We start from the raw sequence: 98,989 nt of genomic DNA, 5'->3' as shown, positions 1-98,989 counted from the left end.
TCGGCGCCTACCGCGACAACGAGGTGAGCCCCTCGCATCCGCTCACCCTGGCGCTGGAGGAGCTGCGCAGGGCCGGCACGAGGATGTCCGCGCTCCGGCTGGAGCCGCTGAGCCTTGAGGAGGTACGGCGGCTCGTCGCCGACACGCTGCCCGGGGCGGGCATGGAGATCGTCGAGCCGCTGGCGGCGCTGGCCCGCGAGAAGACCGGCGGCAACCCCTTCTTCCTCCTGCAGCTGCTGCTGAGGCTCAACCAGGACGGCCTGCTGTCGCGCACGGCCGAGGGGCTCTGGCGCTGGGACGCCGAGGGCGTGCGGGCCAGGGGCTACTCGGACAACGTCGTCGACTTCATGGTGGGCAAGCTGCGCGAGCTGCCGCTCGGGACGCAGCACCTGCTGCGGCTGGCGGCGTGCGCGGGGAACTCCTTCTCGCTGCGCATCCTGCTCCTCATCTCGGACATGCTGGATGCCACCGAGGTGGAGCAGGGCCTGGAGCCCGCGCTCCAAGCGGGCCTGCTGATGAGCGACGGCCCGGAGCAGTACCGCTTCCTGCATGACCGCATCCAGCAGGCGGCCCACGCCCTCATCCCGGTGGAGGATCGCAAGGCCATCCACCTGCGCATCGGCCGCCTGCTGCTGGCGAGCCTGACGCCAGACCAGGTGCGGGAGAACCTCTTCGACGTGGTGAGCCAGCTCAACGCCGGCATGGAGCTCATCACCGATCCCGAGGAGCGCCACCGCGTCGCGCGGCTGAACGCCGAGGCGGGCTGGAAGGCCCAGTCCTCCACCGCGTTCCGCTCGGCCGTCTCGTACCTGGCCACGGCCTTCCAGCTCCTCCCGGGCGACCCCTGGGAGACGGCGCACGAGCTGGCCTTCCGGCTCCGGCTGGATCAGACGACGTGCGAGTTCATGAGCGGCCACGCCGCCGAGGCGCGTCAGCTGGTGGAGGAGCTGCGCCCCCGGGCACGGACCCGGACGGAGACGGCGGCCGTCTACCGCAAGAAGAACGATCTGCTCATCAGCACGGGCGCCATCCAGGCGGCCCTCGAGAGCCTCCTGGAGGGGCTGGCGCTGCTGGGCATGCCCATGTCCGCGCACCCCACCTGGCAGGAGGTGGTGGCGGCCAATGACGAGGTGTGGCAGCTGCTGGCAGAGCGCCCCATCGAGAGCCTCGTCGAGCTGCCGAGGATGAGTGATCCGGACATGGAGGCGGTGATGAGCGTGCTGGCCGCCCTGTACGCGCCGGCCTTCCTCACGGACCCCAACCTGCTCATCCTCCACCTCTGCCGGCTGGTCTCGCTCAGCCTCCGCCACGGCAACACGGAGGCCTCCATCCCCGGCTACTCCTCCTATGGCGTGGTGCTGGGGCCGGCCTTCAAGCGCTACCGGGAGGGGCTGGCCTTCGGCCGGCTCGCCTGCGCGCTCGTCGAGCGCCACGATCTGGCCGCCCTCCGGGGAGGGGCGCTCTACAGCCTGGAGATCATCAGCTACTTCACGCGGCCGCTCTCGGAGGCCCTGGAGCTCATCCGCCGTGCCTTCCATCACGCGCTCCAGGCCAGTGACTTCCAGGTGGCCGGCTACTGCTGCAACCACATCGTCACGGACCGGCTGGCGCTGGGACACGAGCTGGAGGACGTCTACCAGGAGTCGGTGGCGCGCCTGGACTTCGCGCGCAAGGCCGGCTTCCTGGACGTGGGGGACATCGTCCACTTCACCCAGCGCTACGTGCAGCAGCTGCGCGGCCTGGCGCCCGCGTTCGGCTCGCTGAGCGGGGACGACTTCACCGAGGAGTCCTTCGAGGCCACGCTGACCCCGGCGCGCATGAGCATCATGCGGTGCTGGTACTGGACGCTGAAGATGCAGGCGCGCTACCTGCGCGGAGCGTACGCGGAGGCCCTGGGGGCGGGAGCCCGGGCCGCCGAGCTGGCCTGGTCCTCGATGGGGCACATCCAGCTGCTGGACTATCACCTCTTCCGCGCGCTGACGCTGGCCGCCAGCCTGGAGGAGCTGTCCCCCGAGGAGCGCGGCGCTGCCATCGAGGCCATCCGAGGGCACCACCAGCAGCTGGCGGAGTGGGTGGGCACGTGCGCGGAGACCTTCCGCGCGCCCGAGCGGATGGTGTTCGCGGAGCTCGCGCGCGTCACGGGCCGGGACAGCGAGGCCTTCCCGGCCTACGAGGAGGCGCTCCAGTCCGCCCGCGAGAACGACTTCATCCAGCACGTCGCGCTCGCCAGCGAGCTGGCGGCCCGCTTCTGGTACGCGCGGCGGATGCCCACCATCGCGGACACCTACGCGCGCCGGGCCCGGGAGTCCTGGCTGCGCTGGGGCGCGCGAGGCAAGCTCCAGCACCTGGACGAGCAGTGGCCACACCTGGCCGCCACGGCGCCCGCTGAGGAGACCCTCACGGACACCAACTCCTCGCAGATCGACGCCCTCACGGTGGTGAAGGCCCAGCAGGCCATCTCCGGAGAGATCGTCCTGGAGCGGCTGGCGGACACGCTGCTGCGCGTGGCCATCGAGAACGCGGGGGCGCAGCGCGGGGCCCTGCTCCTGCCGCGCGGCGAGAAGCTGACGCCCATGGCCTTCTCGGACACCGCGGCGGGGGACTCGGGCGCGGGCCTGGATGGAGCCTCGCTGCCCTGGGCGCTCATCTCCTATGTCCGGCGCACGCGCGAGCACGTGCTCATCAACGACGCGTCCCAGCCGCACCCGTTCTCGGCGGATGCCTCGCTCGAGCGGGGCGGGCCCCGCTCCGTGCTCTGCCTGCCGCTGCTGCGCCGGGAGGAGTTCCGCGGGGTGCTCTACCTGGAGAACAGCCTGGCGACGAACGCCTTCACTCCGGCACGCATCTCGCTGCTGGGACACCTCGCCTCACAGGCGGCCATCTCCCTGGAGAACGCGCGGCTGTACGCGGACGTGCAGCGCGCGGAGGCCGCCCTGCGCCGTGCCAACGACGAGCTGGAGAAGCGGGTGGAGGAGCGCACGCGGGAGCTCAAGCAGGCCCAGGCGCAGCTGGTGGACACGGCGCGCTCGGCGGGCATGGCCGAGGTGGCCACCAACGTGCTGCACAACGTGGGCAACGTGCTGACCAGCGCCGTCATCAACGTCCAGGTGCTGAGCCAGACGGTGGAAGGCTCCCGCCTGGGGCGATTGAAGCAGGTCTCCGACATGCTCCTGGATCACCGGAGCGCGCTGGCGGACTTCTTCACGCAGGACCGGCGAGGCATCCGGCTGCCGGACTACCTGTCCGCGCTCAACGAGGAGCTGCACCGGGAGCAGGCGACGCTGCAGGAGGGGCTGGGGGCAATGCAGAAACACATCGAGCACATCCGCGCCATCGTCCAGGTGCAGCAGACGTACGCCCGCACCACGCTCGTCACCGAGGAGTGCGACCTGGGGCAGCTGGTGCAGGACGCGCTGAGCATCCAGATGCCGGCGCTCAAGCGGCATGGCATCGACGTCCTGCAGGAGCTGGCTCCGCTGCCGTCGCGGATCCGGGTGGACAAGCACAAGGTGCTGCAGATCCTCATCAACCTGATCAGCAACGCCAAGAACGCCATGGCCACGCTGCCCGACGGACAGCGCCGCATGCAGGTGCGGCTCGAGTCGCAGGAGGGCCTGGCGCGCATCCGGGTGGTGGACAACGGCATGGGCATCGCGCCGGAGCTGCGGGAGCGGCTCTTCTCGCAGGGGTTCACCACGCGGGAGGGTGGGCACGGGCTGGGCCTGCACTCGAGCTCGCTGGCGGCGCGGATGCTGGGCGGACACCTCGCTCTGGAGAGCGACGGGATTGGCAAGGGCGCCACGGCGACGCTGGACCTGCCGCTCAACTAGCGGAGCGGCTCGAGAGGGGCTGGGGCGAGAACCGGCGGCGCGCTTCGGACGTGCCAGCCGAGCGGAGTGTTACGTTCGCGGCTCATGAGCAGACTCCTCTGGCGATGGATGTGGGTGCTGGCGCTCGGCGTGGTGGCGTCATGCGCCACGGTTCCATCCCCCGAGGGCGAAAGCTCCGGCTGCGAGGTGGCAGCCAAGCCCGTCGCGTTCGAGGAGGCGTGCCAGGACGGGAGCAGCCTGCTGGCGCTGTGCGATGGGCAGCACTGCGGGATGTACCGGTGCCGCGAGGTGGTGGGGCACCTGGCGGAGAGCCGTGTCGTGCCTGCCCGAGGTGCGCCTCTCCCTCGCCCCAGCGCGCAGGCAGGAGCCCAACGCTACTGGGGGAGCGCTCAGGGCCTGCCACACGACTCGCGGCCCGTGTTCCTCATTCCGTGGGACCACAAGCTCCCGCTGTTACCCAGCCAGCTGAACGACCTCGAGGAGGCGGCCAGGGAACGTCTCAAGCCTCACGAGCATCACCACGTCTTCTCACGAGCGTTCAGGCTGTGGTTCGCCCGAAAAAAGATCAACATCGACCAATACACGATCCCTCTGGAGCTGATGAAGCACCGGAGCATTCACCGAGGCGCAAACGGCGGCCCCTGGAATGAGGCGTGGAGGAGATGGATCCTTGCCAATGACGGTGCGACTCAAGAAGAGATCTTCCGGTATGCCGGGCAGCTCATCTACGAGTTCGAGCTGTTCGGGCCCGTAGTGCCTTATCGGAGACGACTGCCGCAACCACTCCCCGAGGGGTACAAAGATCCATGAGGTTCTACTCACTGGAGGACGTTCCGAATCCGCGCAACTCGGCCTACTACACGGACGAACGCAAGTGGGGCCTGCCTGGTGTGCACTGCCCGGTGTGCCATGCCATCTGGTCCACTGCCGCGGATGACTACCCGTCGGTGGACTTGTCCCACCTGCCATCTCGAGAACAGGAGAAATACTCGGCTCGGTGCGAGGACGACTATGCGGAGTTCGAACGGCTGCGCGAGCAGGTGCGCCCCCTGGTACCTCCTGGCGTCCACCTCTGGCCAGGGTCCGGGTTCGGTCCACTGACAGGACCGGCGCGGGGGATTTTTGGCCCGCTGACCCTGGCGCATCCCTGGAGACTGCTGATGCAGCGAGAGCCCTTGGAGCGACTGCGGGCCGAGGGCCTTCGAGGCCTGAAGGGCTGCCGCACCCAGCTGCGCTTCCGCAAGAAGAACCCTCCCGAGCTGCTCGAAATGGAGCTGCTTCCTCGCGGCCGCCTTCACCCCGACTGCCTGCCCGCGGACCGCCCCGCTCCCTGCCCCAAGTGTGAGCGCAAGGGCTGGACTCGCCCTCCTGCGTCCGAGCTCATCCTGGACGGGGCCACCCTGCCTCAGGACCTCGACCTGTTCCGCCTGGAAGACTTCCTGACCACCATTATTGGTACGGAGCGCTTCGTCGACGCCGTGCGCCGCCTGGGCTACGAGCTGGACCTCTCCTTCCGCGAGCTGCCAGTTCGCGGCTCGTAGCCCCGACGACCGCTCAGGGCCTCGGCTCGAGCCGGGCCTCCGCCTTCGGCGGCGCGGACATCGCGGCGAAGGCGTAGTGCAGCGCTCCGGACAGCAGGAAGCCCACGAACCACGCGTAGGTGTACAGCGTGCGCCAGAAGCCCGGCACCGCGTCCTTCATCCCCGGAATCGCCTCCGCCAGGAACCCAGGCACGTTCACCGCCACGCCGATCGCCAGCGCCAGCATTGCCTTCCAGTTCACCCCTCCCTGGAACTCGTACTGCCCGCCGCGCCGGTACAGGTCCTCCACCGCCAGCTCGCGGCGGCGCACCAGGAAGTAGTCCGCCACCATGATGCCGCCCACCGGCCCCAGCAGCGCCGAGTAGCCGATGAGCCAGGTGAAGATGTAGCCACCCGAGGACTCGATCAGCTTCCAGGGGAAGATGACCGCGCCGATGACGGCCGTGATGATGCCGCCCATCTTGTAGGAGATCTTCCCCGGCGCCAGGTTCGAGAAGTCATTGGCCGGAGACACGACGTTCGCCGCCAGGTTGGTGGACAGCGTCGCGATGGACAGCGAGAGCATCGCCACCAGCGTCACGAACGCTCCGCCCACCCGCCCCAAGAGCTTCACCGGATCCCAGATCGTCTCGCCGAAGATGATGGGCGTGGCGGACGTCACGGCCACGCCGATGAACGAGAAGAGCACCATCGTCCCGGGCAGCCCCAGCGCCTGCCCGAGCGCCTGATCCCGCTGGCTGCGCGCGTAGCGGGTGAAGTCCGGGATGTTCAGCGACAGCGTGGCCCAGAAGCCCACCATCGCCGTGAGCCCAGGCACGAACACCCCCATGAAGGAGCCCATGTCCGTGAACTTCGACGGCTGCGACAGGATGGGCCCGAAGCCCCCCGCCTTCACCCACGCCCACACGAGCAGCACCAGCCCTACCACGATGAGGAACGGCGCCGAGTACAGCTCCAGGAACTTGATGGACTCGGTGCCCTTCACGATGAAGTAGAGGTTCACCGCCCAGAACACCGCGAACCCCAGGAACTCTCCGGGGTGGATGCCGATGGCCGCCTTCATCCCCGCCGAGCTGAGCGGCCCCTCGAGCCCCGGCGCCATGGCCAGCAGCAGCTGCCACAGCGCCTGTCCTCCCAGCCACGTCTGGATGCCGAACCAGCCGCACGCCACCAGGGCGCGCAGCACCGCCGGCACGTTGGCCCCCATCACTCCGAACGAGGCTCGCGCGAACACCGGGAACGGGATGCCGTACTTCGTTCCCGCATGCGCGTTGAGCAGCATGGGCCCCAGGACGATGGTGTTGCCCAAGCCCACGCACAGCAGGGCCTGCCACCAGTTCATCCCCTGATCGATGAGCCCGGAGGCCATCGTGTACGTGGGGATGCACACCGCCATGCCCACCCACAGCGCGGCGAAGTGCTTCAACGTCCAGGTGCGCTTCTCCGGCGGTGTCGCCGCGAGATCCTCGTTCGTCAGCGACATGGCCTAGCTGCTCCTTCGGCGCGCGGCCACGGTGGCGTCCAGCCCGCCCGGCACGAAGTCCGTGCCCTTGGCGACGCGGTCATTCCACGTCTCGGCCGGCTTGCCCGACGGAACCTCTTCCATCGTGATGCAGTCCGGCACCGGGCACACCAGCTGGCACAGGTTGCACCCCACGCACTCGTCCTCGTGCACGAAGGGCACTCGCGCCCCCGGCGTGCCGGCCTTGGCCGTCACCACGCGGTTGGGCACGTTCGTCGGGATGTGCGTGTGGCCGGCGCGACGGGACTCCTCCTCCGTCCGCCCCGGGATGTGGATGCACTGGTGCGAGCCATCCATGCAGGCCACGTAGCAGAGCTGGCAGCCGATGCACTTGTCCTCGTTGATCTTCGCCACCAGCTTGTAGGACAGATCCAGCTCGCCCCAGTCCTGGTACGCGGGCACCGCGCGGCCGCGCAGCTCGCTCACCGACTTCATCCCCTTCTCGTCCAGGAAGTTCGAGAGCCCCTCGATCATGTCCTCGACGATGCGGTAGCCGTAGTGCATCACCGCCGTGCACACCTGCACCGAGGTGGCGCCCAGGGCGATGAACTCCGCCGCGTCCTTCCAGTTGGACACGCCGCCGATGCCCGAGAAGGCCAGCTTGCCCACCTGCGGGTGCCGCGTGAGCTGCGACATGAGGTGCAGCGCGATGGGCTTCACCGCCGGGCCGCAGTACCCACCGTTGGTGGAGGCCTTGCCCACGCGCGGCAGCGGCACCATGCGGTCCAGGTCCACGCCCATGATGGACTTCACGGTGTTGATGAGGGACAGCGCCGGGATGCCCGCGCGCGCAGCCGCCTCGCCCGGCTCCGTGATGTCGCCCACGTTCGGCGTGAGCTTCACGATGACCGGCACCCGGGCGAACTCCATGGCCCACCGGGAGATCTCCTCCAGCACCTTGGGCTCCGCGCCCACCGCCGAGCCCATGCCGCGCTCGCACATGCCGTGCGGACAGCCGAAGTTGAGCTCCAGCAGGTCCGCGCCCGTGTCCTCGGCCTTGCGGATGATCTCCTTCCACTCCTCCTTCGTCTCCACCATGAGCGAGGCGATGAGGGTGTGCTTCGGATAGCGCCGCTTCACCTCGCGCATCTCGCGCAGGTTCACCTCGAGCGGACGGTCGGTGATGAGCTCGATGTTGTTGAGCCCCATCAGCCGGGTGTTGCCGTAGTCGATGCCGCCGAAGCGGCTCGTCACGTTGACGATGGGGTTGCCCAGCGTCTTCCACACCGCGCCGCCCCAGCCCGCGTCGAAGGCCCGCATCACCTGGTCGCCGGTGTTCGTCGGCGGGGCGGACGCCAGCCAGAAGGGGTTCGGGCTGCGCACGCCGCAGAAATCAATCGACAGATCGGCCATCTCGTCTCACTCCCCTGCCAGGTGCCGCTGGATGTCCCGGACGGCAACCTTCGCTTCCGCCACGGCGTTCACCACTTCCTTGCCACCATTGACGCAGTCGCCGCCGCTCCACACCTTCGCGTGGCCCGTGCGATGCGTGGCGGCATCCACCTTCACCCGCCCGCGCGCGTCCAGCTCGACGCCCGGGAAGGCCTTCGCCACGCCCGTGGCGCGCTCCTGGCCGATGGCCATCACGACGAGCTCCGCCGGCACCACTTCCTCGGTGCCCGGCAGGGGCTTGCCGTCGCGCGTGGCGGCAAGCTTCACCGCCACCACCTTGCCGTCCTTGCGGACGATCTCCACCGGCTGCCGGTTCTCCACCAGCCGCACGCCGTCCAGGCGGGCGCTGTCCAGCTCGTGGACATAACCGCCCATCTCCTTCTCGGAGCGGCGGTACACCATGTCCACCTCCACGCCGAGCAGCGCCAGCTCGTGGGCGATGTCCAGCGCGGTGTTGCCGCCACCGACGACGATGGCGTGCTTCACGCCCTGCAGCTGGAAGCCAGCTTCCGTCTTGATGCGCTCGATGAGGAGCGTGGCGCCCTCGACGCCCTCGCCCTCCTCGCCCGGCACGCCCAGCCGCGAGTCCGCCCCGAGCCCCAGCCCGAGGAACACGGCGTCATGGGAGGCGAGCAGCTCCGAGGCGGACACCTGCCCCGGGCCCTTCGCCTGCTCCACCACCTCCACGCCCGTGCGCAGCTCGATGCGGCCCAGGGAGAACACCCACTCCATCTCGCGGAGCGCCTCGGGGCCCTTGAGCTTGTACGGGGCGATGCCCAGCGAGTTCAGCCCGCCGGGGATGGCCTTGCGCTCGTAGATGATGCAGGTGTGGCCCTCCAGCGCGAGCATGCCCGCCGCCGCGATGGACGCGGGGCCGGAGCCCACCAGGGCGATGCGCTTGCCGGTGGGGGGCTTCGCCTGGAAGAGGTTGGACGTCTTCTCGAGCGTGGTCTCCACCGCGAAGCGCTGCAGCCGGCCGATGTTGATCGGCTCGCGGCCCCAGCCCGTGTACACGCACGAGCCTGCGCACAGCACCTCGACCGGACAGGCCTGGGCGCAGCTCTGGCCCAGGATGTTGGCGGTGAGGATCGTCCGCGCGGAGCCCCTGACGTTGCCCGTGCCGATCTTCCGGATGAACTCGGGGATGTTGATGGCCGTGGGGCACGCCTTGATGCACGGCGCGTCCGAGCAGTACAGGCAGCGGTTGGCCTCGGCCATCGCCTCGGCCTGTGTGTAGAGAGGCTTCTTGTCCTTGAAGCCCTCCTCCGCGCGGCCTGGGGGTAGCTCGAAGCGCTTGGGTTCCATGACTCTCATGTGGATGAAGACCTTTGAGACGGGGATGCGTGCCTACGGGAGCTGCTTGACCATGTTCTCGTAGGTGTCCGGGCGGCGATCCCGGAAGAACTGCCAGGTGCGGCGCACTTCCTCGATCATGTCGAGGTTCATCTCCGCCGTGATGAGCTCGTCCTTGTCCTCGCTGCCCACCGACAGCATGTTGCCGCGCGGATCGCAGAAGTAGCTGGTGCCGTAGAACCGGCCGATGTTCCACGGGGCCTCGGTGCCCACGCGGTTGCTGGCCGCGATGAAGTAGCCGTTGGCCACCGCGTGCGCCGGCTGCTCCAGCTTCCACAGGTACTGCGACAGGCCGGCCACCGTGGCCGACGGGTTGAAGACGATCTCCGCCCCGTTCAGCCCCAGCAGGCGCGCGCCCTCCGGGAAGTGCCGGTCGTAGCAGATGTAGACACCAATCCTGGCGTAGCGCGTCTGGAAGGTGGGGTAGCCCAGGTTGCCCGGCTTGAAGAAGTACTTCTCCCAGAAGCCGTTGGTCTGCGGGATGTGGTTCTTGCGGTACTTGCCCAGGTACGTGCCGTCCGCGTCCACCACCGCCGCGGTGTTGTAGTAGACGCCCGCCATCTCGCGCTCGTAGATGGGGATGACCATCGCCATCTGGTACTTCTTGGCGTAGGCGGAGAGCCGCTCCACCGTGGGGCCGCCGGGGATGGCCTCGGCCAGGTCGCACCACTTCGAGTCCTGCGAGGGGCAGAAGTAGGGGCCGTTGAAGACCTCCTGGAGACAGAGGATCTGCGTGCCCCGCTTGCCCGCCTCCTCGATGAAGGGCAGGTGCTTCTCGAACATCGCATCGCGGATCGTCTGCACGGAGGCCGACGGGTCGTTGATGGGGTTGGACATCTGGATGAGCCCGCCGATGACCTTACGTGCCATGAGTCCTCTGCTCGAGTGCTGCTCTGGGGGGTTGTGGGAAAGGGGTGAGGCTCAGCGCAGCAGCGAGCCGCACAGGGCGCGCTTGACGAACTGCCCGCCGCGCTCGGTCTTCAGCTCGTTCTTCTCGATGATGACGCGTCCGCGCGAGAGCACCGTCTCCGTGAAGCCCTGCACCTGGAAGCCCTCGTAGGCGCTGTAGTCCACCTTCATGTGGTGGGTGTGCGGGTTCTTCACGCTGATGGTCTCCTTGCGGTTCGGATCGAAGATGACGATGTCCGCGTCCGAGCCCACGGCGATGGTGCCCTTCTTCGGGAAGAGGCCGAACGCCTTGGCGGCCGCCGTGGAGGTCAGCTCCACGAAGCGGTTGAGGCTGATGCGCCCGCCCACCACGCCGCCGTTGTAGACGAGGCTCATCCGGTTCTCGACGCCGGGCGCCCCGTTCGGAATCTTGGTGAAGGAGTCCTTGCCCAGTTCCTTCTGGTCCTTGAAGCAGAAGGGGCAGTGGTCGGTGGCGATCGTCTCGAGGTCCCGGAACTTCAGGCCCTGCCACAGCACGTCCTGGTTCCACTTCTCGCGCAGCGCGGGCGTCATCACCCACTTGGCGCCCTCGAAGCCGTCGCGCTCGTAGTAGCTCTGGTCGAGGAAGAGGTACTGGGGGCACGTCTCGGCGATGACGTCCACGCCGCGCGCCCGGCCGATCTTCACCTGCTCCAGCGCGTCCGAGCTTGACAGGTGGACGATGTAGAGGGGGACCTTGGCCACCTCGGCGATGCTGATGGCGCGGTGGACGCCCTCGGCCTCCATGCGCGTGGGACGGGTGAGCGCGTGGTACTTGGGCTCCGTCTTGCCGTCCTTCACCGCGGCCTTGATGATCTCGTCGATGACGATGCCGTTCTCGGCGTGCATGCAGATGCGGGTGCCGTTGTCGCCCGCCTGCCGGAAGGTGCGGTACAGCGTCCCGTCATCCACGTAGAGGACGCCGGGGTAGGCCATGAAGAGCTTGTACGAGGTGATGCCCTCGTCGGCCAGCTTGCGCATCTCCGGCAGCCGCTCGTCCGGCATGTCGGTGATGATCATGTGGAAGGCGTAGTCGATGGTCGCCTTGCCGGAGGCCTTGTCGTGCCAGACGTCCAGGCCCTTCAGGGTGGACTCGCCCTTGGACTGGATGGCGAAGTCGATGATGGTGGTGGTGCCGCCGAAGGCCGCCGCCTTGGTGCCGCTGGCGAAGTCATCGGCGGAGGTGGTGCCACCGAAGGGCATGTCGAAGTGCGTGTGCGGGTCGATGCCGCCGGGGATGACCAGCCGGTTCGAGGCGTCGATGACCTTGTCGGCCTGGACCTTCAGATCCTTGCCGATGAGGGTGATCTTCTCGCCCTCGATGAAGACGTCCGCCACGTAGTCGTCCACGGCGGTGACGATGCGACCGTTCTTGATGAGGATGCTCATGCTTCCCCCTAATGGTCTGGAACAGACTGAATACCTTGTAGGTAGATTCCGAGGCAAACAGACGGCGATTTGATGCCCGGCAGTGATGCCCGGGTGGGTCCTGCCGCGCGCCCCTCCGCAAGCCTGGAGGGCATGCGCTCGCCGCGCTCTTGACGCAGAGCGTCCAACGCGCCACCTGGCTGCCCATCCGAGAGGGGAACGCCACGGCTACCATCCGGGCTTGCATGCCGGAACCTACCCTGCCCTCGCTCCTGTGCTGGCTCTCCCTCGTCGCGATTCCGCTCTTGGGGTGCGGGACCACGGCGCCTGCAATGGGAGCATGGGAGGAGGCGACGCCCGAAGCGGCCAACACCTGCGAGGCTCCCGACACCGATCAGTGCATCGTCCTCGCATGCGAGGGGGAGGAAGGTCTGTGCGGCGTTTTCGCCTGTGAGGACGTGGACCCGGATGCGGTAGCCAGCACCTCACTCGCGCACGAGGCAAGCCTGGTGCTTGCGCGGGGAGGAGGCCACCGCCCGCCGATGCGCGGCCCTGTCTCGTGGCGTCACTGGAGGCGCTCCGGCCTGCGAGAGGGTGCCCGGCCTCGGATGACGTTCCACTTCCAATACCGCTTCGGCTACCTCCCCGCCTTTCCTCGATACGAAGGCAGGGTGGTCAGGCACCACCTGTTCCCCCAGGCCCTGGAGTTCAAGGACTGGTTCGGGAGGTCGGGAATCGCGGTCCACCAGTACACGATGCTCATCCCCGAGCACATCCACCGGCAGATACACGGAGGCACCGGACGCGGAGGACTGTGGAACGAGGCATGGCGGCAGTTCTACCGTGCCAATCCCCGGCCCCAGCCTCCCGAGGTCCTCTTTCGCTACGCCCTGGAGCTGGCCTTCCGCTATGAGCTGACAGGTCCCATCGTGCCGTACAATCGGCCGGTCATCCCGATCGGCCCCCAGCTCTACGGGAACTGACCGCGGAGCCGAACCGCACCGAGGAGGCATGACGTTCTACGAAATCACCCAGGATCCAGCTCCCCGCTACACGGGCGATCTGAGCAACGCAGCGCACCCGTGGGGACTACCAGGGATGCAGTGCCCGACCTGCAATTCCCCTGGAGGGTGGGTGGGACTGCAGTACCCGTGCGTGGATCTGTCCGGGCTGCCCACACGGGAGCTCCAGAAGCTGTCCACCCCCTGGCCTGTTCCCTTCGAGGAGTTCGAGCGGCTGCGCGAGCTGGTACGCCCCCTCGCTCCCAAGGATGCACTGCTGAAGCCAGGAACCGTGTTCGGGCAACGCACCGGCACAGGCTCGGGCCACTTCGGCCAGCTTTTCATGCAGAACCCCTGGTCGCTCTTCGCGACTCGCGAGGCCCTGGAGAAGTTGCAGGGCGCGGGGCTGCGAGGGCTTCAGGGATGCTCGCTGAACGTGCGCTTCCGCGCCAGGCGCGCTCCCGAACTCCTGGAGTTGCAGCTCGTGGCGCATGGCACGCTGCACCCGGGCTGTCTGCCACCGAGCCGCAAGCCACCCTGCCCCCAATGTGGCAGTGGTGACGTCAGCCTCCCGGACACGTACTGGCTCGATGCCGCGACCCTTCCCGCGAGCCTGGACGTCTTCAGGCTCAGCGACTGGCCCACGCTCATCTTCGCCACCGAGCGCATGGTGGATGCGGTGAAGCGCCTGGAACTCGACGGGGTCATGTTCCGCGAGGTGGAGGCTCGAGATTAGCCGCCAGCCGCCCACCGCCTTGCGTCACGCCGTCGGGGCTTGACGCTGGGTGTCCCAGGGGCCTGAACTCCCTCCCTCACCAACAAAGGGGGTTGTGGATGCGCAGGCTCACCATCCTTGGTCTTCTTGGCTCCTCCCTGCTCTTCGCCGCTTGCGACGATGAGCCCACCTACCAGTGCGAGGAGACGGGCAGTGGCACCGGTACCCTGCAGCTCACCGTCACCGGCCTGCCAGACTCCACCCCCGCGAACATGCAGCTCGTGGGCAGCCGGGGCACTCAGGTCGTCAACGGCACCCAGACCCTGGAGCTCGGAGTCGGCAGCTATACCCTCGAGCGGCGGATCGTCGTCGCCCCCCACCCCCTCTTCCGCACGGCCTACCAGCCGGAGAGCAGCATCCCTCCCATCTGCGTGAAGGAGGGAGAGCGCACGGAGATCGCCGTCGCCTACTCCCCCATCCCCAGCAGCGGGAAGCTCTGGGCCAGCAATGGCTCCGGCGGGAGCGCCCCGCTCCTCGGCTTCTCCGCCGACGTGCTGGGCTCCACCGGCAACCCCGCCGCCACCGTCGCCGCGAGGACCGGAGGCTCCGAGGGCTCCACCTTCGACCGCGAGGGCAACCTGTGGGCGGTGGGCGGAACCACCGTCGATCCCCCCGTGCTCATGATCCTCGCCTCCGCGCTGGGCACTCCCGGCGAGAAGACGGCCACCATCACCCTGAGAGGTGGTCCCCTCGAGGGCGGCTTCCCTCGCGCCCGCGCGCTCGCCTTCGACCCGAGCGGCAACCTCTGGGTCACCGTGGGCTTCAACGACAAGATCGTCCGCTACAACGCGGACCAGCTCGCCGTCAGTGGCAGCCCCACCCCCGCGGTGGAGCTCACCGGGCTCGACGGCCCCTCGGGCCTCGCGTTCGACCGGGAGGGCAACCTGTGGGTCGCCTTCGTCGGCGATGACCGCGTGGGCCGCTACAACGCCAGCCGCCTCTCCTCCTCCTCCACCGCCGCTCCAGACCTCGTCATCCAGGCGAAGGCGCCCCCGCCCAACCTCGCCAACCTTCGCGCCCCCTCGGGCCTGGCCTTCGACGCCACGGGCAACCTCTGGGTGAACTTCAACGGCACCCTCGCCCGCCTCACCCCCACGGACCAGGCGGGCTCCGGCACCGTCACCGTGACGCCCGCGGTGCAGGTCGGCCTCACCGTCACCGCCCTGCCCGAAGGCATCGTGTTCGACGAGTCCGGCAACCTCTGGTTCGCCCACAGCGCCGGCAAGTTCGGCCGCCTGCGCGCGGCCCAGCTCACCAGCTCCGGCAACAAGGCCCCCGAGGTCGTCATCACCAGCCCCGACGTCGGCTACTCCGGCTGGTTCTCCTTCTATCCCGCCCCCGCCAACCTCCCCCTCTACCACCGCCTCCCGTAAGGCCGCGTCCTCACAAGGGAATCCATCTTTCTTCAAGGGCCAGGCAACTTTTCCCCACCTTGTAGGACAATGAAGGTAACGCATCCCTCCAAGCCAAGTTCGCAGGAGCCTTCCATGAGCACCATCGACCGCAGCCGCAGCGCCTTCACCCCGGCGACCACCGCCCGCACGGCCGCTCCCGAGAAGAAGTCGCTCAACCCGCTGGAGAAGCTGGCGAACATGGCCAAGGAGGGCATTGCCGACCTGCCCCGCTTCCTGAAGATGGGCGCGGACGTGTTCGAGGCCACCACGGTGGCGGAGGTGTCGAAGCTCTTCGGCGGCAGCGCCAAGCCGGACCGCATGTTCGACGGGCAGTTCGTGGGCGCCCAGGGCCAGACGTTCCCGCCGGGCACCTCGCTGAACCAGATGCCGGGCGTCACCCCGAAGAACAACCCCAACCCCTCGGAGACCATCCTCTACGTCAACGGCATCATGACGCCGCTGGAGGGCCAGCTGAAGGAGATGCAGTCCATCGCGGAGACCTCGGGCGCCAAGGTGGTGGGCATCCACAACTCGACCCAGGGGCTGGCCTCGGACCTGGCCCAGTGCGTGACGGACAAGCTGGACAAGGGCAGCAACCCCGCCGTGGACACGCTGGCGGACACCCTCTACACGGAGCTGAAGGCGGGGCGTGACGTCCACCTGATGGGCTACAGCCAGGGCGGCCTCATCACCGCTCGGGCGCTCTCCCACGTGGAGCAGCGGCTGCGCCTCGAGGACGGCCTGTCCAAGGCCGAGACCGAGAAGCTGCTCAGCCACCTCAAGGTGGAGACCTTCGGCGCGGCCTCCACGAAGTACGTGGATGGCCCCCAGTACGTGCACTACGTCAACAACGCCGACCCCGTCCCCACGCTCACGGGCCTGGGCGGCAGCGTGGATCCGCTCGCCTTCATGAAGGACGCGGGCAAGGGCGCCGTGGTGCACCGCTTCACCGACGGCAACCTCAATCCCATCAGCAACCACATGCTGGACACCCTCTACATGAAGCACCGGGTGTCCTTCGACGAGGCGCGCGCCGGCCACTTCTGATGAGAGGAAGTGCGCCGAGTCCCCTGACTCCGGGCCCCATCTTCTGACACACTCCGTGTGGGTCTCCTTTGCCCGCGGGGGTGTGTCCTATGTCCGTCGTCTCGCTGCATCCGTCCCGGCTGCCATCCGTGGCCCGGCTGGCCACGCTGACGGCGCTCGTGCTCCTGAGCGCCTGTGACAGCAAGTCTCCCGTCTCGCCCGATCCGGACCCGGATGACAATCCGGAGCTCCCCTCGGTCCCCAACACGCCCGTCCCAGAGGCCGTCGAGTACCCCGAGACGCTGCTCTGTCCGGAGCCCGCCGGCTCGGATGCCCGCTGCGGCAGGCCCTACGCCGCCGCGACGGCGATGAGCACCGAGGAGCTGCAGAGCCGCTACAACGCGGGCCTCGCGGCCTGGCGCTATGAGGGCACGCGCGGCTCGTGCGCCAGCTGCCACAGCCCGGACGCCATCGAGCTGGCACGCGTGGGCTACACCGACGCGGACGTCCTGCGGCGCGCCTCCACCCACGTGGACGAGGCCCGGGCGAACGCCATCCTCGGCCTCATCCACGCGCAGCGCCAGCGCTACGACATGAAGCGCCTGCTCCACCCCGCGCGCTTCCGCCCGCTCCAGCCCGCCTACGAGCCCTTCGCCGCCAGCACGCCCAACCTGCCCGTCCATGACTCGCAGGCCCAGAACGAGCGGGATGCGGCCTTCATGGATCACCTCGTCAACGACCGGAAGCTGCTGTGGGCCACCGGGCGCATCGACTCGCTGGCCAAGGCGCACCAGGCCTATGACGAGCTGCACGCCATCGACCTGCGGCACCTGCGCATGGGCCTCCCGTTCGATCACCTCTCCGAGGACGGCTTCCACGGCGAGGAGCACCGCTCCGTCTTCGAGTGGTTCCCCGACATGGCCACGCGCCCGAAGACGAGCGCGAACGCCGAGTGGTACCAGCTCGTGGACGCCTACCTGGCCGACCCGAGCGACAAGAACCTCTGGGGCTACTACGACGCCATCCCCACCCTGACGGAGTGCAACCCGGACCTGGCCGGCGCCAACCTCGCCGACTACCCCCGCGCCTGCCAGTGGATGCGCCTCAAGTACAAGTCGCTCCAGGTCTTCCAGCACATGCTGCGCAAGGGCACCCACCTCCACCCGGACTTCCTGGTGGACGAGCGCAACGGCAGCGAGCCGGTGGCCATCAGCGCCCACCTGGAGAAGGTCATCGCCCGCAACCCCATCTGGGAGACGGGTGACTTCCTGCGCATCCATCCGCTGGCCCGCCGCCTGCCCGTCACCTGCGACAACGGCGCCCACCCCTGCACCGTGCTGCCGCCCGTCGTGGACCAGAGCGTCCACAGCAACCCGGACTACAACGAGGCCCGCATCAAGCAGAGCGAGGTGTTCCAGCAGACCTGGTTCGTCATGTCCTTCCTGCGCGATCCGGCCCTGCTCTACGAGGGCGACAGCTTCGCCACCTTCATCGGCGACTACCTGGAGTCCGTCCTGCTGCCCAACTACGACGTCCACCACGCCTTCATCGTCGCCAAGATGGCGGTGGAGAAGTCCGCGGCGGCCGGCTGGATGGAGGCGCCGGGCTTCCGCGCCGGCACGGGCAAGCTCGCCAGCGTGCGCACCTTCAGCTTCAAGCAGCTGCGCGACAACTTCAGCCCGCCGCCCGCCAACAACCGCAGGCGCCCGGTGCATGACCGGATGTTCGCCAACTTCGCCCGCATGTTCATCTACCTGGTCGAGGAGGACCTGCGGAGCACCGGAGAGGTCTTCGATCGCGACGAGGTGCTCGCCGCCATCCGCTTCATGCGCACCTGGGTGCAGCGCCTGGAGGGCGCGGAGGACCCGCAGATCAACGCGCTGGTGCTCTCCATCGAGTCGCTGGCGAAGTCCGCTCGCGAGCTGCGCACCGCCGCCAACCGCTCGCAGAACCCGGGCACGGGGCTGCAGCCCACGGGCCGCTGGGCGGAGTTCTCCACGCCCTACGGCGGGTGAGCCCGCCGCCAGCGGCACCCAGGAAGTGCGAGCGTCTGGGGCGGCACCCTCCCTGGTAAGTCATGTAAAGCCAGGAAGGCGGGGGATACTGTGCCGCTCCACACCCTTGAACCTCTCCTGGAGCAACACTTGAGCGCGCCGGCGCATCGCTTCGATCTGTGGTCTCCCGAGGCGCGAGTCGATCCGCTGTCCATCTACGCACGCATGAGGCGGGAGACCCGCGTCGCGCGGGTGCTCAGCCCCACGCAGCAGGTCCCCATGTGGGTCGTCAGCCGCTACCGGGACACGCAGGAGCTGCTGAAGGACGCCCGCTTCATCAAGGACCGCTACAAGCTGGCCGACGAGGACCGGCTCCGCTACTTCCGGGTGGAGGAGATCGGCCAGATCGACAAGCACATGCTGAACGCCGATCCGCCGGTGCACACGCGGCTGCGCTCGCTGGTGTCCCAGGCCTTCACTATGCGCCGGGTGGAGGCCCTGCGCCCGCGCATCACCGCCATCACCCAGCGGCTGCTGGAGGCCTTCCCGCCTGGTGGCAGCGTGGACCTGCTGGAGGCGTTCGCCTTCCCGCTGCCCCTCACGGTGATCGCCGAGCTGCTGGGCGTGCCCCTGGAGGACCAGGACCGGTTCCGCGAGTGGACCACCACCCTGCTCTCCCCGCCCCGGAGCAGCAACCTGGAGCCGCTGCGGAAGACGGTCGTCCAGTTCCAACAGTACCTCCAGGACTTCCTGGACCGGCGCCGCGCCGAGCCGCAGGACGATCTCACCAGCGCCCTGCTCGCGGCGGAGGAGCAGGGGGACCGGCTCACCCCGGTGGAGCTGACCAGCATGGTGTTCCTGCTGCTGGTGGCGGGCCACGAGACGACCGTGAACCTGGTCACCAACGGCGTGTGGGCCCTGCTCAAGCACCCGGACCAGCTGGAGCGGCTGCGCGGAGAGCCGTCCCTCATCGAGTCGGCCGTGGAGGAGATGCTGCGCTACTGCGGTCCGGTGCGGCACACCACCAGCCGCTTCGCGCTCGAGGACACCGAGTTCCTGGGGCAGGTCATCCCCGCCGGGCAGATGATCATGGCCTCGCTGCTGTCGGCCAACCACGACCCCGAGCAGTTCGCCGAGCCCGAGCGCTTCGACATCACCCGGACGCCCAACCGGCACCTCTCCTTCGGCGTGGGCATCCACTTCTGCCTGGGGGCGCCCCTGTCGCGGCTGGAGGCCATGATCGCCATCAACCTGCTGGTGCAACGGCTGCCACGCCTGCGCCTGGCCGTGGAGCCCTCCACGCTCCGGTGGCGGACCGGCCTGCTCATCCACGGCCTGGAGCGGCTCCCCGTCGCCTTCTGAGCCCTGGGCCTCGCCCTGCCTCCGTGAGCGCTGACGTGTCAACCGCTGACACGTCGCGCGGGCCCTGACACGGGCGACCCCTCCGTCAGCCTCGGATTTCCAGGGGATGTGACACCCGGGAGCGCTGGCCAGCCGGTTGCAGAGCGCCTCCCCGTCACGCCCGGGAGCATCCGGGCCTTGGAGAGGTGCATTGCATGAACACGGATTTCAACGCGCTCACGGCGGACCTGCTGACCAAGGGGACCAGCGTCGGCCTGAAGCTGCTGGGCGCCATCGCGCTGTGGATCATCGGCGGGTGGATGGTGAACCTGGCGGTGCGGCTGGTGCGCAAGGCCATGGCCGTGCGCAAGCTGGACGCGACGATCGCCCGCTACGCGGAGAGCGCCCTGAACGTGCTCTTGAAGGTCGTCCTCGTCGTGGCCATCCTCGGCTACTTCGGGCTGGAGACGACCTCGTTCGCGGCGGTGCTGGCGGCGGCGGGCGTGGCCATCGGCACGGCCTGGTCGGGCCTGCTGTCGCACTACGCGGCGGGCATCTTCATGGTGGTGCTGCGTCCCTTCAAGGTCGGAGACGCCGTCACCGCGGGCGGCGTGACGGGGACGGTGGAGGAGATCGGCCTGTTCTCGACGGTGATCAACACCGCCGACAACGTGCGGACCTTCGTGGGCAACAACAAGATCTTCTCGGACACCATCCAGAACTACTCGGCCAACGCGCACCGGCGCGTCGATCTGGTGGCGCAGCTCAGCCACTCGGACGATCACCGCGCGGCCATCAAGATTCTGGCGGAGCGGCTGGCGCAGATCCCCAACGTGATGCAGACCCCCGCCCCCGCCGTCTTCATCGACCACTTCACCATGGCCGGGCCCGTGCTGGCGGTGCGTCCCTTCTGCCACACGAACAGCTACGGGCAGGTGTACGCCGACACCAACCTGGCCATCCGCGAGGCCGGCTTCTCCATCCCGGAGACGCACTCGCGCGTCATCACCGCCGTCCCCGCGCCCCAGCGCCAGGTGGCCTGAAGTCCTTCGCTGTCCCAGGGGGGCAGGCGAGCGGGAGGCCCCCGACGGCTTCCCGCTCGCCCACCGATGGGTGACGGGCTGCTGGAGTAGAGTGTCCCGCGTGAACTCCCTCATCATCCGTGTGGTGTGTGGTGTGCTCTTCGCCGCCCTGGTGCTCGGCGTGGTGGCCCATCCACCGGCCAACCTGACCCAGGGACTGGGCATGCTGCTGCCGGGAGCCTTCCTGCTGAACTTCGCCCTCCGAGGCCCTCGCCGCTCGCTCATCCCGAAGAAGCAGGGCCCGGCCAGCGCGCCCTCCGCGTCGACCGAGCCCCCACCGCACTGAGTCCGCGGCCCTACGCGGCTTGCAGGCGCCGCGCGAAGCTCAGGTCCAGATTGCCCGCGGGGCGCCCCACCGAGCATCGTCCAGAATCCTACGGACATGCGTTGCGTGGCGGCGCCGTGAACGCTAGGGAGTCGCGACTCCCATGTCCGTGAACGCCCAACTGCTCGAAGCCGTTCGGAAAGAAGCCCGCCCCGGAATCTGGACCAACGGGGTGAACCTCGCTCGCTCGGGCGCCGTGGCGCTCCAGGCCCGGAGCGGCAGTGAGATCGAGCTGCGGGTGCGAGCCCCCGGTCGCTCGGTGCCCGTCACCGTCGTCCTGTACCCGGGCGACGAGGCCTGGGAGTGCGACTGCCCCAGCCGCGTGGATCCCTGCGAGCACGTGGTAGCGGCCGCCATCTCCCTGCAGCAGGAGGAGACCCAGGCCAAACCCCTGGAGGCTGTCGCGAGCAAGTGGTCCCGCGTGGTGCACCGGTTCACCCGCGTCGAGGGCGGGCTGCAGCTCGAGCGCACGCTGGCGCACGCGGACGGGACGGAGGAGGCCCTGGATGGCAGCCTGGCCTCCCTGATGGCGAAGCCCACCCAGGCCGCCACGCTGCAGGTGGAGCAGTCGGACCTCATCACGGACAGGCTGCTGGAGCGGCGCACCCGCGGGGCGCTGTCGCCGGAGAAGCTGGATGCGCTGCTCACGGCGCTCGAGCCCGCGCGGAACGTGCTGCTCGATGGGCGACCCGTGGCGATCTCCGGTGAGCGCGTCCTTCCCAAGGCGATCGTGGAGGACCAGGGCGCGCAGCTGGTGGTGACGGTGACGCGCGATCCCCGCGTGGTGGAGGTGCTCAGTCCGGGCGTCGTGCTGTGGGGAGACTCGCTGGCCCGCCTGGGCGAGACGGCGATGACGGGCCCGTGGCTCCAGAACCTCCCCATCGTCCGCACCTTCGCGCCGGAGCAGCTCGGCGAGGTGACGTCGAAGGTGCTCCCGGACCTGGCCCGGCGCATCCCCGTCGAGGTCCGCAGCCGGCGCCTGCCGCCCATCGACCGCGAGCTGAAGCCGCGCATCCAGCTGGAGCTGCAGCAGCTGGAGCAGGGGCTGTCGGTGCTGCCCACGCTCGTCTACGGCTCGCCGCCGGTGGTGCGGATCGACAGCGGCCGGATGGTGTACCTGCGCGGCGCGGTGCCCCTGCGCGACGAGGCGGCCGAGCAGCGGCTGCTCCATCAGCTCCGGGACGAGCTGAACCTGGTCCCCGGCCGGCGGCTGACGGTGCAGGGCCCGGAGATGGTGCGCTGGGCGGACAAGCTGCGGAAGTGGCGGGGAGACCTCACGGGAGACGCGGCGGGGCTGGTGAGTCCGAACGTCCGGCTGCGGCCGCTGCTCAAGGTGGACTCCGCCGTGCTCGAGTCCGGCATTCCGGACGTGCGCTTCACGCTCGAGTTCCAGGTGGAGGGCGGCAAGGGCGAGGCGCAGACCGTGGACGCGGCGGCGGTGGTCCGGGCGTGGTCGGAGGGGCTGGGGCTGGTGCCCTTGGATGGGGGAGGCTGGGCGCCGCTGCCTCGCGCGTGGCTGGACAAGAACGGGCAGCGGGTGGCGGATCTGCTGGCCGCGCGGCAGGCGGATGGGAAGGTCTCCAACCACGCGCTGCCGGAGCTGAGCGCGCTGTGCGAGACGCTCGAGCAGCCACCTCCGCCGGGGCTGGACAAGCTGGCGCCGATGATCGAGGGCTTCGAGAAGCTGCCCGCCCCGACGCTGCCGGGCGACCTGACGGCGACGCTGCGCCACTACCAGCAGCAGGGCGTGAGCTGGCTCACCTTCCTCAAGTCCACGGGGATGGGAGGAATCCTCGCGGACGACATGGGTCTGGGAAAGACGCTGCAGACGCTGTGCGTGCTGGGAAAGGGCTCGCTCGTCGTCTGCCCCACCAGCGTGGTGGCGAACTGGGCCGCGGAGCTCAAGCGGTTCCGTCCGTCGCTCAAGGTCTGCGTGTACCACGGGCCGGGCCGCGCACTGGACGGGGCCGCCGACGTGACGCTCACGACGTACTCCATCCTGCGGCTGGATGCGCCGGTGCTCTCGGGGCGGACGTGGGAGGCGGTGGTGCTGGACGAGGCCCAGGCCATCAAGAACCCGGAGAGCCAGGTGGCTCGCGCGGCGTTCGGGCTCAAGGCGAGCTTCCGGCTGGCGCTGAGCGGCACGCCGCTGGAGAACCGGCTGGAGGAGCTCTGGAGCCTGATGCACTTCGTGAACCCGGGGCTCCTGGGTGGGCGCCGGCAGTTCGAGGACAAGGTGGCCCGGCCCATCTCCGAGGGCCAGCCCGAGGCCGCGAACCAGCTGCGCCGCCGCATCCGTCCGTTCGTGCTCCGGCGCCTGAAGCGGGATGTGGCGCCCGAGCTGCCGCCGCGCACCGAGGCCGTGATGCACGTGTCGCTGGATGAGCGCGAGCGCTCCGTCTACGACGCGGTGATGGCGGCGACCCGGAAGGAAGTGGTCGCCCTGCTCAACGAGGGCGGCAGCGTGCTCAAGGCGCTGGAGGCCCTGCTCCGGCTGCGGCAGGCGGCATGTCACCCGGCGCTCGTGCCGGGCCAGCAGGCCAGCACGTCGTCGAAGGTGCAGACGCTGGTGGAGGCGCTCAGCACGGCCGTCTCGGATGGCCACAAGGCGCTGGTGTTCTCGCAGTGGACGTCGCTGTTGGATCTGCTCGAGCCGCACCTCAAGGCGGCGGGCATCGGCTTCGATCGCCTGGACGGCTCGACGGCGAACCGTGGCGAGGTGACGTCGAAGTTCCAGGGTCCCGATGGCGCGCCGGTGCTCATCATGTCGCTCAAGGCGGGCGGCACGGGCCTGAACCTCACGGCGGCGGACCACGTGTTCCTGATGGACCCGTGGTGGAACCCGGCGGCGGAGGCCCAGGCGGCGGACCGCGCGCACCGCATCGGCCAGGAGCGCCCGGTGATGGTGTACCGGCTGGTGTCCCAGGGGACGGTGGAGGAGCGCATCCTCGGGCTGCAGGAGAAGAAGCGCGCGCTCTTCGAGGCGGCCTTGAGCGAGGCGTCCGCGGCGACGGCCATCACCCGCGAGGACCTGCTCGAGCTGTTCGCCTGAGCGGCCAACCTGTCTGCTTGTCGGACAGGTTGCTCAGGCCGCGACTTCGGCCGGAGCCGCCCGAGGCACCAGCGCGAGCGCGGCGGCGACCACCTCGGGGCCTGCCCCGGGCTTGTGCACGTTCTCGCTCAGGTACCGGCGCCAGGCCCGAGCCCCCTGGAGCCCCTGGAACAGCCCGAGCATGTGCCGGGTGATGGCATTGAGCGGCGCCCCATCCCGCCGGCGCTCCTCGATGTACGGGAACATCCCCTCCACCACGGCATGGCGATCGCGCGGAGCCTCCGTGGAGCCGAAGAACCGCCGGTCCGCCTCGGCCAGGATGTACGGGTTCTCGTACGCGGCTCGGCCGATCATCACGCCATTCACGTGCCGCAGATGCTCGGCCGCGGCGTCCAGGGTCTTCACGCCTCCGTTGATGCTGATGTCGAGGTTCGGGAACTCGGACTTGAGCCGGTAGACCAGCTCGTAGCGCAGCGGCGGAATGTCCCGGTTCTCCTTCGGGCTCAGCCCCTGCAGCCACGCCTTGCGCGCGTGCACGATGAAGCGCGAGCAGCCCGCGGCCGACACCCGCCGGATGAAGTTCTCCAGCGTCGGCCACTCCTCCATCTCGTCGATGGCGATGCGCGACTTGACCGTCACCGGGATGCGCACCGCCTCGCGCATCGCCCCTACCAGCCGCGCCACCAGCTCGGGCTCGGCCATCAGGCACGCGCCGAAGCGGCCGGACTGCACGCGGTCGCTCGGGCAGCCCACGTTGATGTTGATCTCGTCGTAGCCCCACTCCTCGCCGATGCGCGCGGCCTCGGCCATCTTCTCGGGCTCGGAGCCCCCGAGCTGGAGGGCCACCGGGTGCTCCGCGGACGAAAAACCCAGCAGCCGCTCGCGGTCGCCGTGGATGACGGCGCCCGTGGTGAGCATCTCCGTGTAGAGCAGCGTGTGCCGGCTGAGCTGGCGGTGGAAGTACCGGCAGTGCCGGTCGGTCCAGTCCATCATCGGCGCCACGCACAGTGGCATGGGGTAGGACAGCATCATGAGAGAACCCGAGGGAGCCTCCCCTGCATCCTGGCCTTGGGAGCCTCCGCGGTAGACGCATCTACCCTGCTTTCCCCTCCCCGCCCACCCCTTCTGTCAGCCACCTCCCCTTGCATGGGGCAGAGCAGCCCCCCGCCCCCCTGCCAGCCCTGCCTCAGGCCGGGTGCAGCACGACGGGCAGCGTCCCCGGCCCACGCACCACCAGCGTGCGGTGCCACGTCATCGGCTCGGGGCCGCGCTCCAGCCGGCCCACGCGGTTCAGGAACGCCTCCAGGGCCAGCCGGCCCTCCATCCGCGCCAGCTGCACGCCCAGGCAGAAGTGGGCGCCGTGCCCGAAGGGGAGGTTCTGCGGACCGGGCCGGCTCATGTCGAAGCGCTCGCCGTCCGGGAAGTGCGCCTCGTCGCGATTGGCCGAGGCCAGCAGCACCAGCATGGGCGCGCCCTTGGGCAGCCGGACGCCGCCCAGCTCCACCTCTTGCGTGGTCATCCGGGGCGCCGTCTGCGCCGGGGGCTCGTAGCGCAGCACCTCGTCGATGAAGGCGGGGATGAGCGAGCGGTCCGCCTTCAGCCGCGCGAACAGCTCCGGCTGCTCCAGCAGCACCACGATGGAGAAGCCCAGCAGGTGCACCACCGTCTCGATGCCTCCCACCAGCAGCAGGGAGAGGAAGGCGATCAGCTCGTCCTGCGTCAGGGCCACGCCATCCACCCGGGCCCTCAGCAAGTCGCTCACCATGTCGTCGCCGGGCTCGCGCTGGCGCTGCTCCAGCAGCTCGCCGAAGTAGCGGCGCAGGTCCGCCACGGCGTCACGCGCCAGCTGCTTCTTCTCGTGGTCGTCCGGGCGCACGGTGGTGACGCCGCCGGTGATGAGGTCCGCCCAGCGCTTGAGCCGCGAGTGCAGCGCGGGGTCCATCCCCATCAGATCGCCGATGACGAAGGCGGGGATGCGCAGCGCGTACGGCGGCATGAGGTCCAGCGGCTGCCCCAAGGGCAGCTCGGCCACGGTCCGCTCGGCGAAGGTCCGCACGCGCGGCTCCAGCCGAGCCATGGCGGCGGTGCCGAAGGCCCGGTTGACGAGCGCCCTCAGCCGCCCGTGCTGCGGCGGATCCAGGGTGATCATCGACTCGGAGAACGGGTTGCCGCCGAGCCACGGCGGGTTGGTCGCCACGCCGAAGCCCCGCGAGGAGAACAGCTGCGGGTTCTTCAGCACGTACATCACGTCGTCGTACCGGGACACGGCCCACATGCCGCCCGGGTCCACCTGGCAGACGGGGGCGTTGCGGCGCATGTCCGCGTACGCGGGATAGGGGTCTACCTTCAGCTCTGGAGACAGCAGGTTGTAGCGAGCACTCATGATGTGGAAGCCGGAATCTGTCTCCCGGGTAGGCCTTTGTCCCAGCACCCGGAGTCATTCGCAATCCACACACACTGTACGAGCGTCGTGGCAGGATCAGCGTGGCTTCAGCAGGCGGGTCAGCTCGCGGTCCAGCGTCGCGGCGAACTGCTGGCGGTCCTGAGCGGAGAAGCCTCCGGGGCCTCCCGTCATCACGCCGCTGTCTCGCAGCTCCTGCATGAAGTTCCGCACCGAGAGGCGCTCGGCGATGTTCTCCTCGCTGAAGAGCTCGCCTCGCGGATCCATCACCACCACACCCTTGGGGACCAGGAGCGCCGCCAGCGGAATGTCCTGCGTGACGGCGAGGTCCCCCGCCTGCGCCGAGGCGGCGATGTGTGTGTCCGCCACGTCCAGCCCCGCCCCCACCTGCACCGTGGAGACGAACTCCGAGCGCGGCAGCGTCAGGCGCTTGTTGGCCACGAAGACGGTGGCAATCCGCAGGCGCTGCGCGGCGCGCAGGAGGATGTCCCGCACCGGTCCCGGACACGCATCGGCGTCGACCCAGATCTTCATAGGCCCGGCATCCTGGCGAGAACGCCCCGGCGCCGTCCAGGCGTCCTTCCGTGGCGGCAGCCGTGAAGTCCCTGGCCGTGACAGGTAGGATGCGGGGCACATGGGGCTTCAACCTGGAGATCGCTTCGGCCGGTACGAGCTCGTATCGCGGCTCGGCCACGGAGGCATGGCCGAGACGTGGCGGGCGAAGCTCCTGGCGGCCGCCGGCATCACCAAGCCCGTGCTCATCAAGCGGATCCTCCCCGAGTACGCCAGCGACTACGCCTTCACCTCCATGTTCATCAGCGAGGCGCGCATCACCGCCACGCTCTCCCACGGCAACATCGCCCAGGTCCACGACTTCGGAGAGGTGGACGGAGAGTACTTCCTGGCCATGGAGTTCGTGGATGGCCGGCCGCTGGACCGCATCATCAAGCGCGCCCAGCGCTCGGGCCACGGCGCCTTCCCCACGCCGCTGGCCATCTTCATCGCCCTCGAGATGAGCCGGGGCCTGCACTACGCCCACACGCGGGTGGATGAGAGCGGCAAGCCCCTGGGCATCGTCCACCGGGACATCTCTCCGGACAACGTGCTCATCAGCTACGAGGGCCAGGTCAAGATCGTCGACTTCGGCATCGCCAAGGCGCGCATGCAGCGCAACTTCCAGACCGAGCCGGGGATGGTGAAGGGCAAGTACCTGTTCTTCTCTCCGGAGCAGGCGCGCGGCGAGGAGGTGGATGGGCGCACCGATGTGTGGGCCACCGGCGTCGTGCTCTACGAGCTGCTGTGCGGCCGGCTGCCGGTGACGGGCCCGGAGTACGTGGCGATCCCCAAGCTGATGTGTGGCGCGTTCCCCCGCCCGAGCGTCCTGCGCCCGGACCTGCCCGCGAAGCTGGAGGCGCTCGTGATGAAGGCGCTGGCGCTGAAGCGGGAGGAGCGCTTCGAGTCCAGCCACGCCTTCGGAGACGCGCTCACCGGCTACCTCTACTCCTCGACGCCCCGCTTCTCCGCGCTGTCGCTCTCCCACTTCGTCCAGGAGCTGTTCCGGGAGGACCTGAGCGCCGAGGGCCGCGTGGTGCAGGTGCCCGCCTCGTTCCACGAGGAGCTGGCCCAGTGGCGCCTGCCGCCCACCGCGCCCACGCAGCCTGCCGAGCCCGTGACGCAGCCCCTGCCTCCTGCGGTGGACACGGAGACGCTGCCCGTGGAGCCCCCCTCGGAGTCCACGCGGATTCCGGTGGTGCCGCGCCGAGGGCGGAAGGTGCGGGTGCGGGTGCGGCGGCGCCACTCGGGCCTGGTGTGGACGCTGCTCGCGGTGGTCGCGGTCGCCGGACTGGTGCTGGCGGGGGTCGAGCTGCGCCCCGATCGGCTCGTGTCCGAGTGGCTGGACGCCACCTTCCCGCTTCCCAAGGTGACGCCGACAGCTGGAGCTGCCACCGTGGCGAGCAGCAACCCGGCTCCTCCGCAGCCCCGCCCTGCCACGGAGACGGCGCCCGGGACCGCGACGCCGCCCCAGGAGCCGGTGAAGCCGGGCACGGAGGGCTACGAGGCCGCAGCGCCCTCCACGTCCGAGAAGCCCCGTCCTCCGCAGGAGGCCCCACCCGCGCCCGCGCGGCAGCTCACGAAAGCCGAGGCGAAGGCCGCGTGGGCCATGGCCGAGAAGGCGCGCGTGCTCATGCGAAAGGCGAGGTTCAAGGAGGCCGCCGAGGAGCTCTCCCGCTGCCTCGAGCTCGATCCCCACCACGGGGACTGCCGGAGGCTCAACTCGGACGTGCTCATGCAGCTCGGCCAGCCGGACCGGGCGCGCCATCACATGCAGGAGTACCTGCGCAACCCTCCGACGGAGCGTCCGCCCGACCTGCCGAAGAAGCCGCTCCCCTCCTACTCGGGAGCCCACGAGCCCCTCTGAGCCAGGAGCGCGCGCGGCGGCTCAACCCACCACGACGCGCCGCACGCCTCGGGCCTCCAGGAGCGCGGGCAGCCGGTCGCGGTGATCGCCTTGCAGCACCAGCGACTCCTCCTCCACCACCCCACCGCAGCCCAGCGAGCCCTTCAGCGCCTTGAGCCACACCTCGCGCTCCGCGAGCGGCAGCCCGAGCTGCTCCACCACTGTCACTTCCTTCCCGCCGCGCCCCTTGCGCTCCATCCGCACCACCGCGCGCGCCGGCCCCTTGCGCTCCTCCGCCTTCTCCGGCGCCTTCGCGGGCTCGGGCCTCGAGGGCAGCTCCTCGCGCTTGCCGGCCAGCCCCGCGAACGGGTTGTTGAACGGTGCCGCGGGAGCGGCGGGCTCGGGCTTCTTGTCTTTCTTTCCCATCGTCGTGCTCACCGCACCCGGCGGATCCAGAAGCTCCCCGGCCAGCTGGCGGACTCCCGGTAGGAGGAGAAGGCCTCGCGCAGGCGGTCCGGGTGCTTCAGGTGCATGAAGCTGCCGCCCCAGAGCACCTCGAAGCGATCATTGAAGGTCAGGAACGCCTGCAGCGCGTACTGCTCCGTCCAGAACCGGCGGTGCTCCAGGATCCACGGCTTGGGGTACTCGGCCGGCAGGAAGATGTCGTGGAAGTGGACGACCACGCCCGGCTGGAGCCGCGGGAGGATCTCGAGAATCTCCACCTGGACGTCGCTGCCCACCTTGAGCACGTGGCTGGAGTCGATGAAGAGGATGTCGTTGGCCTCCAGGCGCGCGAACTCCGAGAGCGGGATGTGCTGGGCCTTCACCGGCTCGAGCCGCGTCAGCCCCGGGAAGCCGGCCCGCAGCACCTCGCTCGGATAGGGCTCGAACGCCACCAGCTCGCAGCTCGTGCCCCGCTTCTCGGCGTTCACCCGACAGGCCCGCGCGGACAGCCGCGTCGAGAAGCCCGAGCCGATCTCGAACAGCCGCCGGGGCGCCAGCTCCCGCACCAGACAGTAGAGGATCTCCGCGTCCACCGAGCCGAAGGCATCGTTGCGCAGGTAGAACTCGTGCGGCACGGCGGTGGGCGTGCGCGGCAGGGCCTCGTACTCGGCGCGGTACTTCCCGGACAAGCGCTCGAGCAGGGCGAGCTGCTCCGCCTCGCGCATCTCCACCCCCACCAGCTCCGAGGGCTTCTCCCAGAGCGAGTCCGGGAGCGCCCCCGTGTCGGGGATGGGCTGGTAGAAGTGGTTGGGGGTGACGTGGTAGCCGCGCCGCTCGAAGACGGGGAACAGCCGCGGATCCTCCAGCACCCCGAGCCGCTTGCCGCCCGCGATGAAGCCACGGGCCAACAGCTCCTTCAGGCGATACGTGATGGGCATAGGGCCACCCCGATGGGGAGGGGGGACCATAGCACCCCTCCCCGGGCCGACAGCCGTGGACTCAGTGCGAGTGGGCCATCGAGAGGTTGGGCGGAGGCAGCACGCGGAACGCCGGGGCGTTGGCGTCTCCCCCGGCCATCACCAGCGCATAGAGGAACGGCACGCTGGGCATCACCTCGCGTCCGTTCACCACCACGAGCGGCGTGCCGTCGATGTGGTGCTGCTGCGCGTAGGCGATGTCCTCCTGGAGCCACCGGGAGGTGTCCGGGCTGTTCACGCACGCCTCGAGCTGCGAGCGCGTCACCGACGAGCCGGACGAGGCGATGCGCATCACGTTGTCGATGGTCAGCGCGCGCTGGTCCGCGAAGAGCTTCTCGCGCAGCGTCCAGAAGTCCGGAGCGCTCTCCAGGCAGATGGTGGCCTTGACCGCCAGGCAGCGCAGCCCGCCGTCGGTGTGCTGCGGAGGAATGGCGGGGTTGCAGCCGCCATCCAGCGGGTAGTGGCGGGCCTCCAGGGACATCTTCCCCTCGGGCACGCGCTTCTTCATGGCGGACATGGCCTCCACCAGCATCTTGCAGTGGGGACACAGGGGGTCCGTCCACTCGACGATCTTCACGGGCGCGTCCACCGGGCCCTCACGGCGGCGGGCGGCCGCCTTGGCCGGCAGCGGCTTGCCCTGGCGGTACTGCGCGAGCGCGTTGGACACCTGCTGCTGATCCCTCGCGGGCAGGCCCCGCAGGTACGCCTCGAGCGAGGCCGGATCGGCGGTGATCTCCGGCAGCGACTCCTCGGCGGCCGAGGCCTTGGGGGTGGCGCGGCCCGGAACGCTCAGGGCGATGAAGCCGGCCACGGCGAAGCCACCGGACCACTGGAGCGCCCGGCCCCACTCTCCAGCCAGGGGAACCACCGGACCGGGCAGCCCCTTCCAGGCCACGAGGGCGAAGGCGAGCACGAGCCCGTAGGTGCCCAGGCACGTGAGGCACACCGCACCCGCCGAGGCGCTCACGCCGCCGAGCAGGGCGCTGGTCACCACGCCGACGGCGGCCGTCATCCTCAGGCCGTTGACGGCGGGGCGCACGGTGTGGCCGCTCTTGCGCCACGCCAGGTACAGGCCGGCCAGCCCGGTGGCCACCAGGCCCCAGAGCAGGCCCAGGCCCGCCACGGGGATGCCGAGCGTGTCGTGCACCTGGCTGGCGAAGGGGGTGTTCCAGACCGTCTCACAGTTGACGCGCTCGTTGACGCTGCACACGGTGGCGCCGCCGGCTCGCAGGGTGAGCAGCTGGGACCACTGGAAGAGGGCGAGCGCGCTCTCGGCAAGCCCCAGCACCAGCAGCGCCACGGCGCCGCGGGAGGGAACGGGAGGGGGCGGGTTGGCCTTCTTGCTCATGCGTGCTCCGGAGGCGGGGTCATCAGCACGAGGAGCCGGGCGTTGTCCGGCCCTTCGTTGGTTACGCCGTGCTCCACCCCGGCGGGGGCGAAGACGGAGGCACCGGGGCCGTGGGACTCCTCCTCGGCGCCGATGCGGAAGCGGCAGCGCCCGTCCAGCACGACGTACACCTTGTCGGACATGGGGTGCCGGTGGGGTTTCTGGGCCTGGCCTGGGGCCAGGCAGTAGACGTCCAGGAAGAAGCGCCCGGACTGGAACACGTTGTGCTTCTGGAGCTTCTCGGCCGAGAAGCCTTGGAAGGCGGACAGGTGCTTCACATCCATCGTGGCATTCGCTCCTGGGCGTCTATATAGCGACGGGCATGGAACCGCTGACGCTTCATTTTCTTCACGAGCAGGCGGGCGCCCGCTTCACGGAGGTGGGAGGCCGTGAAGTGGCGGCCGATTATGGAGACTCGGAGGCCGAGTATCGAGCGGCACGAGAGGCCGTGGCGCTCCATGACGCCTCCTACCGGGAGACGCTCCGGATAACGGGGGAGGACCGGGCCAGCTTCCTGCACGGCATGGTGACGCAGGACGTGAAGGGCCTGGCCCCCGGCGCGGCGGCCTACACGGCGATGATCACGGCCAAGGGAGCCATGGTAGCGGACGCCCGGGTGCTCAAGCGGGAGGCGGACCTGCTGCTGGACATGGAGCCGGGGCAAGGCGCCAAGGTCCGGGAGTTCCTGGAGAAGTACCTCATCTCCGAGGACGCGGAGCTGCATGAGGCCACGGGCGAGTGGGGCCTCCTGAGGCTGCTCGGGCCCCGGACGGCCGAGGTGCTGGGTGCCGCGCTGGGCAGCCCCTTCGAGCCGCTGGCGGCCAACGCCACCCGGGCAGCCCCCCTGGCGGGGGCGCAGGTGCTGCTGGTGGGCCACCCGAGCTTCGAGAAGCATCAGGTGGACCTGCTGGTGCCCCGAGGGGCGCTGGAGGCGGTGTGGAAGGCGCTGGTCCAGGCCGGTGGGGCGCACGGGCTGAAGCCGCTGGGCTTCCAGGCGCTGGAATTGCTCCGGGTGGAGGCGGGGGTGCCGCGCTTCGGGCAGGACATGGTGGAGACGACCATCCCGCTGGAGGCGAACCTCACGCACGCCATCTCCTACAACAAGGGCTGCTACATCGGGCAGGAAGTCATCGCCCGAGCCACCTTCCGCGGCCACATGAACCGCAAGCTGGCGGGCCTGCTGCTGGGTGAGGTGGAGGCCCGGCCGGGGACGGAGCTGCGCAAGGGCGAGAAGAAGGTGGGCTGGATTACGAGCGTGGTGCGCTCTCCGGTCCAGGGGCAGCGGGTGGCACTGGCCTATGTGCACCGGGACCACCTGGAGCCGGGCACGGAGCTGACGCTGGCCGAGGGGCCCACGGTGAAGGTAGCGCCGCTGCCGTTCAGCTAGGGACTCGAGGTTCGGGCCCTGGCACCGACGCGCCGCTCGTAGAGTGGATAGAGGGTCTTCTCCTCGGACGCGATGCGCGAGGCGAGCACGGTGCTGAGGGCGCCCCAGCCGGCCCGGAAGCGCTCGAGGTGGAAGCTGGCCTCGTGCCGGGAGACGAAGTCCCGAAGCGACTCGGTGATGCGCTGCATGTTGCTGGCGAAGGTCCGGGCCGTCTCGAGCATCCGCTCGTCCTGGCTCACCTGGGCCGCGCGGATGAGCCCGGGGTAGATCTCCTGATCCTCCAGGGAGAGGTGGGCGCGCAGCACCTGGGACAGCGAGGCGAGCACCCCGCGCGCACCGGCCTCGTCCCCGCGCGCGAGCATGTCGTCCATCTGCCCGGCCAGCCGGATGAGTTCCTGGTGCTGCTTTCGCAGGGTGTCGATCAACAAGGGTCGCCTTTCCCCGGGATCTTCGCGCAGGGGGCTCCCCAAAGCGAGAGTGACCTCAGGATTCGAAGCGCCGGCCTACGGCTTCGCCCCGATGGCGTTGCCAATCGCAGGGGCCGACTGAGGAAAGGGCCCCCGCGCCAGTTCCTGGCCCGAGGGGCTCAGCGCCTGGGCGACGACCTGGTCGAACCCCTTCTTCAGCCCCAGCTCATCGTGAGGGTGGCCCTTCGAGTCAGCCACCAGGAAGAAGGAGGACTCCAGATCGACGGGCGGCGCCTCGCCCTTCTCGCGGAACAGCCGCCGCATCTCCTCGAGCGACGAGCGGTAGCTCTTGACGAGTTCCTTGCGAGCCAGCCCCTTGAAGAGGCCCGGGACATCTCGCAGGTCCACGTGGACGACGATGATGGGCTGCGCCCCCCGCAGTCCGTAGATGAACGGATAGGCCGTGGTGCGGAGCTCGTCACGGGTGCCACGGTTGGCGTACAGCACCAGCGCTGGCCTCCCCTGTCCGACGGGGACCTGCCGGCCGAGCACGTCCGTCGACTCGGCTGCATGCGCCGGAATGGTTCCCAGCAGGCCCAACAGACAGATGAGTGCCGCGATGGTCTTCATGTGCGGGTGTCTCCTTGAGGGTGGAAGCGCCGTGGCTTTCCGAACCCCGAGGGACTCCCGGCAATGCCCGTGCTGACAGCCGGGCAGACAAGCGCCCTTCTCTCCTGTACCAGCCCTACGGGATGAAGCTGTTCTGGTAGTTCGGATCCTCGACCGTGAGCGCCGCCGCCGTGGGGTGCAGCGGCAGCGTCGTGTCGAGCATCACCGCCAGCTCGTTCGTCGTCTTGTGGCCGATGCTCCCCTCGTAGGCGCCCGGGTGCGGCCCGTGCGCCACGCCGATCGGGTGGTGGCTCACGCTGCCCGGCCCCACGCCCTTCCGGCTGGTGAAGTTCCCCCGGCAGTAGAAGAGGAACTCGTCACAGTCCACCGAGCTGTGCGGGTACGGGCACGGAATGGCCTCCGGGTGGAAGTCCACCACCCGAGGCACGAACGAGCAGATCAGCGCCCCGCGCGCGGCGAACGTCCCGTGCCACGTGGGCGGCAGGTGCACCAGGCCCGCCCTCGGCTGGAAGTTCAGGATGGGGAACGCCCACGGGTACACCGTCCCGTCCCACCCCACCACGTCCAGCGGCGAGTGCTGGTAGCGGAACCCGTGGAACACATCCCCGCGCTTCACCACCAGCTCGCGGATGCCCTCGTCCTGCGGCCCGGTGAACTCCACCACCTTGAAGTCCCGGTGGCTGTAGGGCGCGTCCATCCGCAGCTGCCCCACCTCGTTGCGCCACTGCCGGGGCAGGTGCAGCCCGCCCTTGCACTCGATGGAGAGCCAGTACTGCGCCACGCCCTTGTCCGGGATGAACCGGTGCACCATCCCGTGCGGCACGAAGACGTAGTCCTCCGCCGTGAAGCGCAGGTCCCCCAGCGGCGTGCGCAGCACCCCGCTGCCCTCGTGGATGTAGAAGAGGTCGTCCCCGTCCGCGTTGTTGAAGTAGACGGGGTCCTCCTCCGTGGGGTGCACCACCCCGAGCGTCACGTCGGCGTTGAAGAGCAGCGGCACCCGCGCGTCGATGGGCGCCCCACCCACGCGCTTGAGCTCCTGCGTCTTGTAGTGCCGCTTGGCCAGCGCGCGCCCCGTGACGGCCTCCGGCGCCTTCCACCCATGCCCCGCCTCCGACAGGCCCTGCGTGTGCGGAGCCTTCTGGTGGTAGGCAATGGTGTAGGGCCCCTCGAACCCGTCGCGGGTGATGCACTCCTCGTACATCAGGGTGCCCTTCTCATCCCTCAACTGGATGTGGTGCTTGCGCGGCACCTTCCCGACGACGCGACGCTCGAACATGGCCTAGATCCGCCCTTCCGCCTTCTGCTGGCGCTCGATGCTCTCGAACAGCGCGCGGAAGTTTCCGCCGCCGAAGCCCTGGTCTCCCTTGCGCTGGATGATCTCGTAGAAGAACGGGCCCGCGTTCGGATCCTTGTAGAGGCTGGCCGCGTCCTTCATGAAGATCTGCAGCAGGTACTGGTGCTCCTTGTCGCCGTCGATGAGGATCTCCAGCTCGCGCAGCCTCTGGATGTCCTCGTCGATCTTCTTGATGCCCATGCGCTGGATGCGCTCGGGCAGCGCGTCGTAGTAGGAGCCCGGCGTGGGCATGAACTGGATGCCCGCCGCCTCGCGCATCGCCTTCACCGAGCCGATGATGTCATTCACGGTGAGGGCCAGGTGCTGCACGCCGTCGCCGCGGTGGTCCTCGTTGAAGATGTTGATCTGCGAGGCCTTGAAGTAGGGCCGCAGCGGCTCGTTGTTGGCGAACTTCACCTTGCTGTTCGGATCCCACACCACCGTGGAGCGCAGGCCCGAGCCATGGCCCATCTTCTTCTGCGCCACGTCCTCGGTGTGGAACTGGATGCCCCAGAACGTCTCGAAGCCCATCACGTGCTCCATCCACAGGAGCATGGGCTTCATCGTCTGGAAGTTGCAGGTGATGTGGTCGACGCGGCCGAAGCCGTAGCGGTTCTGCCCGCCCTGGGGCGTGGCGTGGGCCTGGAAGCCCGGGTACAGCGCGCGGTAGCCGTCCCGCTGGATGAAGCGGAAGGTGGTGTCACCGAACGGGGTGGTGATGGAGAACATGGCCAGCTTGCCGCCCCGCTCGTCGGAGAAGCGCTGGATGTCCGTGATGAAGGTGGCGTCCCGCTTCTCGAGCAGCCGGAACGTCTTCTCGATGTCCTCCACCTCGTAGTTGATGGTGCCCACCCCATCCGGGTGCTTGCGCAGGAAGCGCCACGCCCGCCCGCCCTCGCCCACCGGCTGGCTGACGATGAGCACCACGTCCCCGGCCTGGAAGACGGCCGACTTCTGCTTGCCCGCCTTCTCCAGCTCCGGCGAGGACACGCCCAGCTCCGCGAAGTCCATCCCCTTCGTGTAGAAGCGGCGGCTGCGCTCCAGGTCGTGCACGTACCAGTGCACGCTCTCGATCATCTTGATGCCCAGCGACTCGATCTTGGCCATGGTTGGCTCCTCCAAGAAATCTCGAACTGTCAGGCCGGCACCGCGTCGGGCTGCCGGTCGGGATGCGCCGCCTGGAAGGCGGGAAGCTTCTCGCACGCTGCTTCGATGCGCGTGAGCGTGGGATAGGGCGTCAGGTCTACTCCAAAACGCCGGGCCCCGTAGAGCTGGGGAACCAGGCAGATGTCCGCCAACGACACTGTGTCCCCCATGCAGTAACTGCCCGCCGTCTCCTTTACCGCCGCCTCCAGCGCCGTCAGGCCCCGCACGTTCCAGTGCGCCGCGAACGCCTTGTCGTCGCTCCTCAGCTCGCCCTTCACGAACTGGAGCACCGACAGGTTCTGCAGCGGCTGGATGCCCGAGTTCACCATCTCCGCCAGCATCCGCGTGCGCGCGCGCAGCAGCGGGTCGGCCGGCAGCAGCGCGGGCGTCCGGTAGCGCTCCTCCAGGTACTCCAGGATGGCGAGCGACTGGGAGAGCCGGCGCACCACGCCTCCCTCCTCGAACTCCAGGGTGGGCACGGTGCGCATGGGGTTCAGGGCACGGTAGGCCTCCGCGTTCTGCTGCCCGCCGTCCTTGAGCAGGTGCACGGCCTCGTAGCTGTAGGCCAGCCCCTTGAGGTTCAGCCCCAGGCGCACCCGCCACGAGCAGGACGAGCGCCAGTAGCTGTACAGCTTCATCGCTTCACCACCTTCTGCGAGATGCGGCCGAACAGGCTCTTGCCCGCGCCGTCCAGCACCTCGATCTGGATGGTGTCTCCCGGCTTCATGAAGGGCGTCTTCGGCTTGCCCTCCTCGATGGTCTCGATCATCCGCCGCTCGGCCAGGCAGGAGATGCCGCGCGCCCGGTCCTCGTTGGACACGGTGCCGCTGCCCACGATGGTGCCCGCGGTGAAGCCGCGCGTCTTGCAGATGTGCTGGATGAGCTCGGGGAAGGAGAAGTGCATCTCCCCCGCCTCCGTGTCGCCCACGAGCTGGCCGTTGAGGGTGGAGCGCACGCGCATGTGCAGCCGCCCCTCCTTCCACGCCGGCCCCAGCTCGTCCGGGGTGAGGGCGAAGGGGCTGAAGGCGGTGGCGGGCTTGCTCTGGAAGAAGCCGAAGCCCTTGGCCAGCTCGTCCGGGATGAGGTTGCGCAGCGACACGTCGTTGCAGAGCATCACCAGCCGGATGTGCTTGCCGGCCTCGGCGGCCTTCGTGCCCTGGGGCGTGTCGCCCAGGATGACGCAGACCTCGCTCTCGAAGTCCAGGCCCCACGCCTCGTCCCCCAGCGGGATGTCCGCCGTGGGCGCCAGGAACTCGCCCGAGCCGCCCTGGTACACCAGCGGATCCGTCTTCAGCGTGGGTGGGGGCTCGGCGTTGCGCGCCTTGCGCACGAGGATGACGTGGTTGAGGAACGCGCTGCCGTCGATCCACTCGTAGGCGCGGGGCAGCGGGGCCAGCAGCGCGCTCACGTCCAGCGGGCGGCTCTGCACGGTCCCCGCCTCGAGCTGATCCGCCAGGGCGCGCAGCTGCGGCTCCGCCCGCGCCCAGTCATCCAAGGCGTTCTGCAGCGTGAGGGCCACGGGGGTGGCCAGGGCGTACGCCGTGCTGTCGCGGTTGACGACGATCAGCCGTCCGTCACGAGTCCCATCCTTGAGGGTGGCGAGCTTCAATGCCGGGCTCCTGGGCGGCCGAGGAGGAAACTGCCAGGCTGCCGCCTTGCGCCGGGCTTTTCGGCTGTGGGCCTGGGGGTGTCAAGCCACACGCGAATGGCGGACCTCGCGTGTGGGTTCTCGCTCCCAGAAGTCAGGCCCCGGGTGATGGGGTTCCGCTGATCCCAGGAGTCCCTGCGCGGGGCTGTGCGCACTGCGTCAAGGATGCTCGTCCGGCTGCTCTCCGAGCCGGCGTGGGCCCCCTTGCGAGCAAGTGGGATGGAACCCGCGCAGGTTTGTTGAACGCCAGGACGGCGGATCCGCGTCGGTCTCCGCTGACCCCTTGGCATGGACCGTTCCGGCACCAAGCTTGTCGCAGGGACGACGCGCAGCCGACCGCATTGCCGCGGCAATGCGCTGGGAGGGCGAGGGCACCGAATGGCAGACGGCTTTCCACAGGCCAGCGCCGCTCATGGAGAACCTCTCCCCGGGCGGCGCCTGGGCAACCGCTTCGAGATCCTCCAGCGCATGAAGGCGGGCCGGGGAATCTCGACCTGGCTGGGGAGCGACCTGCGCACCGGGGGCCGGGTCGTCATCAAGCTGACACCTACAGGCACCCTGGCCCCCACCGCGCGCCAGCGGCTGGAGCACGAGGCGGCGGTGCTGGCCGAGCTGCGCAGCAGCTTCCTGGCGCCGATGATCCACATGGGCGTGTCGGGAGATCTCCTCTACCTGGTGACGCCCTACATCCCCGGGGAGACGCTCGAGGAGCGGCTCACACACGGCAGCCTCACCCTGGCGGAAGTGCTCACCCTGGGACAGTGCATCCTGGCCGCGCTGGCCGAGGCCCACCGCCACGGCGTGCTCCACCGGGACGTGAAGCCCGCCAACATCATCGTCGACGGCCAGCCGCTGGAGCGCGCCACCCTGGTGGACTTCGGCCTGTCGCGCAGCGAGCGGCTGGATCCGTCGCTGAGGGACCTGCCGGTGGGCACCGCGCGCTACCTCTCGCCGGAGCAGGCCGGGCTGCTCAACCGTCCGGTGGAGACGACTTCGGACCTGTACTCCGTGGGCATCGTGCTCTTCGAGGCGCTCTCGGGCCGTCCCGCCTTCGACGGAAGCTCCGTGGGCGAGGTGCTGCGCCAGCACCTGGCGGCGCGCCCGAAGCTGCGCAGCGGCGGCGTGGAGGTGCCTCGCGCGCTGGAGGAGCTGGTGGGCCGGCTGCTCCAGACGGACCCGACGGACCGGTACCAGTCCGCCGAGTCCGCCCTGGCGGATCTGCGCGCCCTGGACGAGGCCATCTCCCAGGGCGAGGCGGAGCCGGAGCTCGTCACCGGCTCGCATGACCACCGCCGCAGCCTCACCGAGCCCTCCTTCGTCGGCCGCCACGAGGAGCTGGCGGTGCTGGAGCGCGAGCTGGAGCGCACCCGCTCCGAGCCGGGACGGCTGGTGGTGGTGGAGGCGGAGTCCGGCGGCGGCAAGAGCCGGCTGCTGGAGGAGCTCTCCGCGCGCGCCGTGCACCATCGAGCCTGGGTGCTCCAGGGCCAGGCGCTGGATCAGGCCGCGCAGCGGCCCTTCCAGCTCTTCACCGGCGTGGCCGCCAGCATCGCCGCGGCGGCGCGCGAGAAGCCCCTGCTGGGCGAGCTGCTGCGCCAGCGACTGGGAGAGCAGGCCTCGGCGCTGTCCACCGTGCTGCCTCAATTGGAGCCGGTGCTGCGCCCGGCGCCGCAGGAGAGCCTGGGCCCCGAGTCCTTCGGCGAGAGCCGCGGCATCCGCGCCCTCACCGCGCTGCTGGGAGCGCTGGGCACGGAGGCGGAGCCGGCGGTGGTGCTGCTGGATGACTGCCAGTGGGCCGACGAGCTCACGCTGCGGGCCATCGAGAGCTGGCAGCAGAGCCGGAGCGATGGGCACGCCATGCTCGTGGTGTCCTTCCGCAGCGAGGAGGCGGGGCCCGGCCACATGCTGAGGCGGCTGAAGCCCAGCGTGCACCTGCGCCTGGCGACGTTCGGCGCCGCCGACGTGGCGCGCATGGCCGAGTCCATGGCGGGCGCCCTGCCCCCCGAGGCCACGGAGCTGGTGGCCCGGCTGTCCGAGGGCAACCCCTTCATGGCCTCGGCGGTGCTCCACGGGCTGGTGGAGGACGGCGCGCTGGTGCCCGGCCCCGAGGGCTGGCAGGTGGATCCGGACGCGATGGCGCACGTGCGCTCCTCGCGGCAGGCGGCCTCCTTCCTGGTGCGCCGGCTGAAGCGGCTGCCGGCCGATTCGCTGCGGCTGCTCTCGGTGGGCGCGGTGCTCGGAAAGGTCTTCGACTTGGAGCGCGTGGCGGCGCTGTCGGGCACGCACCGCGAGCGGGTGGAGGCGGCGCTGGCCGAGCCGCGACGGCGCCACATGCTGTGGGAGGACAGCCGGGACCGGTACACCTTCGTCCACGACAAGCTGCGCGAGGCGCTGCTGGGGCTGCTGCTCCCGGACGAGCGCAAGGAGCTGCACCGGCTGACGGCGCGCGCCATCGCCAGCAGTCCGATGGCGGACCCCTTCGAGCTGGCCTACCACTTCGACGCCGCGGGCGAGTACACCCAGGCCCTGCCGTACGCGCTGGGGGCGGCGGAGAAGGCCCGGCAGCAGTTCGCCCTGGCCACCGCCGAGCTCAACTACCGCATCGCCGAGCGCGGCGCCGCCGGCGCGGACACCAGCACCCGCTACCGCATCGCCGCGGGGCTGGGCGACGTGCTGATGCTGCGCGGCCGCTATGAGGAGGCGCAGCCGCAGCTGGAGCTCGCCCAGAGCCTGGCCAGCACCCGCGTGGAGCAGGCGCGCACCTGGTCCAAGCTGGGAGAGCTGGCCTTCAAGCGCGGCAAGGGAGACGAGGGCAACGCGGCGCTCGAGAAGGGGCTGAAGCTGCTCGGGCGCTGGGTGCCGGACAGCAACGCCCTGCGTGGGATGGGCGCCGTGTGGGAGATGGCCGTCCAGGCCGGACACACGCTGCTGCCCAGCCTGTGGCTCGCGCGCCGGCCGCTGGAAAACAGCGAAGAGGACCTGCTGGCCGTCCACCTCTATAGCCGCCTGGCCTATGGCTACTGGTACCAGCGCGGGCGCATGGCCGTGCTCTGGGCGCACCTGCGCGAGCTGAACATCGCCGAGCGCTACCCGCCCACGCCCGAGCTGGCCCAGGCCTACTCGGAGCACTCGCCCGTGGCCACGGTGCTGCCGTGGTTCGAGCGCGCCATCGACTACGTGGGCCGCTCGCTGGCGATGCGCCGGGAGATGGGGGACCTGTGGGGCCAGGGCCAGTCCCTGCACTTCTACGGGCTGGCCATGTACTGCTCCGGCCGCTTCGAGCAGTGCATCGAGCGCATCCGCGAGGCCATGCGCCTGCTGGAGCGCACCGGCGACCGGTGGGAGGTGAACAACGCCCACTTCCAGCTCGCCATGGCGCTCTACCGGCTCGGTCGGCTGAAGGAGGCGCTGAGCTCCGCCCAGCAGCTCCACCAGGCGGCGCTGGCCATCGGAGATCGCTACGCGGCGCGGCTCGCGCTGGAGGCGTGGGGCAAGGCCTCCGGGGGCCGCCTTCCGCGCAGCCTGCTGGAGGCGGAGCTGGCCAACCCCAGCGCGGACCCGCAGTCGCGCGCGGGCGTGCTCATGGCCGAGGCCATCCGCCAGCTCCACGAGGGCGACGCGGAGGGCGCCGTCACCACGCTCGAGCAGGCCGAGCGGCTGGTGGAGCACACCCACCTGCGCAATGAGTACGTCTCGTCCGTGCCGGGCTGGCTCGCCACCGCGCGGCGCCGTCGCCTGGAGGGCATCTCCTCGTACGCGCCCGCCCGGCGCGCGGCCCTGCTCGCGGAGGCCGAGCGCACCGCGGAGCGAGCCCACAAGGTGGCGCGCACCTACCGCAACAACCTCCCCCACGCCCTGCGGGAGAAGGGCCTGCTGGCGGCCATGAGCGGCCGCACCCGGAAGGCCCGCCGCTGGCTGGACCAGAGCCTCCAGGTGGCCGAGGAGCTGAAGATGCGCCACGAGCGCGCCCAGACGCTGCTGGCGCGCGGACAGGTGGGCCGGGAGCTCGGCTGGCCCGAGGCCGGGGACGATCTCCGGGCGGCCACCCGGGAGCTCCAGGACATGGAGCAGGGACTGAGCGAGGAGTCGCTCGCCCCCGGCGCCACGCCCGAGCGGCTGGAGACGCTCTCGCTGGCCGATCGCTTCCCCCGCGTGCTGGAGGCGGGCCGACGCATCGCCTCGGCCCTCACGCGCGAGGCGGTGTTCGAGGCGGTACGCCAGTCCATGCTGGAGCTGCTGCGCGCGGAGCACTGCGTGGTGCTGGACCCCGCGGACGTGCTGCCCGAGGACGTCCGGGCGGCCGAGGGCGTCAGCCGCACCGCCATCACCCGGGCCCTGGAGACGGGGCGCCCGGCCATCATGGGCCAGGGCATGCCCGGCGGCGTGAGCGACAGCATGGAGATGATCGGCGTGCGCTCGCTGCTGTGCGCGCCGCTGCAGGTGCGCGGCAAGACGGTGGCCTGCGTCTGCGCCAGCCACCGCCAGGTGGGCGAGCTGTTCAGCGAGGACGAGGAGAAGCTCACGGGCTTCATCACCACGCTGGCCAGCGTGGCGCTGGAGAACGCGGAGGGCTTCGAGCGCATGGCCGCCCTCTCCGAGGAGCGGGGCCGGCTCTACCGCGAGGAGCAGGAGGCGGTGCGGCGCCGCGACGACTTCCTCTCCATCGCGGCGCACGAGCTGAAGACGCCGCTCACCTCGCTCCAGCTCCACCTCCAGGGGCTCATGTCACAGGTGCGGCAGACCGCCCAGACGATGCCGCCCGAGCGCGTGGCCAACAAGCTGGAGTCGGCCAACATGCAGACGCAGCGCCTGGGCCGGCTCGTCAACGAGCTGCTGGACATCTCGCGCGTGGCGCAGGGCCAGCTGCTCGGCAAGCTCGAGGAGGTGGACCTGGTGACACTGGTGCGCGGCGTCGTCGAGCGCGCGCGAGAGATGCTGGCGCGCGCCGAGTGCCCGGTGGAGCTGTACGCCACGGGCAGTGTGGTGGGGAAGTGGGACGCCATGCGCCTGGAGCAGGTGGTGGGCAACCTGCTCACCAACGCCACGAAGTACGGGGCGGGCAAGCGCATCCAGGTGACCATCACCTCGGACGCCACGCACGCCCGGCTCCAGGTCAAGGATGAGGGCATCGGCATCGCCCCGGAGGACACCGCGCGCATCTTCGAGCGCTTCGAGCGCGCCGTCTCCGTGCGTCACTATGGCGGGTTCGGCATCGGCCTGTGGCTGGTGCGGGAGATCGTCCAGGCGCTCGGAGGCACGGTGGAGGTGGAGAGCACCCCGGGTCAGGGCGCCACCTTCACCGTCACCCTGCCCCTGAGCGGCCCCGAGCAGCCCGCCGCGGCGGACAAGCCGCTCAGCGCCGCGTCAGCTCCAGGTAGATGACGTTCTGCTCGCTGTCGCGGAACATGCGCGTGGAGGCCAGCTGCATCGGATCGATGTCCAGGGTGAGGGCCTGCATCTGGTCCTCATCGCGGTAGATGAGCCACCAGTCCATGAAGGCCTCCAGGTAGCCGGCCTCCGGGCAGGTGGCGAAGTTGGCCACGAGCAGGCGCCCACCCGGGTTGAGCATGTCGAACAGGAGCTGCGTCAGCCGCCGGGCGGTGTTGTCGGACAGGTAGTCGTACAGGCCCGCCGAGTAGGCGAGGTCCAGGTGTCCGAACACGGTGCGGCCCGTGAGCAGGGCGCGCACCGAGCCGCACACCGGGCGGATGGCCGTCTCCGGGTGCTGGCGCGCCACCTCGGCCAGGCTCATCGGATCCTGGTCGAAGGCGATGAACTCGCCGACGCGGTGCTCCTTCACGGCGTGGGACAGCTCGGCCTCTCGCAGGTGCCCACAGGCGACGGAGAGGATGCGGGGCCTGTGCACCTGCGAGGCCACCGTGTCGATCTCCCTGGCCAGCAGCACCCGCCGCTCCCGCACGCTGCGAGGGCTCGGCTGCTGGTACATGAAGCGGTAGATGTGGCCCCCGGGGTGGAGGTGGTGCTCCTCTCCCACCCGCTCGGCGTAGAGGTAGTCGATGAGTGCCGCATCCCCCGCGTAGCCCCGTGGCCGCTCATAGCCGTGGCGCGTGAAGGGGCACTGGTGGAGCAGCTCTCTCAGCGGGTGGACCCTCGCCGCCTCGAGACAGAACTTGCGCCAGTCCTTGCGGCTCCATTGTCGGCGCAGGTGGAAGAGACCGTGGTGCAGGGTCAGCATCCCCGCTTGCACATCTCCCCCATTGGCGAGCTGTCTGTAGATGCCATCCAGCCAGGAGGTCGCTTGAGCGAGCATCTCGCCCTGGCTTGTCCAGTCGGAGACCGGCGCGACCAGGGCGTTCCGCCCGATGCCGCGGACGAGCTCCGACGTCTTCAGTCGTAGAGGAAAGGGATTGTGCATCAACACGAAAACGCGAGATGCCCATGTAGGCCATTCCAATCCTGCCCCCTGGTGCAATGGGTGCTCCCTCGGCAGCCAGTAGACATGGCGCCCTGCGTCAGGACAGCAGACACGACGCGCGAGGGTTGCTACGGTGGCGCGGCGGAGGCCATCACGCCGAACTCCTCCTGCCGAGGCGCGAGCCCGGACAGGAACCGGTGGATGGCCCGGTTCACCAGCTCCGGCTGCTCCAGGTTGGACATGTGCCCCACGTGAGGCAGCAGCACCAGCCGCGAGCCCTGGATGCGCGTGTGCAGCGTCTCGGCCATCTCCGGCCGCGTCACCACGTCCTCCTCACCCACCAGGATGAGCGTCGGCGTGCTGATGCGCGACAGCTCCTCGGTGACGCCTCGCCGGGTGATGACGCCCTGCATGGCCCGCCAGACGTCCCGCGGGTTCTGCAGCAGCTGCCGGCGCAGCTCCTCCCGCTCCGCGGCCCGCGCCGGATCCTTCATGAAGGTCTGCCCGAAGTAGATGGACATGAGCCGGTCCACCACCGGGCGCAGCCCCAGCCAGTGCGTCGTCGCCGTGAGCAGCCAGTAGCGCGACAGGTTCCACAGCGACTCGGAGCACGCGGAGGTGTCCAGCAGCGTCAGCGAGCGCAGCAGCTCCGGGTGGCGCGCCGCCACGCGCAGCCCCACGAAGCCGCCCATGGACAGGCCCACGAAGTGACAGGGCGCCAGCCCCAGCGCCTGGATGAAGGCCACCGCATCTTCGTAGACGGTGCGCAGATCGATGCCCTTGCCCGGCGGAGCCGTGCTTCGACCCTGTCCGCGATGGTCATAGGCGATGCAGCGATAGCGCCCCTTCAGGGCCTCGATCTGCCGGGAGTAGAGGTTCGAGTTCCACAGCAGCCCGTGGCTGAAGACGATCGGCTCGCCGGGCCCACCCGTGTCCTCGTAGTAGAGCTGCACACCGCGAATGGTCAGGAAAGGCATGGTGTCTGGGAGAGGGAGTCAACCAGGAAGCGGAACCCCGCGAGCACGCCTGATGCTTCCCGCGTGCCACACGGGTCTGGCACAGGGCCCCCGCTCGGGAACGCATGCGCCTGGACATCCGCCTGGCCTCTGGGAGCAGGCGGCCAGGCTCAGCGGTAGCGGCTGTGGTCCCACCGGAAGTCCTCCTCCGGAGGCAGCTCGATGGGCTCCACGTGGCGCCCGGCGATGAGGCCGTGACGGCGCAGGGTGCGCTCGATGTCCTCCTGGAACGCGAGCACGGGCTGGACGATGAGGCTCGTGGCGAAGGACACCTCGTCAATGAGCTTCAGGTTCTCCGGCTGGTGCGTGGCGATGAAGATGGAGCCCCGCGAGCCGGTCTGCCGCAGCTTCAGCGGACAGATGCGCAGGCGGGAGACCACCTCCGCCGGCACCGCATGGATGATGGAGGCCGGCACCTTGTCCAGCTGATCCGAGCGGATGAATGGCACGTTGAGGTGGCCCGCCAGCAGCCGCAGAAACACCTCGCGCGGCAGGATGTTCAGGCTGAGCACCGCCTCGCCAAACTTGCACTTCCACTGTGACTGGTACGCCAGAATGGTCTGCACCTGCTCGGGCGTCAGGGCGCCGTTGTGAACCAGCCACTCTCCGAGTCGCATCCTGGGCACGCCTCCACCCCCCGACAAAACGCTCTGCCAGTGCGAGCAGGGGCATTGCGTCCGGCGTGCCACCCGAAGGGCTCAGGCAATTCACAGGGTTGCGCTCTTGCTTCCTCACAGTGCGGAAGGATTTTCCGTCTCGCCCCTCCCGGAATTACCGGCCGCGCGGCACCGCCTCGCCCCCGGGCCTGGGAATAGTGTCCCTCCCAGGAGGTTGGGTGGCGGCCCCACGCCTGGAGAGCAGGCAGGCTTGGGGGCGCAATCGAACCGGCCGTTTTCTCGTATCTGGCCAGCCATCCATCAGAGTGCGAGCGGGTCTCCCGGCCCGTCCCCTTCCCCGTAGCAGGAGGTTGCATGTCGTCCCTCATCTCCCGAGTGGTCGCCGCGGTGGCGCTGGTGCCCACCCTGGCCCTGGCCGCACCCCCCGCGGCGCCCGCGAAGAAGCCCGAGGCCACCGCCCCCGCCTCGAAGCCGGTGAAGCCCGCGGCGCGGCCGTCGAAGCAGTACGCCATCGATCACTTCATGGCGACCACGAAGCTGGCCGGCGCCTCCTTCTCCCCGGACGAGAAGAAGCTCCTCTTCTCCTCGAACGAGAGCGGCATCTTCAACGCCTACAGCGTGCCGGTGAGCGGCGGCAAGCCCGCGGCGCTCACGCAGTCCAAGAAGGAGTCCACCTTCGCCGTCAGCTACTTCCCCAATGACGAGCGCATCCTCTTCACCCACGACCAGGGCGGCAACGAGGACAACCACCTCTACGTCCGCACCCCGGATGGCAAGGAGAAGGACCTGACGCCGGGCACCAAGGTCAAGGCCCAGTTCTTCGGCTGGAAGGCGGATGACTACTCGGCCTTCTACGTCCTCACCAACGAGCGGGATCCGAAGTTCTTCGATCTCTACAAGTACGACGTGAAGACGTACGAGCGCACCCTGCTCTACCAGAACGACGCGGGCTACCAGCCGTCCGACATCTCCCGGGACGAGAAGTGGATCGCCCTCGACAAGCCGCGCACCACGGCCGACAGCAACATCTACCTCTATGACGTGGCGAAGAAGGAGCTGAAGCACATCACCCCCCACCAGGGCACGGCGATGTACTCGGCGGCCGAGTTCGATCCGGCCTCCACCGCCCTCTACTACCTCACCGACGATGGCTCGGAGTTCAAGCGCGTGGCCCGCTACACGCTGGCCACCGGCAAGTCGGAGGACGTGGAGCGCGCCGACTGGGACATCATGTACACGTACTTCTCCCGGACGGGCGCCTACCGCGTCTCCGGCATCAACGAGGACGGCCGCACCGTCATCCGGCTCCATGACATGAAGGCCGGCAAGCAGGTGGCGCTGCCGCAGCTGCCCGAGGGAGACATCACCTCGGTGGCCATCGCGCGCAGCGAGAAGCGGATGGCCTTCTACCACAACGGCGATCGCTCCCCGAGCAACCTCTACGTCTACGACTTCGGCACCGGCAAGGCCACGCGCCTGACCAACACGCTGAGCCCGCATCTCGACGCGGAGGACCTGGTGGAGGCGCAGGTGGTGCGCTTCAAGTCCTTCGACGGGATGGAGATCCCCAACATCCTCTTCAAGCCGCACCAGGCCACGGCGGAGAACAAGGCGCCCGCCATCGTCTTCGTGCATGGCGGCCCCGGTGGGCAGACGCGCAAGGGCTACTCGCCGCTCATCCAGTTCCTGGTCAACCACGGCTACGTGGTGCTGGGCATCAACAACCGCGGCAGCTCCGGCTACGGCAAGACGTTCTTCACCGCGGATGATCAAAAGCACGGCAAGGAGCCGCTGCTCGACTGCATCGAGGCCAAGAAGTACCTGGCCAGCCTGCCCTACGTGGACGGCAGCCGCGTCGGCATCGCGGGCGGCAGCTACGGCGGCTACATGACGCTGGCGGCGCTCGCCTTCCACCCGGACGCCTTCAACGTGGGCGTGGACATCTTCGGCGTGTCCAACTGGCTGCGCACGCTCAAGAGCGTGCCGCCCTACTGGGAGTCGATCCGCGAGGCGCTCTACCAGGAGGTGGGCAACCCGGAGAAGCAGGAGCAGATGCTCCGGGACATCTCGCCGCTCTTCCACGCCGAGAAGATCAAGAGGCCGTTGCTCGTCATCCAGGGCGCCAATGATCCGCGCGTCATCAAGCCGGAGTCGGACGAGATCGTCCAGGCGGTGCAGAAGAACAAGGTCCCCGTCGAGTACGTCGTCTTCCCCGATGAGGGCCACGGCTTCACCAAGAAGAAGAACGAGGCGGAGGCCTACTCGCGGATGCTCGGCTTCCTCGAGCAGTACCTGAAGAAGTCCGGCACCTCGCCGACGAACTAGCCGCCCCAGACGCGTGCGGCGGAGCCAGCCCGTAAGCCAGCTCCGCCGCACTCACTTCGAGAACCGGCGCTCAGCCGAGCCGAGCGCCGTGGCTCATGCCTTCAGCGGCTTCACCGCCTCGGGGCACTGCCAGTAGGTGTACTCGCAGGCGCCCGTGCTCGGGTCGCACGGCACCTTCACCAGGGTGATGAGCTCGCACGGGTGCGTGGGTGCACCCGGCTCCGCGGAGCCAGCGCCCGGAGGCGCCGCCACGCCAGAGCCACTGCCCGCAGGCGCCGGGCTCGTCCGGCCCGCCCCGCGCCCCTTGCGCGAGGCCCCGCGCGAGTCCTGCTTTGTCTCCTGCGACGGCGGAACCCACAGCGTGGACACCACCGGCAGCAGGCCCGGCGCGACACCCAGCACCGCGCCCAGAACGTACAGCTTCGTTCGCATGAAACCCCCTTGCCGGTCAGACCGTCGCCGCACCCCTCTGGCGCGTCGACTCCGATCCGCCGGCAGCGACGTAACTACCAGTCAGGTCTGACATTTTTGGCCCGGGCGGCCCCCGGCGGCGGGCGGGCGGGGCCCTGTCCTTCCGGGCACTTCGGAGGGCTGCTCCAACGCATCAGGAGAGGAGTCGAACTGTCGGCCCGGAGAGGGTTAGGATGATCGGCCCCCCGGCGTTCGTCGGCGCCGTGTGGTATGGGAGCACGCCCTCATGCCCTTCCAGATCATCGTCCACCAGCCCGATCGCATCCTCGAGGTCGTCTACCCGTCCCAGCCCACGCAGGAGGACGTGGACGACTACCTGGCCCGCGTCCGGACCGCCATCGAGGAGCTGGCCGGCGACTGGAGCGCGCTGGTGGATCAGTCCCAGCTGCGCGTGATGCCCTCCAACATGGTGGCGGTGATGGCCAAGCTGAACGCGTACGCCCAGCTCAAGGGCATGAAGCGCTCGGCGCGCGTCGTCTCCACGGCGGCCTCCGGCCTCCAGGCCTGGCGCATGACGAAGCAGGCCATGCTCACCATCCCCGCGCGCACCTTCGAGTCTCGCGACGACGCGCTCGGCTGGCTGAAGAACCCGGACGATGAGTGAGGTTTTTCAGTCTCGCTGCCGTTGAACAGTCTTCCTGAAATACTGATTCAGCCGCACTTGGCGTGAAGACAGGGAAAGCCGTTTCGTGCATCATGCGCCACCCGCCTGGCCGCTCGGCAGGCGGGCTGTGTTCCCATCCCCCAAGGAGTGGCTGTCCATGCGAATCGTCCCGTTCAGCGCCGCCCGGCGCGCTCGAGTCCTCGGAACCCTGTTGTGTACCCTGGCCGCCGCAGGCTGCGGTCCCCTCGAGGAGGGCGCGGTACCGGAGCAGGAAGCGCTGGGCGAGTCCAAGGCGCCGGTCGTCTACGGCACGGACAACCGCATGGACGTGTACGCGCACCCGGACGCCACCCTGCGCGCGCGTGCGCAGCAGGCCACCGTGGCGCTGATGCGGCCCAGCAGCATCAACACCTCCAACCCGAACAACGTCACCTTCAGCGCCTCGACGCTCAAGGCGGCCTTCAACCTCTGCACCACGGAGCGCTTCCTGGAGGACCCGACTCCGGCGTTCTGCTCGGGCACGCTGATCGACGATGACCTGGTGCTCACCGCGGGCCACTGCATCACCAGCGCCTCGGACTGCTCCAACACGCGCTTCGTGTTCAACTTCTACCGGCCGACCGCCAGCACGCTGCAGACGGTGACGACGGCGGACGTGTTCGCCTGTCAGACGATCGTCGCGCGCCAGCAGTCCACGGTGAACGGGCGCAACCTGGACTACGCCGTCGTCCGGCTGGACCGGGCGGCCACGCCGCGCTTCGTGCCGGCGCCGATCCGCGCGGGCAACAGCCCGATGAACGTGGGTCAGGCGGTGACGGTCATCGGCAGCGGCAGCGGCATCCCCTTCAAGATCGACTCGGGCGGCGCGGTGCGTGACGCGCGCGCGGGCACGCTGGACTACTTCATTGCCAGCACGGACACCTTCGGCGGCAACTCGGGCTCGGGCGTGTACGAGAACGGCGGCTACACGGTGGCCGGCATCCTGGTGCGCGGCGAGACGGACTACGTCTCCAACGGCAGCTGCCGCATCGTGAACGTGTGCTCGGAGACGGGCTGCCGCGGCGAGGACATCACCTACGTCCGCCCGGCCATCGACGCGTACTGCCAGGTGGCGGGCAGCCAGCGCCTGTGCGGCACCACCGAGCCGCCTCCCCCGCCGCCCAACTCCTACAGCTACAACGCGAGCAACACCAACAGCGCCCAGCAGAACACCGTGAACAAGGTGGTGGCGCTCGCCGCGGGCCAGGCCATCACCGTGGCCACGTGCGGCGTGACGGGCGCCACGTTCAGCGGTGACACGTACCTGCGCCTCTTCGGGCCCGCGGCGACGCAGGTGGCCAGCAACGACGACGCGTGCGGCGGCAACGGCTCCAGCATCACCTACACCGCGGCCACCGCCGGCAACTACGAGATCCGCGGCGGCTGCTACAGCAGCGGCAGTTGCTCCGCCACGGTCGTGTGGCAGATCGGCTCGGCGCCGCCGCCGGGCACCGGGGGCTCGTACGCCTTCAGCGCGAGCAACACCAACAGCGCCCAGCAGAACACGGTGAACCGGGACATCACCCTCACCGCGGGCCAGAAGATCACCCTGGGCACCTGCGGCGTGACGGGCTCCAGCGCCTCCGGCGACACCTACCTGCGGCTGTATGGCCCGGCCGCCACGCAGGTGGCCTTCAACGATGACGGCTGCGGCAGTGGCACCGCCTCGAACCTGACCTTCACCGCCACGACGAGCGGCTCGTACCAGATCCGCGCCGGCTGCTATCAGAGCAACAGCTGCAGCGGCACGGTGGCCTGGACGATCCAGTAGCCCTGCTTCCCTGGCGCGGGCGGCACCCCCTGGCCCGCCCGCGCCCCACGGCAGCGCGGTAACTGTCCGCCATTGCGTCCTCCGGCTCCCGCGGAGCCCGTCCGCTCTGCGAAGAGGCGAGAGCGAGGCTTGACAGTCCGCTCCGTGAGATCTAACGCGGAGCGCCATGAGCACACCCCGGTTCCCCAACCCGTCCTCGCCCGTCAGCAACAAGGTCCCCCTCCGCGTCCTCCTGCTGGAGAACATCCACCCGTCCGCCGAGCACCTGATGAAGGCCGAGGGCTTCGTGGTGGAGCGGGTGCAGGGCGCGCTCAAGCCCGAGGAGCTGACCGAGCGCCTCAAGGGCGTGCACCTGCTGGGCATCCGCAGCAAGACGAACGTGCCCGAGAGCGCGCTGGCCCACGCGGAGAGCCTGCTGGCCATCGGCGCCTTCTGCATCGGCACCAACCAGATCGAGCTGACGGCCACCAACCGCCACGGCATTCCCTGCTTCAACGCGCCGTTCAGCAACACGCGCAGCGTGGCGGAGATGGTGATCGCGGAGATCATCGTGCTGACGCGCCAGCTGTTCGACCGCAGCCGCGAGGTGCACACGGGCCAGTGGCGCAAGGTGGCCACGGGCAGCCACGAGGTGCGCGGCAAGACGCTGGGCATCATCGGCTACGGGCACATTGGCTCGCAGCTGGGCGTGCTGGCCGAGTCGCTCGGCATGCGCGTCGTGTACTACGACATCATGACGAAGCTGCCGCTGGGCAACTCGCGCTCGGTGCCCACGCTGGGCGAGCTGCTGGCCGAGTCGGACTTCGTCACCCTGCACGTGCCGGCCACCTCGGCCACGAACATGATGATCGGCCCGGCGGAGCTGGCGCGGATGAAGAAGGGGGCGTGCCTCATCAACGCCAGCCGCGGCTCGGTGGTGGACATCCCCGCGCTGGCCGAGGCGCTGCGCTCCAAGCACCTGGGCGGCGCGGCGGTGGACGTGTACCCGGAGGAGCCCGAGACGAACAGCGACGGCTTCCGCACCGAGCTGCAGAACCTGCCCAACGTGGTGCTCACCCCGCACATCGGCGGCTCCACCGAGGAGGCCCAGGAGTCCATCGGCCGCGAGGTGGCCACCTCGCTCATCAAGTTCGTGAAGTCGGGCGCCACCACCGGCGCGGTGAACTTCCCGCAGGTGGAGGTGCCCCTCATCCCCGGCACGCACCGCATCCTCAACGTGCACCGCAACATCCCGGGCGTGCTGCGCGACATCAACCGCATCGTCTCGGACCTGAACGCCAACATCCACGCGCAGGTGCTGAGCACGGACGCCAACATCGGCTACCTGGTGATGGACCTGGACCAGGACGTGTCCGCCCAGGTGAGCGAGGCCATCGCGGGGCTGAACACCGACATCAAGACGCGCATGGTGTCCTGAGCCGGGCGCGCCTCACGCGTCGACGATCTTCCCCGGGTTGAGGATGTGGTTGGGGTCCAGCGCACGCTTGAGCGTGCGCAGCAGCTCCAGCTCCTCGGGCGTGCGGGTGTACGAGAGGTAGTCCTTCTTCAGCAGGCCGATGCCGTGCTCGGCAGAGATGCTGCCGCGGTACTTGCGCACCAGGGCGAAGATGTCGTGGTCGGCCCGCTTGGTGTGCGAGAGGAACTCCGCCTTCTCCATGGCGTCCGGCTTCATCACGTTGACGTGCAGGTTGCCGTCGCCGATGTGGCCGAAGAGGCAGATCTCCCAGCCCGGGTAGCGCGCGCCGAAGAACGCGTCCATCTCCGCGCAGAAGGCCTCCAGGGCGGCGATGGGCAGGGCGATGTCGTTCTTGTGCGGCAGGCCCGTGGCGGAGAGGCTCTCGCTGATGCCCTCGCGCAGGGTCCACAGCTCCGTGGCCTGCGAGGCGTTCTGCGCCTGCGTGCCGTCCGTCACCAGCCCGCGCTCGAAGAGCGAGCCCAGCCAGGCCTCCACGGCCGCCGGGTCCGTGGCCTCGGCCTCCATGAGCACGTAGCAGCCGCTGGGGGCCTCGAAGGGCGAGCGCAGCTTGCGGTGGCGCTGCAGCCGGGCCAGGCACTTGTCGGTGAAGAACTCGTAGGCGGACAGCAGCAGCGGCGCCTGGCGCGCGTCCCGGAACAGCCTCAGCACGGCGGCCACGTCCGGCACCGCGAAGAGGAACACCTCCTGCTTGCCGGGGAGCCGGGTCAGCTTGAGGGTGGCCTCGGTGATGATGCCCAGCGTGCCCTCGCTGCCGATGAAGAGCTGGCGCAGGTCCACGCCCGTGTTGTTCTTCTCCAGCGCGCCGTTGAGCTCCAGCACCTGCCCCTTCGCCGTCACCACCTGCAGCCCCAGCACCCACTGCCGCGTGAGCCCGTAGCGGATGACCTTCACCCCGCCGGCGTTGGTGGCGATGTTGCCACCCACGTGGCTGGAGCCCTTGGAGGCGAAGTCCACCGGCCACGTCAGCCCGTGCTGGGCGCAGTGCTGGTGCACCGCCTCCGTCACCGCGCCCGCCTGCACGCGCACCGTGTTGCCGAGCACGTCCACCGGGTCCATCCGGCTCATCCGCCGCAGCGAGAGCACCAGCTCGCCCCGAGCCGCCACCGCGCCCGCCGCCAGGCCCGTGCGCCCTCCCGAGGGCACCACCGGCACACGGTGCGCGTCACACAGGGCGAGCAGCCGCGCCACCTCATCCGTGGTGCGCGGGAAGGCGATGGCGGCCGGCGATGGCGTGTAAACGCGCGTCCAGTCACGGCCGTACTCCGCCAGCTCGCCCGGCTCGCGAGTGAGGAAATCTGGCGGGAAGCCCTCGGCGATGGCTCGGAGGAAGGCGTCGGGGAGCGAGGCGGTGGACATGCCCCCAGGCGTATTGCACGCGACGGGTCCTGACAAGCCGTACGGTGTGCCTGTCGTCAGCCCTTGCGCAGCCCGTGGCGCTTGAGCTTGTCGATCAGCGTCACCCGGGTCAGCCCGAGCCGCCGTGCCGCCTCCGACTGGTTGCCGCCCGCCTCCTCCAGGGCTCGGGCGATGAGCGAGCGCTCGAACGCGGCGACCTGCTCCCGCAGGGTCCCCGTCCCCGTGGGGGCCGACAGCTCCGGGGAGGCGGACAGACGGGGGAGGCTCTCGCTCGTCGCGTGGGGCCTGGCAGCCTTCCTCCTGAGCCTGATCGGGCTCGTCAGCCCCGAGCGCCCCATCCTCATTCCCCTGTGCATCCTGGGAGGAACCACGGTCGTGCTGCTGTCCTGGAGAAGGATTCCGGCGGCGCGCGCGTTCTTCGAGAGACTCGGGCTCCCGAGCTATCTGTGGCTGCACATGCTCCGGGCCTTCATTGGCGCGGGCTTCCTCATCGAGCTCTCACGGGGCCGGCTGCCCGCGGAGTTCGCCCTGGGCGCCGGGGTGGGAGACATCATCGCAGGGTTGCTCGCGGCACTCGTCCTGTTCACCCCGGCGCGGACCCCGCTGCGGGCGCGCGCGCTGTGGGTCTTCAATGTCGTGGGCTTCGTGGACATCCTCGCCGTGCTGGTCGCCGCCCAGCGCATCCTCTTCTTCGGCGATCCCCGCGCCATGGCGTCGTTCGGGCAGGCCCCCTGGCCCATGGTGCCGCTCTACGTGGTGCCGCTCATCGTCGCTTCCCACGTCATCCTCTTCGCCCGCCTGAAGCGGCCCGCCTCCCTGGTGTGAAGGCTTCCGCTCCTCACTGTGCGAAAACGTCGGGACTTTTCAGGCTCCAAAACCCCCGACGTTTCCGAACAGTGGACCACCAACCCGGTCCGACGCCCTCGGCGGGCGGCTCAGGGCACCATCAGCTCGGCCAGCTTCCTGGCCAGCTCCGCCTCGGCGCGCAGCGGCGCGTCGTCCAGCGCCTGCGCCTCGGCCTGCAACAGCGTCGCCGTCCGGTCCGCCAGCTCGCGGGCCGCCGCCTTCTCGCCCTTGTTCCAGTGCTCGCAGGCCTGCCGCGCGCCCAGGATGAAGTTCGTCAGCGCCACCGCCTTGCGCACCGAGTTCTGCGAGTACCACGTCGACGTGGAGCTGAGCGGCTCGCTGCCCTCGTACCGCGCGGTGAGGGTGACGGCGGGAGGCGCCTCCCCCTCCAGGGGCTGGAAGGAGAGGTTGCTGGACACCAGCTGCTGGCCTGGCTGCACCTCGCCGCTCGCGCTCAGGCGCGCGACGATGGCGCCCCGGCGCCGCGAGAGGAACACGGTGGCCACATCCATCTCGGCCAGGCTCGCGCCCGGGTCCACTCCCGGCACGCCGTACACCGCCTCCACCCGGAAGCCCTCGGCGGGCGTGAGCGCCATGCGCAGGTCATAGGCGATGGGCGTCACCAGGAAGTCGAAGTCCTCGTCGAACACCGTCCGCGTCCGCTCGGCGTTGCTCAAGAAGAAGTAGTTCGAGCCGCGCACCGCCGAGATCTTCGTCACGAGCTCCTGCCCGAACGCGATGTTCACTCCGAACACCGTCGTGTCCCGGCCCTGCTGGGAGTGGCTCCGCAGCAAGTCCATGAACTCGCCTTCGCCCGTGGCGCCCACGTTGGGCATCGCATCCGTGAAGAGGAAGAGCCGGCGGGCCCGCGCCGCATCCGCCGGCCTCTTGGCCAGCTCCTTGAACCCCTCCTTCAGCCCGCACTCGATGCAGGTGCTGCCCTGCGGCTTGATCTTGTCGATCGCGCTCAGGAGCTCCGAGCGGTCGCCCGCGGACCGCTGATGAACCAGCGTGTCGACCTCGTCGTCGAAGACGACCAACGCGAAGGTGTCGTCCTCGTTCAGCTTCTCCACCAGCTTGCGCGCGGCCTCCTTCACCGCCTCCATCGGCTCGCCGCTCATGGAACCGGACCGGTCGATGACCAGCGCCACGTCCAACGGCTTGCGGCGGAAGGTGGCCGGGTCCACGTTGGAGGAGAAGCCCACCTGCACGAACACCTCCTGACGCCCCGTGTCGAGGGCCGGCGCGATGCCCGTCGCCGTGCGCAGGCACAGCACCTGGTTGCAGGCCGGGCCCTGCAGCGGCAGGTCGTGCTCCGAGTAGAGCCCCTCGGCGACGAAGTCCTCCGGAGCGGGCACCTGGCCCTGGGCGATCTTCGTCCTCGCCAGCCCGATGTCCTGCGCGCCTCCGGCAGTCGCTCCGAAGTCCGCGAAACCGCCCGTCCCGATACCGCCACAGCCAGCCAGCGTGAACGCCGTCGCCATCAGCGCGACGAGGAGCCTTCGCATCATGTCTCTCTCCTGAGGAATGGGGGTGCTCGCGCCGAAGCAAGCGCCGTTCCCAGCTCAACCCGCTGATTTTACATCCGGCGGGCGCAGGGATGTCCTGCCCTCCCTGACAGGCGTGTCAGGGCTCGGCCGAGGGCCAGGAGTCGAAGACCCGCTCGGCGGCGGCCTGCTGCGACCAGTCCACCTTGCCGACCAGCGACTGTGCGCCACGGGTGATGTGGATCTCCTTCCACAGCGGCTGCCCCCTCGCGCGACGAGCCTCCCACGCGGACCAGTGCACGCCGCCGGTGGCCTCCACCACCCGAGCGAGGCTCGCGTCGAACTCCGCGTCGGTCAGCCAGCGCAGCTCCTCCAGGAGCCAGGCCGCCTCGAGGTTCAGGCCTTCGGGTGGGGTAACGCCCGTCAGAGCCTTCAGGGCCTCGCGCCCCGTTCCCCGCGGCACGAAGGAGACACCTTGGGGACGGAGGACCGCGAGCCCCTGGCGGGCCGGTGCTCCGGGGCCCTCCTGGAGCGTCGCCTCGTAGAGGCTCACCCGCGGCAGTCGCTGGCCGCTCCGGCTCGCGCCCAGGAAGGGCGGCTGGCGGTGCATCTCGAGGAGCGCCGCGAGCTTCTCCACCGGCTCCGCGTACCGCACGTGCACGATGCGGTCTCCCTCCACGCGCACGCTCCGGGAGAGGCGCTCCACCTGGATGCCTCCCGCGCGGATGGAGCGCAGGGAGACCGCGACCGGCTCTCCGACGACGGGCTTCCAGACGAGCCGCTCGCTGGTGAGCCAGAACTCCCCCGCTCGAGACGCGTACAGTGCCATGAGGGAGAGCAGCAGTCCCGCGAAGACCAGGATGGTCGCCGGCCCCGAGAAGGCCGCCACCAGGCGAAGCAGTGGGACGAGGAGGAAGACGAGGACGAGCAGGGGCGGAGGGATGGAGCTGTGGCGCTTCATCTCCAGGATGCGCGTCTCGTTGTCCACGGGCGCGGAGATGGGAGACGCCTGGAGGGTGCCGCGCAGCGAGGCCAGCTCCTTCCGCAAGTCCGGCTCGCCCACGGGCACCGCCAGCTCCGCCAACCGCTTTCGGACGAGCGTCCCCAGGCGCGCTCGGAGCCGCTGCACCTCACGGAGCGACTCGAGCGCCGGAAGCGTCTCGGGCCAGCCCTCCACCTCCATGCGCCGGCGGATTCGGGCCATCGCCTCTTCCAGCGCGTTCTCCTGCTCGAGCACCTCGCCGAGGAGCTCCGGGTGGGCACGCAGGCGACGCTTCCAGGCGACGCCACTCAGCCGCCTCTCCAGCGCGGCATGGCGCTTCCGAGCGGACTCGAGGAGCTCCATCCGGCCCTCGAGCCGCCGGCGGACATCCTCGGCGGACAGCTCCCGTTCAGGAGGCGACGGGTGCGCCGGGGAGGCTCGTGCTCGCTCGGACATTCGCACCCGGGAGCATATCGGGGACCGGCAGCCGACTGCCTATCCTCCACGGGGCACGGCGCCTGGAGTGTCCGCTGGGGGGCTGAATGGACAAGCTGCGGAAACCCTTCTTCATCGTGTCGCTGGTGTGCCTGGTGCTCGCGGTGCTCGTCGAGGTGGGCTCCCCCGTTCTGCTCCCCACGAAGGCGCCGGATCCGCAGGCGCTGCAGGCCTCCATCCGCGAGGAGGGCGCGCAGGACGACGTGGACCTCAATGAGGTCCTCCGGGTCCAGAAGGACAACCCGCCGACTCCCGGGCTCGGCATTCCGTACCTCGCGCTGCTGGACGGGCTGCTGCTGCTCACCCTGGCGCTGATGGGGGCCAGCCTGCTCATCCCCGAGCGCGTCCACGGCCGGGTGCAAGGCCTGGTGACGCTCATCGGCGCGGTGGTAGCGCTGCTCGCGGGCCTGGGGATGCTGTTCGCCGCGATCGGGCTGCTGATGCTGATGGTGGGCCTGTTCACCGCGGTGCCCTTCGGCACCATCGCCTACCTGGCGGTGTGGGGCTTCTTCAATCGAGGTGGGGCCGCCGGCACGCTCGGCCTGCTGATGGTCCTCAAGGTCGTGGCCGCGGTGTTCCTGGTGCTGGCCCACCAGCGCTTCCTGCAGAACAAGGGACTGGTGCTGCTGATCCTCACCTCCCTGCTCGCGAACGCGATCGTCAGCTTCCTTCACGGGTTCGTGCCCATCGTGCTGGTGAGCATCACGGATGCCCTGGGGGCGATCGTCGTCTCCGTGCTCGCGCTCATCTGGGCCGTCGTGCTGCTCGTCGGCGCGCTCGTTTCCATCTTGAAGGTGCTGCGCCTCAAGCGCGTGGCGGCGTAGGCGCTACGGGAGCCGCACCTGACAGCGTCCGCCAGTCCCGGCGGTGCGGCAGGTGAGGAGCAGCTCGCCTCCCTCCTTCATCACGTCGAGCTTCCGGGGCTCCTTCAGCAGGTCCTCCGAGACCGGAAGCGCGGGCTTGCTCTTCGGCGTGAATTGCAGGGAGACACCGCCCGAGCCAGGCCCCGCTGGCGCCACCTCCAGCGTGCGCCCTCGCGCGCCCGTCTCCTCGATGGTCACCTGGCAGGACCTCCCCTGCTCCAGGGTGAGCACACCGCCAGCCATCGGGCAGTCCGCTCGCAGCTCCTCCACCTTCACCGGGCGCGGACGGATGAGGCGCTCGCGCAAGCGCTGGCGCTCCTCCTTCGACATGGACGCTCGGCCCGCACGGGAGTTGTCCGTCGCGCCCAGGCCCACGCCCAGCACGTAGAGGGCGACGCACGCGAACACCGCCAGGATGAGCACCACCGTGAGAGGCTTCGGAGCAGGCATGGGCGTACCGAGGTGAAGTCAGGTGGCTACTCGTTCCGGGGCTTCAAGATGACGCCCCGGCCCGGTGCCTTGAAGATCTCCTCGTTGACCCGGGGGAGCAGCTCGAACCGGACACAGCGTCCGGCGACGCAGGAGAAGAACCGGGAGCAGGGCGGTGTACAGGTCATCGGAGCCTGCTGGCACTTGCCGCCCTGACAGAACCCGGAGATGCACACACCGTTGGTCGTGCAGTCCTGGCCATCGGGGAGCAGGCAGAGCTTGTTCGTGTGGCAGAGCGAGGGCGGGCGGCACTCGTCGTTGCCCTCGCACTTGCCATCGTCCCGCGTGCACCTGCCGTCCTTGCAGTAGAGGCTCGAGCACTGTCCATCTCCCGAGCAGGCCTCCTCCGGCACCCGCAGGCACGTGCGAGTCCCCTGCAGCGTGGTGCACTTCTGTCGGGCCGGACAGGTGTCCCCGGGGCCGCAGTTGCGCCCCAGCTCCGCCTCCGCGCACCGGCCCTCCGCGCACCGCAGCGAGAGGCACTGCGCGTCCTCCTTGCAGCCCTTGAAGCCGTCCTCTCCCAGGCACACGCCTCCGTCCGCGCCCGAGCACGCCAGCCCCTTGCCGCACTCAGCGCCCTCGCAGGGCTCGCCCACGTCCGGGCCTCCCCGGCCGGCCAGGATGGCCACCACGGCTCCGACGATGAGCAGCACCCCGGCCGCCAGCACGACGATCCACCAGGGGAACGGCTTCTTCTGGGGAGGTGCCGCCTCGGGCACGATGAAGGCCACCGTGGGCCCGTCCGCGTACTGCTCGTCCGGGTTGGCCACGTTCGTCACCAGCAGGTGGAAGGTGTAGCGGCCCGGCGGCGTCCCGGGTGGCACCTGGAGCTTCACGGTGAACTGCTGCGTCCCGTCCAGCGCGAAGTCCCGCTCCTCGCCTCCGGAGACGCTCGCCCACTCGCGCTGGGCCTGCCCCGCCATCATCACCGTGGCCCGCGCGCGCACCGGCGCACGCAGCGCGTTGGACACCGTGAAGGCCAGCTCTCCCTGCCCCGAGGCGCTCAGGTTCACCGACTCCGTGGCGGCCGTGATGTCGAAGGCGCGTGGCATCAACTCGCTCCTGGCTGCGGGAGCTGCCCGAAGTGCAGCTCGTAGGTGACGTAGGCGGGCTTCTCCAGCTCGATGATCCGCTCCAGCATCGGGCGGTGGGGCGCCAGCTCGGCCGGGGCGCGCACGCGGATGTGGAAGGGCCGGGGCAGGCCGTCCGGGCCCGGCACCCGCTCGTCCAGCTCGAAGTCCTTGCGGCCCGTGGCGGTGGACAGGAACAGCAGCAGCCCCCGCGCCGTGCCCCGCCAGCGAGACAGCTCCACCCCCGCGGCCACCAGCTCGCGCAGGCGTCCCAGGCCCGTCGTCACCGGCAGGTCCAGGTCCACCCAGCGCGCCAGGAAGGGCACGAAGCGCTCTGGCGCCCGGCGCGGGTCGAAGAGCGCGTCCAGCTCCTCCAGCGCCGCCTCCGAGGGCACATGCAGCACGTCCATCACGCCCAGCAGCGCCAGCAGCGGGCTGCCCTGGCGGGCGGTCCGCTGGAAGACGCCGGGCAGCAGGCGAAGAATCTCAGCGCTCCTCATCGTCCGTCACCACCTCCAGCTCGTGAGAGCCGGAGCACAGGAGCCAGGTAGGCGGCAGCGTCACCTTCTCGGTGAATTCGCGCGTGGAGCAGGGCTCGTACCGCTCGCTCCCCTCGGGCCGGCGGAAGACACCGCCCGGGCCTCCGGCCAGCAGCGGCGGGCCCTCGGGCGAGGTGGCCAGCGCGAACACCGGCTGGAAGAGGCGCTCGGCCTCACGGAGCGGCAGGCCGCTGCCCACGTCCGGCCGCTGCCACTGGGCGTTGGGACGGCTCGCGTCCTGCCACAGCACGCCCGCGCGGTGCGAGCCCGCGTAGACGGTCGAGCCCGCGAAGGCGAGCGCCAGACAGCTCCCTCCGTCCCAGCCCTTGTCGTACGCGCGCCACCCGTCGGGTGGATCGGCGTTCCCCAGCAGCTCGCGGCTCAGACAGCCCTTGCCTGGGTCCGAGCCGCTCGCCGCCGCCAGCCCCGCCCAGAGGAAGGCTCGAGGCCCGTCCCGCTGCACCTCCAGGGCGCGGACGTCCTGCCCTCTCAGGCCGATGTGCCGGAAGCCCCCGCCCCGGCCACCCGCGCTGGAGAGGAAGACTCCCGCCTGCCCCATTCCCGCGACGGCCACGCTGACTCCGCCCCGCACCTCCGCCGCGGCGGCGACCGCGAAGAAGCCCAGGTCCTGGTTGTTCGGATCCACCAGCACCTGGAGCGGCGTGGCTCCAGGCCGCATCGCCAGCTCGAAGAGCCCCACGCGCGTGGCGATGAGCAGCACGGGCGTTCCGTCTCGCATCGTCCACGCGAGGTCCTCGACGGTGTCCAGCGTGTGCGTGGCGCGCTCCCACGTCTCACCGCAGTCCGAGGAGACGCGCAGCCGCGAGCGCTGCTGCGTGTCCCCCACGAGCCGGGCCGCCACCGCCACCAGGCCGGCGCGCGACGGGTGGGCCTCCACCACCTCCACCTGCTCTCCCGGAAAGCGGCCCGCGGGCTCCCATCCATCGCCCGCGTTCACCGAGCGGAACAGGGCCTCGCTGCCTCCGGCGTAGAAGGTGCGCGGCTGGAAGTGGTCCTGGGCGAGCGTGCGGACATCCTGGGGTACCTCGTCCACGCGCAGCCGCACGCGGTCCACGTAGCTGACGCCCGGCTCGGACAGCAGGATGTCGTAGACATGCGAGGCCCGGAGCGCCTGGCCGAAGCCCCAGCCTCCCGGCCGCAGCGCGGAGGGCAGCGGCGTGAGCGTCCGATAGAGGCGCTCCAGGAGGCGCTGCCGCAGCGCCTGCGCGTCCTCCGCCCGATGGGCCACCACGCGCGCCATGACGCTCAGCACCTTGTAGCGCGCCCAGTCCACCCAGCACTCCGTGCCCAGCGGACGGCGCTCCTCCAGCTCTCGCTGGATGCGGGCTCGCGCCTCCTCCGTCTCGTGCTGGCGCAGCGCCGTCACCGTCACTCCCTCTCCGTGGCGGCCCTGCAGCTCCGGCGGCAGGTGGGGGACCAGCAGCACCTCCACCGTCCCCGCGGGCGCATGCGCCCAGATCTGCGCCAGGGTGACGGCCTTGGCGCGCGCCACCGCTCCCGAGGCCCGGAGCGCGAGCAGCTCGAAGTCCTCCGCCGTGATGGCCCGCCGCAGCGAGTGCAGCTCCTGCGGCCCTCGCACCAGCGCGTTCTCCAGCGTCTCCGCCGGCCTCCCGCCCACCGCGGGATGCGGGTTGGTCACCTTCACGCCGGGGATGGGATCCTTGAGCACCTCCAGCGTGCTCGCGGCGACGTTGCCCGAGGCGCCTCCGCCTCGCCGGTACCAGAGCCGGATGGCGCGCCCGGCCCGCGGAATGGCCGCCAGCGCCCGGGCCTCGGTGAGCGTGCCGTCCTCTCCGGTCATGCGAGCCGAGGGCGCGAAGGTGATGGTGCCCGTCATCCGGTCCACCACGTACGCGGGCTCGTCCGGCGCGAGGTAGGCGAAGTCCTCCACCTCCCTCCAGATGCGGTAGGTGCGGCCCTCGTGCTGACGCGCCGGGGCGCGGCCGTCCAGCTCGTCGGGCTCGGCCTCGACGCCCACCACCAGGTCCAGCGAGTCCCCCGTGGGCGCCACGATGGGTGGCCGCCGAGCCCGCACCGTCAGGCCCGGCTGCCCCGTGCCTTGGCCCGCGAGCTCCGCATCCACCTGATCGCAGTGGAACGCCCGCACCTCCACCTCGCTCCCGCCCGCGGGAATGCGTGCCGCGTCCCCGGTGAGGAAGATCACCGGCTCGGTGCCCGCGCCCGCGCGCGCCAGGGTGACTCGGGTGCCCCGAGGGATGTCCACCGGGCGCTCGGCCGGGCGGCTCACGCTGAAGCTCAGCGTCACGGACGCGGCCGCCGGAGGCTGGAGACGCACGCCCAGCAGCCGGAGGAACTCCACGTAGGCCTTCTCCGGCAGCCGGTTGAGCCGGTAGAGCATCGTCTCCGTGAGGTGGGCGAAGGCCTCCAGCAGCACCATGCCCGGGTCATGGGGGCTCAGGTCGGTCCACTCCGGGCAGGCCTGGGCGATGTGGCCCCGCGCCTGCTCGAGCAGCTGCTGGAACGTCCGATCATCCAACTGGGGAGACGGGAGCGACATCAGCGGCCTCCTCCCGCGAGCGTGAAGGGATAGACGAACCGCTCCGCGCGCTGCGTGGCGCGCACCCGGTACTCCACGGACACGTCCAACCGGAACGCATCCTCGGGGCTGCGGCCCGCGTCCACCTGGAGGAGCTGGATGCGAGGCTCCCAGCGCTCCAGCGCGCGGCGCACGTAGTGGATGGCGAGCCCCGCGGTGGTGTCGTCGTTGGGCGAGAAGGCCAGCCGGTGCAGCTCGCAGCCGTACTCCGGCCGCATCACGCGCTCGCCCGGCACCGTGGTGAGCAGGAGCAGCACGGCCTGACGGACGGCGGCGTGCTCGGCCACCATGTCCACGGAGCCCGTGGGCGTGGTGCGCAGGCCCGACCGCTCCTCGCCGAAGTCGAGGTCCGGGTGCAGGAAGCGCCAGGCGCGGTACCGGGGCGCGTTCATCCGGCCTCCGTCACCAGCGTCTGCCCGGGGGCGTTCACCTTGTACTCCACCACACCGGGCGGCGTGCCATCCGTCAGCCCCTTCAAGGAGTCCAGGCAGACGGGCTTCCCATCGATGCGGATCAGCGAGGAGTAGCCGACCTTCACCGCCAGCGTGTTCGTGCAGGGCTTGATGGTGGGGCCGATGTTCGGGCACCCGGCGATGGGCCGTCCCTCCGGGTCCGCGCGCACGAGCACCGGGCGCCCCTCCACCGTCACCCAGGACTGCGAGGCCAGGAGCCCCACCTTCCCCAGCTCATGGGCGCACACCACCAGCGCGTCGACGGTCAGGAAGCGCATCACCCTCTCCGGAAGTCGATGGAGTGCCCGCGAATGACCACCGGCTGGCCGGGGGCCTCGATGTCCAGGGGAACCTTCGAGTGGAGGCGCGCGCCGGAGGGCGTCAGCTCCAGGTAGCTGCCCGTCCCATCCTCCAGCCGCAGCGTGCGTCCGGCATCGTCCAGCACGAGCTTGTGTCCCCCCGCCGTCCGAGCCGAGTAGCGCCGCACCGAGCCGCCCTCGACGCCCGGGTCCGTGGGAGCGTGCTCACCGAAGAGCCCGCCCAGCACCACGCCCCGAGCCGGGTCTCCATCCGCCAGGACGAGGAGCACCTGGTCGCCCACGTCCGGCAGCATCACCAGCCCCCGGCCCGCGCCCGCGCCCACGCTCATCACCTGCATCCACTCCGTCTCCACGCCGCCATACGCGGGCAGCGTGGCCCGGACCCGGCCCAGGCCTTCGGGGTCGTCCACGCGGCTCACCAGGCCCAGCGTCGCGGCCGAGGCCCGTGTCCGAGGCCTTCGCGCCGGAGGAGCCGAGGACAGCTCCGAGACGAAGCCTCGCTGCGCATCCAGGACGTGGTTCACAGCGGTGAGCACGTAGCGTCCGGACACGGCGGGAGTGATGCCGCGCACCTCCACCCGTGCTCCCGGGCGCAGCCTCGCGTCTCCCTCCGCCAGCGCCGTGAGCACCACCTCTCGCGCGCTGCGGTGGTCCAGCTCCGCCTGGGCCGCGGCCTCGGCGTGGGTATCTGCCTCCGCCAGTTCATTGACGAGGGCCCGCTCGCCCGGGCTTCCGAGGAGCTCGGGCGGCGCATCCACCTGCACCCGTCGCCCTTGTCGGGCCTGGGACGCTCGGGCCGAGTGGTGTCGGGCTCTCAGCGGATCCCACCCGTCCGCGGAGACCGCGCGACACGCGGGATCTCCGTTCACCTCCACGGTGGCTTCCAGGAGCGTCTCGCCGAGCAGCAGCGGCAGCGGCTCGCCCTCCCCCTCCAGCGTGAGCAGCCGCAGAGCGCCATCCCGGAGCACCAGGTACACGCCACAGCGGTCCGCCAGCTCGGCCAGGAAGTCGAGGTCCGACTGCCCGTGCTGCACGAGCTGCCGCCAGAGCGGCCCCGGCGCGTCGGCCTCGACGGAGAGCCCCAGGTCCGCCACCAGCTCTCGGGCCACATCCCGCAGCGACACCTGCACGTGCGCCCGTACCGGCTGGCGCTTGCGCAGGCGGTGCAGCAGGTCGTAGCCGCGCACGCGCACCTCTCGCGTTCCACCGGCCACGTGGGCGTACTCGATCGCCGTCACCTCGCCCGAGAAGAGCGGCTCGGCCTGCGCAGCGGTGGAGACTCGCAGCGACGTGCCGGGCGCCACGCCGCTGGACGCGAGCGTCCCGCGAGGATCGACGAAGGTCAGCTCGCACAGGGTGGGCAGGGACAGCCGCTGCTGCACCCGCACCGAGCTCAAGGCCCGCAGCTCCGTGGCCGGGAGGGACGTTCCTCCCAGCTCGATCGTCACGGCGGGCAACCCACGGAAGCGACTCATGAGCCCCCCCGGAGCGCGCTGGCCGAGGGCAGCCGGAGCACGGTGCCCGCTGGGATGCGCATCGGGTCTGCGATGCCGTTGAGCGAGGCGACGAGTCGCCAGAGCGCCGGATCCCCGTAGTACTGGTGGGCGATCTCATCGAGGCGCTGTCCGGCCACGGGCGGCTGTCCGGGCGAGGCTCCCGCGCCCACCACCTCATGGGCCTCGAAGGACTCTGGAGGAAGCTGCTCCGTCACCTGCTCGGCGGTGAGACCGGCTGCCACGGGGGGAGCCTCGGAGGACTCGGAGAGCGTCTCCTCGATGCGCACCAGACGCATGCGCACCCAGGAGCGTCGAGGCGCACCGGAGGCGGTGAAGTGCTCCAGCCGCTCCGCGATGGAGGCGACCACCGCCGGCTCATTGAGCCGCTTGCCCCACACGAGCCGCACCCGGGGAGGACGCCCGAAGCCCCCTTCCGCCACGCTGTTCTCCGCGAGCCGCCAGAGCGGCTGGGTGAGCGCCCTCACATCCTCGGTCTGGACGGAGGAGCCCAGCAGCGACACGTCGAAGAGCAGCTCCAGCAGCAGTTCCGTAGTGCCCCCTCCGGTGAAGAGGAGCGGCTCATCCATGGCTCCGCCTCCTGCAATCCCCCCGCTCAAGGCGCGTCTCGTCCGGAGGCCCGCGGTGCGGCGCATCACGAGCGTCTCGGGATTGAGGAGGGCGCCGATGCGCTCACCGCTCGGCTCGAGGAGAAAGGCCACGCGCTCCATCACTCGCCTCGCTGTTCACGGTCGAGCCGGCTCAGCCGCTCCCACTGGGCCAGCAGCGCCGCGCCCTCCGCGGCATCGGCGGGAGGTGTCTCGGGAAGCTCCGGCCAGGGAGTGCTCCCTCCAGCCTCGCGAGACTCAGAGGAAACACCGGGAGACGGCCTCGCCTGCTGCACGGACTCTTCCGGGAGAGCCGGCCAGAGCTGGGCCGCAGGGACCAAGGGCTCATGACGGAGCACAGGCTCGGAGTGCACCGGCGGCACCACCGCCAATGCCGGGCTCCACGGGTAGGACTCGACGGCCGGCTCGCGGGGCCCAGCAGGGGCCACTGGAAGCTCGGCCGGGGGCAACGAGCGGACCTGGGCAGGAGCCGCCGTCAGCCCTGGAACCGGAGCAGGGCTGGCCGACCGTCGGGGCAGCTCCGGCCCCGTCGACTCAAGGCGAGGCTCGGGCTGAACGGAGCACGGCCCAGGAAGAGGCGCCGACGCGGGTTCCTCGCGTCGGCGAGCAAGCCGCGGCTCCTCGGGAGCTGGCGGTCGTGCCACAGGAGGAGCGGAGGCGCTGCCCTGCTCGGGAGCGGGCGTGGTGCTCGCCTCGGCTCGCCTCTCCTCCTGAGGCGCCTGCGAACGCGCAGGCTCCGAGGCCAAGGCGGGCTCCCTGGCCCCCCCCGGAGGCACCACAGTCTCCACGGACATATAAGGATGGGACACCGAAGCCTGAGGTGCTTCCTCCGAAGTCGTCTCGGGCCGCTCCTTCGACGGAGCCTCGACAGGCCGGGAGGACACCGGCCCGGGTCGTGGGGCCTGAGTTCGCCCGACGCGGGCCAGCAGATGCGGCGCTCCCCGGCGAACGCGCTCCACCCAGTCGGCAGGAGGACCCTCTCGCCGCGCCTGCACATCCCTCAGCCACTGCACCGGCGCCTCCCCCGCACTTCCCTCGCGTCTGACCTCGCTCGGAGCAGGAGCCGCCTCGGACGGCGTCTCCACCGAGCGCTCCACGGGCTCCGCGGCAGCCACCTCCCGCCGACCCGGCGGCGCTGGCTCGGAGGGCTCGACAGACTCGGGGGCCTGCGCGAGGACCGCCTCGGCCCAGGCCTTCACCCGCCGCGCCAGGGAGCGCACAAGCACGTCGCGCCAGCGGCTCTGGGAGCGCTCATCCACGGTTGAAGGACTCGAAGGTGATGACGAGGGACTCGATGGCGACCAGCTGCCCGAGCGCATCCAGCGGCGCGCCGTGCCACTCGGCGGGCCAGGCCTCCAGCAGGTTCCAGCGCATCACCTCCGTCACTCCGTCCATCCCCACCATCAGGATGGAGACGTTCTTGCGCTGGGGCTGGCCGCTCACGGAGGCCTGGAACCAGGTCCACAGCTCCGGAGACTGGGTGAGCCCATAGCGCAGCGTCACCTCGCCCAGCCGCAGCGGGCCCGCCAGCTTGCGCACCACGGAGCCGCCGCCCGCCTCGCGGTAGGGGATGACCTCCACCTTGGCGTGCAGCCCCGTGCACTGGGTGAAGTGCCCCTCGTTCACCCCGTCGATGAGCAGCTTGAAGTTGTACGCCCGGAACGGGTCCACCAGGGCGCCCGGCTGCGCGCCCGGATCCCGCGGGCCCGGTGGAGTCTCGGGGGGTTTGGCCTCAGCCATTCTTCACCTCCTCCACCTCCGCGCCGCCCTGGTGCTGGCCGATGCGGAAGATGATGAACTCCGCCGGCTTCACCGGCGCCAGGCCGACCAGCGCCACCACCTGCCCCGCGTCGATGCTCTCGGGCGAGTTGGTCTGCTCGTCGCACTGCACGAAGAACGCCTCGTCCGGGGTGCGCCCCAGCAGCGCCCCGTCCCGCCACAGCCGCAGCAGGAAGGCCCCCACGTCCCGGCGGATGTTCCCCCAGAGCGTTGGATCGTTCGGCTCGAACACCGTCCAGCCCGTGCCCAGGGCGATGGACTCCTCCACGAAGTTGAAGAGCCGGCGCACGTTCAGGTACCGCCACTCGCTGTCCGCGCCCGCCACCGTGCGCGCCCCCCACACCCGGATGCCGCGGTTGGGGAAGTAGCGGATGCAGTTGACGCCGTTGGAGTTCAGCTCCGCCTGCTCCTCGGGCGTGACGTGCTTGACGAGGTTGCCCGCGCCAATCACCACCTCGTTGGCCGGAGCCTTGTGCACCCCGCGCGCCACGTCCGTGCGCGCGTAGATGCCCGCCATGTGGCCGGAGGGCGGGACGTTCACCCGCTCCCCGGACATGGGGTCCACCGTGGTGAGCCACGGGTAGTAGAAGGCACCGAACCCCTGGTCCGACAAGCGCGGGCGCAGCCCCTTCAGCGGCTGCTCTTGCGTCCTCGGCTCGCCGGCCCGGGCCCCCGGTGCCTCCAGCAGCGCGATCCGGGTGAGCTGGGCGATGTCATCCACATCCTCGGGAGAGTCCAGGATGGCGATGCGATCCTTCATCTTCTCCGCGTGCGCGAGCAGCGCGTCATGGGCCGCGGAGTCCGAGAAGCCGGGGGCCGCCACCATGGCCACCTCGGGCACCTCCTCGAGCACCGCCAGCCCCTCGCGCCGACGCGTCCCGCCGGTGAGCCGCTGGCCGTCGCCGATGTTGACGACGAAGCAGCGCCGCCCGCCGTTCTGGAAGAAGCCATGGACGGCGCGAGACAAGGCCGTGCCTGGCGTGTCCGGCCGCGTGTACTCCTTGAGGAAATAGGACCAGCCGTTGATGGCCACGGCCTCGTGCAGGCGCGCATCCGCCAGGGGCGCCCGGCCCACGAAGGCAGCCGTCGTGGTTCCCACCCCCTGGATGGAGCGCGTCCCGGTGGAGACCTCCTCCACATAGACACCGGGCGTCAGGTAGTTCGGCACGTCACCCCTCCTTCAACGGCATGCGGATCACCAGCTGCCCCTCTTCGGAGCTGAGCGCCTCCGCGCCCACCTGGAGCACCTCGCCCTTGGCGCGCACCTCCAGCCGACCGATGGACGCTCGGGAGGGCACGAGCGGGAAGCGGAACCCGCCGCGCGCATCCGTCCGCGTGCTGAGCTTCAGCGTGGGCAGCTCCACCAGCGCCCCGGGGATGGGCACGTCCCCCGGCCCCACCACCCGCCCCAGCAGCGCCTCGTTGGGCACCGTCTGCGTGACGAGCGGGAAGCGCACGCGCCGGATGTGCGGCTCCTCGCGCTCGCGCCGCACGGACAGCCGCACCCGGAAGGCCGGCCGTGGAGGAAGGGCCAGCGCCGTCCACAGCTCCAGCGGGATGGGGCTGAGATCCACCTCGAAGTCGGGCGTCTCCAGCGCGGAGAACACGAGCTCCCCGAGCAGCTGGTGCGCGCGCTGCGGACTCTCCGCGCCCACGGTGATCAGGTAGCAGACGGAGAACTGCAGGGGAACGCGGCGCACCGAGCGCGCGGGCGGCGCGGCGCCGAGCTCCAGCAGGTACAGGTTCACACCATCCGTCAGGGTGCCGCGCTCTGGGACCGCGAAGGACACAGAGGCATCACCCACCACCTCGCCCACCCACGCCTTCAGGCGCTGGTCGACCTCGTCGATCATCGTGTCTCCTTCCCCGCGTTGGCCCACCCTGGCCCTCAGGACGGCAGAGAAAGTTGATCCCGATCCCCGCCACGGAAACTGCCCCGCGGGGCAGCGTCTCGTTCGCGCCTCGACAGGCCGGCCGCGAGCCGCACAAAGCCGGAAAGGACTTCAATCCACGCAGGCCTGGAGCGGCGTCAGGCCTTTTGCACGGCGCGCCGCTTCTCTTTCCGGTGGCGTCCACGAATGATGAGAACCGGCCACCCCGGCCACGTTCTCCTCTCAAGACAGGCACTTCGATGATCAGACGTGAAGCCTTCAGTCTCTCCCGCCCAGGTGCGGCGCTGGCCTGCGTGCTGGCGCTCGGCACCGGCGCGGAGGCCCTGGCGCAGGACGACTCCAGCGCCTCCCCCGAGGTCGCGGCCGACTCCTCCAGCGACCCCGCCGACAGCTTCGGGCTCGGCGCGATGCTCGACGTCGGAGCCCCGGACGGCATCGGCGTCTCCGCCGTGGCGCGGCCGGTGCGCTGGCTGCGCATCAACGCCGGGCTCACGACGAACACCCTGAGCTTCGGGGTGCGCGGAGGCATCAGCCTGGTCCCGCTGTCCACCTTCATCTCCCCGTCCATCAACCTGGACGTGGGCCACTACTTCGACGCCAACTACAACGATCTCATCGACCGGCTGGGCGGCATCCCCCTGCGGACGTCCGTGCCCATCGAGGACGTGGGCTACAACTACGGCGGCGCCAGCGTGGGGCTCGAGATTGGCAGGCCGGACCGCTTCTCCTTCTACCTGCGCGTCGGCCTGGCTCGCGGCTCGATGACCATCGAGGACGCGGACCGGCTCCTGAAGGACGTCACGAACGATCCGGACATCACCGCCAGGCCGCTCACCCTTCGCTTCACCACGCCCTCCGTCAAGCTGGGCTTCCTCCTCTACCTCTTCTGATCCGAGCGACCCATGCGCCCTTCTTCCATCCGCATCCTGCTCCTCGCCCTTGCCCTGCTCTCCACCGGCTGCGACTCGCTCTTCTCCGTCGAGGCGGAGACCGAGGAGGTCTGCAAGCTTCAGCGCAACCTCGAGTTCCCGGCCAGCATCCCCATCCCCGGGACCGTCTCCCAGACCATCAACTTTCCGGTCGGCGACATCACCGCCACCATCCCCACCGGCAGCACGGAGGCCGAGCTGCGCGTGCGGCTCTTCGAGCTGACCACCACCGACGTGGACCTGAGCGGCATCGAGCGCGCCAGCGTCGCCCTGCGCCTGCCCGGCCAGAGCGCTCCCACCAGGCTGCTCGAGTACAGGCGCGCCGCCGGACAGACCTCCACCCAGAAGCTCACCGCCACGGGCAGCGGCGTGCTGGACCTCAATGAGCTCATCCGCCAGGACGAGCTGGAGCTGACGTTCGAGGCCAGCGGCGTGCTGCCCCAGCGCGACTGGCAGGGAGACCTGCGCGTGTGCGCGGGCCTCTGGCTGAAGACGGACGTGCTCGACCTGCTCTTCTGAGCCGCGCCCGGACCGCTACGGCTCGGTGGGCAGCTGGAGCCGCTCACCGAGCACCTGGTTCTCCGCGTAGCGGGCCATCGTCTGCCGCAGGTAGTCCAGGTGGTCCTCCTCCTCGGCCTGGCGCAGGGTGAAGGCGTCCAGCGCGTCGTCGTCGTCCGCCTCCTCCGCCAGCGCCGCCAGCAGGTCCCACCCCGCGTTGTCCACCAGCTCCGCCGCCATCAGCGCGTGGAAGAGGTGCTGCAGCGCCACGTCCTCGCGCAGGATGACCTCCTCGATGCCGCGCGACTCGGTGGCCACCAGCCGGGAGCGCTCCGACTCCGCGTTCACGTCCCCGCCCAGCGCCTGGATCTGCTCCTCCAGCCACGCCTGGTGCTCGGCCTCCTCGTCCCGGTAGGCCTGCATCGTGTCCAGCATCCCGAGGATCTGCGGCTCCTCGGAGGCCGCCATCAGGGACAGGACGCGATCGTAGAGCTTCACGCTCGTCCGCTCGAAGGTGAGCCGCTCGTGGAGCAAGTCGATGAGCTTCTCCGGGTTCTTCGCCGCCAGCATCTTCATGACCGGCCGCCTCCTCCCGGCGTGGCCGGGTCCGCATGCGCTGGGAGAAGCTATGCACCGGGGATACATGGGGCCGCGCTTCAGGCGCCTGCCTGCCCTCCGACCAGACGTCGCGGGCTGTCCACGGGATGGCACTCGAGCCCCGGCGGCAGGGCGAGCGCAACCTTTGCGCCCCGTCCGACTCCCACGCACCGGATGCGCGCTCACTCGAGCGGGATCAGCTTCCCCAGAGGGAAGAGGTTGGCCGACGGTTTGCTACCTGCCTCATGAAACCCCGAGGAAAGTCCATGAACGACACCATCGAGAACTTCATGACCCGCTCCGTCCACACGATTGGGACGAAGAGCCCGCTCACCGAAGCCCACCGGATGATGAACGACCACGCCATCCGTCACCTCCCCGTGCTCGAGGGAGGCCGGCTCGTCGGCATGCTCTCTCAGCGGGATCTCCACCTGATCGAGACGCTCAAGGACGTGGTCCCCAAGGAGGTCTCCGTCGAGGAGGCCATGTCCCAGGACGCCTATACCGTGGCCCCGGAGACGCCGCTGGCCGACGTGGCCCGGGAGATGGCGCTCCACAAGTACGGCTCGGCCGTCGTGCTCCGCGGCGCGGAGGTGCTGGGCATCTTCACCACCACGGATGCGCTCCGGGCCCTGGACACCGTGCTCGGCGGGATGAAGCAGCAGCCCGCGGCGGAGAAGCCCGCAGCGAAGACGGTGGTTGCTCGCAAGGCCTCCAAGCCAGCGACGCGGAAGTCCGTCAAGAAGGCTCCAGCGCAGCGCGTCACCGGCAAGGCCGGCAAGGGCTCCAAGCAGCCAGCCAGGCGCTCGCGCCGCTGACCCCGGGCTGCTCAAGGGGGAGGCGCGGCGGAGACGTCCTGCTCGGGCTCGGGGGACGTCGCCGGGCGGGGCGCGGGCTTCACCGCCTCGGGAGCCCTGGGCTGCACCCCCACGAACTCCTTCCGCGTCCCCAGGACGATGTCGAAGAAGGGGTGGGTGACGCACCAGTTCGAGTTCTGATCACGCCCCATGTGGTGGTCGTAGTGCCACGGCAGGTGCTCCTTCGCCCAATGGGGGTCGAGGTGAGCCCGCTTGTGGATGCGGTAGTACTTCACCGTCGAGTACCACACCGTGGCCGTGAAGAAGGGCGCCACGGGAAACAGCGGCAGGTGCCCGGCCACGATGGCCGCCAGCCCCAGCAATTCCTTGGACTGGGGCGACCAGACCCACCAGGGGCTGGTGTACTGGTCGTCCACCATCTCGTTGCGCCGAGACTTCTGGTGGTGCTCGTGCCAGTGGAAGCTCCAGAAACTCCTGGGATTCTTCCCCAGCCCGTGCAGCACGTACTTGTGCAGCAACCACTCGCCGAAGTTGCTGTAGAGCAAGCCCAATGGGATGCCAATCATGCTCCGCCTCCGGTGGCGCGTCCGGCCCCTCTACGGTGTCGCACCAAATAATGACTATTTGGTCACTTTTTTTGTGAATCGCAACGAAATGAGCCCACGCCGCAACCCGCACCGTCGGTCCGTGTCCACTCCACCCGCCGAATCCCCTCCCCGGCGCCCTGGTCCCCAGGGCGGCACGCGGGACACCAACCGCCGCGAGCGCATGAAGGAGCTGAGCGAGGCGGGCCTGCGCCTCTTCGTCGAGCGGGGGCTGGATGGGGTCACCATTGACGACATCACCCAGGCCGCCGGGGTCGCCAAGGGGACGTTCTACCGGTACTTCGAGGACCAGACGGCGCTGGTGGACGCGCTGCTGGAGCCGGTGCGGCGCGAGCTGCTCGACGGGATGGAGGCGTGCGGCCGAGCCCTGGCCGTGGCGCGGGACGTGGAGGCCATGTTCGAGGCCTACCGGGCGGTGGCGGCCATCATCGCCAGCTCGCTGTTGCAGTACCCGGGCGTGGTGCGGCTCTACCTGCAGGAGTGCCGGGGCCCCGCCGTGGGCGCGCGCGTGAAGGTGGTGGAGCTGGCGCGGCTGGTGTCCCGTCACGCGGTGGACATCACCCAGAAGGCCCACACCCACGGCCTGCTGCGCCCCATCCGCCCGGCGGTGAGCGGGCTCGCGGTGGTGGGCGCGGTGGAGCGCCTGCTGCTGGCGGTGCTCAGCGAGGAGGAGATCGGCAACCCGCTGGAGCTGCCGGACGCGCTCACCACGCTGGTGCTGGACGGGCTGCGGCTGCCTCCGGACAGCGCGCCGGGGCGCCGGAAGATGGACGGGAAGCCCAAGCGCCCTTAAGGGTAGAGCCGTGGCGCGCAAGCGGATCAGTGCGGGGCTCCCCGTTCCGGGGTGGGCGTGGCTGGGGCTGCTCGCCCTGGTGCCCGTGGTGCTGCTCAACCTGGCCGTCGCCTTCTTCGGGGACACCCAGGTGTCGCCCCTCTCCCTGTCCTTCCTGGAGCAGAAGCTCCACGCGCTGGGGGCCTATGCGAAGCACCGGCCGGCGTGCCTGCTCAGCGGACACGAGCCGCTCGAGCCCCTCATCTCCCAGGCCGAGCAGCGCCACCGCCTGCCCACGGGGCTGCTCCACGCGCTGGTGCAGGTGGAGTCCGAGACGCATCCCCACCGCATCTCCCCCGCGGGCGCCATGGGGCCCGGCCAGCTCATGCCCGGCACCGCGCGCATGCTGAGCGTGGAGGATCCGTTCGAGCCGGGGCCCGCCATCGACGCCAGCGCGCGCTACCTGGCCGCGCAGCTGGCGAGGTTCGACGACGTGCGCCTGGCTGTCGCCGCGTACAACGCGGGGCCGGGGGCGGTGCATGGGAAGGTGCCGCGCAACGGCGAGACGGAGTTCTACGTGGCGAAGGTGCTGACGGCCTATGAGCGGCTGCGGCCTCCGCCGCCGAAGCCCACCGTGAGCGCGAAGAGCCGGCCCACCGTCGCCGCGCGTCCCGCGCCTCGTCCCGCGCCGCCGGCCACGCCCAAGGCCCGCTCGCGCGTGTCCGACCTCCCCCCATCCTCCCGTTGACCGACCTCGGACGAACGACCGACGCGCGCGCGTGCGCGGCGTGGGATGGATGCCCGCGCTGGTGCCACGCCCCCCGCCTCGACGAGGTCCGCGCACATGAAGGGTTCTGGAGCAATCTCCAAGGTCGTCGTCTTCACGCTCGCCGCCGTCGTGCTCCTGGTGGGCGCCGTCACCCTCTTCGGTGACAACTTCCGCGCGCTCTTCGGGGCCCGGGCGGCGGCGCTGGGCAGCAGTGACGCCGTCAGCGCCTCACCAGGCGACTACCGCCTCAGTCGAAAGACGATGCGGACCTTCGCGGAGAACAACGCGTACGACGGCGCGGCACCTGCCGCTCCGCTCGCCGCCGAGCCCCGGTCCGCGGGCAACACCCACGCCGCGGAGCGCCCCAACCCCTTCACCCTCACCTCCGAGGATGCCCTCTCCACCTTCGCGGTGGACGTGGACACCGCCTCCTATGCCCTCTTCCGCCGCTACGTGAGCGGAGGCTCGCTGCCGCCCCGGGACTCGGTCCGCGTGGAGGAGTGGGTGAACTACTTCAAGTACCGGCTCCCGGCGCCCGAGCAGGGGGACTTCCGCGTGGACCTGGAGGGCGCGCCCTCTCCCTTCACCCCGGGCCGGCAGCTGCTCAAGGTCGGGCTGCAGGCGCGGAAGATCGGCAAGAGCCAGCGCAAGCCCACGCACCTGGTCTTCCTGGCGGACACCAGCGGCTCCATGGACGCGCCGGACAAGCTGCCGCTGGCCCAGCGCGCGATGAAGCTCATGGTGGACGGCCTCAACGAGGAGGACACCGTGGCGCTCGTCACCTACGCGGGCAGCGTGCGGGACGTGCTGCCGCCCACCCCGGCCTCCGAGCGCCGCAAGCTGTTCGAGGCGATCGACTCGCTCACCGCCGGCGGTGGCACCGCCATGGGCAGCGGGCTGGAGATCGCCTACCAGCACGCGGCCAGGAAGGCCGGCCCGGACGTCGTCTCGCGCGTCATCGTCCTCACCGATGGCGACACCAACCTGGGGCGCAACGTCACGGCGGAGGCCATGCTGGAGAGCATCCGCGGCTACGTCCAGGAGGGCGTGACGCTGTCCACCATCGGCCTGGGCATGGGCAACTACCGGGATGACCTGATGGAGAAGCTGGCCAACAAGGGCAACGGCAACTGCTTCTACATCGACAGCGACAGGGAGGCGCGCCGCGTCTTCCAGGAGCAGCTGGCCGGGACGCTGGAGGTCATCGCCAAGGACGTGAAGGTGCAGGTGGAGTTCGACAAGACGGCGGTGCGCGGCTACCGGCTCATCGGCTACGAGAACCGCGACATCGCCGACCGCGACTTCCGCGACGACAAGGTGGACGCGGGGGAGATCGGCGCGGGCCACACCGTCACCGCGCTGTACGAGGTGGAGCTGACGGGCGAGGGCACGAACGTGGCCACGGTGCGCGTGCGCGCCAAGACGCCCGCCGGCAGCGAGGCCGCCGAGCAGACCTTCTCCTTCGCGCGAGCGGAGCTCCACGACGACCTGGATGACGCCTCCGCGGACCTGCGCTTCGCCACCGCCGTGGCGGGCACGGCGGACATCCTCCGAGGCGCGCCGCAGGCCAGCGACTGGAGCCTCGCCGTGGCCGAGGAGCTCGCCGAGAACGCCACCGATGGCCTGGAGGATCGCGAGGAGTTCGTCTCGCTGCTGCGCCAGGTGCGCGAGGGGAAGCTGCAGACCGTCTCGACCAGCGACCGCCCCTCTCGCATGAAGAGCTTCGCGGAGAACAACGCCTACTGACGCGGGCGCTGGCTCAGCCGCGCTGCAGCCCCCGCGCGGCCACCGCGTCCAGCCACAGGCTGACGTTGGGGTGGAGCTGGAGGAAGGACGCCGGGCACCGCGGGGTGATGGGGCCATGCACCATGGCCGTCACCGCCGCGGCCTTGCTCGCGCCGAACGCAATCAGGTGCACCTGGCGGCCCTGGATGAGCGGCGCCACGCCCAGCGTCAGCGCCGCCATGGGCACCCGCGAGACGTCGTCCCCCACCAGCGGCGCCAGCGTCTGGCGCGTCTCGCGGGACAGCAGCACCCGGTGGCTGGTCGCCAGGGCCGAGTCCCCGGGCTCGTTGAAGGCGATGTGCCCGTTGGGCCCGATGCCCAGCAGCACCAGGTCAAAGCCCCCCGCCGCGGCCACCGCGGCGTCGTAGCGCACGCACTCCGCCTCCGCGTCCGGCGCGCTGCCGTCGAAGAAGTGGATGCGCTCGGGCGCCAGGTTCACGTGCTGGAAGAGGTGGCGCTCCATATAGGCGCGGAAGCTCGCCGGGTCATCCGGCGGCAGCCCCAGGAACTCGTCCAGGTTGAAGGTGGTGGCGCGGGACAGATCGAGCTCGCCCCGGTGGTGCAGCGTCGCCAGCTCCTTGTAGACGTTGATGGGCGAGCGCCCTGTGGGCAGCCCCAGGACCAGCTCGGGGCGGGCGCGGACTTCGGCGGCGATGTGGGCCGCGCAGGCGGTAGCAGCTTCCAGCTCAGAGGCGAAGACGCGGACTTTCACGGGACGCGCCAGGTTGGCCCGGACATCCGGGCATCGAGAGGGTTGAAGTCCATATATGACGATTCGCGGCCCTCAGGGGAAGGACCCTTCCGGTATGGAAGATGAAGTAGAGTGCCGGCCCCTATGGACGCCTTTGCTGCCCTCGACGCCACTGCCCAGGCGGAGCTGGTCCGCCGCAAGGAAGTCAAACCCCTGGAGCTCGTGGAGGCGGCCATCGCCCGCATCGAGCGCCTCAATCCGAAACTCAACGCCGTCATCGACCAGTGGTTCGACGAGGCCCGAGAGCTGGCGCGAGGCCCGCTGCCCCAGGGCCCCTTCACCGGCGTCCCCTTCCTCCTCAAGGACCTCATCTCCAGCTACGCGGGCAAGAAGCTCACCTCGGGCTCGCGCTTCTTCGCCGACCTGGTGGTGCCGCACGACAGCGAGCTCACCCAGCGCTACAAGCGCGCCGGCCTCGTCATCCTCGGGAAGACCAACCTCCCCGAGTTCGGCATCCTCCCCACCACCGAGCCCCGGCTCCATGGCCCCACCCGCAACCCGTGGAACCTGGACCACACCACGGGCGGCTCCAGCGGCGGCGCCGCGGCGGCCGTGGCCAGCGGCATGGTGGCCATCGCCCACGGCGGGGACGGCGGCGGCTCCATCCGCATCCCCGCCTCCTGCTGCGGCATCTTCGGCCTGAAGCCCTCGCGCGGCCGGCTCCCCATGGGGCCGGATGTGGGCGACATCATGCACGGGCTCGTCACCGAGCACGCCCTCACCCGCACCGTGCGCGACAGCGCCGCCCTGCTGGATGCCACCGACGGCGCCGACGTGGGCGCCCCCTACGCCGCCCCGCCCAAGGCCCGCCCCTACACCCAGGAGGTGGCCACGCCCCCGGGCCGGCTGCGCATCGCCTTCACCACCCGCACCAACACCGGCGTGCCCGTCCACCCCGAGTGCATCCAGGCCGTGGAGGACACCGTCCGGCTGCTCCAGGAGCTGGGCCACACGGTGGAGGAGGGCAGCCTGGAGGTGCCCGACGAGGAGATGCTGGCCCAGACGTTCATGACCATCTGGTCCAGCGGGGCCGTGGTCGCCCTCGAGAAGATGGCCCCGCTGCTGGGCCGCGAGCTCACCCCCGAGTCCTTCGAGCCCCTCACCTGGGCCCTCTATGACATGGGGCGTCAAAACACCGCCGCCTCGTACCTGATGGCGTATGACGCAATGCAGCGTTACGCCCGGGCCTTCGCGCGGAAGTTCGTGGAGGTGGACGCCTGGCTGCTGCCCACGCTCGCCGAGCCCCCCGTGCCGCTGGGCACCTTCGACGCCCCGCCGGACGAGCCCATGGCGCCCCTGTTCCGCGCCGCCGCCTTCACCCCCTTCTGCCCGCTGGCCAACATCACCGGCAACCCCGCCATGTCCGTGCCCCTCCACTGGAGCGCGGAGGGCCTGCCGGTGGGGGTCCAGTTCATCGGCCGCTTCGGGGACGAGGCCACCCTCTTCCGGCTGGCCGGTCAGTTGGAGGGTGCCCGCCCATGGGCCGCCCGGCGCCCTCCCCTGGTTGGATGACTTGGGGGGGCCGGTGACGTTCTGAGGGGTCACCCGGAATTTCCTTCCCTTGCTTCGCCCTCGCTCGCGCTAGAAACCACTCCCTATGAAAGTCGCTGTCCTCACCGGCGGGGGCGATTGCCCCGGCCTCAATGCGGTCATCCGAGCCGTCGTCCGCCGTGCCAGTGAGCACGGCTTCGAGATGATGGGCCTGAGAGATGGGTGGAAGGGCCTGCTGGAAGACAACCACTTCCGCCTCACGCGGGAGACGACCTCCGGCATCCTGCATCGCGGTGGCACCATCCTGGGTACCTCGCGCGTCAACCCCTTCAAGGTCGAGGGCGGCCTGGAGAAGGTGAAGCGCGCGGTGGAGCGCAACGGCATCCACGCCATCATCGCCATCGGCGGCGAGGGCACGCTCTCGGCCGCCACGCGCATGTCCCAGGAGGGCCTGCGCATCGTCGGCGTGCCGAAGACGATCGACAATGACTTGAACGGCACGGACTTCACCTTCGGCTTCGACACGGCGGTGACCATCGCCACGGACGCCATCGACCGGCTGCACTCCACGGCCGAGTCCCACAAGCGCGTCATCGTCTGCGAGGTGATGGGCCGGCACGTGGGCTGGATCGCCACGTACGCGGGCATCGCGGGTGGCGCGGACGTCATCCTGGTGCCGGAGATCCCCGCGGACCTGGCGGGGGTGGCCGAGCACATCCAGCGCCGGCACGCCTCGGGCCGCTCGTTCTCCATCGTGGTGGTGGCCGAGGGCACGCGCGTGAAGCTGTCCGAGGACAAGAGCGAGCAGCTCATCACCTCGGGCGCGCTGGACGAGGCGGGCCGGCCGCGCCTGGGTGGCGTGGGCAGCATCGTGGCGCATGAGATTGAGCGGCGCACGGGCTTCGAGACGCGCGTGTCGGTGCTGGGCCACATCCAGCGCGGCGGCGTGCCCACGGCGCACGACCGCGTGCTGGCCACGCGCTTCGGCGTGCATGCGTGCGACATGGTGGCGCGCGGCGAGTTCGGGAAGATGGCGGCCCTGCGCGGCAACGAGATCATCAGCGAGGAGCTGGCGATGGCCACCAAGGAGCTCAAGCGGGTGCCCGAGGAGTTCTTCAAGGTGGCGCAGGTGTTCTTTGGCTAGGCGGGCACGGAAGGCTCGCTGAACGCCGATGGACCTCTACGCGGAGATCGCCGCCCTCGTCGCCGAGGGCCACCCCTTCGTCCTGGCCACCGTCATCGAGAGCGCGGGCAGCACGCCGCAGAAGCCGGGCTCGAAGATGGTGGTGCTGGGGGATGGCTCGCTGCGCGGCACGGTGGGGGGCGGCGCCATCGAGCATCAGATCATCGATGCCGCGCTCGCGCTGCTGGGAGCTCCCGAGCAGACGCGCGTCATCGAGACGCACCTGACCCACGAGCTGGGGATGTGCTGCGGCGGCCGGATGAAGGTGTTCCTGGAGAAGCACGGGGCACCGGCGCGGCTGACCGTGTTCGGCGCCGGGCACGTGGCGAAGGAGCTGGCGGCCCTGGCTCGCAAGGTCGGCTTCCGCGTCACGGTGGTGGACGCCCGGCCCGAGTGGGCCTCCGCCGAGCGCTTCCCCGGCTGCGAGGTGCTGCTGAAGGACCCCGCCGACCATGCGCGCGCGGTGGCGGGCGGGGCCCAGGACTTCTTCTGCGTCACCACGCATGACCACCCGCTGGACCAGGCCGTGGTGGAGGCGCTGCTGAGCAAGCCCGCGGCGTACCTGGGCGTCATCGGCAGCCGGCGCAAGGCCGAGCGCTTCCGCATGCGGCTGAAGGCGGCGGGCGCGGAGGACGCGGCGCTGGACCGGATCCGCTCGCCGATGGGGCTGGCCATCGGCGCGCTGACGCCCGAGGAGATCGCCGTCTCCATCGTCGCGGAGCTCGTCCAGGTGCGGCGCGGTGGACAGCCCCGCCGGTAGGTAGAGGCGTTTACGGCGTACAGCCCAGATCGAAGCCCGCGCTGCCGATGGCGAGGTACGTCGGGCTCGGTGCGCAGGTGGTGCTCACGTTGAAGTCGGCCTGGGACGTCCCGGCGTGGAGCCGGTAGCTGACGCCGGGCACCAGCTTCAGCGTGTGCGTGCCGGTCCAGGGTACGGGCAGGGAGACCGTGGCCGCGTTGAGGCTCCAGGCCTGGGCGGAGTCCCGGGGCGCGATGCGCACGGGCGCGGTGTTGAGCACGAGCGTGCCGCCGGCCGACGTGGCGGAGGCGGTGGCCTGCGTGCTCACGTTGCCGTTGCCGTCGACGAAGAAGAGGAAGCCGCCCGCGCCGCCGACATAGAGGCGGTACTGGACCCCAGGCACCAGCTGCGCCGAGCCGGTGAGCTGCGAGGAGTTGAACACGTTCGACACGCCCCAGCTGCCCACGTAGTCGCGCGCGTGGAAGCTCACCTGCGCGTTCTTCAGTGTCAGCGTGCTGCCGGAGGCCGTGGCGGAGGCCGGGGACTCGGGGCTGACGGTGCCGTTCGCCGCGACATTGATGAAGGTGCCGCCCCAGCCGGCGATGCTCACGTAGTACCGCTGGCCGGGGACGAGGTTCAGCGTGCGCAGCCCCGTGCCGGCCCCGTAGGCGCCCTCGAGGCTCCAGCCGCTCGCATAGAGCCCGGGATCGATCGTGACGGGAGCGGAGAACAGGGTCAGCGTGTTGCCGGACGCCGTCGCGGAGGCCGTGGCCTGGGTGCTGACCGCGCCGCCCGCTCCGACGTCGAAGAAGATGACGCCATAGGCTCCGACGCGCAGCAGATAGGTGAGCCCTGGCACGAGCGTCACCCACTGCTGTCCCTGGAGCATGCCGGTGCTGCCCTGGATGGCCCAGGTGCCGGTGTAGCCGGCGGGGTTCACGCTCACCTGGGCCGTGTTGAAGATGAGCTGGCCGAGAGCGCCGGTGGCCGCCACGGGGTTGGCGGAGGTGACGGCACCGTTGGCGGCGACGCTGAAGGTGAAGCTGCCCTGGTTGCCCACGGTGAGCGTGTGCGAACCGGGCGCCACGTCGAGGGTCCGCACGCCGGAGTAGTCATCCCCGTTTCCCAGCCTCCAGTTCCCGGCGTAGGCCCCCGGCACTATCTGAACGGGGACGGCGAGGGCCGTCTGCGCCCACAGGACCACGAGGCAGGGCAGGACGAATCGGACGAGCTGCTGGAACGCTTTCATGTGTCTTCCGCTCCTGGAGAGAAGGGCCCGAGTTCGGACCCTCGCTGTCTCAAACGCGGACCGCGCATTTTCTTTTTGGGGCGTCTCGGTACTGGCTGCTCCGGTTGGAGATGGACGCCACCCAGGGACGTGCCCTGTGAGCGAACCGGTCGCGAACTGGTATGACAAGCAGACCAGTTCGGACCGGTTGAAGACCTCGTCGGACCTGCTCAGGGGTGTGGGTGCTCCTCGCTGGCTCGAGGAGTCGAGCGAGGGTCCTTCTCCTGCCTCCCGGGCTTCTGGGAGGCCGCCTCATGGCGAGGGAAGCGAGCGATGAAGCGGGTCCCGCCGTCCGGGGGCGTCTCGACCAGCAGGTCGCCGCCATGCATGCGGACGATCTCGCGGCTGATGTGCAGCCCGAGTCCGACGCCCTTCTGATCGCTGCGCAGGCGGTGGAACCGCTCGAAGATGCGCCCATGATCTTCGGTGGGGATGCCCGCTCCATGGTCTCTCACCACCAGGGCAATGCCCTCCGACTCCGGGAGGATCCCGACTTCGATCGAGGTCCCAGGAGGGGTGTACTTCCGAGCATTGTCGAGCAGGTTGACCAGCACCTGCTCGATGCGCAGCGGATCGGCCATCATCTCGGCCTGGCTGGAGACCTGGACGACCAGGGGGTGTTCCGGAGCCGCGGCCTGGGTGAGCTCGACCACCTCCCTGACCAGGGCGGCGAGATCGCAGTGCTCGAGGGTCAGCGGCAGCTGTTCCGAGGCCAGACGCGCGGCGTCGAGCACCTGGTCGATCAGCCGCGCCTGCTTCGTCGCCTGACGGGCCACGACCTCCAGGCTGCGTCGGAGTGAGGGCAGATCGGCCGCCTGCGCGGCCTCGAGCTTGCGGAGCGAGGCCTGGGTGTACATGAGCATGCTGGTGAGCGGCGTGCGCAGCTCGTGCGCCAGCATGGACAGGAGCGCGTCCTTGGCCTGGGCCGAGGCCTCGGCCTCCTCTCGCGCCAGACGGGCGGAGTACAGCTCGCGCCGCTGGACCTCGGCCTCGCGCACACGCTGCAGCTGCTCGAGCATCCACTGCACACGGGTGTCGGCGGCGGCGCCATCGATCACCGTCGCCGGTGGCTCGTAATAGAGGTTGTCGTACGTCACCTCTCCCACGGCGACCCAGGGGTGGACGCGCAGGGCGTCATGGCAGACCGCCACGGGAAAGCGGGAGCGGTCGTACATGCAGACGGCGACCAGGGGCTCGTCCGGGTACAGGTGGTTTCCGAGCGCCTCGTAGTGGATGAGCTTGTTGGCGCCGACGCCCATCTGCAGTGCCCACGTCATCTCGGCGACGACGCGCAGGCCGGTGAAGCCGTCCGCCAGGGCCTGGGTGATGGCCTGGCGCACGAAGCCGATCATGGCGGTGGGATCGAACTCACCATTGGGAAAAGAGACTTCCCAGCGGCTCAGCAGGACCAGCGCTCCCCGTTGCAGCTGCCGCGCGAAGTCGACTCCGGCCGCCGTCAGGCTGCGCTCGATGCGAGCGGGATCGTGCTCGCCGACGACATAAACGCAGCGCTCACCGGCCTCGAGCCCCGCGGCGGCGAAGGGCGCCACTGCGGTGTGGGGATCTTCTCCATGATCGTAGATGAGGCAGGCATGTTGCCCGCGCCGAAGCTCCCGCACACAACCCAGGCCCGAGTGATCCATGAAGCGCCGCATCTCCGTCACAGCTGGCTGGCGGTAGTCGGGCGCCGAAGTGCGGCAGGCCACAGGCAGCGCAGGGGGTTGACGGCATTGTGCCGCACACGCGCACCCTCAGGAATGTGACCACCCCTCTCCTACCCACCCTCTCGGCACCCCGGGTGGGGACTTGCCAAGTGTTGAACACTGGAGCCTGCCGGCTGCACTGCCCGTGCGAGAGGCCTCGGGGCTACGGCGAGGGGCAACAGGAGGTGCATGCAAGCAATTGGAAGACGTGCTCGCCATCGAAGTCGTGCCACTCTACCGAGAGGAGGCCGAGCTCGTGCTCGAGAAGCTGGCCCAGCGGAAACCGTGAACTCGGACAGCGGCCACGCGCTCCACCATGGTGTCCACCGCGTGCTCGCGTACCCGGAGGAGCGGCCCAGGCAGCAGCCCGCCCACGAAGACCAGGGCGAACAACCCCAGGGCCGCGACGCGCTCGCGTGGCAGCAGATCCTCCACCGTCTCGAGCAGCAGCTTCTGCTCCGGGGCTACTCCCCCCAGGAACGTCTTCTGGAAGGCCCGGAAGAGCGTGATGGCACTGATGGCCGTCGTGAGCAGCAGGGGTAGCGCCACCAACGGGTGGGCCTCCAGCACGCCGTGCAGCAGCAGATCCTCTCCCACGAAGCTCAGCGTCCCCGGGAAGCCCAGGCTCGCGAAGCTCAGCAGGAAGAAGAAGGCCGCCATCCGCGGCGCCTTGCGCACCAGCCCTCCCAGCCGCGTCATGTCCGTGGTCCCCGTCCGCGCCCCGAGCACCTCCACCACCAGCTTCAGCCCCGTCAGCGCCACGCCCGTCGCCACGCTCTGAAGCAACACGCCGGCCACGCTCTGCTCGTTCATCGTCGCCAGCCCCGCCAGCATCAGCCCGGACTGGCTCACCATCAGGAACCCCACCGTGCGGCGCAGATCCACCTGCGCCAGCGCCAGCACCGCGCCGTAGAGCCCTCCGAACAGCCCCACCACCACCACCATCGTCCCACCCGCCGCCCACGCCTCGGGCACCAGCGGAATCACCACCCGCACCAGCAGGAACAGCCCCGCGTGCACATTCACCAGCAGCAGGCTCAGCCCGAACGGCCCCCGCGCCATCAGCACCGGCAGCCAGGAATGGAAGGGCACCACCGCCATCCGCACGCACGCCGTCAGCAGCAGCAGCCCGAACACGACCGGCTGCCACGAGCCCGGCACTCCGCGAGCCGCCAGCCCCGCCAGTTCCCACGGGGCCTGCACGCCCGAGCGCCAGCCCAGCACGCCCACCAGCGCCGTCACCAGCAGGAGCGGCAAGGTGCCCGCGAGCATGTACGTCCGGAAGGTCAGCAGCGCTCGCGACTCCGGCTGTGCTCGCGCGTTCCGGGAGACGAGCACCCAGGCCGGCACCAGCGTGGCCACCCAGAAGGCCGTCAGCAGCGCCAGGTCCTGCGCGCAGAAGAAGCCCAGCGTCGCGCTCTCGGTGAGCAGCAGCACCGCCAGCGTGCGCCGCTCCAGCAGCTGCCGAGGCCCCGCCGCCACCAGCCCCAGCGTGAGCAGCGCGGTGAGGCACAGCGCCACCACGCTGGCTCCATCCACGCCCAGCTGGAGCTCCAGGCCCAGCCCCGGCACCTGCCCCCACGCATCCACCCACTGGGGACCAGCCGCCCCGGTCCGGAAGAACCCGAGCACCACCCCCGCCAGGGCCAGCGTGAGGGCCGTCACACCGACGGTCCACTGGCGGGCACGCTCAGGAGCACGCACCCACCAGAGCGCCACAGCCCCCAGCGCCGGCACGGCCACGAGCATCGAGAGAAGAGGAAGGGAAGTCACCTGCATCACACCGCTCCTGTGGATTCGCCGCTCGATGAACGCTCCGCCGCCAGCACCTCGGGCTTCGGGGTGGAGCCAGGCTCGGGCTTCGAGCTCCAGCCGCTCAGCGCCCCCACCCAGTACCGCTCCGCCTTGTCGATCCACTGCCCGACATGGAGCAGCGGCCGCATCGCCCAGCTCTCGTGCAGCACCTCCAGGGCGAAGCGCTCCAGCGCCAGCCGGTAGAGGCCCCGCACCACTCCCTCGGGCAGCGCGCGGTGGACCACCGCCACGGACGGGGCCTGCGCCGCCTGGAGAGCGGACCGGCGGGCCTGAACCTCGCGCAGCGCCGACGGCGCCCGCAGCAGCTGCAGGCAGCGCAGGCAGGCATGGGCCACCAGGTGCACCAGCGCCAGCGTGTACAGCCCCAGGCCTACCTCGACGAAGATCAACCCCACCTGGGTGAGCACGCCGTAGGCCAGCGCGCTCTTCACGTCCGTCTGCACGCGCCAGGCGAGCGTGGCGTGCACCGCCGTCACCACCCCCACGCCCACCAGCACCATGGACACCACGGGCGAGCCCGCCAGCAGCGGCGCGGCCCGCAGCAGCAGGTACACACCCGCGTGCACCGAGAGCGCGCCATAGAAGAGGGCGCTCGAGGGCGTCGGCCCTTCCATCGCCCTCGGCAGCCAGCTGCTGAAGGGGAACTGCGCGGACTTGCCCATGGCCGCCAGCACCAGGCACAGCCCCAGCACCGTCGCCTGCACCTCGCCCACCGCCACCGCCGGGCCCGGCCACGGCCTGGCCCCGAGCCCCTCCGCCCACTCGGCCGTCCCCAGCCAGTGGTGCAGCAGCACCGCACCCAGCAGCAGGCCCATGTCGCACAGCCGGTAGATCGTGAAGGCCCTCAGCCCCGAGCGCACCGGCGTCGTCCGCTCCTGGAAGAAGGCGATCAGCATCGCCGACGAGAGCCCCACCAGCTCCCAGCCCACGAAGAGCAGGTCCACGCTCCCCGCCTCCACCAGCAGCAGCATGCCCGTGGCGAACAGCGCCAGCAGCAGGAAGAAGCGCGCGAAGCCCTGCTCCCGGTGCAGGTAGTTCACCGAGAACCGACCGATGAGCAGCGTGATGGCGCTGACCAGCACCATCATCGTCACCGACAGGCGATCGATGAGGAAGGACAGCTCGAAGGTGTACTCCCCGGCGGAGAACCACGGCCCCACGTTCAGCTCCAGCACGTCCTGATGCCGCGCCCACAGGGTGATCGCCGTCCCCGCCGAGCACACCAGCGACAGCCACAGCGCCCGCAGCACCCAGGCCGCCACCGTGCGCTCCCGCGGCGCGTGGTGCACCAGCAGGGTGCACCCCAGCAGCAGGAAGGCCAGCGCGGGCCAGAGCGGCACCGAGGTGGCCAGCAGCCCCACCTCGAAATCACTGAGCTGCATGGACGGAACCTCCAGTGCGCGGAGAGGGAGCCGAGCGCCGCTTCACGGGAGGCTCCTGCGTGGTGTCGATCAACGCCGGCGGCAGGAAGTCCCGCTGCCCCCGGTACCACTCGGGCGAGGCGGAGACCACCGGCAGCGGCGCCTCGGGCGGAGTGACGGGCTGGAAGCCGCGAGGCGTGAAGCGCTGCATGGCCCCCGTGTCGGGATCCACACTCACCAGCTGCACCCACCCGTTTCCAATCAGCTCGCGCAGCTCGCGCTGCCGCTCATAGATGCCTGCCAGCACCGCGACGCTCGCCTCCACGAGGATGAGCAGGCGGATCGGCTCGTGGATCTCGATCATCTGCCGGGGCAGCCCCGTGCGCAGATCGCTCTCCACCCCATCCATCACCCCGAGCATGCCGGTGAGGTTGTGGGGCAGCTTGGTGCCGCACCCATAGCGGTCGTTGTCGATGCAGGAGAAGTAGTACTCCAGGTTGATGCCTGCGCCCACCGGCCCCACCGCCGCCAGGATGCGCTCCAGGATGGAGCCCGTGGCGTCGATGGTCGCGTCGTACGAGACGAGGAAGGAGCGCCGATCCAGGAAGAGCCCTCGCGTCAGCGCGCGACGGCCCACGATACAGGCCGCGTTGGTGACGTGGCCCAGCTCCGGCCGGGCCTGGCTCAGGTCCACCGCGCGCTCCTCCACGTGCCGCAGCGCCGCGGCGGGCGAGAGGGTGAGCGGCGCGGACTCGAAGCGGCGGCAGCGCTCGTGCGCGGAGAGCATCCGCGCCCGGTCCATCATCCGCCGGAACGCCGTCAGCTCCTCACGGAGCGCCTCGGGTACGTGCTCCGTATCGGAGAGGCTCACCTCATCGGTGGTGGTGTTGTGCAGCCCTCCCAGGAAGAAGGTGGTGTCGGGGATGTGGATGCCACGCTGGCGCAGCCTCGCCCGCACCTCGGGCCGGTTGGCCATCTCCGCGAAGAGGCGCGCGTTGGGCCCCCCGTGCCGGCCACCGCAGGCGCCGCAGTCGTAGGCGGACTGGTGCGGGTTGTTGACGCTCACCGCGCCGTGGCCCAGCAGCACCACCAGCGGAGCGAAGTTCTTCACCAGCCCCACGTTCTCCAGCGTGGCGGCCACGCGGTCGGCCTGCTCGGCCACCGTGAAGCCCACGGGCTTGGCGTCCGTGGCCGTGGAGTGCTCGTCCGGGCGGAGGCTCGTCAGCACCGTGCGCGGCGCGGGCAGCATCTTCCGGGACAGCGCCCGGCGCATCCGATCCACCGTGTGCGGGACGAGCAGGTGCAGCGGCATCAGCAGCACGGAGAGCAGGCCCAGCACTGGCGTCAGCAGCCAGCCCAGCTCCAGCGAGTGTGAGCCGCCGTGCAGCCAGTGATCGATCCGGCCCCACGAGGCGCGCAGCCTCGCGCGGGCCTCGGCCAGGTGCCCGTGCTCCGGGTGTGCGCGCTCCACCACCTGATGGCGAGGCGTGACGACCACCGGGCACAGCGCGGCGGTGTTGTCGTCGTCCAGCCCCCGGTAGTCCACCGCCACGCCGAAGAAGCCGGCTACACCGAAGGTCTCGTGCCTGGGGCTGAGCTCCTCGAAGTGGCGGCGGATGCCCTCCTCGCGGTCGTCGATGCAGAAGAGCACCTGGAAGCGCGCATCGCTCACCTGGCGCAGCGTCTCCGGACGGCGTCGGTTCTGCCCCACGCCCTGGAGCACCTTCATCCGGTAGTGGTGCTCATAGGCCTCCTGCCACACCCGGCGGCGGGACGTCGCGTCGAAGGCCTCGAGCCACGAGAGCAGGGCGTGGCGCCGGCTCAGCGGGAAGTCCACCACGTCCATGGCCGTCATCCCCGCCAGCTGCAGGAACTGGAAGAGGCGCCAGCTCCCCTGCTCCGCCGGGCGCTCCGGCGCGGAGTCCTGCCGCGGAGCCGTGCGGCGGGCATGCTCCATCAGCCCCGACAGCGGACCGGTGTAGCCCAGCCGCCGCCGCGCCACGTCGCGCAGGGCAAAGCGCTCCAGGGTCAGGCGCACGGCCAGGAAGTCCATCAGCGAGGCCGGTGGCGCACCCGAGGGGCGATCACCGGGGTTGAGCTCCAGCCGTCTCATCATCCCCGCCCAGCCAGGCAGGGCGAGCAGCACGCGGGTGAGCAGGTCCTCCCACCGCGTCTCGGGCAGGCCCAGCTCATCGAGCGCCGCCAGCACCACGTCCCGAGCCGAGAGGTTCCGGGCCTCGGACTGCGCCAGCTCCTCCTCCAGCCCGTCGAGCCACCGGGGCAGCACGCCGCTGCCCCTGAGCTTCATGGCGCGCCAGGCGAAGTACAGCCCGCGCTCGCGATCGGGCATGGCCCAGTGCGCCACCCCCAGGTCGAGGAAGGCCGCGCACGCCCGGATGAGGTGCGGGTGGACCAGCTCTCCCACGTCCTCGCCCGTCACCTCCCGCAGAACCTCGCGAGGGCCGAGCCCCCGCTCCCGCGAGTCCTCGGGCGTCTGGCGCTTCACCTGGAGCAGCGGGGTGCGACAGGCCGACCACAGCGCGCTCACCGCGAAGGCCTCGGGATCTCGCCTCAGCCGCTCTCGCAGCGAGGACAGGCTGCCATCACCGCCAAAGGCTTCCGCCAGCGCCTGCACCCCGACCGTCGCCTCCGCCGCCAGCCACGCATCCACCTCGACGGAGGAGCCCGAGCCTCGGCCGATCAGCTCCCGCACCCGCGTCAGATAGGCCTCGATGGCTGTCCCCGGGATGCCCAGCCTCCGCAGCGCGGCGTCTCGGGACAGCTTCGGCGGGGACGCCGCGGCGATGACGACGCTCACCTCCACCGAGGTGCCCAGCAGGGCGCTCGCCAGCTCCGTCACCGTCCAGTCCCGGCCCACGCGGTCCATCCACGCGCGCAGCCCCTCGGTCGAGCGCTGGAGGAGGCTGGCCCGCGTGCCCTCGGGCAGATCCGCGCGAAGCCGCCGAGACGCCGCCAGCTCCGCCATGCGCCAGCGCAGCGAGGCCGCCGTCTCCGCGGGCAGCGGATGGAGCAGCGCCAGCCGCTCCAGCTCTCGCCGCGAGAGTGGTCCCGGCGCCAGCTCCACCACGGACTCGCTCGAGTCCCGCTCGGCCAGCGCGGCGTCCAGGTCCTCGTCGGTGATGCGCCCCTGCTGGTAGAGCTCCCGGTAGCGGGACTCGGGCAGGTAGGACTCCGTGCCCAGTGTGGCGCTCGCGGTGGCCAGCGCCTCGTGGAAGGGCAGGTGCTGGAAGGCGTGCAGCGTGTTGTGGTGCACGAAGACGCCGATGGGGCCCTGCACCGGGAGCAGGTGGGCTGCGTGGGCCAGCGCCTGGCCCAGCCGCTCCCCGCGCTCTCCCGCGGGGACTTGATCAGCAATGTGATGCGGATGGCTCATGGTGTCCTGCTCAGGAGGTGAGGCCGAGGTCCGCGTCCACCATCTTCTTGCGCGCGGACAGCGGGTGCTCGGAGAGGCTCCGGTGCTTCTCGAGCCCCAGGAGGCGGAAGTGGCGGCCCTGCTGGCGGAACTCGTGCTCCAGCTCGTGCAGCCGCTCCATCGTCGTGTGGTCCACCAGCCGCGCGTGTGACAGATCCAGCTCCACGTGCCGGGCATCCGCCTGCCGCAGCAGGTGCTTCTTGATGGTGAGGTAGTTGGTGAAGACGGCCGCGTGCCGCACCCGCAACACCACGCGATCCTCGGCATGGTGCGTCTCGATCTCCGGCCGGAACAGGCTGCGCGGGGGCGCGCCGTTGAACAGGTGCACCACCGTCTTCAGCGCGATGCCCGCGGCCACGCCCACCAGCAGGTCCGTGGCCAGCGTCACCACCAGCGTGAAGGTGAAGATGACGAGCTGCTCGGCGCCGATGCGGAACGTCTTCACGAACTCGCTCGGCGAGGCCAGCCGCACGCCCGTGAAGATCAGCATCGCCGCCAGCGCCGCCAGCGGGATGCGGTGAATGAGCATTGGCGCGAAGGCCACGAAGAGCAGCAGGAACAGGCCGTGGAAGAAGTTGGAGAGCCGGCTCCTGGCCCCATAGTTGATGTTGGCCGAGCTGCGGACGATCTCGGAGATCATCGGCAGGCCTCCGAGCAGGCCGCTGATCAGGTTGCCCACGCCGGTCGCCAGCAGGTCCTTGTCCAGGTCCGAGCGCCGCTTCTGGGGATCCAACATGTCCACCGCCTTGGCGCTCAGCAGCGACTCGATGCTGCCCACCAGGGCGAACATGGCCACGTACTTGAGCGAGGGCGCCGAGAAGACGGCGGAGAAGTCCGGGAAGGTGATGGCGGACAGCAGGTTGCCCGGCAGATTGACCAGGAAGTTGGGGCCCACCGAATAGACGTTCTGCGACCAGGTGAAGGTGTGCTCATGGTCCAGCTCGAAGAGCAGCCCCATGGGCACGGCGGCCAGCAGCACCAGCAGCGGCGCCGGAACGCGCTTGAGCGCCGGTAGCCGCGTGCTCAGCCCCAGGTGTCCGAAGATCAGCACCAGGCTGACGAGCCCGATGAGGGCGATCTCCGGGTTCATCCGCGTCAGGCTCTGGGGAATCTCCGCCAGGAGCTCGAAGGGCGCCTTGCCCTGGGGGGTGACGCCCAGCAGCGTGTGCACCTGCTTGGAGAAGATGATGACGCCGATCGCCGCCAGCATCCCGTGCACCACCGATGAGGGGAAGAAGTCTCCCAGCTTCCCCGAGCGCAGCACCGCGAAGAGGATCTGCACCACCGCGGCCAGGACGATGGTGGCCAGCGCGCGCCGGTAGCCCAGGCGCATGTCACCGCCGCCCAGCTCCTGCACCGCGGCGATGGCGATGGCGATCAGCCCCGCCGCCGGTCCCTTGATCGTCAGCCGGGCGCTGCCCAGCCACGTGGAGACGACGCCGCCCACCACGGCCGTGAGGATGCCGGCGACAGGCGGAAAGCCGCTCGCCATCGCGATACCCAGACACAGCGGCATCGCGATGAGGAAGACGAGGAACCCGGAGACGATGTCGCTCTTCCAGGAAGGCGCCGCGGCATCGGCTCGGGGCGCGGAAACGGTTGGGACCTGCATGAAGTCACTCCCTCCACACTCGTGGGAGCAGGTGCGATGCCGAAACCAACGGCGGGCCTGCTCATCAATGCGGCGGGGACGGAACGAGCTTTTTTCCGGTTCCCGCGGGGCTTGCCTCGTTTGTTCAGCAAGCAACCCGCCGAGCCGTGGAGGGCTCCTCGGCTCAGGTCCGGAAAAAGACAACGGCCCCGGGAACCGGATGGACCGTCATCCCATCCACAGGAGGCAGGGTGATGCAGAGGCGAGAGGATCTCGATGCAAGCAGGGAAGGCCATCGCCGCGACGAGCGCCCCGGAGAGGGATGCGGACCCGAGGGCGCGCGTGAGTGAGGGCCGGGCGCGCTTCGAGGAGGAAGTGTCTCGGTTGATGCCCCAGCTACACCGGCTCTGCCTGACCCTCTGCCGACAGCGGCAGGAGGCGGAGGATCTGCTCCAGGACTCCTTGGTACGAGCGTTCCTGCACCGGGACTCCTTTCAAGGGAGGGGCTCACTGCTGGGCTGGCTGTGCGGCATCATCCGCAACCAGTTCATCGAGAACCGGCGGGGAATGGCCCGACGCCGCTCCTTGCTGGAGACGATGCTCGAGGGAGCCTCGTCGGTGCTCGGCTCCATCTTCACCGGCGGCTCCGAGCCGCTGGATCCAGAGGTGCAGCTGGGACACTCGGAGCAGACGGCCTGCCTGCTCCGGTGCCTGCACACGCTGCCCGAGAAGTTCCGGCTGGTGGTGCTGCTGTGTGACATCGAGGAGCTGGGTTACGAGGAGGTGGCCTCCATCCTGGAGGTGCCGGTGGGCACGGTGAAGAGCCGCCACTTCCGAGGCCGTGCCCAGCTGAGCGCTGCATTCAAGGCCTTGCAGGCCCAGACGCCGCACGAAGTGCGCGCAGAGGAGGACGCCCGTGAGCTCGCGCGACGACCGTAGCCTTCCCCCACTGCCGGACGAAGTCCGCTTCGCTGTCGCGGCGTTCCGGACCGAGCAGCCCTCGGCGCACCAGCAGGCGCGCATCCACGCGGCGCTCCAGGCGGCGGAGGCTCGAAAGAGCCTGTCGCCGAGCCGGCCCGCGAAGGAGCCGGTGCGCAACTGGCTCTCCCACCTGGGACTCTGGATGATGATGGGAGCGGCGCTGGCCGCCGTGCTGCTCACGGTGGGAGTGAAGCGCCCGGGAGAGGGCGGCATGGCCCAGGTGGTGCGTGAGGCCCTGCCCCTCCGGGAGGTCTCCATCCGGGTTCCCGAAGGCGGTGGCTGGGTGGCGCTGCCGTGGACCGTCGATCGGCACCCGGAGGGCACGGCCCGGGTGGTGCTGGAGACGCCGGCCGAGCTGGACTTCCACCAGCACTCCTCGCACCTGCCCACGGTGCAGCTCGTGAGCTGCGAGGGAGCCCGGTGCCTGCACCAGTTCACCACCGATGCGGGAGCGGAGGCCGAGCCGCTGCGCGTGCGGATCCACACCCCTGGGCACTACGTGCTCAACGTCTCGCATGCCTCGGAGGGCCGGCACATCCACGAGACCTTCGTCGTGAGGGCCGTGCCATGAGGCTCATGCGGGAGGGCTTCCTCTCGGAGGGGAAGCTGGCGGAGCGGGACCGCCCGCCGAGGACGGAGGAGTCAGCAACCGGGGCCGTGCTGTGGCTCCAGCTGTTCGGGGCGCTCGCGCGGGCCCTGGTGCTGCTCTTCATGCCGCTGATCGCGCTCGGCCTGGGCTTCCTGGTGGGGCGCAGGTTCGACAGTGCCTGGGCCATGCTCGGCACCGTCGCCGTGTGCCTGCTGGCGGGAGGCATCCTCGGTCCCGGCGAGCCGCTGTAGCAGGGGCGAGCCGAAGCTCCTCAGCGCCGCGGGCCCTGGGGCTCCGCTGGCTCCAGCACGAAGAGCTCTCCCGGGCTGTCGAGAAACCCGCGCTCTCTCCAGCGTGGCTTTCGAATCCTCACGTGGCGCCGCTGCCACTCCGCCGTGTGCCCCTGGCCGAAGCGGGCCCCCGACACTCGCAGGTACTCCAGCAGGCCGGAGAACAGCTCGAAGGTGTCGTGCGCCTCGGCATCGCTCCGGGCGTGCCAGGCCAGGTCCGGCAGCCCCATCCTCGGAGCGCCGTACGTCCGCATCCAGACGCCCTCCGCCCCGGGCACCTGCAGCTTCACGAAGCCCACGTAGAGCGCGGTGAGAGGCATCGTCCGCAGCAGGTCCACCACATCCTCGCCCTCGTCTGGGAGCAGCGGCTGGGTGGGGAAGGAGGTGTGGGCATCCTCGTTCAGCACCACGATGGCGCCCTCCCTGGCCAGCGCCACCGCCACCAGCGCCAGCGCCACGTATTGCTCCAGCGGCTCCTCTTCGTCTCCCACGTAGAACAGCAGCGCGTGCGCCGTATGGGCCCGAGCCTGGGCCTTCAGCTCGGTCCCGTAGTGGGCCGGCGCCACGCACTGCTCCAGCACCGTGGTGGGCATCCGCACGCCGAACAGCACCACCTGCACCCGATGCCTTGCCCACAGCGCCACGCCGACCTCGGCGCCCATCGCGGCGCTCGCCTGCGCGTCCAGCTCGAAGCGGCCCTGGGACAGCGACGGGTGGAGCCCTCGCAGCGTCTCCGTCAGCGCGTTGACGTTGAGCCGCAGCTTGCTCGGGAACAGGAGCTGGAGGCTCAACGGCTGCTCTCGCCGCCGGAGCGCGGGCACCTGCTGCCTTCCGAAGAGCCGATCGAAGAAGCCCATAGCCGTGCCTGGAGCACCCCCGCCCACTCTGACAGAGACACGGGGACTTGGCTGCTGGAGGATGCCTGCCCTCCAGGCCACCTCACCCCCGCAGCCAGGCCCGGAGGCGTTCCTCGTACCGTCCGGCCTCTTCCAAGGTGGGGAAGTGGCCACACCCGTCCAGCTCGACGAGCTCCGCGCGGGGCAGCGCATGCAGGAGGTCCCGGGCGGAAGCCCCCTCATGCGTCCGGTCCGCGCGGCCCCATAACAGGAGTGTGGGCTGCCGGATGTCCCCGTAGTCCAGCGCTCCAGCGCGCCGCAGCGACTGGTAGGCCGAGGCCAGCTCGAAGTCCCCGCCCTCCCGGAGCGCCTGGAGCGTGGGCTGGAGGTAGCGCTGACGCGTCCGCCCATCGGTCCCTTCCGGCAGCGCCGCCTGGTACCAGTGTCGCGCGATGAAGCGCCGGCCGAGCGACACGAGCGCCTGTCCCACCCGGGGCGTGTGGATGAGGCCGCAGACGTCGGTGCCCTTCGCCCAGGTCCGCATCCGCTCCTGCGTGGACACCTGCGCGAGCACCAACCGCTCCACGAGCTCCGGCCTCAGGCGCGCGAGGCGCAGCCCCACCAGCGCTCCCAGGCAGGACATCTCCAGGATGGCCTGACGCACCGCGAGCCGCTCCAGCACCCCGGCCATCACCTCCACCTGGAGCTCCAGGCTGAAGCGCGCCCCATTCCGCAGCTGGGAGCGCCCGAAGCCCGGCAGCTCGAAGCAGATGACGCGGAAGTCTCGCGCCAGGCTCTCGATGACGTCGCGGTGGTGCTCGATCAGGTTGGGAGGGTCCGGGACGATGACCAGCGTCTTGCTCCCCTGCCCCACCACCCGCGTGTGGACACGCGCTCGAGCAAGCTCCACGAAGAAGCTCTCCTCTTCCACCGCCACGGCCGTCATCGCGTCCCCACTCCCCGCAGGCCGGAGGTGAGCACCGGGGTAGCCGCGCCCTCGTCCAGCTCGTGCCCGCGTGCTGGCCGCAACACGGGCACTGCGAGAGAGCCCAGGGACGGCCCGACCATCCCCTCGCCTCGAGAGAGCTGGAACGAGCTCGCGGAGGCGGTGCGCAGCCAGCCGGAGACCTCCCGCCACCACCCCTCCGGGCATTGCCGCGCGTCAAAGAAGCCGGAGTGTCCCAGCCCGCGCAGCCCCAGCCGGGTGTGCTCGACATGGCACCAGAGCGCCGGCGTCGACACGTAGTAGTCGTGCAGCAGCACCTGCACGGCCCGCTTCGGCGCATAGAAGGTGTCATCCTCGAAGCTGAGCGCGAGCAGCGGGAAGGTGCAGCCCGAGAAGCGCGCCGAGCGCGACTCGCCGGAGGGCCACAGGTAGTGCTCGGCCAGCCCCCACCGGGCGTAGTCCTCGGCGATGCCTCGCTCCAGGTCATCCAGCCCCACGAACGAGAGCGGCACCCGCCCGAAGAGCCTCAGGCACAGCGGGATGTACAGCCGGAAGAAGAGCATCACGCCGTAGCGCTTCCAGCCGCTCCAGTGGCGCCAGCACCCGCGCTGAGAGGCGACGATGGCCACCGCGCTCAGCCTCTCGTGGTTCTCGGCGAACGGGAGGATCTGCCCACCGATGCTGTGCGCCACGGCGACGAGCCGCTCGGGGTCGAACGTGTCGCAGGCCCACTGGATGACGGCCGTCACATCCTGCTCGCCCCAGGCGCGCATGGAGGCGGTGTGCCGACTGTCCTCCTCCAGCACCGAGCCACCGATGCCCCGGTAGTCGAAGGTGGCGACCCGCCAGCCGTCATGGGCCAGCCACCGAGCGAAGGGCTCATACCGCTCCTGCCGGGCCCCCACGGCGCACAGCAGGAGGGCCACCTGGCGCGGTGCCACTCCCTCCCGCTGATAGGTGCTCACCGCCAGGGAGATGCCATCCCGGGTGACGACCGTGTGCTGCTGGCGCTGAACCATGGAGTGCATCCTCGGGCTCGAGGGGAAGACTCAGGCCACCTGCTCCTGGCCGGCCAGCAGCTCCGGAGCGCGGCGCTCCTGGGACTCCGTGGCCAGCCTGGCTCCGCGCAGGCCCGTGAGCCGCGGATAGACGGGCTTGGGGCGGCGGAAGACCACCAGCGACTTCCAGACCGCCTCCCACCAGCCGAGCGTGCGGTAGGGGTAGCCGTTCTCCTCGCAGAAGCGCTTCAGGATGCGGCTCATCCGCGGGTAGTACACGTGGCTGTAGCCGGGGAAGAGGTGGTGCTCAATCTGGTAGTCCACCCCCGCGCAGAAGAGCCGGCCGAAGAACCCCGTGCGGAAGTTCAGCGTCGTGGACGTCTGCAGGAGGATGAAGTCCGCCTTCCGGAAGTACTCGGCGCGCTCCCGTCCCTCCCGGTCCAGGAAGGCCGCCTCCTCCGGGAAGTGCGCGGGGGCGAAGGCGATGAAGATGGCGTACCCCAGCAGCACCACGCGCACCCCGTACAGCGCCAGCACCGGCAGCGGACCGAAGAAGAACGACGGGACCACCAGCCACAGCGTCACGTGCCCCACGAGCATCAGCGCGTCGTAGACGTGCGCCTTCGTGCGGCGCTTGGGGTCGCGCAGGCAGCCGACCAGGTAGCGCACCCCCGTCTGCACGACGTTGAGCGCGTTGAAGGCGATGGCGAAGAAGATGACCAGCCACTGGTGCTCGAACCACCACCGGCGCAGCCCTCGCGCCTGGGCCACGTCCCGCGTGGTGAGCGTGAAGGTGGGCAGCAGGTCCGCGTCGTCATCCAGCCCGATGACGTTGGGTGTGGGGTGGTGGACCGCCACGTGCTTCTGCCACCAGTATGTGGCCGACATGCCCAGGAAGAGCGGATAGCCGAAGTACGTCAGGGCCCGGTTCACCCAGCGCCGGTTGCTCGTGGCGTAGTGCGAGGACGTATGGGTGTTGGTCGAGATGCCCAGCGAGCCCATCGTGGAGAGGAGCACCCCGAGCACATCGAGCAGCAGGACGCGCGAGAACGCCACCACGGCCAGCCCACCCAGCGCGAGCGACAGGTGGAAGGCCAGCTCCGAGAGGAGCCGCCCCGTGGGCTTGCGGTTCCAGCCGCGCGCGAGGAACTCCTGGTTCATGACGGACAGTGGATGCACGAGCGATCTCCTTGTGTGGACCTGGGCGGGAACGGCTGAGGGCTAGACGCGATGCAGCGGCATGGGCGCCGCGTAGTCCTTCGTGAAGAGCACCTGGTACACCGTGCCGTCCGACGCGAGCGGCGCCGCCACGCAGCAGTGCAGGTAGTACTCCCAGAGCCGGCGGAACGTCGGGTCGTACCGCTTCGGATCCAGCCGGTCCTGGTTCTGCTGGAAGCGCGTGAGCCAGTGCTTCGCCGTGTAGTGGTAGTGCCGGACGATGTTCTCCACGTCCCGGATGGCGAGCCCCTGCCGCTCCAGGTGGTGCGCCGCCTCCGAGAGCTTCACCTGCCCCGAGCCGGGGAAGATGTAGCGCTGGATGAACGGATCATGCGTGTTGACGGGAGCGCTCGTGCCGATGGCGTGCACCAGCCCCACCCCCCGCGGCGTCAGCGCCCGGGCGATGCGCGAGAAGTACCGCCGGTACTCCTTGCGCGGCAGGTGCTCCAGCATGCCCACGCTGACGATCTTGTCGAAGCGGCCGTCGATGGTGCTGTGGTCCCTCAGCTCGAGGCGGATGCGGTCGGACAGCCCCGCCCGAGCGATGTTCTCGTTGCCGCGCTCGCAGTGCCGCCGGCTGTTGGTGATGCCCACCCCCGTCACGCCGTGGTTGCGCGCCGCGTGGATGAGCAGGCCGCCAAAGCCGCACCCGATGTCCAGCAGGTGCTCGCCCGACTTCAGCTCCAGCTTGCGGCAGATGCGCTCCAGCTTGTTGCGCTGCAGGTCCTCCAGCGAGTCCTCCGGCGTGAGCGCGTAGCCGCACGAGTACGTCATCGTCTCGTCGAGGAAGGACTCGAAGAGCTCATCGCCGAGATCATAGTGCCGCTGGACGTAGCGCCACTGCGCGCCCGTGAGCTTGTTGCCCAGCTGCACGCGCAGCACCTTCAGCACCGTGCGCGGATCGCCCCTCACCTTCCGGTCGATGCGGTTGCGCAGCAGGACGGTAAGGAAGTCGTGGA

The 98,989-nt window shown here is 70.1% G+C and carries 85 protein-coding genes (1 of these 85 running past the window's edge); 34 read left to right on the top strand and 51 right to left on the bottom strand.

The features are described from left to right. The 3 genes from KY572_RS37060 to sitI6 (KY572_RS37050) all read left to right on the top strand — a co-directional run. A partial coding sequence (locus tag KY572_RS37060) for a trifunctional serine/threonine-protein kinase/ATP-binding protein/sensor histidine kinase (RefSeq protein ID WP_224248432.1) occupies nt 1-3,830 on the top strand: 3,830 nt, incomplete at its 5' end. Between the two features lie 84 nt (nt 3,831-3,914). After that, complete coding sequence (gene sitA6 / locus KY572_RS37055; RefSeq protein ID WP_224248431.1) at nt 3,915-4,640, top strand: SitA6 family polymorphic toxin lipoprotein; 726 nt, start codon at nt 3,915-3,917, stop codon at nt 4,638-4,640. Beyond that, complete coding sequence (gene sitI6 / locus KY572_RS37050; protein ID WP_224248430.1) at nt 4,637-5,371, top strand: SitI6 family double-CXXCG motif immunity protein; 735 nt, start codon at nt 4,637-4,639, stop codon at nt 5,369-5,371. Before sitA6 (KY572_RS37055) ends, sitI6 (KY572_RS37050) begins: the two co-directional genes overlap by 4 nt. 13 nt (nt 5,372-5,384) lie before the next feature. Here the strand turns inward: sitI6 (KY572_RS37050) and KY572_RS37045 are convergent, their stop codons facing one another. The 5 genes from KY572_RS37045 to hydA are packed head-to-tail and all read right to left on the bottom strand — an operon-like array spanning nt 5,385 to nt 11,954. Continuing rightward, on the bottom strand, nt 5,385-6,854 hold the full coding sequence (locus KY572_RS37045; protein WP_224248429.1) for an NCS1 family nucleobase:cation symporter-1: 1,470 nt from the start codon (nt 6,852-6,854) through the stop codon (nt 5,385-5,387). Between the two features lie 3 nt (nt 6,855-6,857). Next, the gene (preA, locus tag KY572_RS37040; RefSeq protein ID WP_224248428.1) at nt 6,858-8,246 is read right to left on the bottom strand and encodes an NAD-dependent dihydropyrimidine dehydrogenase subunit PreA; all 1,389 of its coding nucleotides are present in this window, start codon (nt 8,244-8,246) and stop codon (nt 6,858-6,860) included. A gap of 6 nt (nt 8,247-8,252) precedes the next feature. Then, entirely contained in the window at nt 8,253-9,590 is a 1,338-nt protein-coding gene (locus tag KY572_RS37035; protein WP_224248427.1) for an FAD-dependent oxidoreductase, read from the bottom strand. A 42-nt stretch (nt 9,591-9,632) separates the two neighbouring features. After that, complete coding sequence (locus KY572_RS37030; RefSeq protein ID WP_224248426.1) at nt 9,633-10,508, bottom strand: nitrilase-related carbon-nitrogen hydrolase; 876 nt, start codon at nt 10,506-10,508, stop codon at nt 9,633-9,635. A gap of 51 nt (nt 10,509-10,559) precedes the next feature. Further along, nucleotides 10,560-11,954, bottom strand: coding sequence for a dihydropyrimidinase (hydA, locus tag KY572_RS37025; protein ID WP_224248425.1), 1,395 nt, complete (start codon nt 11,952-11,954; stop codon nt 10,560-10,562). A 224-nt stretch (nt 11,955-12,178) separates the two neighbouring features. Between hydA and sitA6 (KY572_RS37020) the strand changes: the two genes are divergently transcribed. From sitA6 (KY572_RS37020) to KY572_RS36980, 9 genes are all read left to right on the top strand, one after another. Continuing rightward, nucleotides 12,179-12,916, top strand: a complete 738-nt coding sequence (gene sitA6, locus KY572_RS37020) for a SitA6 family polymorphic toxin lipoprotein (RefSeq protein ID WP_224248424.1) — start codon at nt 12,179-12,181, stop codon at nt 12,914-12,916. 28 nt (nt 12,917-12,944) lie between these two features. Next, the gene (gene sitI6, locus KY572_RS37015; protein ID WP_224248423.1) at nt 12,945-13,670 is read left to right on the top strand and encodes a SitI6 family double-CXXCG motif immunity protein; all 726 of its coding nucleotides are present in this window, start codon (nt 12,945-12,947) and stop codon (nt 13,668-13,670) included. Nucleotides 13,671-13,768: 98 nt separating this feature from the next. Next, a complete protein-coding gene (locus KY572_RS37010) occupies nt 13,769-15,082 on the top strand; it encodes a Vgb family protein (protein WP_224248422.1) in 1,314 nt (437 codons plus the stop codon). A 114-nt stretch (nt 15,083-15,196) separates the two neighbouring features. Further along, on the top strand, nt 15,197-16,150 hold the full coding sequence (locus KY572_RS37005; protein WP_224248421.1) for a hypothetical protein: 954 nt from the start codon (nt 15,197-15,199) through the stop codon (nt 16,148-16,150). An 89-nt stretch (nt 16,151-16,239) separates the two neighbouring features. Then, nucleotides 16,240-18,144: a hypothetical protein gene (locus KY572_RS37000; protein WP_224248420.1), complete on the top strand. Its 1,905-nt coding sequence runs from the start codon at nt 16,240-16,242 to the stop codon at nt 18,142-18,144. A gap of 129 nt (nt 18,145-18,273) precedes the next feature. After that, nucleotides 18,274-19,485: a cytochrome P450 family protein gene (locus KY572_RS36995; protein WP_224248419.1), complete on the top strand. Its 1,212-nt coding sequence runs from the start codon at nt 18,274-18,276 to the stop codon at nt 19,483-19,485. A gap of 194 nt (nt 19,486-19,679) precedes the next feature. Next, nucleotides 19,680-20,507, top strand: coding sequence for a mechanosensitive ion channel family protein (locus KY572_RS36990; RefSeq protein WP_224248418.1), 828 nt, complete (start codon nt 19,680-19,682; stop codon nt 20,505-20,507). 100 nt (nt 20,508-20,607) lie between these two features. Continuing rightward, nucleotides 20,608-20,832, top strand: a complete 225-nt coding sequence (locus KY572_RS36985) for a hypothetical protein (RefSeq protein WP_224248417.1) — start codon at nt 20,608-20,610, stop codon at nt 20,830-20,832. 142 nt (nt 20,833-20,974) lie between these two features. Continuing rightward, entirely contained in the window at nt 20,975-23,923 is a 2,949-nt protein-coding gene (locus KY572_RS36980) for a DEAD/DEAH box helicase (RefSeq protein WP_224248416.1), read from the top strand. Nucleotides 23,924-23,956: 33 nt separating this feature from the next. Here the strand turns inward: KY572_RS36980 and dusA are convergent, their stop codons facing one another. The 3 genes from dusA to KY572_RS36965 all read right to left on the bottom strand — a co-directional run bounded on the left by dusA (nt 23,957) and on the right by KY572_RS36965 (nt 26,858). Then, nucleotides 23,957-24,955, bottom strand: coding sequence for a tRNA dihydrouridine(20/20a) synthase DusA (gene dusA, locus KY572_RS36975; RefSeq protein ID WP_224248415.1), 999 nt, complete (start codon nt 24,953-24,955; stop codon nt 23,957-23,959). Nucleotides 24,956-25,109: 154 nt separating this feature from the next. Then, a complete protein-coding gene (locus KY572_RS36970; protein ID WP_224248414.1) occupies nt 25,110-26,306 on the bottom strand; it encodes a cytochrome P450 in 1,197 nt (398 codons plus the stop codon). A gap of 96 nt (nt 26,307-26,402) precedes the next feature. After that, nucleotides 26,403-26,858 (bottom strand): YaiI/YqxD family protein, encoded by a 456-nt coding sequence (locus KY572_RS36965; protein ID WP_224248413.1) that lies wholly within the window; start codon nt 26,856-26,858, stop codon nt 26,403-26,405. A gap of 100 nt (nt 26,859-26,958) precedes the next feature. Here KY572_RS36965 and KY572_RS36960 point away from each other — a divergent pair, with 100 nt between their 5' ends. Beyond that, complete coding sequence (locus KY572_RS36960) at nt 26,959-28,743, top strand: serine/threonine-protein kinase (RefSeq protein WP_224248412.1); 1,785 nt, start codon at nt 26,959-26,961, stop codon at nt 28,741-28,743. A 21-nt stretch (nt 28,744-28,764) separates the two neighbouring features. Here KY572_RS36960 and KY572_RS36955 read toward each other — a convergent pair whose 3' ends face one another. From KY572_RS36955 to KY572_RS36940, 4 genes are all read right to left on the bottom strand, one after another. Next, entirely contained in the window at nt 28,765-29,148 is a 384-nt protein-coding gene (locus KY572_RS36955) for a translation initiation factor (RefSeq protein WP_224248411.1), read from the bottom strand. Nucleotides 29,149-29,156: 8 nt separating this feature from the next. Continuing rightward, nucleotides 29,157-30,104, bottom strand: a complete 948-nt coding sequence (locus KY572_RS36950) for a class I SAM-dependent methyltransferase (protein ID WP_224248410.1) — start codon at nt 30,102-30,104, stop codon at nt 29,157-29,159. 61 nt (nt 30,105-30,165) lie between these two features. Continuing rightward, a complete protein-coding gene (locus KY572_RS36945) occupies nt 30,166-31,491 on the bottom strand; it encodes a vitamin K epoxide reductase/DsbA family protein (protein ID WP_224248409.1) in 1,326 nt (441 codons plus the stop codon). Continuing rightward, the gene (locus tag KY572_RS36940; RefSeq protein ID WP_224248408.1) at nt 31,488-31,814 is read right to left on the bottom strand and encodes a cupin domain-containing protein; all 327 of its coding nucleotides are present in this window, start codon (nt 31,812-31,814) and stop codon (nt 31,488-31,490) included. Before KY572_RS36940 ends, KY572_RS36945 begins: the two co-directional genes overlap by 4 nt. 38 nt (nt 31,815-31,852) lie before the next feature. Between KY572_RS36940 and ygfZ the strand changes: the two genes are divergently transcribed. Beyond that, nucleotides 31,853-32,917: a CAF17-like 4Fe-4S cluster assembly/insertion protein YgfZ gene (ygfZ, locus tag KY572_RS36935; protein ID WP_224248407.1), complete on the top strand. Its 1,065-nt coding sequence runs from the start codon at nt 31,853-31,855 to the stop codon at nt 32,915-32,917. Here the strand turns inward: ygfZ and KY572_RS36930 are convergent. From KY572_RS36930 to KY572_RS36905, 6 genes are all read right to left on the bottom strand, one after another. Further along, the gene (locus KY572_RS36930) at nt 32,914-33,345 is read right to left on the bottom strand and encodes a hemerythrin domain-containing protein (RefSeq protein ID WP_224248406.1); all 432 of its coding nucleotides are present in this window, start codon (nt 33,343-33,345) and stop codon (nt 32,914-32,916) included. The two genes, ygfZ and KY572_RS36930, sit on opposite strands and share 4 nt — an antisense overlap. 75 nt (nt 33,346-33,420) lie before the next feature. Next, a complete protein-coding gene (locus KY572_RS36925) occupies nt 33,421-33,954 on the bottom strand; it encodes a hypothetical protein (RefSeq protein ID WP_224248405.1) in 534 nt (177 codons plus the stop codon). A gap of 115 nt (nt 33,955-34,069) precedes the next feature. Then, the gene (locus tag KY572_RS36920) at nt 34,070-35,230 is read right to left on the bottom strand and encodes a homogentisate 1,2-dioxygenase (protein WP_224248404.1); all 1,161 of its coding nucleotides are present in this window, start codon (nt 35,228-35,230) and stop codon (nt 34,070-34,072) included. A 3-nt stretch (nt 35,231-35,233) separates the two neighbouring features. After that, complete coding sequence (gene hppD / locus KY572_RS36915) at nt 35,234-36,394, bottom strand: 4-hydroxyphenylpyruvate dioxygenase (RefSeq protein WP_224248403.1); 1,161 nt, start codon at nt 36,392-36,394, stop codon at nt 35,234-35,236. A gap of 29 nt (nt 36,395-36,423) precedes the next feature. After that, on the bottom strand, nt 36,424-37,071 hold the full coding sequence (maiA, locus tag KY572_RS36910) for a maleylacetoacetate isomerase (RefSeq protein WP_224248402.1): 648 nt from the start codon (nt 37,069-37,071) through the stop codon (nt 36,424-36,426). Beyond that, complete coding sequence (locus KY572_RS36905) at nt 37,068-38,042, bottom strand: fumarylacetoacetate hydrolase family protein (RefSeq protein ID WP_224248401.1); 975 nt, start codon at nt 38,040-38,042, stop codon at nt 37,068-37,070. Before KY572_RS36905 ends, maiA begins: the two co-directional genes overlap by 4 nt. Before the next feature lie 417 nt (nt 38,043-38,459). Here KY572_RS36905 and KY572_RS36900 point away from each other — a divergent pair, with 417 nt between their 5' ends. Then, the gene (locus KY572_RS36900) at nt 38,460-43,460 is read left to right on the top strand and encodes a protein kinase domain-containing protein (RefSeq protein WP_224248400.1); all 5,001 of its coding nucleotides are present in this window, start codon (nt 38,460-38,462) and stop codon (nt 43,458-43,460) included. Here KY572_RS36900 and KY572_RS36895 read toward each other — a convergent pair. From KY572_RS36895 to KY572_RS36885, 3 genes are all read right to left on the bottom strand, one after another. Then, nucleotides 43,432-44,349 (bottom strand): class I SAM-dependent methyltransferase, encoded by a 918-nt coding sequence (locus KY572_RS36895; protein ID WP_224248399.1) that lies wholly within the window; start codon nt 44,347-44,349, stop codon nt 43,432-43,434. The genes KY572_RS36900 and KY572_RS36895 overlap by 29 nt on opposite strands. Before the next feature lie 233 nt (nt 44,350-44,582). Further along, nucleotides 44,583-45,431 (bottom strand): alpha/beta fold hydrolase, encoded by an 849-nt coding sequence (locus KY572_RS36890; RefSeq protein WP_224248398.1) that lies wholly within the window; start codon nt 45,429-45,431, stop codon nt 44,583-44,585. A 149-nt stretch (nt 45,432-45,580) separates the two neighbouring features. Then, complete coding sequence (locus tag KY572_RS36885; protein WP_224248397.1) at nt 45,581-46,087, bottom strand: GspE/PulE/PilB domain-containing protein; 507 nt, start codon at nt 46,085-46,087, stop codon at nt 45,581-45,583. A gap of 354 nt (nt 46,088-46,441) precedes the next feature. On the opposite strand from KY572_RS36885, the gene KY572_RS36880 reads away from it, so the two are divergent. Further along, nucleotides 46,442-48,412 carry a S9 family peptidase gene (locus KY572_RS36880; protein ID WP_224248396.1) on the top strand — a complete coding sequence of 657 codons (1,971 nt, stop codon included), beginning with the start codon at nt 46,442-46,444 and terminating at the stop codon, nt 48,410-48,412. A 93-nt stretch (nt 48,413-48,505) separates the two neighbouring features. On the opposite strand, the gene KY572_RS36875 is transcribed toward KY572_RS36880, so the two are convergent. Further along, nucleotides 48,506-48,844 carry a hypothetical protein gene (locus tag KY572_RS36875; protein ID WP_224248395.1) on the bottom strand — a complete coding sequence of 113 codons (339 nt, stop codon included), beginning with the start codon at nt 48,842-48,844 and terminating at the stop codon, nt 48,506-48,508. A gap of 265 nt (nt 48,845-49,109) precedes the next feature. Here KY572_RS36875 and KY572_RS36870 point away from each other — a divergent pair, with 265 nt between their 5' ends. The 3 genes from KY572_RS36870 to serA all read left to right on the top strand — a co-directional run bounded on the left by KY572_RS36870 (nt 49,110) and on the right by serA (nt 52,714). Further along, nucleotides 49,110-49,487 (top strand): STAS/SEC14 domain-containing protein, encoded by a 378-nt coding sequence (locus KY572_RS36870; protein WP_224248394.1) that lies wholly within the window; start codon nt 49,110-49,112, stop codon nt 49,485-49,487. Nucleotides 49,488-49,644: 157 nt separating this feature from the next. Beyond that, nucleotides 49,645-51,297, top strand: a complete 1,653-nt coding sequence (locus KY572_RS36865; RefSeq protein WP_224248393.1) for a serine protease — start codon at nt 49,645-49,647, stop codon at nt 51,295-51,297. Between the two features lie 166 nt (nt 51,298-51,463). Continuing rightward, nucleotides 51,464-52,714 (top strand): phosphoglycerate dehydrogenase, encoded by a 1,251-nt coding sequence (serA, locus tag KY572_RS36860; protein ID WP_224248392.1) that lies wholly within the window; start codon nt 51,464-51,466, stop codon nt 52,712-52,714. A 12-nt stretch (nt 52,715-52,726) separates the two neighbouring features. Here serA and KY572_RS36855 read toward each other — a convergent pair whose 3' ends face one another. Further along, nucleotides 52,727-54,130 carry an FAD-binding oxidoreductase gene (locus KY572_RS36855; protein ID WP_224248391.1) on the bottom strand — a complete coding sequence of 468 codons (1,404 nt, stop codon included), beginning with the start codon at nt 54,128-54,130 and terminating at the stop codon, nt 52,727-52,729. Nucleotides 54,131-54,186: 56 nt separating this feature from the next. Next, nucleotides 54,187-54,474: a helix-turn-helix domain-containing protein gene (locus tag KY572_RS36850; RefSeq protein ID WP_224248390.1), complete on the bottom strand. Its 288-nt coding sequence runs from the start codon at nt 54,472-54,474 to the stop codon at nt 54,187-54,189. Nucleotides 54,475-54,505: 31 nt separating this feature from the next. Between KY572_RS36850 and KY572_RS36845 the strand changes: the two genes are divergently transcribed. Continuing rightward, the gene (locus tag KY572_RS36845) at nt 54,506-54,955 is read left to right on the top strand and encodes a hypothetical protein (protein WP_224248389.1); all 450 of its coding nucleotides are present in this window, start codon (nt 54,506-54,508) and stop codon (nt 54,953-54,955) included. 110 nt (nt 54,956-55,065) lie between these two features. On the opposite strand, the gene KY572_RS36840 is transcribed toward KY572_RS36845, so the two are convergent. Together KY572_RS36840 and KY572_RS36835 are read right to left on the bottom strand one after the other, a co-directional pair. Further along, entirely contained in the window at nt 55,066-56,487 is a 1,422-nt protein-coding gene (locus KY572_RS36840) for a vWA domain-containing protein (protein ID WP_224248388.1), read from the bottom strand. A gap of 115 nt (nt 56,488-56,602) precedes the next feature. Then, nucleotides 56,603-57,901, bottom strand: a complete 1,299-nt coding sequence (locus KY572_RS36835) for a hypothetical protein (protein WP_224248387.1) — start codon at nt 57,899-57,901, stop codon at nt 56,603-56,605. 86 nt (nt 57,902-57,987) lie between these two features. Between KY572_RS36835 and KY572_RS36830 the strand changes: the two genes are divergently transcribed. Next, nucleotides 57,988-58,764, top strand: coding sequence for a hypothetical protein (locus KY572_RS36830; protein ID WP_224248386.1), 777 nt, complete (start codon nt 57,988-57,990; stop codon nt 58,762-58,764). 3 nt (nt 58,765-58,767) lie between these two features. On the opposite strand, the gene KY572_RS36825 is transcribed toward KY572_RS36830, so the two are convergent. From KY572_RS36825 to KY572_RS36775, 11 genes are all read right to left on the bottom strand, one after another. Next, nucleotides 58,768-59,253: a hypothetical protein gene (locus KY572_RS36825; protein ID WP_224248385.1), complete on the bottom strand. Its 486-nt coding sequence runs from the start codon at nt 59,251-59,253 to the stop codon at nt 58,768-58,770. A gap of 26 nt (nt 59,254-59,279) precedes the next feature. After that, a complete protein-coding gene (locus KY572_RS36820; protein WP_224248384.1) occupies nt 59,280-60,344 on the bottom strand; it encodes a COG1470 family protein in 1,065 nt (354 codons plus the stop codon). Next, nucleotides 60,344-60,862 carry a phage tail protein gene (locus KY572_RS36815; protein WP_224248383.1) on the bottom strand — a complete coding sequence of 173 codons (519 nt, stop codon included), beginning with the start codon at nt 60,860-60,862 and terminating at the stop codon, nt 60,344-60,346. Before KY572_RS36815 ends, KY572_RS36820 begins: the two co-directional genes overlap by 1 nt. Continuing rightward, nucleotides 60,849-63,440: a putative baseplate assembly protein gene (locus tag KY572_RS36810; protein WP_224248382.1), complete on the bottom strand. Its 2,592-nt coding sequence runs from the start codon at nt 63,438-63,440 to the stop codon at nt 60,849-60,851. The genes KY572_RS36815 and KY572_RS36810 overlap by 14 nt, the downstream gene beginning before the upstream one ends. Next, nucleotides 63,440-63,871: a GPW/gp25 family protein gene (locus tag KY572_RS36805; RefSeq protein WP_224248381.1), complete on the bottom strand. Its 432-nt coding sequence runs from the start codon at nt 63,869-63,871 to the stop codon at nt 63,440-63,442. The genes KY572_RS36810 and KY572_RS36805 overlap by 1 nt, the downstream gene beginning before the upstream one ends. After that, on the bottom strand, nt 63,868-64,209 hold the full coding sequence (locus KY572_RS36800; RefSeq protein WP_224248380.1) for a hypothetical protein: 342 nt from the start codon (nt 64,207-64,209) through the stop codon (nt 63,868-63,870). Before KY572_RS36800 ends, KY572_RS36805 begins: the two co-directional genes overlap by 4 nt. Continuing rightward, nucleotides 64,209-65,726, bottom strand: coding sequence for a phage baseplate assembly protein V (locus KY572_RS36795; RefSeq protein WP_224248379.1), 1,518 nt, complete (start codon nt 65,724-65,726; stop codon nt 64,209-64,211). Before KY572_RS36795 ends, KY572_RS36800 begins: the two co-directional genes overlap by 1 nt. Continuing rightward, entirely contained in the window at nt 65,723-66,475 is a 753-nt protein-coding gene (locus KY572_RS36790; RefSeq protein WP_224248378.1) for a LysM peptidoglycan-binding domain-containing protein, read from the bottom strand. Before KY572_RS36790 ends, KY572_RS36795 begins: the two co-directional genes overlap by 4 nt. A gap of 1,149 nt (nt 66,476-67,624) precedes the next feature. Then, nucleotides 67,625-68,113, bottom strand: a complete 489-nt coding sequence (locus tag KY572_RS36785; protein WP_224248377.1) for a phage tail protein — start codon at nt 68,111-68,113, stop codon at nt 67,625-67,627. Next, nucleotides 68,106-69,320, bottom strand: a complete 1,215-nt coding sequence (locus KY572_RS36780; RefSeq protein ID WP_224248376.1) for a phage tail sheath family protein — start codon at nt 69,318-69,320, stop codon at nt 68,106-68,108. The genes KY572_RS36785 and KY572_RS36780 overlap by 8 nt, the downstream gene beginning before the upstream one ends. A 1-nt stretch (nt 69,321) precedes the next feature. Continuing rightward, complete coding sequence (locus KY572_RS36775) at nt 69,322-70,005, bottom strand: carboxypeptidase regulatory-like domain-containing protein (RefSeq protein WP_224248375.1); 684 nt, start codon at nt 70,003-70,005, stop codon at nt 69,322-69,324. Nucleotides 70,006-70,283: 278 nt separating this feature from the next. Here KY572_RS36775 and KY572_RS36770 point away from each other — a divergent pair, with 278 nt between their 5' ends. Further along, nucleotides 70,284-70,934: an autotransporter outer membrane beta-barrel domain-containing protein gene (locus tag KY572_RS36770; RefSeq protein WP_224248374.1), complete on the top strand. Its 651-nt coding sequence runs from the start codon at nt 70,284-70,286 to the stop codon at nt 70,932-70,934. 12 nt (nt 70,935-70,946) lie between these two features. Beyond that, the gene (locus KY572_RS36765) at nt 70,947-71,492 is read left to right on the top strand and encodes a hypothetical protein (RefSeq protein WP_224248373.1); all 546 of its coding nucleotides are present in this window, start codon (nt 70,947-70,949) and stop codon (nt 71,490-71,492) included. Nucleotides 71,493-71,507: 15 nt separating this feature from the next. On the opposite strand, the gene KY572_RS36760 is transcribed toward KY572_RS36765, so the two are convergent. Next, nucleotides 71,508-72,047, bottom strand: a complete 540-nt coding sequence (locus KY572_RS36760) for a hypothetical protein (RefSeq protein ID WP_224248372.1) — start codon at nt 72,045-72,047, stop codon at nt 71,508-71,510. 287 nt (nt 72,048-72,334) lie between these two features. Between KY572_RS36760 and KY572_RS36755 the strand changes: the two genes are divergently transcribed. Further along, nucleotides 72,335-72,886 carry a CBS domain-containing protein gene (locus KY572_RS36755; protein WP_224248371.1) on the top strand — a complete coding sequence of 184 codons (552 nt, stop codon included), beginning with the start codon at nt 72,335-72,337 and terminating at the stop codon, nt 72,884-72,886. Between the two features lie 11 nt (nt 72,887-72,897). Here KY572_RS36755 and KY572_RS36750 read toward each other — a convergent pair whose 3' ends face one another. Beyond that, nucleotides 72,898-73,452 (bottom strand): sterol desaturase family protein, encoded by a 555-nt coding sequence (locus KY572_RS36750; protein WP_224248370.1) that lies wholly within the window; start codon nt 73,450-73,452, stop codon nt 72,898-72,900. 88 nt (nt 73,453-73,540) lie between these two features. Here KY572_RS36750 and KY572_RS36745 point away from each other — a divergent pair, with 88 nt between their 5' ends. The 3 genes from KY572_RS36745 (at nt 73,541) to KY572_RS36735 (ending at nt 76,778) form a co-directional block, all read left to right on the top strand. Continuing rightward, complete coding sequence (locus tag KY572_RS36745; protein ID WP_224248369.1) at nt 73,541-74,284, top strand: TetR/AcrR family transcriptional regulator; 744 nt, start codon at nt 73,541-73,543, stop codon at nt 74,282-74,284. A 10-nt stretch (nt 74,285-74,294) separates the two neighbouring features. Beyond that, entirely contained in the window at nt 74,295-75,011 is a 717-nt protein-coding gene (locus KY572_RS36740; protein WP_224248368.1) for a lytic transglycosylase domain-containing protein, read from the top strand. A gap of 96 nt (nt 75,012-75,107) precedes the next feature. Beyond that, nucleotides 75,108-76,778, top strand: coding sequence for a vWA domain-containing protein (locus KY572_RS36735; protein ID WP_224248367.1), 1,671 nt, complete (start codon nt 75,108-75,110; stop codon nt 76,776-76,778). Between the two features lie 13 nt (nt 76,779-76,791). Here KY572_RS36735 and KY572_RS36730 read toward each other — a convergent pair whose 3' ends face one another. Beyond that, the gene (locus KY572_RS36730; protein WP_224248366.1) at nt 76,792-77,529 is read right to left on the bottom strand and encodes a glucosamine-6-phosphate deaminase; all 738 of its coding nucleotides are present in this window, start codon (nt 77,527-77,529) and stop codon (nt 76,792-76,794) included. Nucleotides 77,530-77,652: 123 nt separating this feature from the next. Between KY572_RS36730 and KY572_RS36725 the strand changes: the two genes are divergently transcribed. From KY572_RS36725 to xdhC, 3 genes are all read left to right on the top strand, one after another. Beyond that, nucleotides 77,653-79,080, top strand: a complete 1,428-nt coding sequence (locus KY572_RS36725) for an amidase (RefSeq protein ID WP_224248365.1) — start codon at nt 77,653-77,655, stop codon at nt 79,078-79,080. Between the two features lie 85 nt (nt 79,081-79,165). Then, on the top strand, nt 79,166-80,203 hold the full coding sequence (locus KY572_RS36720) for a 6-phosphofructokinase (protein ID WP_224248364.1): 1,038 nt from the start codon (nt 79,166-79,168) through the stop codon (nt 80,201-80,203). Between the two features lie 28 nt (nt 80,204-80,231). Further along, complete coding sequence (gene xdhC, locus KY572_RS36715) at nt 80,232-81,002, top strand: xanthine dehydrogenase accessory protein XdhC (RefSeq protein ID WP_224248363.1); 771 nt, start codon at nt 80,232-80,234, stop codon at nt 81,000-81,002. A 10-nt stretch (nt 81,003-81,012) separates the two neighbouring features. Here the strand turns inward: xdhC and KY572_RS36710 are convergent, their stop codons facing one another. Beyond that, complete coding sequence (locus KY572_RS36710) at nt 81,013-82,230, bottom strand: hypothetical protein (protein WP_224248362.1); 1,218 nt, start codon at nt 82,228-82,230, stop codon at nt 81,013-81,015. 209 nt (nt 82,231-82,439) lie between these two features. Next, nucleotides 82,440-83,912 carry an MEDS domain-containing protein gene (locus KY572_RS36705; RefSeq protein WP_224248361.1) on the bottom strand — a complete coding sequence of 491 codons (1,473 nt, stop codon included), beginning with the start codon at nt 83,910-83,912 and terminating at the stop codon, nt 82,440-82,442. Nucleotides 83,913-84,117: 205 nt separating this feature from the next. Between KY572_RS36705 and KY572_RS48255 the strand changes: the two genes are divergently transcribed. Then, nucleotides 84,118-84,261 carry a DUF2379 family protein gene (locus KY572_RS48255; RefSeq protein WP_224248435.1) on the top strand — a complete coding sequence of 48 codons (144 nt, stop codon included), beginning with the start codon at nt 84,118-84,120 and terminating at the stop codon, nt 84,259-84,261. Here the strand turns inward: KY572_RS48255 and KY572_RS36695 are convergent. The 4 genes from KY572_RS36695 to KY572_RS36680 are packed head-to-tail and all read right to left on the bottom strand — an operon-like array spanning nt 84,207 to nt 92,193. Continuing rightward, nucleotides 84,207-85,751: a complex I subunit 4 family protein gene (locus KY572_RS36695; RefSeq protein WP_224248360.1), complete on the bottom strand. Its 1,545-nt coding sequence runs from the start codon at nt 85,749-85,751 to the stop codon at nt 84,207-84,209. The genes KY572_RS48255 and KY572_RS36695 overlap by 55 nt on opposite strands. Further along, nucleotides 85,751-87,169: an NADH-quinone oxidoreductase subunit 5 family protein gene (locus KY572_RS36690; protein ID WP_224248359.1), complete on the bottom strand. Its 1,419-nt coding sequence runs from the start codon at nt 87,167-87,169 to the stop codon at nt 85,751-85,753. Before KY572_RS36690 ends, KY572_RS36695 begins: the two co-directional genes overlap by 1 nt. Next, nucleotides 87,156-90,542, bottom strand: coding sequence for a YbcC family protein (locus KY572_RS36685; protein WP_224248358.1), 3,387 nt, complete (start codon nt 90,540-90,542; stop codon nt 87,156-87,158). The genes KY572_RS36690 and KY572_RS36685 overlap by 14 nt, the downstream gene beginning before the upstream one ends. A gap of 10 nt (nt 90,543-90,552) precedes the next feature. Continuing rightward, nucleotides 90,553-92,193 (bottom strand): SulP family inorganic anion transporter, encoded by a 1,641-nt coding sequence (locus tag KY572_RS36680; protein ID WP_224248357.1) that lies wholly within the window; start codon nt 92,191-92,193, stop codon nt 90,553-90,555. Nucleotides 92,194-92,448: 255 nt separating this feature from the next. Here KY572_RS36680 and KY572_RS36675 point away from each other — a divergent pair, with 255 nt between their 5' ends. The 3 genes from KY572_RS36675 to KY572_RS36665 are packed head-to-tail and all read left to right on the top strand — an operon-like array spanning nt 92,449 to nt 93,993. Next, nucleotides 92,449-93,111, top strand: coding sequence for an RNA polymerase sigma factor (locus KY572_RS36675; protein ID WP_224248356.1), 663 nt, complete (start codon nt 92,449-92,451; stop codon nt 93,109-93,111). Beyond that, nucleotides 93,089-93,724: a hypothetical protein gene (locus KY572_RS36670; protein ID WP_224248355.1), complete on the top strand. Its 636-nt coding sequence runs from the start codon at nt 93,089-93,091 to the stop codon at nt 93,722-93,724. Before KY572_RS36675 ends, KY572_RS36670 begins: the two co-directional genes overlap by 23 nt. Beyond that, nucleotides 93,721-93,993 (top strand): hypothetical protein, encoded by a 273-nt coding sequence (locus tag KY572_RS36665; protein WP_224248354.1) that lies wholly within the window; start codon nt 93,721-93,723, stop codon nt 93,991-93,993. The genes KY572_RS36670 and KY572_RS36665 overlap by 4 nt, the downstream gene beginning before the upstream one ends. 20 nt (nt 93,994-94,013) lie before the next feature. On the opposite strand, the gene KY572_RS36660 is transcribed toward KY572_RS36665, so the two are convergent. The 5 genes from KY572_RS36660 to KY572_RS36640 form a co-directional block, all read right to left on the bottom strand. Next, nucleotides 94,014-94,889: a hypothetical protein gene (locus KY572_RS36660; RefSeq protein WP_224248353.1), complete on the bottom strand. Its 876-nt coding sequence runs from the start codon at nt 94,887-94,889 to the stop codon at nt 94,014-94,016. An 82-nt stretch (nt 94,890-94,971) separates the two neighbouring features. Next, the gene (locus KY572_RS36655; protein ID WP_224248352.1) at nt 94,972-95,814 is read right to left on the bottom strand and encodes an alpha/beta fold hydrolase; all 843 of its coding nucleotides are present in this window, start codon (nt 95,812-95,814) and stop codon (nt 94,972-94,974) included. Continuing rightward, entirely contained in the window at nt 95,811-96,833 is a 1,023-nt protein-coding gene (locus tag KY572_RS36650) for an alpha/beta hydrolase family protein (RefSeq protein WP_224248351.1), read from the bottom strand. The genes KY572_RS36655 and KY572_RS36650 overlap by 4 nt, the downstream gene beginning before the upstream one ends. A gap of 30 nt (nt 96,834-96,863) precedes the next feature. Then, nucleotides 96,864-97,991 (bottom strand): acyl-CoA desaturase, encoded by a 1,128-nt coding sequence (locus KY572_RS36645; protein ID WP_224248350.1) that lies wholly within the window; start codon nt 97,989-97,991, stop codon nt 96,864-96,866. Nucleotides 97,992-98,033: 42 nt separating this feature from the next. Then, a protein-coding gene (locus KY572_RS36640) for a class I SAM-dependent methyltransferase (RefSeq protein WP_224248349.1) crosses the window boundary here: on the bottom strand, nt 98,034-98,989 show its 3' portion. It continues 232 nt past the right edge of the window; 956 of the gene's 1,188 nt are visible here — the last part of the coding sequence; its start codon lies beyond the right edge, outside the window; its stop codon occupies nt 98,034-98,036.

Origin of the sequence: Hyalangium gracile (assembly GCF_020103725.1) — a bacterium.
GTDB lineage: Bacteria > Myxococcota > Myxococcia > Myxococcales > Myxococcaceae > Hyalangium > Hyalangium gracile.
This window is presented reverse-complemented; position numbering and strand designations above follow the sequence as displayed.

Bases quoted from the DNA above. Each gene is read 5' to 3' on its own strand.
- ygfZ (WP_224248407.1), top strand. From the start codon at position 31,853: ATGGAACCGCTGACGCTTCATTTTCTTCACGAGCAGGCGGGCGCCCGC.
- KY572_RS36705 (WP_224248361.1), bottom strand. From the start codon at position 83,912: ATGGATCACTCGGGCCTGGGTTGTGTGCGGGAGCTTCGGCGCGGGCAA.
- KY572_RS36870 (WP_224248394.1), top strand. From the start codon at position 49,110: ATGCCCTTCCAGATCATCGTCCACCAGCCCGATCGCATCCTCGAGGTC.
- serA (WP_224248392.1), top strand. From the start codon at position 51,464: ATGAGCACACCCCGGTTCCCCAACCCGTCCTCGCCCGTCAGCAACAAG.
- KY572_RS36955 (WP_224248411.1), bottom strand. From the start codon at position 29,148: ATGGGAAAGAAAGACAAGAAGCCCGAGCCCGCCGCTCCCGCGGCACCG.
- KY572_RS36820 (WP_224248384.1), bottom strand. From the start codon at position 60,344: ATGCCACGCGCCTTCGACATCACGGCCGCCACGGAGTCGGTGAACCTG.
- KY572_RS36775 (WP_224248375.1), bottom strand. From the start codon at position 70,005: ATGATCGACGAGGTCGACCAGCGCCTGAAGGCGTGGGTGGGCGAGGTG.
- xdhC (WP_224248363.1), top strand. From the start codon at position 80,232: ATGGACCTCTACGCGGAGATCGCCGCCCTCGTCGCCGAGGGCCACCCC.
- KY572_RS36660 (WP_224248353.1), bottom strand. From the start codon at position 94,889: ATGGGCTTCTTCGATCGGCTCTTCGGAAGGCAGCAGGTGCCCGCGCTC.
- KY572_RS36825 (WP_224248385.1), bottom strand. From the start codon at position 59,253: ATGCCTGCTCCGAAGCCTCTCACGGTGGTGCTCATCCTGGCGGTGTTC.
- KY572_RS37010 (WP_224248422.1), top strand. From the start codon at position 13,769: ATGCGCAGGCTCACCATCCTTGGTCTTCTTGGCTCCTCCCTGCTCTTC.
- hydA (WP_224248425.1), bottom strand. From the start codon at position 11,954: ATGAGCATCCTCATCAAGAACGGTCGCATCGTCACCGCCGTGGACGAC.
- sitA6 (WP_224248431.1), top strand. From the start codon at position 3,915: ATGAGCAGACTCCTCTGGCGATGGATGTGGGTGCTGGCGCTCGGCGTG.
- KY572_RS36895 (WP_224248399.1), bottom strand. From the start codon at position 44,349: ATGCTCGCTCAAGCGACCTCCTGGCTGGATGGCATCTACAGACAGCTC.
- KY572_RS36835 (WP_224248387.1), bottom strand. From the start codon at position 57,901: ATGTCCGAGCGAGCACGAGCCTCCCCGGCGCACCCGTCGCCTCCTGAA.
- KY572_RS36790 (WP_224248378.1), bottom strand. From the start codon at position 66,475: ATGGAGCGCGTGGCCTTTCTCCTCGAGCCGAGCGGTGAGCGCATCGGC.
- sitI6 (WP_224248430.1), top strand. From the start codon at position 4,637: ATGAGGTTCTACTCACTGGAGGACGTTCCGAATCCGCGCAACTCGGCC.
- maiA (WP_224248402.1), bottom strand. From the start codon at position 37,071: ATGAAGCTGTACAGCTACTGGCGCTCGTCCTGCTCGTGGCGGGTGCGC.
- KY572_RS36925 (WP_224248405.1), bottom strand. From the start codon at position 33,954: ATGAAGACCATCGCGGCACTCATCTGTCTGTTGGGCCTGCTGGGAACC.
- KY572_RS36875 (WP_224248395.1), bottom strand. From the start codon at position 48,844: ATGCGAACGAAGCTGTACGTTCTGGGCGCGGTGCTGGGTGTCGCGCCG.
- KY572_RS36830 (WP_224248386.1), top strand. From the start codon at position 57,988: ATGGACAAGCTGCGGAAACCCTTCTTCATCGTGTCGCTGGTGTGCCTG.
- KY572_RS36795 (WP_224248379.1), bottom strand. From the start codon at position 65,726: ATGAGTCGCTTCCGTGGGTTGCCCGCCGTGACGATCGAGCTGGGAGGA.
- KY572_RS36765 (WP_224248373.1), top strand. From the start codon at position 70,947: ATGCGCCCTTCTTCCATCCGCATCCTGCTCCTCGCCCTTGCCCTGCTC.
- KY572_RS36695 (WP_224248360.1), bottom strand. From the start codon at position 85,751: ATGCAGGTGACTTCCCTTCCTCTTCTCTCGATGCTCGTGGCCGTGCCG.
- KY572_RS36690 (WP_224248359.1), bottom strand. From the start codon at position 87,169: ATGCAGCTCAGTGATTTCGAGGTGGGGCTGCTGGCCACCTCGGTGCCG.
- KY572_RS36685 (WP_224248358.1), bottom strand. From the start codon at position 90,542: ATGAGCCATCCGCATCACATTGCTGATCAAGTCCCCGCGGGAGAGCGC.
- KY572_RS36965 (WP_224248413.1), bottom strand. From the start codon at position 26,858: ATGAAGATCTGGGTCGACGCCGATGCGTGTCCGGGACCGGTGCGGGAC.
- KY572_RS36800 (WP_224248380.1), bottom strand. From the start codon at position 64,209: ATGCGCTTCCTGACCGTCGACGCGCTGGTGGTGTGCGCCCATGAGCTG.
- KY572_RS37035 (WP_224248427.1), bottom strand. From the start codon at position 9,590: ATGGAACCCAAGCGCTTCGAGCTACCCCCAGGCCGCGCGGAGGAGGGC.
- KY572_RS36785 (WP_224248377.1), bottom strand. From the start codon at position 68,113: ATGGCTGAGGCCAAACCCCCCGAGACTCCACCGGGCCCGCGGGATCCG.
- KY572_RS36750 (WP_224248370.1), bottom strand. From the start codon at position 73,452: ATGATTGGCATCCCATTGGGCTTGCTCTACAGCAACTTCGGCGAGTGG.
- KY572_RS36960 (WP_224248412.1), top strand. From the start codon at position 26,959: ATGGGGCTTCAACCTGGAGATCGCTTCGGCCGGTACGAGCTCGTATCG.
- KY572_RS36810 (WP_224248382.1), bottom strand. From the start codon at position 63,440: ATGTCGCTCCCGTCTCCCCAGTTGGATGATCGGACGTTCCAGCAGCTG.
- KY572_RS36900 (WP_224248400.1), top strand. From the start codon at position 38,460: ATGGCAGACGGCTTTCCACAGGCCAGCGCCGCTCATGGAGAACCTCTC.
- KY572_RS36735 (WP_224248367.1), top strand. From the start codon at position 75,108: ATGAAGGGTTCTGGAGCAATCTCCAAGGTCGTCGTCTTCACGCTCGCC.
- sitA6 (WP_224248424.1), top strand. From the start codon at position 12,179: ATGCCGGAACCTACCCTGCCCTCGCTCCTGTGCTGGCTCTCCCTCGTC.
- KY572_RS36885 (WP_224248397.1), bottom strand. From the start codon at position 46,087: ATGCGACTCGGAGAGTGGCTGGTTCACAACGGCGCCCTGACGCCCGAG.
- KY572_RS36720 (WP_224248364.1), top strand. From the start codon at position 79,166: ATGAAAGTCGCTGTCCTCACCGGCGGGGGCGATTGCCCCGGCCTCAAT.
- KY572_RS36990 (WP_224248418.1), top strand. From the start codon at position 19,680: ATGAACACGGATTTCAACGCGCTCACGGCGGACCTGCTGACCAAGGGG.
- KY572_RS36745 (WP_224248369.1), top strand. From the start codon at position 73,541: ATGAGCCCACGCCGCAACCCGCACCGTCGGTCCGTGTCCACTCCACCC.
- hppD (WP_224248403.1), bottom strand. From the start codon at position 36,394: ATGGCCAAGATCGAGTCGCTGGGCATCAAGATGATCGAGAGCGTGCAC.
- KY572_RS36760 (WP_224248372.1), bottom strand. From the start codon at position 72,047: ATGAAGATGCTGGCGGCGAAGAACCCGGAGAAGCTCATCGACTTGCTC.
- KY572_RS37000 (WP_224248420.1), top strand. From the start codon at position 16,240: ATGTCCGTCGTCTCGCTGCATCCGTCCCGGCTGCCATCCGTGGCCCGG.
- KY572_RS36770 (WP_224248374.1), top strand. From the start codon at position 70,284: ATGATCAGACGTGAAGCCTTCAGTCTCTCCCGCCCAGGTGCGGCGCTG.
- preA (WP_224248428.1), bottom strand. From the start codon at position 8,246: ATGGCCGATCTGTCGATTGATTTCTGCGGCGTGCGCAGCCCGAACCCC.
- KY572_RS37005 (WP_224248421.1), top strand. From the start codon at position 15,197: ATGAGCACCATCGACCGCAGCCGCAGCGCCTTCACCCCGGCGACCACC.
- KY572_RS36940 (WP_224248408.1), bottom strand. From the start codon at position 31,814: ATGGATGTGAAGCACCTGTCCGCCTTCCAAGGCTTCTCGGCCGAGAAG.
- KY572_RS36850 (WP_224248390.1), bottom strand. From the start codon at position 54,474: ATGAGGATGGGGCGCTCGGGGCTGACGAGCCCGATCAGGCTCAGGAGG.
- KY572_RS36725 (WP_224248365.1), top strand. From the start codon at position 77,653: ATGGACGCCTTTGCTGCCCTCGACGCCACTGCCCAGGCGGAGCTGGTC.
- dusA (WP_224248415.1), bottom strand. From the start codon at position 24,955: ATGATGCTGTCCTACCCCATGCCACTGTGCGTGGCGCCGATGATGGAC.
- KY572_RS36675 (WP_224248356.1), top strand. From the start codon at position 92,449: ATGCAAGCAGGGAAGGCCATCGCCGCGACGAGCGCCCCGGAGAGGGAT.
- KY572_RS36920 (WP_224248404.1), bottom strand. From the start codon at position 35,230: ATGTTCGAGCGTCGCGTCGTCGGGAAGGTGCCGCGCAAGCACCACATC.
- KY572_RS36855 (WP_224248391.1), bottom strand. From the start codon at position 54,130: ATGTCCACCGCCTCGCTCCCCGACGCCTTCCTCCGAGCCATCGCCGAG.
- KY572_RS36655 (WP_224248352.1), bottom strand. From the start codon at position 95,814: ATGACGGCCGTGGCGGTGGAAGAGGAGAGCTTCTTCGTGGAGCTTGCT.
- KY572_RS36945 (WP_224248409.1), bottom strand. From the start codon at position 31,491: ATGAGCAAGAAGGCCAACCCGCCCCCTCCCGTTCCCTCCCGCGGCGCC.
- KY572_RS36755 (WP_224248371.1), top strand. From the start codon at position 72,335: ATGAACGACACCATCGAGAACTTCATGACCCGCTCCGTCCACACGATT.
- KY572_RS36840 (WP_224248388.1), bottom strand. From the start codon at position 56,487: ATGATGCGAAGGCTCCTCGTCGCGCTGATGGCGACGGCGTTCACGCTG.
- KY572_RS36665 (WP_224248354.1), top strand. From the start codon at position 93,721: ATGAGGCTCATGCGGGAGGGCTTCCTCTCGGAGGGGAAGCTGGCGGAG.
- KY572_RS36805 (WP_224248381.1), bottom strand. From the start codon at position 63,871: ATGAACGCGCCCCGGTACCGCGCCTGGCGCTTCCTGCACCCGGACCTC.
- KY572_RS36880 (WP_224248396.1), top strand. From the start codon at position 46,442: ATGTCGTCCCTCATCTCCCGAGTGGTCGCCGCGGTGGCGCTGGTGCCC.
- KY572_RS36970 (WP_224248414.1), bottom strand. From the start codon at position 26,306: ATGAGTGCTCGCTACAACCTGCTGTCTCCAGAGCTGAAGGTAGACCCC.
- sitI6 (WP_224248423.1), top strand. From the start codon at position 12,945: ATGACGTTCTACGAAATCACCCAGGATCCAGCTCCCCGCTACACGGGC.
- KY572_RS36680 (WP_224248357.1), bottom strand. From the start codon at position 92,193: ATGCAGGTCCCAACCGTTTCCGCGCCCCGAGCCGATGCCGCGGCGCCT.
- KY572_RS36980 (WP_224248416.1), top strand. From the start codon at position 20,975: ATGTCCGTGAACGCCCAACTGCTCGAAGCCGTTCGGAAAGAAGCCCGC.
- KY572_RS36815 (WP_224248383.1), bottom strand. From the start codon at position 60,862: ATGAGGAGCGCTGAGATTCTTCGCCTGCTGCCCGGCGTCTTCCAGCGG.
- KY572_RS36890 (WP_224248398.1), bottom strand. From the start codon at position 45,431: ATGCCTTTCCTGACCATTCGCGGTGTGCAGCTCTACTACGAGGACACG.
- KY572_RS36950 (WP_224248410.1), bottom strand. From the start codon at position 30,104: ATGCCCATCACGTATCGCCTGAAGGAGCTGTTGGCCCGTGGCTTCATC.
- KY572_RS36710 (WP_224248362.1), bottom strand. From the start codon at position 82,230: ATGAAAGCGTTCCAGCAGCTCGTCCGATTCGTCCTGCCCTGCCTCGTG.
- KY572_RS37045 (WP_224248429.1), bottom strand. From the start codon at position 6,854: ATGTCGCTGACGAACGAGGATCTCGCGGCGACACCGCCGGAGAAGCGC.
- KY572_RS36650 (WP_224248351.1), bottom strand. From the start codon at position 96,833: ATGGTTCAGCGCCAGCAGCACACGGTCGTCACCCGGGATGGCATCTCC.
- KY572_RS37030 (WP_224248426.1), bottom strand. From the start codon at position 10,508: ATGGCACGTAAGGTCATCGGCGGGCTCATCCAGATGTCCAACCCCATC.
- KY572_RS36865 (WP_224248393.1), top strand. From the start codon at position 49,645: ATGCGAATCGTCCCGTTCAGCGCCGCCCGGCGCGCTCGAGTCCTCGGA.